Origin of the sequence: Polyangium sorediatum, from assembly GCF_029946465.1 — a bacterium.
In the GTDB taxonomy this organism is placed as follows: domain Bacteria; phylum Myxococcota_A; class Polyangia; order Polyangiales; family Polyangiaceae; genus Polyangium; species Polyangium fumosum.
This window is the reverse complement of record NZ_JARZHI010000013.1, coordinates 57,672-173,014: the sequence shown is the minus strand read 5'-3', so window position 1 is coordinate 173,014 and position 115,343 is coordinate 57,672. Positions and strand designations below refer to the sequence as shown.

The 115,343-nt window shown below is 69.8% G+C and carries 88 protein-coding genes (2 of these 88 cut by a window edge); 26 read left to right on the top strand and 62 right to left on the bottom strand.

Annotation, left to right across the window (positions count from 1 at the left end; all coding sequences use genetic code 11):
• A protein-coding gene (locus QHF89_RS17615) for an AAA family ATPase (protein WP_136969263.1) crosses the window boundary here: on the top strand, positions 1 to 2,935 show its 3' portion. The gene continues 2,042 nt to the left of window position 1, outside the view; 2,935 of the gene's 4,977 nt are visible here — the last part of the coding sequence; the start codon falls outside the window, past its left edge; it ends in the stop codon at positions 2,933 to 2,935.
• Here the strand turns inward: QHF89_RS17615 and QHF89_RS17610 are convergent.
• Positions 2,920 to 3,672, bottom strand: a complete 753-nt coding sequence (locus QHF89_RS17610) for an SDR family NAD(P)-dependent oxidoreductase (protein WP_284720618.1) — start codon at positions 3,670 to 3,672, stop codon at positions 2,920 to 2,922. The genes QHF89_RS17615 and QHF89_RS17610 overlap by 16 nt on opposite strands.
• A 35-nt stretch (positions 3,673 to 3,707) precedes the next feature.
• On the bottom strand, positions 3,708 to 12,419 hold the full coding sequence (locus tag QHF89_RS17605; RefSeq protein WP_136969265.1) for a non-ribosomal peptide synthetase/type I polyketide synthase: 8,712 nt from the start codon (positions 12,417 to 12,419) through the stop codon (positions 3,708 to 3,710).
• A gap of 481 nt (positions 12,420 to 12,900) precedes the next feature.
• Between QHF89_RS17605 and QHF89_RS17600 the strand changes: the two genes are divergently transcribed.
• On the top strand, positions 12,901 to 14,460 hold the full coding sequence (locus tag QHF89_RS17600) for an ATP-binding protein (protein ID WP_284720617.1): 1,560 nt from the start codon (positions 12,901 to 12,903) through the stop codon (positions 14,458 to 14,460).
• A gap of 17 nt (positions 14,461 to 14,477) precedes the next feature.
• Here QHF89_RS17600 and QHF89_RS17595 read toward each other — a convergent pair whose 3' ends face one another.
• The 16 genes from QHF89_RS17595 to QHF89_RS17520 all read right to left on the bottom strand — a co-directional run bounded on the left by QHF89_RS17595 (position 14,478) and on the right by QHF89_RS17520 (position 31,425).
• Positions 14,478 to 15,326, bottom strand: coding sequence for a hypothetical protein (locus QHF89_RS17595; RefSeq protein WP_136969267.1), 849 nt, complete (start codon positions 15,324 to 15,326; stop codon positions 14,478 to 14,480).
• Between the two features lie 95 nt (positions 15,327 to 15,421).
• Positions 15,422 to 18,286: a hybrid sensor histidine kinase/response regulator gene (locus QHF89_RS17590; protein ID WP_136969268.1), complete on the bottom strand. Its 2,865-nt coding sequence runs from the start codon at positions 18,284 to 18,286 to the stop codon at positions 15,422 to 15,424.
• Positions 18,286 to 19,092 (bottom strand): alpha/beta fold hydrolase, encoded by an 807-nt coding sequence (locus tag QHF89_RS17585; protein ID WP_136969269.1) that lies wholly within the window; start codon positions 19,090 to 19,092, stop codon positions 18,286 to 18,288. The genes QHF89_RS17590 and QHF89_RS17585 overlap by 1 nt, the downstream gene beginning before the upstream one ends.
• A gap of 62 nt (positions 19,093 to 19,154) precedes the next feature.
• Entirely contained in the window at positions 19,155 to 19,790 is a 636-nt protein-coding gene (locus QHF89_RS17580) for a hypothetical protein (RefSeq protein WP_284720616.1), read from the bottom strand.
• A gap of 130 nt (positions 19,791 to 19,920) precedes the next feature.
• Entirely contained in the window at positions 19,921 to 21,030 is a 1,110-nt protein-coding gene (locus tag QHF89_RS17575; RefSeq protein ID WP_136969270.1) for a hypothetical protein, read from the bottom strand.
• Positions 21,018 to 21,623 carry a hypothetical protein gene (locus tag QHF89_RS17570; protein WP_136969271.1) on the bottom strand — a complete coding sequence of 202 codons (606 nt, stop codon included), beginning with the start codon at positions 21,621 to 21,623 and terminating at the stop codon, positions 21,018 to 21,020. Before QHF89_RS17570 ends, QHF89_RS17575 begins: the two co-directional genes overlap by 13 nt.
• A 184-nt stretch (positions 21,624 to 21,807) precedes the next feature.
• On the bottom strand, positions 21,808 to 22,887 hold the full coding sequence (locus QHF89_RS17565; RefSeq protein WP_136969272.1) for a hypothetical protein: 1,080 nt from the start codon (positions 22,885 to 22,887) through the stop codon (positions 21,808 to 21,810).
• 30 nt (positions 22,888 to 22,917) lie between these two features.
• On the bottom strand, positions 22,918 to 23,439 hold the full coding sequence (locus QHF89_RS17560; protein WP_136969273.1) for a hypothetical protein: 522 nt from the start codon (positions 23,437 to 23,439) through the stop codon (positions 22,918 to 22,920).
• A 217-nt stretch (positions 23,440 to 23,656) separates the two neighbouring features.
• Positions 23,657 to 24,913, bottom strand: coding sequence for a metallophosphoesterase family protein (locus tag QHF89_RS17555; protein ID WP_136969274.1), 1,257 nt, complete (start codon positions 24,911 to 24,913; stop codon positions 23,657 to 23,659).
• A gap of 22 nt (positions 24,914 to 24,935) precedes the next feature.
• The gene (locus QHF89_RS17550; protein ID WP_136969275.1) at positions 24,936 to 25,649 is read right to left on the bottom strand and encodes a hypothetical protein; all 714 of its coding nucleotides are present in this window, start codon (positions 25,647 to 25,649) and stop codon (positions 24,936 to 24,938) included.
• 63 nt (positions 25,650 to 25,712) lie between these two features.
• Complete coding sequence (locus QHF89_RS17545; RefSeq protein WP_136969276.1) at positions 25,713 to 27,188, bottom strand: oxidoreductase; 1,476 nt, start codon at positions 27,186 to 27,188, stop codon at positions 25,713 to 25,715.
• Positions 27,189 to 27,593: 405 nt separating this feature from the next.
• Positions 27,594 to 28,760 (bottom strand): acyl-CoA dehydrogenase family protein, encoded by a 1,167-nt coding sequence (locus tag QHF89_RS17540; protein WP_284720615.1) that lies wholly within the window; start codon positions 28,758 to 28,760, stop codon positions 27,594 to 27,596.
• Positions 28,757 to 29,611: an enoyl-CoA hydratase family protein gene (locus QHF89_RS17535; RefSeq protein WP_136969277.1), complete on the bottom strand. Its 855-nt coding sequence runs from the start codon at positions 29,609 to 29,611 to the stop codon at positions 28,757 to 28,759. Before QHF89_RS17535 ends, QHF89_RS17540 begins: the two co-directional genes overlap by 4 nt.
• Positions 29,608 to 30,189: a MarR family winged helix-turn-helix transcriptional regulator gene (locus QHF89_RS17530; RefSeq protein WP_136969278.1), complete on the bottom strand. Its 582-nt coding sequence runs from the start codon at positions 30,187 to 30,189 to the stop codon at positions 29,608 to 29,610. Before QHF89_RS17530 ends, QHF89_RS17535 begins: the two co-directional genes overlap by 4 nt.
• Positions 30,186 to 30,605, bottom strand: coding sequence for a RidA family protein (locus tag QHF89_RS17525; protein WP_136969279.1), 420 nt, complete (start codon positions 30,603 to 30,605; stop codon positions 30,186 to 30,188). The genes QHF89_RS17530 and QHF89_RS17525 overlap by 4 nt, the downstream gene beginning before the upstream one ends.
• A gap of 61 nt (positions 30,606 to 30,666) precedes the next feature.
• Positions 30,667 to 31,425: an SDR family NAD(P)-dependent oxidoreductase gene (locus QHF89_RS17520; protein ID WP_136969280.1), complete on the bottom strand. Its 759-nt coding sequence runs from the start codon at positions 31,423 to 31,425 to the stop codon at positions 30,667 to 30,669.
• Positions 31,426 to 31,657: 232 nt separating this feature from the next.
• Between QHF89_RS17520 and QHF89_RS17515 the strand changes: the two genes are divergently transcribed.
• Both QHF89_RS17515 and QHF89_RS17510 read left to right on the top strand, forming a co-directional pair.
• The gene (locus QHF89_RS17515; protein WP_136969281.1) at positions 31,658 to 33,694 is read left to right on the top strand and encodes an alpha/beta hydrolase family protein; all 2,037 of its coding nucleotides are present in this window, start codon (positions 31,658 to 31,660) and stop codon (positions 33,692 to 33,694) included.
• A complete protein-coding gene (locus QHF89_RS17510; protein WP_136969282.1) occupies positions 33,691 to 34,443 on the top strand; it encodes a hypothetical protein in 753 nt (250 codons plus the stop codon). Before QHF89_RS17515 ends, QHF89_RS17510 begins: the two co-directional genes overlap by 4 nt.
• Before the next feature lie 100 nt (positions 34,444 to 34,543).
• On the opposite strand, the gene QHF89_RS17505 is transcribed toward QHF89_RS17510, so the two are convergent.
• On the bottom strand, positions 34,544 to 35,065 hold the full coding sequence (locus tag QHF89_RS17505) for a tetratricopeptide repeat protein (protein ID WP_136929814.1): 522 nt from the start codon (positions 35,063 to 35,065) through the stop codon (positions 34,544 to 34,546).
• Between the two features lie 90 nt (positions 35,066 to 35,155).
• Here QHF89_RS17505 and QHF89_RS17500 point away from each other — a divergent pair, with 90 nt between their 5' ends.
• From QHF89_RS17500 to QHF89_RS17490, 3 genes are read left to right on the top strand one after another with little or no spacing between them, the layout of a single operon-like run.
• A complete protein-coding gene (locus QHF89_RS17500) occupies positions 35,156 to 37,150 on the top strand; it encodes a hypothetical protein (RefSeq protein WP_136969283.1) in 1,995 nt (664 codons plus the stop codon).
• Positions 37,151 to 37,184: 34 nt separating this feature from the next.
• The gene (locus QHF89_RS17495; RefSeq protein ID WP_136969284.1) at positions 37,185 to 37,898 is read left to right on the top strand and encodes an esterase/lipase family protein; all 714 of its coding nucleotides are present in this window, start codon (positions 37,185 to 37,187) and stop codon (positions 37,896 to 37,898) included.
• A gap of 11 nt (positions 37,899 to 37,909) precedes the next feature.
• Positions 37,910 to 38,500 (top strand): hypothetical protein, encoded by a 591-nt coding sequence (locus QHF89_RS17490; RefSeq protein ID WP_136969285.1) that lies wholly within the window; start codon positions 37,910 to 37,912, stop codon positions 38,498 to 38,500.
• Between the two features lie 7 nt (positions 38,501 to 38,507).
• On the opposite strand, the gene gcvPA is transcribed toward QHF89_RS17490, so the two are convergent.
• The 9 genes from gcvPA to QHF89_RS17445 all read right to left on the bottom strand — a co-directional run bounded on the left by gcvPA (position 38,508) and on the right by QHF89_RS17445 (position 48,856).
• Positions 38,508 to 39,866: an aminomethyl-transferring glycine dehydrogenase subunit GcvPA gene (gene gcvPA, locus QHF89_RS17485; RefSeq protein ID WP_136969286.1), complete on the bottom strand. Its 1,359-nt coding sequence runs from the start codon at positions 39,864 to 39,866 to the stop codon at positions 38,508 to 38,510.
• A gap of 38 nt (positions 39,867 to 39,904) precedes the next feature.
• Positions 39,905 to 40,306, bottom strand: coding sequence for a glycine cleavage system protein GcvH (gene gcvH, locus QHF89_RS17480; protein ID WP_136929819.1), 402 nt, complete (start codon positions 40,304 to 40,306; stop codon positions 39,905 to 39,907).
• 42 nt (positions 40,307 to 40,348) lie between these two features.
• On the bottom strand, positions 40,349 to 41,464 hold the full coding sequence (gene gcvT, locus QHF89_RS17475; protein ID WP_136969287.1) for a glycine cleavage system aminomethyltransferase GcvT: 1,116 nt from the start codon (positions 41,462 to 41,464) through the stop codon (positions 40,349 to 40,351).
• A 125-nt stretch (positions 41,465 to 41,589) separates the two neighbouring features.
• Positions 41,590 to 42,108, bottom strand: coding sequence for a hypothetical protein (locus tag QHF89_RS17470; RefSeq protein ID WP_136969288.1), 519 nt, complete (start codon positions 42,106 to 42,108; stop codon positions 41,590 to 41,592).
• Entirely contained in the window at positions 42,105 to 45,749 is a 3,645-nt protein-coding gene (locus tag QHF89_RS17465) for a PilC/PilY family type IV pilus protein (protein WP_136969289.1), read from the bottom strand. The genes QHF89_RS17470 and QHF89_RS17465 overlap by 4 nt, the downstream gene beginning before the upstream one ends.
• Before the next feature lie 11 nt (positions 45,750 to 45,760).
• Entirely contained in the window at positions 45,761 to 46,417 is a 657-nt protein-coding gene (locus QHF89_RS17460; RefSeq protein WP_136969290.1) for a hypothetical protein, read from the bottom strand.
• Positions 46,414 to 47,679: a prepilin-type N-terminal cleavage/methylation domain-containing protein gene (locus tag QHF89_RS17455; RefSeq protein WP_284720613.1), complete on the bottom strand. Its 1,266-nt coding sequence runs from the start codon at positions 47,677 to 47,679 to the stop codon at positions 46,414 to 46,416. The genes QHF89_RS17460 and QHF89_RS17455 overlap by 4 nt, the downstream gene beginning before the upstream one ends.
• Positions 47,679 to 48,290, bottom strand: coding sequence for a type IV pilus modification PilV family protein (locus QHF89_RS17450; protein WP_136969292.1), 612 nt, complete (start codon positions 48,288 to 48,290; stop codon positions 47,679 to 47,681). The genes QHF89_RS17455 and QHF89_RS17450 overlap by 1 nt, the downstream gene beginning before the upstream one ends.
• Positions 48,287 to 48,856: a prepilin-type N-terminal cleavage/methylation domain-containing protein gene (locus tag QHF89_RS17445; RefSeq protein ID WP_284720612.1), complete on the bottom strand. Its 570-nt coding sequence runs from the start codon at positions 48,854 to 48,856 to the stop codon at positions 48,287 to 48,289. The genes QHF89_RS17450 and QHF89_RS17445 overlap by 4 nt, the downstream gene beginning before the upstream one ends.
• A 253-nt stretch (positions 48,857 to 49,109) precedes the next feature.
• Between QHF89_RS17445 and QHF89_RS17440 the strand changes: the two genes are divergently transcribed.
• Positions 49,110 to 50,198, top strand: coding sequence for a DUF6599 family protein (locus QHF89_RS17440; RefSeq protein ID WP_284720611.1), 1,089 nt, complete (start codon positions 49,110 to 49,112; stop codon positions 50,196 to 50,198).
• Between the two features lie 63 nt (positions 50,199 to 50,261).
• On the opposite strand, the gene QHF89_RS17435 is transcribed toward QHF89_RS17440, so the two are convergent.
• The 4 genes from QHF89_RS17435 to QHF89_RS17420 all read right to left on the bottom strand — a co-directional run bounded on the left by QHF89_RS17435 (position 50,262) and on the right by QHF89_RS17420 (position 55,003).
• Entirely contained in the window at positions 50,262 to 51,053 is a 792-nt protein-coding gene (locus QHF89_RS17435; protein WP_136969294.1) for a peptidylprolyl isomerase, read from the bottom strand.
• A gap of 102 nt (positions 51,054 to 51,155) precedes the next feature.
• Positions 51,156 to 52,007: a MaoC/PaaZ C-terminal domain-containing protein gene (locus QHF89_RS17430; protein WP_136969295.1), complete on the bottom strand. Its 852-nt coding sequence runs from the start codon at positions 52,005 to 52,007 to the stop codon at positions 51,156 to 51,158.
• Positions 52,008 to 52,073: 66 nt separating this feature from the next.
• Positions 52,074 to 52,838 (bottom strand): hypothetical protein, encoded by a 765-nt coding sequence (locus tag QHF89_RS17425; protein WP_284720610.1) that lies wholly within the window; start codon positions 52,836 to 52,838, stop codon positions 52,074 to 52,076.
• Complete coding sequence (locus QHF89_RS17420; RefSeq protein WP_136969296.1) at positions 52,829 to 55,003, bottom strand: serine/threonine-protein kinase; 2,175 nt, start codon at positions 55,001 to 55,003, stop codon at positions 52,829 to 52,831. Before QHF89_RS17420 ends, QHF89_RS17425 begins: the two co-directional genes overlap by 10 nt.
• 66 nt (positions 55,004 to 55,069) lie before the next feature.
• On the opposite strand from QHF89_RS17420, the gene QHF89_RS17415 reads away from it, so the two are divergent.
• On the top strand, positions 55,070 to 56,386 hold the full coding sequence (locus tag QHF89_RS17415) for a segregation and condensation protein A (protein ID WP_136969297.1): 1,317 nt from the start codon (positions 55,070 to 55,072) through the stop codon (positions 56,384 to 56,386).
• On the top strand, positions 56,376 to 58,115 hold the full coding sequence (gene scpB / locus QHF89_RS17410; protein ID WP_284720609.1) for an SMC-Scp complex subunit ScpB: 1,740 nt from the start codon (positions 56,376 to 56,378) through the stop codon (positions 58,113 to 58,115). The genes QHF89_RS17415 and scpB overlap by 11 nt, the downstream gene beginning before the upstream one ends.
• Positions 58,116 to 58,132: 17 nt before the next feature.
• Here scpB and QHF89_RS17405 read toward each other — a convergent pair whose 3' ends face one another.
• The gene (locus tag QHF89_RS17405) at positions 58,133 to 58,483 is read right to left on the bottom strand and encodes a helix-turn-helix domain-containing protein (protein WP_136929832.1); all 351 of its coding nucleotides are present in this window, start codon (positions 58,481 to 58,483) and stop codon (positions 58,133 to 58,135) included.
• A 58-nt stretch (positions 58,484 to 58,541) separates the two neighbouring features.
• Between QHF89_RS17405 and QHF89_RS17400 the strand changes: the two genes are divergently transcribed.
• Both QHF89_RS17400 and QHF89_RS17395 read left to right on the top strand, forming a co-directional pair.
• A complete protein-coding gene (locus tag QHF89_RS17400) occupies positions 58,542 to 60,086 on the top strand; it encodes a lamin tail domain-containing protein (RefSeq protein WP_136969298.1) in 1,545 nt (514 codons plus the stop codon).
• A gap of 357 nt (positions 60,087 to 60,443) precedes the next feature.
• On the top strand, positions 60,444 to 61,106 hold the full coding sequence (locus tag QHF89_RS17395) for a helix-turn-helix domain-containing protein (protein ID WP_136969299.1): 663 nt from the start codon (positions 60,444 to 60,446) through the stop codon (positions 61,104 to 61,106).
• A 125-nt stretch (positions 61,107 to 61,231) separates the two neighbouring features.
• Here QHF89_RS17395 and QHF89_RS17390 read toward each other — a convergent pair whose 3' ends face one another.
• The 4 genes from QHF89_RS17390 to QHF89_RS17375 all read right to left on the bottom strand — a co-directional run bounded on the left by QHF89_RS17390 (position 61,232) and on the right by QHF89_RS17375 (position 64,079).
• Complete coding sequence (locus QHF89_RS17390; protein ID WP_136969300.1) at positions 61,232 to 61,564, bottom strand: hypothetical protein; 333 nt, start codon at positions 61,562 to 61,564, stop codon at positions 61,232 to 61,234.
• A gap of 13 nt (positions 61,565 to 61,577) precedes the next feature.
• Entirely contained in the window at positions 61,578 to 61,892 is a 315-nt protein-coding gene (locus QHF89_RS17385) for a hypothetical protein (protein WP_136969301.1), read from the bottom strand.
• A gap of 101 nt (positions 61,893 to 61,993) precedes the next feature.
• On the bottom strand, positions 61,994 to 63,379 hold the full coding sequence (locus QHF89_RS17380; protein WP_136969302.1) for a TldD/PmbA family protein: 1,386 nt from the start codon (positions 63,377 to 63,379) through the stop codon (positions 61,994 to 61,996).
• 40 nt (positions 63,380 to 63,419) lie between these two features.
• Entirely contained in the window at positions 63,420 to 64,079 is a 660-nt protein-coding gene (locus QHF89_RS17375) for a hypothetical protein (protein WP_136969303.1), read from the bottom strand.
• 75 nt (positions 64,080 to 64,154) lie between these two features.
• On the opposite strand from QHF89_RS17375, the gene QHF89_RS17370 reads away from it, so the two are divergent.
• The 4 genes from QHF89_RS17370 to larC all read left to right on the top strand — a co-directional run bounded on the left by QHF89_RS17370 (position 64,155) and on the right by larC (position 66,994).
• Complete coding sequence (locus tag QHF89_RS17370) at positions 64,155 to 64,661, top strand: DUF1579 family protein (RefSeq protein WP_284720608.1); 507 nt, start codon at positions 64,155 to 64,157, stop codon at positions 64,659 to 64,661.
• An 88-nt stretch (positions 64,662 to 64,749) separates the two neighbouring features.
• Positions 64,750 to 65,535: a nickel pincer cofactor biosynthesis protein LarB gene (larB, locus tag QHF89_RS17365; RefSeq protein WP_136929842.1), complete on the top strand. Its 786-nt coding sequence runs from the start codon at positions 64,750 to 64,752 to the stop codon at positions 65,533 to 65,535.
• A 50-nt stretch (positions 65,536 to 65,585) separates the two neighbouring features.
• Positions 65,586 to 65,789, top strand: a complete 204-nt coding sequence (locus QHF89_RS17360) for a hypothetical protein (RefSeq protein ID WP_284720607.1) — start codon at positions 65,586 to 65,588, stop codon at positions 65,787 to 65,789.
• The gene (larC, locus tag QHF89_RS17355) at positions 65,786 to 66,994 is read left to right on the top strand and encodes a nickel pincer cofactor biosynthesis protein LarC (RefSeq protein WP_232379584.1); all 1,209 of its coding nucleotides are present in this window, start codon (positions 65,786 to 65,788) and stop codon (positions 66,992 to 66,994) included. Before QHF89_RS17360 ends, larC begins: the two co-directional genes overlap by 4 nt.
• Before the next feature lie 120 nt (positions 66,995 to 67,114).
• Here larC and trxA read toward each other — a convergent pair whose 3' ends face one another.
• Positions 67,115 to 67,756 carry a thioredoxin gene (gene trxA / locus QHF89_RS17350; protein WP_136969306.1) on the bottom strand — a complete coding sequence of 214 codons (642 nt, stop codon included), beginning with the start codon at positions 67,754 to 67,756 and terminating at the stop codon, positions 67,115 to 67,117.
• Positions 67,757 to 67,859: 103 nt separating this feature from the next.
• On the opposite strand from trxA, the gene corA reads away from it, so the two are divergent.
• Positions 67,860 to 69,023, top strand: coding sequence for a magnesium/cobalt transporter CorA (gene corA / locus QHF89_RS17345; RefSeq protein ID WP_232379572.1), 1,164 nt, complete (start codon positions 67,860 to 67,862; stop codon positions 69,021 to 69,023).
• A 172-nt stretch (positions 69,024 to 69,195) separates the two neighbouring features.
• Positions 69,196 to 70,197: an ADYC domain-containing protein gene (locus QHF89_RS17340; protein WP_136969307.1), complete on the top strand. Its 1,002-nt coding sequence runs from the start codon at positions 69,196 to 69,198 to the stop codon at positions 70,195 to 70,197.
• 4 nt (positions 70,198 to 70,201) lie between these two features.
• Here the strand turns inward: QHF89_RS17340 and QHF89_RS17335 are convergent, their stop codons facing one another.
• From QHF89_RS17335 to QHF89_RS17305, 7 genes are all read right to left on the bottom strand, one after another.
• Positions 70,202 to 71,413, bottom strand: coding sequence for a DUF790 family protein (locus QHF89_RS17335; RefSeq protein WP_136969308.1), 1,212 nt, complete (start codon positions 71,411 to 71,413; stop codon positions 70,202 to 70,204).
• The gene (locus QHF89_RS17330; protein ID WP_136969352.1) at positions 71,400 to 72,770 is read right to left on the bottom strand and encodes a DEAD/DEAH box helicase family protein; all 1,371 of its coding nucleotides are present in this window, start codon (positions 72,768 to 72,770) and stop codon (positions 71,400 to 71,402) included. Before QHF89_RS17330 ends, QHF89_RS17335 begins: the two co-directional genes overlap by 14 nt.
• Positions 72,771 to 72,792: 22 nt before the next feature.
• Positions 72,793 to 74,400 carry a hybrid sensor histidine kinase/response regulator gene (locus tag QHF89_RS17325; protein WP_284720605.1) on the bottom strand — a complete coding sequence of 536 codons (1,608 nt, stop codon included), beginning with the start codon at positions 74,398 to 74,400 and terminating at the stop codon, positions 72,793 to 72,795.
• A 100-nt stretch (positions 74,401 to 74,500) separates the two neighbouring features.
• Complete coding sequence (locus QHF89_RS17320) at positions 74,501 to 75,580, bottom strand: glycosyltransferase family 4 protein (protein ID WP_136969310.1); 1,080 nt, start codon at positions 75,578 to 75,580, stop codon at positions 74,501 to 74,503.
• Positions 75,573 to 75,992: a 6-pyruvoyl trahydropterin synthase family protein gene (locus tag QHF89_RS17315; protein WP_136929850.1), complete on the bottom strand. Its 420-nt coding sequence runs from the start codon at positions 75,990 to 75,992 to the stop codon at positions 75,573 to 75,575. The genes QHF89_RS17320 and QHF89_RS17315 overlap by 8 nt, the downstream gene beginning before the upstream one ends.
• A gap of 29 nt (positions 75,993 to 76,021) precedes the next feature.
• Positions 76,022 to 77,017 carry a zinc-binding dehydrogenase gene (locus QHF89_RS17310; protein ID WP_136969311.1) on the bottom strand — a complete coding sequence of 332 codons (996 nt, stop codon included), beginning with the start codon at positions 77,015 to 77,017 and terminating at the stop codon, positions 76,022 to 76,024.
• Positions 77,014 to 77,736 (bottom strand): RibD family protein, encoded by a 723-nt coding sequence (locus tag QHF89_RS17305; RefSeq protein WP_284720604.1) that lies wholly within the window; start codon positions 77,734 to 77,736, stop codon positions 77,014 to 77,016. Before QHF89_RS17305 ends, QHF89_RS17310 begins: the two co-directional genes overlap by 4 nt.
• Positions 77,737 to 77,838: 102 nt before the next feature.
• Between QHF89_RS17305 and QHF89_RS17300 the strand changes: the two genes are divergently transcribed.
• The gene (locus QHF89_RS17300; RefSeq protein WP_136929852.1) at positions 77,839 to 78,438 is read left to right on the top strand and encodes a YqgE/AlgH family protein; all 600 of its coding nucleotides are present in this window, start codon (positions 77,839 to 77,841) and stop codon (positions 78,436 to 78,438) included.
• 12 nt (positions 78,439 to 78,450) lie between these two features.
• On the opposite strand, the gene QHF89_RS17295 is transcribed toward QHF89_RS17300, so the two are convergent.
• A complete protein-coding gene (locus QHF89_RS17295; RefSeq protein WP_136969312.1) occupies positions 78,451 to 79,383 on the bottom strand; it encodes an alpha/beta hydrolase in 933 nt (310 codons plus the stop codon).
• 197 nt (positions 79,384 to 79,580) lie between these two features.
• On the opposite strand from QHF89_RS17295, the gene QHF89_RS17290 reads away from it, so the two are divergent.
• Together QHF89_RS17290 and QHF89_RS17285 are read left to right on the top strand one after the other, a co-directional pair.
• Positions 79,581 to 90,614 (top strand): tetratricopeptide repeat protein, encoded by an 11,034-nt coding sequence (locus tag QHF89_RS17290; RefSeq protein ID WP_136969313.1) that lies wholly within the window; start codon positions 79,581 to 79,583, stop codon positions 90,612 to 90,614.
• 322 nt (positions 90,615 to 90,936) lie between these two features.
• Positions 90,937 to 91,275 carry an HU family DNA-binding protein gene (locus QHF89_RS17285; protein WP_136929855.1) on the top strand — a complete coding sequence of 113 codons (339 nt, stop codon included), beginning with the start codon at positions 90,937 to 90,939 and terminating at the stop codon, positions 91,273 to 91,275.
• 175 nt (positions 91,276 to 91,450) lie between these two features.
• Here QHF89_RS17285 and QHF89_RS17280 read toward each other — a convergent pair whose 3' ends face one another.
• Both QHF89_RS17280 and QHF89_RS17275 read right to left on the bottom strand, forming a co-directional pair.
• A complete protein-coding gene (locus QHF89_RS17280; protein ID WP_284720603.1) occupies positions 91,451 to 92,068 on the bottom strand; it encodes a hypothetical protein in 618 nt (205 codons plus the stop codon).
• A gap of 123 nt (positions 92,069 to 92,191) precedes the next feature.
• Positions 92,192 to 92,485 (bottom strand): hypothetical protein, encoded by a 294-nt coding sequence (locus QHF89_RS17275; RefSeq protein ID WP_136929856.1) that lies wholly within the window; start codon positions 92,483 to 92,485, stop codon positions 92,192 to 92,194.
• A gap of 205 nt (positions 92,486 to 92,690) precedes the next feature.
• Here QHF89_RS17275 and QHF89_RS17270 point away from each other — a divergent pair, with 205 nt between their 5' ends.
• Entirely contained in the window at positions 92,691 to 93,524 is an 834-nt protein-coding gene (locus QHF89_RS17270; protein WP_136969315.1) for a hypothetical protein, read from the top strand.
• A 97-nt stretch (positions 93,525 to 93,621) separates the two neighbouring features.
• Here QHF89_RS17270 and QHF89_RS17265 read toward each other — a convergent pair whose 3' ends face one another.
• From QHF89_RS17265 to QHF89_RS17250, 4 genes are all read right to left on the bottom strand, one after another.
• A complete protein-coding gene (locus QHF89_RS17265) occupies positions 93,622 to 94,896 on the bottom strand; it encodes a serine hydroxymethyltransferase (protein WP_136969316.1) in 1,275 nt (424 codons plus the stop codon).
• Positions 94,893 to 96,221, bottom strand: a complete 1,329-nt coding sequence (locus QHF89_RS17260) for a dihydrolipoamide acetyltransferase family protein (protein WP_136969317.1) — start codon at positions 96,219 to 96,221, stop codon at positions 94,893 to 94,895. The genes QHF89_RS17265 and QHF89_RS17260 overlap by 4 nt, the downstream gene beginning before the upstream one ends.
• Positions 96,222 to 96,350: 129 nt before the next feature.
• A complete protein-coding gene (locus QHF89_RS17255; RefSeq protein ID WP_284720602.1) occupies positions 96,351 to 97,106 on the bottom strand; it encodes a glutaredoxin domain-containing protein in 756 nt (251 codons plus the stop codon).
• Positions 97,103 to 99,115 carry an ABC-F family ATP-binding cassette domain-containing protein gene (locus tag QHF89_RS17250; protein WP_136969318.1) on the bottom strand — a complete coding sequence of 671 codons (2,013 nt, stop codon included), beginning with the start codon at positions 99,113 to 99,115 and terminating at the stop codon, positions 97,103 to 97,105. Before QHF89_RS17250 ends, QHF89_RS17255 begins: the two co-directional genes overlap by 4 nt.
• A 104-nt stretch (positions 99,116 to 99,219) precedes the next feature.
• On the opposite strand from QHF89_RS17250, the gene QHF89_RS17245 reads away from it, so the two are divergent.
• Both QHF89_RS17245 and QHF89_RS17240 read left to right on the top strand, forming a co-directional pair.
• Positions 99,220 to 99,843 carry a hypothetical protein gene (locus tag QHF89_RS17245; protein WP_136929861.1) on the top strand — a complete coding sequence of 208 codons (624 nt, stop codon included), beginning with the start codon at positions 99,220 to 99,222 and terminating at the stop codon, positions 99,841 to 99,843.
• Between the two features lie 405 nt (positions 99,844 to 100,248).
• Positions 100,249 to 101,544, top strand: coding sequence for an iron-containing redox enzyme family protein (locus QHF89_RS17240; RefSeq protein ID WP_136969319.1), 1,296 nt, complete (start codon positions 100,249 to 100,251; stop codon positions 101,542 to 101,544).
• A gap of 110 nt (positions 101,545 to 101,654) precedes the next feature.
• Here QHF89_RS17240 and QHF89_RS17235 read toward each other — a convergent pair whose 3' ends face one another.
• From QHF89_RS17235 to QHF89_RS17200, 8 genes are all read right to left on the bottom strand, one after another.
• On the bottom strand, positions 101,655 to 102,794 hold the full coding sequence (locus QHF89_RS17235) for a DUF4388 domain-containing protein (RefSeq protein WP_136969320.1): 1,140 nt from the start codon (positions 102,792 to 102,794) through the stop codon (positions 101,655 to 101,657).
• A 7-nt stretch (positions 102,795 to 102,801) separates the two neighbouring features.
• Entirely contained in the window at positions 102,802 to 103,827 is a 1,026-nt protein-coding gene (locus QHF89_RS17230) for a two-component system sensor histidine kinase NtrB (protein WP_136929864.1), read from the bottom strand.
• Positions 103,828 to 103,906: 79 nt separating this feature from the next.
• Positions 103,907 to 105,664: a coiled-coil domain-containing protein gene (locus QHF89_RS17225; protein WP_284720601.1), complete on the bottom strand. Its 1,758-nt coding sequence runs from the start codon at positions 105,662 to 105,664 to the stop codon at positions 103,907 to 103,909.
• Between the two features lie 19 nt (positions 105,665 to 105,683).
• Entirely contained in the window at positions 105,684 to 106,367 is a 684-nt protein-coding gene (locus QHF89_RS17220; protein WP_284720600.1) for an OmpA family protein, read from the bottom strand.
• A 61-nt stretch (positions 106,368 to 106,428) separates the two neighbouring features.
• Positions 106,429 to 106,803: a roadblock/LC7 domain-containing protein gene (locus QHF89_RS17215; RefSeq protein WP_136929867.1), complete on the bottom strand. Its 375-nt coding sequence runs from the start codon at positions 106,801 to 106,803 to the stop codon at positions 106,429 to 106,431.
• Between the two features lie 189 nt (positions 106,804 to 106,992).
• Complete coding sequence (locus tag QHF89_RS17210; RefSeq protein ID WP_211365370.1) at positions 106,993 to 107,409, bottom strand: V4R domain-containing protein; 417 nt, start codon at positions 107,407 to 107,409, stop codon at positions 106,993 to 106,995.
• A 684-nt stretch (positions 107,410 to 108,093) separates the two neighbouring features.
• On the bottom strand, positions 108,094 to 110,208 hold the full coding sequence (locus tag QHF89_RS17205; protein ID WP_136969323.1) for an ATP-binding protein: 2,115 nt from the start codon (positions 110,206 to 110,208) through the stop codon (positions 108,094 to 108,096).
• Between the two features lie 41 nt (positions 110,209 to 110,249).
• Positions 110,250 to 111,968 carry an ATP-binding protein gene (locus tag QHF89_RS17200; RefSeq protein WP_136969324.1) on the bottom strand — a complete coding sequence of 573 codons (1,719 nt, stop codon included), beginning with the start codon at positions 111,966 to 111,968 and terminating at the stop codon, positions 110,250 to 110,252.
• Positions 111,969 to 112,342: 374 nt separating this feature from the next.
• Between QHF89_RS17200 and QHF89_RS17195 the strand changes: the two genes are divergently transcribed.
• Complete coding sequence (locus tag QHF89_RS17195; protein ID WP_136969325.1) at positions 112,343 to 113,542, top strand: vWA domain-containing protein; 1,200 nt, start codon at positions 112,343 to 112,345, stop codon at positions 113,540 to 113,542.
• 120 nt (positions 113,543 to 113,662) lie between these two features.
• A complete protein-coding gene (locus QHF89_RS17190; protein ID WP_136929872.1) occupies positions 113,663 to 114,127 on the top strand; it encodes a DoxX family protein in 465 nt (154 codons plus the stop codon).
• Here QHF89_RS17190 and QHF89_RS17185 read toward each other — a convergent pair.
• Together QHF89_RS17185 and groL are read right to left on the bottom strand one after the other, a co-directional pair.
• The gene (locus tag QHF89_RS17185; RefSeq protein WP_284720599.1) at positions 114,067 to 114,966 is read right to left on the bottom strand and encodes a YihY/virulence factor BrkB family protein; all 900 of its coding nucleotides are present in this window, start codon (positions 114,964 to 114,966) and stop codon (positions 114,067 to 114,069) included. The two genes, QHF89_RS17190 and QHF89_RS17185, sit on opposite strands and share 61 nt — an antisense overlap.
• A gap of 175 nt (positions 114,967 to 115,141) precedes the next feature.
• Positions 115,142 to 115,343, bottom strand: partial view of a chaperonin GroEL gene (gene groL, locus QHF89_RS17180; RefSeq protein ID WP_136929874.1) — the end only. Its footprint extends 1,427 nt past the window's final position; 202 of the gene's 1,629 nt are visible here — the last part of the coding sequence; its start codon lies off the right edge, out of view; the stop codon is at positions 115,142 to 115,144.

The window sequence follows — 115,343 nt, the reverse complement described above, 5'->3', positions numbered from 1 at the left end:
GTACGGCCTCACGCTCGAGCTCGCCGAGTCCGAGTTCATGCTCGCGCACTTCGAGGAGGCCGAGCGGCTCTGCGTCTCGGTCCTCTCGCGCGCCGCCACGCCCGTCGAGCGGTCCGCCGCCCATCGTTTGCAGATCCGGCTCGCGATTGCGCAGGTGAACAACGCGCGCGCAATCGAGGTCGCGTTGTCGTGCCTGCGCGAGCTCGGCGTGGACCTGCCCGCGAGCCCGACCCCGGACGATCTGCGCGCCGAGCTCGAGGCGATACGCGCCGCGCTCCGAGGCCGCACCACCGAGGATCTCGTCGACCTGCCAGCGATGGCGGACCCGCGCATGGTCGCCGCCATGCAGGTCCTCTCGGCGGTGTATCCGGCCTCGGTGTATGCCGCGACGGGCTTTGGGGACATGACCGCGGCCCGGATGGTGCGCCTCAGCATCGAGCACGGCATCACGTCGGGCTCGGTCTCCGGACTTTCGTTCCTCGGCACACTCCTTTGCGCCTCCTTCGGGGAGTTTCACGAGGGATATCGTTTCGGCAAGCTCTCGTGCGAGCTCGGGCGACGACCCGGCTTTGGCGAGGACGCGCCGCCGGCCCTGGCCGGGTTTGCCACGACGACCCTGCCCTGGTCGAGGCACATGCGGGAGGCGCTCGAACTCCTCCGGGACGCCTTCAAGCGTACCCGCGAATCGGGACAGCTTCTTTACGCGAGCGTCGTTCTCATTCAAAATGTGATGATCCAGCTCGCGCTCGGCGAGCCGCTCGAGGCCGTCTATGAGGCGACGCTCCCGGCGTTCGAATTCGCGAACAACGCGAATTACGGCTTCCTCGGCGAGAACATCCGGTTGATGCAGCGATTCATCCGGTGCCTCTCCGGAGATTCCGAGCGCTTCGGCTCCTTGAGCGGTGACGGCTTCGAGGAGGCGGCGTTCGCCGTGCAATTGCGCGAGAGGAACATCCCGCTCGTCCGCCTGCTGTTCTTCACGTACCAGCTCATCGCGAGATACCTGGCGCACGATTACGAGGGCGCGCTCGCGTCGGCCGAGGCCGCCGCGGAGCTCTCCCGGGCCCGCGTGTACGGGGTCTCGGACGCGGAGTGCTGCCTCTATACGGCGCTCACGCTCGCGGCGCTCCTCGAGCGCGCGGAGGAGAGGAGCGACAAGGACAAGCTCCGGGCAGAGCTCGACGCATGCGAGGCGACGCTGCGGAGCTGGGCGGCGAGTTGTCCGGACAACTTCGCCTGCCGGCACGCGCTCGTCCTTGCGGAGATCGCGCGCCTGGAGGGGCGCGATCACGACGCGTCGACCCTGTACGATCGGGCGATCCGCGACGCCCGCGCGGCGGGGTTCATCCAGATCGAGGCGCTCGCCTGCGAGCTCGCCGGCCGATTCTCGCTACGCCGGGGCCTCGCCGTCCTGCCAGCCGCATTCTTCCGCGAGGCGCGGACCCTCTATGCGCGATGGGGCGCGCGGGGCAAGGTGAGGCAGCTCGAGGGGCTCCACCCCGACCTCCTCGCCGAGCCGCGCCGCGAGAGCGGCCCCACGCCCGCCGCGAACTCCGAGCCGATCGATACCCTGACGGCTGCGAAGGCCTCGGCCGCCATTTCGAGCGACATGTCGCCGGATCAGCTCCTCGCGACGCTGATGCGTATCCTCATCGAGCACGCCGGGGCGCAGCGGGCCTGCTTGCTTTTGCCCTCCGCGGGGACGCTCGGGGTCGCCGCGGACGTCACCTCGGATCAGGACGGCGTGCGCGTCGATATCCCCAAGGGGGCGCGTGTGCCCTCCGCGGTATCGTTTCCGCTCTCGATCGCGCATTACGTGCGTCGCACCCGCGAAAAGCTCATGCTCGACGACGTGGCCGCGCAGGGCATGTTCTCGGCCGATCCTTACCTCTCCAAGGCGCCGCCGAAATCGATGCTTTGCGCGCCGATCGTCCGGCGCGGGGAGGTGGCGGGCATTCTGTACCTCGAAAACAACCTGGCGCGTGGCGTGTTCACGGCGCGGCGGCTCGCGCTCCTCGAGTTCCTTTCCGCGATCTCGCTGGAGAACGCGCTGCTCGCTGCCGATCTCGCGCGGGAGACGGCGGAGCGGACCCAGGCCGAGCGGACGTTGCGCGAGAGCGAGGAGCGCCTGGCGCGGCTCGTGGAGACGGCGAGCGTGGTCCCGTGGGAGGCCCGCGCGGAGACGGCGCGGTTCACGTACGTCGGCCCGAAGGTGGCCAAGATGCTCGGGTATCCCCAGGACGCCTGGCTCGGGCCGGATTTCCTGTCGAAATACGTGCACGCGGAGGACCGCGAGAGCACGCTGATGCATTTCTTCGCGGCCACCGGAGACGACGATTTCGATTTCCGGATGACGGCGACCGACGGGCGCACCGTGTGGCTGCACAATGTCTTCAGCTCGCGGGCGGTCGACGGGGCCGAGGTGCTCGGCGGTTTTCTTTTCGACGTGACCGAGCGCAAGGAGGCCGAGGCGACGTTGCGGGAGAAGCTCCGGATCATCGAGGAGCAGCAGGCCGCGATCCGGAGTTTGTCCACGCCGATCATCGAGGTTTGGGAGGGCGTCCTGACGATGCCCGTCCTCGGGAGCGTCAACGAGAAGCGGGCCGCGGAGATGATGAGCGTGGTGCTGGAGGCGGTGACGCGCACCGCCTGCGAGTATACGATCATCGATCTGACGGGCGTCGATACCGTGGATACCGCGACGGCCGATTACATCATGCGGATCGTCCGCGCGGTGCAGCTCCTCGGCGCGCAGGCGATCGTGGTCGGCATCCGGCCCGAGGTCGCGCAGACGATCGTCTCGATGGGGGTCGATCTTTCTTCGATCGCCACGCTCTCGACGCTGCGCGCGGCGCTGCTCCGGTGCATGCGGGCGCAGGGCAGCGTGCAGGTGAAGGGGGCCGCGCAAAAGGCGGCTCGTCAGGTCAGGAAGTAACCTCCGTCGATGGCGAGGTTCGCGCCGGTGATGTAACTGGCACCCGGGGAGCAGAGGAAAAGGACGGTCTGCGCCGCCTCGTCGACGTGACCCAGGCGCCGGAGCGCGATTCTCGTGGTGAAGGCCGCGAGCGCCTCCGGCGGCGCATCCTTGTACGTCTCCCGGGACATCGGCGTATCAAAGGCGCCGAGGGCGAGCGAATTGACCCGGATGTTCTGCCCGGCGTATTCGGCCGCGGCGGTGCGGGTGGCGCTCTCGAGCCCCGCCTTTGCCGCGCCATAGGGACCGAGGAACGCGGCGCCCGCCCTGGCCGCGGCGGACGAGCCATTGACGATGACCCCGCCGCCGGTCGTGAGCATGGCGGCGATCTCGTGCTTCATGCAGGCAAAGAGGCCACGCAGGAGAGCGAAGTTCGCCTCGAACTCCGCGGAGAACTCGGAGAGCGGCGCCATCTTCGGCGCGGCCCAGGCGTTGTTGTATGCGCAATCGAGCCGCCCGTACGTCTTGACCGTCTGCTCGACGAGCGCGCCGATCTGGCGCTCGTCCGTCACGTCGCACGGGAGGAACGTCGCCTCGCCGCCCGCGGCGCGGATCGCGCCCTCGACCTCCCGCCCGGGGCCCTCGCTGCGCGCGGTGAGGACGACCTTCGCGCCCTCGCGGGCGAACGCCTCGGCCGTCGCACGGCCCAATCCGGAGGTCCCGCCCGTGACCAGCGCCACCTTGCCTTGAAATCGCATTTGTTCCTTCTCCGTGTTCGAGCGAGGTTCGTTCGTCATGCCATCGAGTAGGCCGGTCCGACGGGCATGGAGTAATGCACGTGGACGAGATGCCACGAGGCGCCCTGCTTTTCGAGGACCCAGCTCGCGCGAACGCCCCGGTAGAGCGTCCGCCGGCCATTCGCATCCATCACCATTTCGGCGTCGAACCGCGCGTTCACGGTCGCGGCGCGCCCGCCCGCGAAGACATGCACGTGCTGGTCGTACACGCGCAAGCCCGCGTCGCGGAGCGAGGCGCTGCCGCGCTTGTAATGACGCCGGATGGTCTCGGATCCGACGATCACGCTGTCGCCGACCGGGATGAGCACGGCCGTCTCGCTGTCGCTCCACAGGCTCCCGATGGCGCCTCCGTCGCGCTCCAGCATTCGTTCGAGCAGCTCCTCCATGAATGCGCGGACGGAGGCTTCGTCCACGGCCTCGGAAGGGACGGGCGCAGGATTCGAGAGCGCCGCCTCGATACGCGCGGCGAGGCCCGCGACGTTCTCCTCCGCGAGGATCGTGAAATGGTCGCCGGGCACGTGCACGGAGTGGAGACCCTGGAGGGTCTGGTCGAGATCGCCGGCGGGGCGCGGCGGCGATTGCTCAGCGATGAAGAGCGTCGCCGGGACGGCGAGCTGCCGGAGCGCATGGCGTTGCCACAGATCGAGGTGGTGCTCGGCGACGGCGACGTCGCCGTCCAGCGGCCGCGGAGGCGTGATGCCGGTCCGGCGGAGGTGCTCGCGGCCGATGTTGGGCGAGGCGAACACGTCGAGCAGGACGAGCTGCACCTCGTCCCCGCTCTGCGCGAGGCGCCTCGCCATTTCAATGGCGATCACGCCGCCGAACGACCAGCCGCCGAGGAGGTAGGGACCTTTCGGCGTGGCCTTGCGGAGCTCTTCCACATAGGCCGCGGCCAGCTCCCCGAGGCTACCGGGGCGGGCGGCGGGATCGTGGAGCATCGGCGACGGAATGCCATACACGGGCCTGTCCGGGGACAGCTCCCGCGCGAGCGCGTCATAACAAGCGACGCCGCCGCCGATGGGATGGACCAGGAAGAGCGGAGGCTTGTCCCCGCCGGGCGCGAGCGGGATCAGGCCGTTGGCCGAAGCCGTCGGCGGGTTTGGCATGGCGCGGAGGGCGATGGGGGCCGCAGGCGCGGCCGCGGCGTACGTATCGTCCCGGGACGACAGAAACCGCGCCATCCCGTGGACCGTTGGATCCTCGTTGAATTGCGAGACCTTCATTTCGTGGCCCGTCCTCGTTCGAATCTCCGCGAGCATCTGGATGGCGAGCAGCGAATCACCGCCGAGGTCGAAGAAGCTTGCTCGGGGGGGGACGCGGGAGAGGCCGAGCAAGCGCCGGAAGATGCCTTGCACGAGGATGTCGGCGTCGTCTCCGTCGGCCTCGGGGGCGTGCCTCGCGGCGTCGCCCTCGACCTTCGCGTGCGTATATCGTGCCGCGTCGTTCGAGGCCGCGGGCATGACGGCGGAGAGGCGCGCCGGGGGCGTGGGGGCGCTCGCTCGCTCGGCGATCAAAATGCCGTGGTCGGCCGTATCGTGTGCCCCGGTGTCCCCGGGCGCGCTGACGACGCGGGTGAATCCCGCCTGCTTCAGCGCGTGCTCCCAAAGCCCAAGGCCCATGGCGAGGGAGCCGCGCGCGGACGCGACGGTCCAATACCCCGGCGCGAGGCCCCAGATGAGCTCCCACCACGGATCCATGCGCGTGAACTCGACGAGCAGGAGCGTCCCGCCCGGCGCGGTGAGGTGGCGCAGGTTCTCGAGCACGGGCGCGAGATCGGGCACGACGTGCACCGCGTCGAGCCCGAGGACGAGGTCGTATTCACCGGACAACCCCTGCTCCTCGGGCGTCCGGCTCATGTCGAACGGGAATGCCGAGAGCCAGGAGATGCCGCGCCGCCGGGCCTCCTCCTCGGCGCGGTGAAGGAAGGAGCGGCCGATGTCGGTGAAGTGGTACTCGACGTCGGCGCCCTGGAGGCGCGCGACGAGTGGCCAGGTCAGGGTGCCATGCCCTGCGCCGACTTCGAGGATTCGAATCTTGCGATTGCCGCGGCGCTGGACGAGCTCCTGCACGAGCTGGCAGCAAAGCTCGATGGATACGTCGCGGCTGCCGGGCGGGCAATCGCGCATGCAGGCGCGGAAGAGCGAATCCGTCCCGTCGGGGTAGAGGACGCCGACCGGCTCCGTGCCTCCCGTCAGGGCCTCGTCGTAGTTTTCAACGCAATGCTCGACGAGGCGGACGAGACCGCCGAACCGGGAGAACTCGGATTGCAAACGTGCCACGTGCGCGGCCGAGCGTCCTGCCTGCGTGACGTCGAAACGAACCTCCCCGGCCGCGGTGCGCGACGCGAGCCCGCCGCGCTCCACGGTGCGCACGCAGAGATCGAGCATCGGCGCGAATTTCGGGAGGATGCCGGCGCGCTCCCGCAGGGCTTCGAGCGAGAAGACACGGCCGAGATCGGCGCCGAGGCGCCGGGCGAAGAAATCGAGGACCAGGCTCGCGCAGAGCGCCTCCAGCGCAGGGCGCAATCCCGGCTCGTCGTCGATGCCACGCGTGCCGAGCTCCCGCGCGATGCCGAGGGCCCGCTCCTCCAGCGTCGCGGGGCGCTCGGCTAGCGCGGCGCCGAGCGTGAAGCGCCGGCCCTCGAAGGGATAGGTGGGCAGCGGGACGCGACGCCGCTTTTCCGGTGCGTGGAACGCCTGCCAATCGATATCGACGCCGAGCTCCCACGCCCGACCGAGCGCGCGGAGCACCTCGGCGTGGGCGGGCACGTCGCGCCGGCGATATCCGGGCAGCGTGCCCAGGACCTCGATGTCACGCCCTGCGACGTGCGGATGCGCCTTGAGGAAAGAGCCCATCGTGCCCCCGGGCCCCACTTCGAGGAACACCGCAGAGGGCATATCGAGCAAGGTGCCGAGCCCCTCGGTCAAATGCACGGCGTTGCAGAGGTGATCCGCCCAGAAATCGGGGCTCGTGGCCTGCTCGGGCGTGAGAAACGTTCCGGTCAGGTTGGATACGATCGGAATCGCAGGCGGTTTGCGGAAGGCGGCCGCCACGGCGTCCCGGAAGGTTTGTCGGATGGCCGCCATCGCCGGCGAATGGGACGCACGCGAGACGCGGACGCCCGTCGTCTCGAATCCGGCCGCTTCGAGCCGCGCGCGCGTGGCGTCGATGGAGGCGGTGGGGCCCGAGAGCACGACGGCGTTTGGCGCGTACGTCCCGATGACGAGATCCGCGGGGAGGTAGGGCTCGATGGCGGCGGCGTCGCCGAAGACCGTCAGCATGCCGCCCGGGGGCGTCTCGTCCATGAGGCGCCCGCGCTCCGCGACGAGCGAGAGCGCATCGCGGAGCGAGAAGACGCTCGCGAGGCAAGCGGCCACGTATTCGCCGACGCTGTGCCCCAGCATGGCCGCGGGTCGAACGCCCCAGGCCTGGAGGAGCGCGGCGAGGGCATATTGCACCACGAAAAGGAGGGGCTGGGCAGCGCGCATCTCGTCGAGCTTGCGCTCGTGCTCGGGCAGGCGTTCGAGGAGGAGCGGCCTCAGATCGAGGCCCGCGTCCCTGGACAGGTGCGCGATGCAGGTGTCGATCGTGGCACGGAAGACGGGCTCGGCGTCATAGAGCGCGCGGGCCATGCCGAGGTATTGCGCGCCGTGGCCCGGGAAAAGGAAGACCACGGGGCGCGCGCGGGACGCCGCGATCGGGGCGCGCGCTTGCCGCTCCGCGAGTTGTTGCGCGGTGGCCTCCTTGTCATGGCAAACGATCGTCGCGCGAAACCGCCGCTGCGTGCGTCCGACGGCGAGGGAAAACCCGACGTCGGCGAGGTCGAGGTCCGGATGGCGCGCGAGGTGCTCGCCGAGCCTGCGCCGGGCCTCCGCGAGCGCGGTCTCCGTGTTCGCGGAGAGGCAAAGGAGCGCCGTCGGGCGGCGGCTCGGGGTGATTTCGACGGGTGGCGGCTCTTCCAGGACCACGTGCACGTTCGTCCCGCCAAGCCCGAGGGCATTGACGGCCGCGCGGCGCGGGCCCTTCGTCCGCGGAAACGGTCGGGGCGCGTCGGGCAGGAAAAACGGGCTGCGCGCGAGGTCGAGCAGCGGGTTCGGGGCCCGGAGGTTCGGCAGCGGCGGGATGACCCCGTGTTCGAGCGCGAGCGCCGCCTTGACGAGGCTCGCCCCGCCCGCGGCGGCGTCGAGGTGACCCAGGTTCGCCTTGAGCGAGCCGAGCGCGCAAACCCCTCGATGATCCGTGGAATGCCGGTAGACCCGCGCGAGCGCGTGGACCTCCGTGGGATCCCCGAGGCGCGTGCCCGTGCCGTGGGCTTCGACGAACCCGATCGTTCGTGGATCGATGCCGGCCGTGCTTAGGGCCTGCTCGACGACCCGCGCGACGCCGTCTTCGCTCGGCGCGGTGAAGCCGAGTTTTTCGCCGCCGTCATTGTTCATGGCCGAGGCGAGGAGGACGGCGTGAATCGTGTCGCCGTCGGCGAGCGCGTCGGCGAGGCGCTTGAGGACGACGATCACGGCGCCGCTCGAAGGCACCATGCCGCTCGCGCCCTCGTCGAAGGGGCGGCAATGGCCGTCGCTGGCAAAGACGCCGCCCTCGGCCCAGAGATATCCGCGATCGCCGTCCCGGAGCGAGGCCAAGGAGACGCCGCCGGCGAGGGCCACGTCGCATTCGCCGGCGAGCAAGCTCTGGCGCGCGAGGTGGACGGCCGAGAGCGACGTCGAGCACGCCGTCTGCACGGTGATCGCCGGGCCGCGGAGGCCGAGCTTGAAGGCGACCCGCGTGGCCAGGAAATCGTGCATGTTGAGCGTCTGCGCGCGGAACGCATTCGCCGAGCGGCCCTCCTCGCGGATCACGTCGGCGACCGGGCCGAGCCAGTGCAATGGCGCGCCCATGCCCCCGAAGACCCCGATCCGGCCCGAGAAACGTGTCGGATCGCAGGAGGCATGTTCGAGCGCCTCGTGGGCGCATTCGAGGAAGATCCGTTGTTGCGGGTCCAGGAAGGCCGCGTCCGCGTCGCTGTATCCGAAGAACGCGGCGTCGAAGCGATCCGCATCTTCGAGCACACCCTCGACCGGGACGAACTCCGCTTTGCGAACGCGCTTCGGATCCGCGCCGGCCGCGATCAAGGACGCAGGATCGAACCTGCGGACGGTCTCGCGCCCGGAGTGAACCACGTCCCAGAGCTCGTCCGCATCACGGACCCCCGGGGCGCGGATCGCCATGCCGACGATCGCAAGGGCCCGCGCGCGCGCCGGCTCCTCGGCGGCGGCCTCGCGTGGCGTGGCGGGGTCGTGACGGGAGGCCACGCGCAAGGTGGCGAGGTGCCCGGCGAGGAGGCGGATCGTCGGCATACGCATCAACGTCACGACGTCGATATCGACCCCGAGCTCGGCCGCGAGGGCGCTCTGCACACGCGCGAGGGAGAGGGAATGGCCGCCGGCCTCGAAAAAAGGCACGTCGATGTCGATTTCGGCGACGCCCAGGACCGCACGCCAGATGGCCGCGATGCGGGCCGTCAGGTCCGCAGGGGACGTGGTCGTCGCGGCCGCCGGCGCCGCAGGCTGCGGAGCCGGCGCGGGAGGCGGCGGCGCCGGGAGCCGCCCGCGATCGATCTTGCCATTGAGGTTCGTGGGCATCGATTCGAGGACGACGAAGCTCGCCGGCACCATGTACTCCGGCAGGCGCTCGCGGAGGTATTTGCCGAGCTCGCGCCCGAGGTCCTCGTGCGCGCCTCCGCGCGGATGCACGTAGGCGACGAGGCGGGCCTCCCCCTGGATCTTCCGCAGCTCGACCGCGGCCAGGTTCACGGCCGGGTGATTGCCGAGTGCGGCTTCGATCTCGCCGAGCTCGATGCGGTAGCCGCGCAGCTTGATCTGCCGGTCGACCCGCCCGAGGTAGTCGAGGTGGCCGTCGGGGCGCCATTTCACCCGATCCCCCGTGCGATAGAGCCGTGCGCCCGCCGTCCCATCCCCTTTCACGAACGCGGCCGCGCTGAGGTCGGGGCGATTCAAATAGCCTCGCGCCACCCCGGTTCCGCCGATGCAAAGCTCGCCGGGGACGCCCACGGGGACGGGGCGCCCGCGCTCGTCGAGGACATGGACCGCGACGTGCGGGAAGGGGCGCCCGATGGCAGGTTTTCCCGTGCCGGCGAGGTAGTGCGCGGCGACGGCGGCGACCGTGGCTTCGGTCGGGCCGTAGACATTGAACAAGCGCCGCCCGGGTGCCCAGCGCGCCGCGATCTCCTCGGGCAATGCCTCGCCCGCCGTGATGAGCGTCTGCAGCGCAGGAAGCTCCTCGTGCGGCAGGACGGCGAGCACGGACGGGGTCGTCTCGAAGGCGTGGATGTCTTTTTCCCGGAGGAACCGCGCGAGCGCCGGGCCCGGCAGGGTGCTCTCCTTGTCCGCGAGCACGAGCGTCGCGCCGGCGGACCAGGTGAGCGTGTAATCGCCGACCGATCCATCAAACGTGAGCGGGAAGAGCTGCAGGACACGCGTGCCCACGCCGAGGCCGAAATACGCCGCCTCCGACCGGGCGAGGTCGCCGAGGCCGCGGCGCTCGACGAGCACGCCTTTCGGCCGGCCCGTGGAGCCGGACGTATAGATGACGTACGCGAGGTGGTTCGGCCCTGCCATCGGCGGGGGCGCCGCCCGGGGGAAAGCGGCGATTTCGGGGGCGTCGGCGTCGAGCCGCAAGAGGGAGACGCCGGCCGGGAGCACGCCTGCGCGGCTCGTATTCGTGAGCACGAGGCGCGCCTGGGCGTCCTCCAGGAAGAACGAGAGGCGTTCGCGCGGGGAATCCGGGTCGAGGGGGACATACGCGCCGCCCGCTTTGAAGACGCCGAGGAGGGCGATGTAGGCATCGATCGAGCGATCGAAGCAAAGCCCGACGAGCGTCTCCGGGCCGACGCCGCGCGCGCGCAGCGCATGCGCGAGCTGGTTCGCGCGCGCGTCGACCTCGGCATAGGTGAGCTGCGTGTCGCCGTGCTCCAGGGCGATCGCCGAGGGCGTGCGCGCCGCGTGGGCCGCGAAGATTTGCTCCAGGCTTTCGCGCGCGTCGTTCTCGGCGGGCAACACGGCCGGCCCCTGCCACGTGATCAACTGCCGCCGCTCGGCCTCGGTCGAGAGCGGGAGATCCCCGAGCCGCTGCGCCGGATCCCGGGCAATGCCTTCGAGCAGCGTCCGGTAATGGCTCGCCATGCGCTCGATGGTGGCGGCGGAAAAGAGGTCGGTCTGGTATTCGATGTGGCCGACGAGGCCCTGCGGGCGTTGATGAAGCTCCAGATAAAGATCGAGCTTCGCGGTGCCGATGTCGATCCGGCCCGAGCTCCAGGACGGCGCCTCGGTCACCGGCGGGAGCGGCGGCATGAGCAGGAAGCCGGTATCGTACAGGGGGTTTCTGTCCAGCGGGCGCGGGCCGTCGAGCAAAGCGAGGAGCCGGTCTGCGGGGACGTCCTGGTGCTCGCGCGCCCCGCGGAGCGACTCGCCCACGCGCGGCAAGAGCTGCTCGAACGGGAGGGCGCCGTCGAGCTGGGTGCGCAGGACGAGGTTGTTGTTGAAATACCCGAGGAGGGATTCGAATTCGGGGCGTGGGCGCCCCGCCGCGGCCGAGCCGACCACGATGTCGCCCTTGCGCGTGTACCGGAAAAGGAGCGTCTTCCACGCGGCGAGCAGCGTCGTGAACAGGGTGACGCCGGCGCGATGGCCGATCTCGCGGAGCTTCGCCGCGAGCTCCGCCGAGAGCTCCACCTTCATGCGCGCGCCGTTTCCCGTGGGCCGGGCCGGGCGCGGATGATCGAGGGGGAAATCCAGCTCCGTCACGCCCGCGAGCTGCTTGCGCCAATACGCGAGCTTCGGGGCGAGCTCGTCCTCCGTGAGCCAGCGCCGTTGCCAGGCGGCAAAGTCCGCGAGATGGAAGGCGGGCTCCCGCAAAGGCGAGGGCTGCTTGCGGGAGAAGGCCGCGTAAAGCGCGCGGAGCTCCGGCAGGAAGACCCCAAAAAAGGAGACGCCGTCGGCGATGATGTGATGCGCGGTCACGCAGAGCCGCGTGTCGTCGTCGGCGAGGTGCAAAAGGAGGGCGCGCACGAGCGGGCCTTCGCCGAGGTCGAAGGGCCTCCGCGCGTCGATGCGGGCGAGGCGCAGCGCCTCGGCCTCGCGCTCCTCGGGCGGCAGCATCGTCAAATCGAGCACGGGCAGGGCGAAAGGCCGCAGCGGCCGGATGTGCTGCATCGGCTGGCCGCCTTCCTCCACGAAGACGGTGCGCCACGCCTCGTGCCGGCGGGTGATCTCGGTCAAGGCGCGGGCGAGCACCGCGGCGTCCATGGGCTCGCGCATCTGCACGAGGATCGGCTCGTTGTAGACGGGCGTCTCCGGGAACATCTGCCCGACGAGCCACAAGCGCTGCTGCGCGAACGTCGCAGGCAAGAGGCCGCCGCGCGGGACCTTCGTGACCGCGGGGCCCGGGAGATCGGTCGTTTCGCGGGCGCGCTTTTCCTTCGAATCGGCCCGCGCCGGCGCCTGGAGGGGACGGGCCGAGGCGCGAGGCTCGCGCGTGCTCGGCAGGGCCCCGCCCGCCATTTCATGGGAAACGGCGCCGACACCCCCCGCAAAGCCGTCGCACGAGATCGCCTCGGTGCGCGAGCCGGGGTTCCGATCGCTGGATGGAATGGGCATACCACTCCCCAGAACGGGGTCGAAGGTCTTGCTGTTCATCGGCCCTCCCGCCCCCCGTCGCGAACAAAAATCTATCGTCGATCCTGTTTGTCCAGCAAATACGTAAATTCCGCAAGACGGATGGCACGATTTCCACGCCGATTTCGTCAGCTATCGATGTCCAGATCCGCCCAACGTGACCTTACGAAAGCACGCGACTGCACATTGGGGGCCATCGATGTAAAGGAAGTCACAGGCTCGTCGACGGAGCGACACAATGCCTGGAGCGACAGCACAATGAAGGGGGTCCGTTATGGCTGTGAAATTGTGCGTTCGAAAGATCCGCATTGGCCCAAAGCATTGACCCGCTCGCCTGGCTGCTACCTGGCCCGTCGGCGCGGGAGCGCATGGGGCCCCTGCCGATAGAGGGCGCTCGGCTCCACGTGAGACGGGAGGCATGGACCCAAGGGAACGCCCGCGAACGAAGGGACGGCTCGCCCGCTGGTTTTCCACGCGTTTCGGGCGGTCACGCTCGACCCACGTGGAGCCTGTGCCCCCAAGCGAGGGCCCCGGAGAAGGGCACGACGCCGCGCTGGCCGACCTCCTGCGCAGCGCGCGGCCGGAGATCGTCGAAGCGTGGGAGCGAGCCGCCCGGCAGATACCGGCCGGGCGGGATCTCCCGCGTCCGCACCTCATCGATCACATCCCCACCATGCTGGAAGAGATCGCCGACATGGTCGACGCGCCCCGGGCCGGTCGGATCCCCAAGCCCCCGTCCGAGACTGCCCAGGCCCACGCGGACGAGCGACTGGAGGAGGGATTCGATCTCGCCTCCGTCGTCGCCGAATACGCGCTCTTGAGGTCGACGATCACGCGGTCGCTCTGGCAAAAGCAAAACCTGCCCGGCGGCCCCGAGGCGTTCCTGACCCTCCACCAGGCCATCGACGCGGCCGTCGTCGCGGCCGTCGAGCGCTACACGCGCGCCCGCGACCGGGGCGCGGGGGAGAGCCGCGCCGAGCTCGAACGTGTCCTCGCCCAGGTCGACATCGAGAGGCTGCGCTTCCGCGATCTCGTGAACAACCTGGATCACGTCGTCGTATGGGAGGCCGACGCGCAGTCGCTCCGGTTTTCGTTCGTGAGTGAGCGGGCCACGCCCGTGACCGGTATGACGCCGGCCGAATGGATGAGCGTGCCCGATTTCTGGGGCACCCATGTCCCCCCCGCGGAGCTCGTTCGGCTCCTCGTGCTGTTCCGCCGTTGCCTCGAAGCACAGACCGACGAGCGCCTGGACCACCGTTTCCTGCGGCCGGACGGTCGTGTCCTCTGGGTCCACACCGGCGTGCATGGGACCGAGCGCGCGGGCGCGCCGATGTTCCAGGGGGTGACCATCGACATCACCGAGCTGCGGGAGTCCATCCAGGCGCGCGAGCAGATCCTCGAAATCGTGTCCCACGACCTGCGCAATCCGCTCAGCGTGATCACGATGAACCTGGAGCTCTTGGCCCGGAGGGCGCCGCCGGGCGACGCCGGGGCCGAGCTCCGGCAACGCGCGGAGACGACGTTGCGCCACGCGCGGCAGATGGCGCGGATCATCGGGGACCTCGTGGACCTCGCGGCCGTGTCGGCCAAGCGCCTCTCGGTGGCGCGCAAGCCCGAGGATCCACGCAGGATCGCGCAGGAAGCCGTGGCGAGCTTCGAGGGGCGGGCAAACGAGAAGGGCCTCGCCTTGCGGAGCGAGGTCGTTGGAGAGTCGCCGCGGGTGCTTTGTGATCACGATCGGGTGATCCAGATCCTCGGCAACCTGCTCGGCAACGCGATCAGCGCGACGGACCCAGGCGGATCCGTGGTCGTGCGCGTGGAAGCCCGCGAGGACGAGGTGGTCTTTTCGGTCGCGGATACGGGCCGCGGGATCCCCGCGGAGCACCTGCCGAACCTGTTCAAGCCGTACTGGCGGGGCGACGCGAGCGCCTACAGGGGCACCGGGCTCGGGCTCGCCATCTCGCAGGGCCTCGTGGCCGCGCAGGGCGGGCAGATATGGGTTGAGAGCGAGCTCGGCCGGGGGACGACGTTCTCGTTCGTGCTCCCCGTCGACCGGAGCTAGATCGCAGCGGGGGTCGGTTACAGCGCGGAGGTCACGCTGCAATAATCAACGACGGTCTGGGTGCCGTCCTTGTTCTGGAACGCATACGCAAGCCCGTCGCCGATCACGGCCGTGATCGTGACCGGGGTGAAGCGGCCGCTGCCGTCGTCTGGCACCACGAGCACCTTGTCGCCGACCTTGTGCGTGCGCCCGACGTCGATCGCCTTCACGTCGGAGGCCGCGACGCGCAGCGCCGATTGAAGCCAGGCATGTCGCTCGTCGATACGCACGAGCACGCCGGGCGCGTAGAGCTTCTCGTCCGGGGTCCGTTTGAAAGCGACGGGCGCGCCGAAACCGAGCTTGCCGTCGAGCGGCAAAACCTGGTCGAGGTCGAACGTGTATTCTTCGGGCTCATTGTGGAGGCCGAGGATCGCGACCTTGACCAGGTCCGGCGATGTCGACGTCACGCGGCCGCATAACGTGGTCCTTTCGTCGAGAGCCTGGTCGGGCACGAGCACGGGCGCGCCTTTCGCGAGGGATCGGGCGGGCAACGCCGGACGGGTGAACGCGCCGGGGATCGAAAATTCAGGCGCGTCGTCCGGGCCTTTGAGCACGTTCTTCGTGCCCTCGCTACGCACGAACTGGTAAATGCTGATCGTCCACGACTCCCCGGGCCCGATCGACCAGGCGTATCGGGTCGGGATCGCCATCACGATCCCCGGATCGTCGCTTGCGGAGACGCGGACGGGCGCGCCGTCGCCGGCCTTTGCCGTGTCCGTCGGCGCGCCGCCTTCGGGCGATTTCACGGGGGCGGCCGGGGCCGTGGTGCACGCGACGGCAAAAGGCAGGGCGCACAAGAAGAGCGTCTTGGCGAGAGAATGCCGCATGCGGCGGCATGATACGCAGAACCGCGTTTCAGGGAGCAGAATTCGTCCACGTCACGGGGGAGGGAATCGTCCAGGAGCTAGAACCGTTCGGCGCTCTAGCACTTCGTAAGGAGCACCTCCGCGGTGCACGTGTGCTCGTCGAGGGCCGCTTCGAGGAGGCGGGGGAGGCCTCCGCGCTGGCCCTCGCGCGCTGCCCGCTCGACGTCGGCCGAGCGGCGCGAGAGGCGCAAGGCGCCGAGCATGCCGGCGCTGCCCTTGAGGTTGTGCGCGAGGCGCTCGAGCGTACGGAGATCCCCCGCCACGAACGCAGCGCCCATGTCCTCCAGGTTGCGCCGCGAATCCCGGACGAAATCGCCCACCAGCGTCGCGAGCGGGTTGTCCTCGTCGAGGGATGCGACGAGCCGGATCCGTTCGAAAGCCTCCTCGTCGAGGACGGGCTCGTCCGGCAGGCGCACGGCCGGCAATCGCGCGGTCGAGAGTGGCCTCGGCCGGCCGAGGGCCGAGCGGGTCAGCGCGGCGACGAGCTCCTCGATACGAATGGGCTTGGCGACGAAATCGTCCATGCCCGCCGCGAGGCACTCCTTCTTGTCCTCCTGCATCGCGTTCGCCGTCATCGCGATCACGCGCGGTTTGCCCTGGAGCGGGCCCTCTGCGCGGAGGCGGCGGGTCGCTTCGAGGCCGTCCATTTCCGGCATCTGGACGTCCATGAGGACGACGTCGTATTCCTTGCGCCTGACGGCCTCGAGGACCTCGAGGCCGTTCGCCGCGATGTCCACGCGATACCCGAGCCGCTGGAGCAAGAGGCTCGCGACCTTCTGGTTCACGACGTTGTCCTCGGCGAGGAGGATCCGCAGCGGATGCCGCTCGCCGAGCGTCGGATCGATCCCGAGGGCCCGCGGGGCGCGCGAGGGCCGCACGACCGATTGCGAGAGCACGCGCATGATCGCGTCGAAGAGGCTCGATTGCTTGATGGGCTTCGAAAGGCACGTGGCCCCGAGCTCCGCCGCCTCCCGATGCGTGGCGAGGTCGCTCGACGTGAGCAGGAGGAAAGGCAGCTCCGCGAGCCGAGGATCCCGGCGAATCGCGGCGCCGAGCTCGAAGCCGCTCATCCCCGGCATGGAGACGTCGAGGAGGGCGAGGGCGAACGGGAAGGGGTCGTCGGGCTTTCGCCCCGCGGCGCGGCGCCGGAGAAGGTCGAGGGCCTCGGCGCCGGACGCGGCGACCTTGGGCGTCAAGCCAAACGCCCGCGTCTGCTCGGCGAGGATGCGCCGGTTCGTGGCGCTGTCGTCGACGATGAGGATGTGCCGGCCCGCGAGGTCCGGGCCGGCGAGAGCGAGGGCGTCCGCGAGGTCCCGCCCCACGTCGGGCGCGGGGCTCGTCGTGATCGTGAAATGGAACGTCGTGCCGACGCCCTCCTCGCTCTCGACCTGGATCCGCCCGTGCATGAGCTCGACGATGCGCTTGCAGATCGCGAGGCCGAGCCCGGTCCCGCCGTACTTGCGCGAGATCGAAGCGTCGACCTGGGAGAACGATTGAAAGAGCCGCCCGAGGCGATCTCTGGGGATGCCGATGCCGGTGTCGCGCACGGCGACATGGAGCACGAGCTTGCCGGGGGGCGCGGGCGCGTCTGCGGGGGCGACCTCGATGAGGACCTCCCCGGCGGACGTGAACTTCACCGCGTTGCCGAGCAGGTTCACGAGGACCTGCCGGAGCCGCGTCACGTCGCCGAAGATGCCGGGCGGCGTGCGCGGGTCGATGAAGGCGCCGAGCTCGAGGCCCTTCTTGCGTGCCGCGATCGTCACGAGGTCGAGGGCCTCCTCCACGCAGGGCCGCAGCGCGAAGGGCTGCTCTTCGAGGTCCATCAGGCCCGCCTCGATCTTCGAGAAATCGAGGATGTCGTTGATGATGGTGAGCAGCGCCTCGCCGCTCTGGCGGATCGTCTCGACGACGTCGCGCTGGTCCTCGTCGAGCGGGGTGTCGAGCAGGAGCCCCGTCATCCCGAGGACGGCGTTCATCGGCGTCCGGATCTCGTGGCTCATCGTCGCGAGGAACCGCGACTTCGCCGCGTTGGCGAGGTCCGCCTCCCGGCGCGCAGCTTCGAGCGCGGCGTTTTTCGCTTCGAGCTCCTCGCTGGCGAGATGCTGCGCGGTGACGTCGATGAAGAGCCAGAGCCGGCCGCGGTGCTCGCGTTCGCCCGTCGCCGTGCTGGAGATGCTGAGCACGCGGCGCGGCGGCCCCGCGAAGACCCACCGCGCGTCGCGCAGCTCGCCGTCCCGCTGGTTCATCACGGCGAGCGCGCTTTGCCGGAGGCCCGCGCGGTCCTCGGCGCGGCTCCAGAGGCCGGCCATCGATCGCGCCACGCGGGCCGGCTCGTGTGAGCCCTTGGGCAGGCCGAGGAGCGCCGCCGCGGCCCCGTTCACCCACGCCTCGGAGCCGCGATCGTCCACGAAGACGAGGCCATGCGGCAGGGTCTGGAAGACGGTGTCGAAGCGGGTCGACACCGCGGAGGCGAGCTCCGCCTTCTGCAGGTACAGCGCGAGCAGGTGCAGGAGGGGCAGGAACGTGACGAGGGCGCGCTGCTCCTCGGCCGAGAAGGGCGTGTCCTCGCGACGAACGAGCGCGAGGCCGCCCACCTCGTCGCCGGAGGACCAGGGCAGGACCACGAGGCGGCCCCGGAGGCTCCGCGGCAGCCCCATCTCGGAGGTCACGACGGCGTCGAAGACCGGCCGCGCCGATTCGAGCGCGCCGGCGAAGATCGCGGCGTGTGTCATGCCGTCGGGGAGCAGGCCCGCCGGGGCGCTCGCGAGCGCGAGGGCCGTCACGGGGTCGATCCGGCGGAGCGCGAGGACCGCGTCGACGTGGAAGCGCTCATGGAGCACGGCGAGGACGCGGGGGAGAGCCGCGTCCGGATCCCCGGCGCCGAGCGCGGCGAGCAGGGCTTCGGGCGTGCTCGTACCCATCAGGCGGAGGCGGCGAACGAGAGGATCGCGCGTGTCACCTGCTCGGGAGCGCTCCAGTGCGGCAGGTGGCCGGTGGCGTCGAGCACCTGGAGCTCCGCGCGGGGGATGTGGTCCGCGAGATACGTGCCGACCGACATGGGCACGGCGATGTCCGCCTGCGATTGGAGCACGAGCGTCGGGAGCGTGAGCTTGGGCAGGTCTCCGCGGTGGTCGGACTCGAAGGTGATGCGGGCGACGGTGAGCGCGATGTCCGGCCGCAGCGCCCCCAGGCTGGCGGCGAAGTCCCGGGCGAGATCGGGTTGGTCGGGGTTGCCCGTCACGAGGGGGGCGAACCCGCTGGCCCAGGCGTGGAAGTTCGTCTGCATCGCGCGGTAGAGCCCGTCGAGTTTGGCGCGCGTGAAGCCACCTTCGTACCCCTCGTCGTCGAGGTAACGGGGCGAGGCGCCGAGCAGGACGAGCTTGCGGAAGCGGCTCGGCTCCTCCACGGCGGCGAGCAGGCCGATCATCCCGCTCATGGAGTGGCCGACGTAGACCACGTCCTCCAGGGCGAGCTCCTCCAGCAGGAGGAGCAGGTCCATCGCGTAGCTGCGCAGGCTCTGGTAGCGGCGCGGGCTGTAGGCGGTGAGATCCGAGCGCCCCGCGCCCATGTGATCGAAGAGCAGGACGCGGTGCTGTTCGGCGAGCGTGGGCGCTTGATGGCGCCACGCCGTTTGATCTGTCCCGAAGCCGTGGGCGAGGACGATCGTGGTTTCACCTGCGCCGAGGAAGCGCGCGTTGTGCTGCCGCGAGAAAGGGGTCGGTTCCATGCAGGGCTCCCACCGTCGAGGGTACGAGCCCTCTCGGCGGAAGGGAATGGCCCCGTGCTACGTCAAAAAACCAGCGCGATCGCGAGGGCCTCTTCGATGTTGTGGATCGGCTGCTTGTTCACGAAGACCGGCGCGTACGTGGCGCTGACCTTCACGACGAGCGGCGGCGCGATCCACCATTCGAGCTTGGCCGTGGCCTCGGGCGCGAGGGGAAAGCCGAGTGCTTCCTCGGTGCCCGCGTCGGGGGTCGTCTCGAAGTTCGCGTCGACGAGCTTCTGGCTCGCGGAGAAGCGGCCGATGCGCACGGCGGCACCGAACACGAGGGCGATGGGCCAGTCGAGCTCGCGCAGGCGGAAATTGATGCCCGGCGCGACCGAGAGCTGCGCGAAGTCGGGCGCGCCCGCGTTCGGGTCGATGGCGGTCTGGAAGCGGGCGACGACCGGGATCGAGAAATGCGGGCCGAGGTGCAGCTCGAGCGCGGCGCGGGGGTAGATGCCCGGGACGAAGCCGCCTTGGCCGACGACCTGGTAGACGCCGGCGCCGGCCTCGATGTGGAAGCCGATCCCGGCCAGGCCGTACTTGGGCTTGAGCCGCCGCGGATCTTCATCGTCGGCGCGGGCCGCGCTCGAAAGGAGCAGCGTGGCGGCGCACAGGAGCGAGAGGAAGCCGGCTTTTCCCAGGCAAACGCCGCGTCGCATGTTGATTTTGTAACGAGTGCAGCCTCTCCGCGTCAAGGCGCGAACGCCGGAAGCACGTGTTTTACGGAAGGACGCCCCGGCGTGACACACGGGTCCTGGTGCAGGGTGTCGCTCCGCCTTGTCGCGCTCCTCAAGCCGACGGCGCGCCGCCGGCGCGCATGGCCATGAACTTGTCCCGGAGTTCGTGGAGCTCTTTGCGCTGGCGGTTGAGCTCCACGCTGGTTTCCCCCGGGGGCCGCAAGGGTTCGTTGCACGCTTGGAGCTTTTGCTCGATCTCGGCGATCCACGGCTCGACCACGGCGAGCCCCGCCTCGGGTTCGTTGCTCCTCAGGCAGGCCTGCACATACATCTCTGGATACATCCAGCTCTTGTCTTGGCCTACACGGACGAACGCGTCCCAAGCGTCTCGGCACGCTTGGAAGGGCGCGTGGAGACTGCAAGCTGCCATGAGGATCGCCTCGGCGGTACTTGCCCTCATGTCGAGTACACACGCCTCGAACGCCTCGCCTTCGCCCGCGCGCGCCACGAATTCCGCCTCGACCCGTCGGTAACCGGCCGAGATGTCGGCGAAGCTCCGATTTTTCGAGTCTCTGAAGGTCTTGTAAGCGGCGCGGTGCGCTTTCCAGAACGCGTCGTAAAGCGCGTCGGCCTGCTCTTCTTCAGGCGTCATCGGGGGGGCTGCCTCGTCCTCGCGGCGGGTCTCTAGCCACGGGACAACCTCGCCCCGCTTCTGGGCCTCGAGCACGTCCCGGAGGTTCCCCAATTGCTCGAGTTCGTTTTCGTAAAAGTGTGCGGGGTACTCCGTCCCCGTCCCCTTCGCTTCCTCGAACAGCCGTTCGAGCTTCCTGATGAGCGGCTCGAGCACCACGAGCCCCTCGTCGGGCCGCTCGTCATACGCGCAGCAGTCCGCGTAACGCCACGATGTGTTGCACTCGATATCGATGCCCGAGAAGCCGAGGCGAACCAGATCGTTCCACGCCTCGCGGCAGACCTCGAAGGGGGGATGCTTGTCATGGGCTAGCAACAGGATGGTTTCAGCGATGCGCCGCCTCGTCTCGGTCACGTCGAATTCGTCGTCACCTGCGCGTTTCACGAACTCCGCCTCGAGCTTGCGGAAGTCTTCCACGGTATCGGCGAAGCTCCGGCCTGGCTTCAGCGACTCGACCAAGAGCTTGCCGTGCGCCTTCACAAAAGCAAGCTCTTCCCCTTCCATTTTTCTGCCGCGCTTCAGTCGTCCCATTCGTCATGTCCCTGATACAAACAGGATTGCCCTGTGCCGATTTGTCTGGGCCACTTTTTATTGTTGTTGCATATCGATAGGCACGTACCACAGAGCGATTCTTTTTGATGATTACCATCTTCGTCTCCTGTGATATCGTCCATGCACTTCTCATAATGCGTCGTACAGCTCCGACGCTTCCTCCTCTTCGCAAGCGCCTCCGCCGCCCCCGCCGCGACCGTGGCCGTGACCGTCACGCCGACGGCGATGGCGAAGGCCTCGATGATGACCTCGGTGAAGACGACCGTGACGACCACGACGACAGTCACGACCTCCCCGATCGGCCCCCGCTCCGGCATCCCCTGCCCGTTCGCTGCTGCGGGCCTACGCAACAGGCCCCTCGCAAGGACATCCTCGGGCAGCGTCATGCCTCGCAGGGCGATCCGCATGCAACCCCCGACGTCCGGATTGGGCTGGCCCGTCGTCTCCACCTCCACGACACGACCTTCCTGGTCGACCTTTATCGAGGCGTCGAGCGTGTAATATCCGGGCTCGATGGTGCCGCTGAGCTCATCCACACACGCCCTGAGGCGCTCTGCGGTGGCTTCAGGCACGCGCGGCCGGTCATCGGGCGCCGGAGGGCGGTAGATCCTCGCCGACGAGCAGCCAAGCGGCATGAGCGAGAGCGTCAGGCCACTGAGAAGGCCCAGGGCGAGGAGGGGTCGCCCACGCGGACGTCGCATTTCCTGCATCAGAGCAGAAACGCCGAACGCTTGTCAATGCAGCGCGCGTCGCGTGCTAGCCCTGCTCGCCGCCCCCGCGCATAGCCATGAACTTGTCCCGGAGTTCGTGGAGCTCTTTGCGCTGGCGGTTGAGCTCCACGCTGGTTTCCCCCGGGGGCCGCAAGGGTTCGTTGCACGCTTGGAGCTTTCGCTCGATCTCGGCGATCCACGGCTCGACCACGGTGAGCCCCGCCTCGGGTTCGTTGCTCTCGAGGCAAGTCTCCACGTACATCGTGGGATACATCCAGCTCTTGTCCTTGCCCACGCGGACGAACTCGTCCCAGGCGTCTCGGCACGCTTGGAAGGGCGCGCGGAGTTCACAAGCTGCCCTGAGGATCTCCTCGGCGGTCCTTGCCTTGATAGCGCCAACGCAATCCTCGAACGCCTCGCCTTCGCCCGCGCGCGCCACGAATTCCGCCTCGACCCGTCGATAGCCGGCCGAGATGTCGGCGAAGCTCCGATTTTTTGAGTCTCTGAAGGCCTTGTAAGCGGCGCGGTGCGCCTTCCAGAACTCGTCGTAGAGCGCGTCGGCCTCCTCTTCTTCGGGGGTGATCGGGGGGGCTGCCTCGTCCTCGCGGCGGGTCTCCAGCCAGGGGATGACCTCGCCCCGTTTCTGGGCAAGGAGCGCGTCCCGGAGGTTCCCCAAACGCTCCAGCTCGTTTTCGTAAAGGCGCGCGGGGTACTCCACCCCGCTCCCCTTCGTTTCCTCGAGCAGCCTCTCGAGCTTCGCGAGCAGCGGCTCGAGCACCACGAGCCCCTCGTCGGGCCGCTCGTCGTATGCGCAGCCATCGGCGTAAAACCAGGACATCGAGCACTCGAGGTCGATGCCCGAGAAGCCGAGGCGAACCAGATCGTTCCACGCCTCACGGCACGCGTCGAAGGGGGGACGCTTGTCATGGACTAGCAACAGGATGGTTTCAGCGATGCGCCGTCTCGTTTCGCGCACATCAAATTCGTCATCGCCTGCGCGCTCCACGAACTCGGCCTCGAGCTTACGGAAGTCAAGGGCGGCCTCGGCGAAGGTGCGGGTTCGCTGTAGCGACTTGATCAAGAGCTTGCTGTGCGCCTGCACGAACACACGCTCCTCCGGGGTCATGGTTCTCTTGGGGTTCAGTTGTTCCATTTGTCATGCCCCTTTATATTTGCAGGATTCGATTCCCCAGCTCATGGGGACGGTATCCGGCCAAACTTTATCGCGCTCGCACCATACTCGGCACGCATTGCAGAGGGATGACTTCCAATGGTCCCCAAGTCTGTCGGCAATGCTTGCGTCATCCATGCACGCCTCATAACGGTCCACACATGTCGGTTCCTTCTCCTTCCTCCTCCTCTTCGCAAGCGCCTCCGCCGCCCCCGCCGCGACCGTGGCCGTGACCGTCACGCCGACGGCGATGGCGAAGGCCTCGATGATGACCTCGGTGAAGACGACCGTGACGACCACGACGACAGTCACGACCTCCCCGATCGGCCCCCGCTCCGGCATCCCCTGCCCGTTCGCTGCTGCGGGCCTACGCAACAGGCCCCGCGCGAAGACATCCTCGGGGAGCGTCATGCCGCGCAGGGCGATCCGCATGCAACCCCCGACGTCTGGATTGGGCTGGCCGGTCGTCTCCACCTCCACGACACGACCTTCCTGGTCGACCTTCACCGAGGCGTCGAGCGTGTAATATCCGGGCTCAATGGTGCCGCTGAGCTCATCCACACACGCCCTGAGGCGCTCTGCGGTGGCTTCAGGGACGCGCGGCCGGTCGTCGGGCGCCGGAGGGCGGTAGATCCTGGCCGACGAGCAGCCAAGCGGCAGGAGCGAGAGCGTCAGGCAACCGAGAAGGCCCAGGGCGAGGAGGGGCCGCCGACGCGGACGTCGATCAGGGCCCTTCGAGGACGAACGTATCCCAGACCGTGCCCTTGTCATCAATCACCTCGCCCGAGAGCGTCTTGCCCGTGGCGTCGAGGATGACGGCGTGACGGACGGTGCCCGACGCGGCGCGCATCGCGCAAATGGGGCGATCGATGTTCTCGTCCACGTTCGCGAGCGAGGCGCCGCCGCCGCCCGTCGTGATCCACGTGAGGTCGGGGAACGCGAATCGCTCGTAGCCGTGCATGTGGGCCTGGATGACGAGCCGGACCCCGTGTTGCACGAAGAGCGGCTCGAGCTCGGCGCGCGTCGCAGGGTCGTCGGATTTGTCCCCGCACGTGACGATCGGCTTGTGGAGAAAGACCACGGAGAATCGATAGCCGGGCTTCGACGCCGCGTCGGCGAGGGATTCGGCGAGCCATACCCCCTGCTCGGAGGCGATGCCCAGGGGCTGCTCCGTGTCGAGGGAGAAGAACCAGACGCCGCCCGATTCGAAGCGGTAATGGTCGCCCGCGCCGTCGAACCCGGCGCCGCCGAAGAAGCGTCGATAATAAGCCTCGTATTCCTCGGGCACCTCCAGCTCGTGGTTGCCGAGGGCCGGGAAAAACGCGCCCTGCGCGAGCAAGGGGCGCATCGCGGGGAACCAGGAGGCATAGGTCTCCAGGCCGGAGTCGTAATACTGGATGTCCCCGCCGTGCAGCGTGAAATCGGGTCCCTTCGGCAAGACCTGATCGAGCACCTTCTGCGTGATGCGATTGAGGCCCGGGTTCGTGTCGCCGATGGCGAGGAAGCGCAGGTCCGCGCCGTCGGGCTTGGCGGCGCAGACGCGGCCTTTCGCGGCCGGGTCGGCGGCGAGGTGGTAGTCGACGCAGGCGCCGGCCGTGAGGCCCGAGAGGACGGCCTCGTGCGTCCAGTAGGTGCCGGCCTCGTCGGGCGGCGCGCTCGGATCGAGGACCGCCTTGCGCGTCGTGGTGACCTCGTACGTCGTGACCGTGGAGGTCGCTTCGCGTGGTTCGCCCCCGCCCTCGGGCGTGAACACGACGCCCCCCGCGACGCCCTGCCGGCACGCCTCCCAGCGGACGACGGCGGAGGTGCGATCGGCGCGGAGCGACCACGGGCCCTTGCTGATGCCGGGGCCGGGGCAACGTTCGTCCGTGGGTGGAGGCGGAGGGGGCTCGGCGGGCGTCGGATCGCTACAGCCGGAGGCGAGCGAGGCGGCGAGTCCGAGGGCGGCGAGGAGGCGAGGGGAAGCGGCGAGCGTCGGCATGCGCGCCGCATTGTACTCCCGCTCAGGGCGTCGAGGTGAACTTGCCGACGCGGACCTGTTGGAGAATGAACGAGCTTTCGCTGTCGAAGGCGATGTCGGTCGTGCCGCGGCGCGTGCGGGTCATCGTGACGGTGATGTCACACGTGGGCGGGGGTTGATCTGCCGAGCCCGTGGCCTGCAGGGTATTGGCCTGGATCGTGTGCGTGCCGCTGTCGCCGGGGACGTCGATGGTCTCGAGGAACGTGCAGGGGCCGTTCAGCTCCAGGCGCACGTCGTCGTTCGAGCCCGAGGGGGTCCAGGTGATGTTGAGATCGGCCGCGCGCGAGACGGCAGACGCGCCGATCGTGAGGTCGAAGGGCGCGGGCAGGGTGCCGCGGCTCGAAGGCGCGTCGTCGTCGTCCGCGCGCTGGAGGTCGACGAGCAGCTCGGTGCCTTCGGCGGCCGTGTTGAACTTGGCCTCGTAGACGCCGGTCTCCTGGGTCTGCATCTGGACGCGCTTGTCACCGGCCGAGGCGAAGATGCTGTCGCCGCCCGAGAGGTCGACGTAGGTGTTGCTCTCGTCGCCGCCCACCTTGAGCGTGGCGGTGAGCCGGGTCTCCTGGTCGGATTCGGCGGTGGCGAAGAGGATCGCCGCAATGCCGGCGGTCTTGACGTTCTGCGAGTCGACCGTCTCCTTGCAGCCCGAGAGGACGCCGAGGCTGACGACGGCCATCGTGGTGAGCCAACGTGTATTCATGGAAAGCCACTCTTTCTTCAAGGGCGCCCGCGGTGGGGCGCCGGTCCGGCAAAGGTACACGAGTCACCGATCCCAGCGGGGAGCGACGAGCCTGCGATTTCCCTCGACGCTACGCACGGCGTCCGGGGCGTCGAGATCTTGCCGATCCCAGAGCTGGCAGGTGACCTGGCGGTGGCGCTGGTCGAGCGCCTCGCAATAATTCGAGTAGATGCAGCGCCGCACCTCGGCGCCGCGGCCCGCGCGGTGCTTGCGGAACCAGTCGGGATCGGCGAGCGATTGGCGCGCCGCAGCGACGAGATCGGCCTCGCCCTTGGCGAGGATCGATTCGGCCTGGACGAATGTGCCAATGCCACCGGCGGCGACGGTGGGGGTCTCGAGCCCTTCGGCGCGGAGCGCGGCGCGAATGCGGGCCTGCTTTTCGACCTGGCGCGCGAAGGGGCCCCGCGCGTCGGAGAGGGCCGTGGGCATGCACTCGTAGCCGCTCGGCCCGGTGTAGGGATACGCCGCCTCGCCGACCTTGGGTTGCTTCGAATCCTCGAATTTGCCGCCCGTGGAGAGGGATAGAAAGTCCATGCCGGCGCGGGCGAAGAGTCGGGCGTAATGGATCGCGTCGTCGACGCGGCTGCCGCCTTCGATGATCTCGTCGCAAAGGAAGCGGCAGCCGACGGTATACGAGCGGCCGACGGCCTCCCGCACGGCGGCGAAGACTTCGAGCGGCAGGCGCGCGCGCGCGTCGCGGGATCCGCCATACCCGTCCGTCCGGTCGTTTCGCGCAGAGAGGAACGAGGCCATCGTGTAGGCGTGCGCGTAATGCAGCTCGACGCCGTCGAACCCGGCGTCCTTCGCGCGCCTTGCGGCCTCGGCGAAGAGCGAGGGCAGGACACGCGGCAGGTCGCGGATGGGGGGCTCGTGGACGTCGGTGACGCGCTCGCGCGCCCCGAAGCGGAGCGCTTCGAGCTCACGGGGATCGAGGATCCGATCGAGGACATCGTCGCTCGTGGCCCGCAGGAAGGCGCGGACGCTCGTGTCGGGGGCCTCGGTCCACGCGGCGTCGCCGGTCTCGCGCACCAGGTTTTTCCGGTGCGCGGGCGTGAGGACGAGGTGGGTCTCCAGGAATTTTTCGTGGGGCGGGCGCCTCCGGATGCGGAGGAAATCGATGATCTGGACGAAGAGGCGGGTGCGGCCGCCGCTCGTTTCGCGGACGCGGCGCGTGAGCGCGGCGAGGCCGGGCAGAAACCGATCGTGTCCGATGCGCAGGAGCGGCCCGCTCGGGACGTCCCGGATCCCGGTGGCCTCGACGACGAGGACGCCCGGCTCGCCCTCGGCGAAGCGGCCGTACCAGTCGAGCACGTCCTTCGTGACGAAGCCTTCCTCGGACGCGCGCCAGGGGACCATGGCGGGCACCCACGTGCGATCGGCGAGCGTCAGGCCGGAGGCGAGGGTGAGCGGCGAGAAGAGGCGCGAGCGAGCGGCCTCCTCGGCCGTGGGAGGCCGGTCCTCGGGGAGGGGATGGCGGATGCGCTCCTTGGGCTTCCACATGGTGGTGTGTAAACGTGGTCCTTGGGGGTCGAGAACGGGGTCCCGGAGGCTGTGAACGGGGTCTCGGAGGCTGTGAACGGGGTCTCGGAGGCCGTGAACGGAGTCTAGGGAGTCCGTGAACAGAGTCTCGGAGGCCGTGAACGGGGTCTCGGAGGCTGTGAACGGGGGCTCGGAGGCCGTGAGCGGAGTCCCGGAGGCCGTGAACGGGGTCCCGGAGGCTGTGAACAGGGTCTCGAAGGCCGTGAACAGGGTCTCGGAGGCCGTGAACGGAGTCTAGGGAGTCCGTGAACAGGGTCTCGAAGGCCGTGAACAGGGTCTCGAAGGCCGTGAACAGGGTCTCGAAGGCCGTGAACAGGGTCTCGGAGGCCGTGAACGGGGTCCCGGAGGCCGTGAACGGAGGGCCCCTCAGCCGAGCAGCGCCTTCGCGATGACGAGCTTCTGGATCTCCGTCGTCCCCTCGTAGATGCGCAGCGGCCGGATCTCCCGATACAGCCGCTCCACCACGCTCCCTTCGAGCACGCCGATCCCGCCGTGGAGCTGCACGGCCTTGTCGATGATGCCCTGCGCCGCCTCGGTCGCGTACATCTTGCCCATCGCGGCCAGGCTCGTGACGCGCTCGCCCGTGGTGTCGCGTCGATGCGCCGCCCGCGCCACGAGCAGCCGCGCCGCGTCGAGCTCCGTCGCCATCTCCGCGAGGTACGCCTGCACGATCTGCCGATCCGCGAGCGGCGCGCCGAACTGGCGCCGGCGCTTGACGTGATCGAGCGTCGCCGAGAGCGCCCGCGCGGCCATGCCGTTCGCCGCCGCGCCCACCGAGATGCGGAACGCGTCGAGCGTCTCCATCGCGATGCGGAAGCCCGCGCCCACATGCCCGAGCACGTGCTCGTTCGGCACGCGGCAGCCGTCGAGCCGCAAGCGGCCGAGCGGATGCGCGCTCATCGGCAGCGGCTCGAGCGTGAGGCCGGCCGCGCCCTTGGGGACGTAGAACGCCGTGATGCCCTTGCGGCCGATCGAGGGATCGGCGTTCGCGAAGACGACGTGGTGATCGGCGATGGGGACGTTCGAGATGAGCGTCTTTTCCCCGTCGAGCACCCAGCCCTCGCCGTCCTTGCGCGCGACCGTGCGCAAGGAGGCGACGTCGCTGCCCGCCTCCGGCTCGGTGAGCGCGAAGGCCCCGAGGCGGCGGCCCCGCACGACGTCGGGCACGACCTCGGCGATGAGATCCTGCGAGCCGCCGAGGAGGATCGGGTAGGTGCCGAGGCCCTGCACCGCGAAGATCGAGTCGGCTTGCGCGGAGAGCTGCCCGAGCGCCTCGCGCACGAGGACGAGCGCGCGCACGTCGATGTACGCGAGGTCCATCGGGCGGCCCGTCGTGGCGCCGCCGTAGGCCTCGGGGACGAGGTATGCGTACAGGCCGAGGGGGTCGCCGAGGAGGCGGGCGACCTCGGCCGCGTCCTCGGTCGCCCGGAGCACGTCGAGGTGCTCGCCCTGGAGCCGCGCCGCGAGCTCGTGGTGGCGCGCCTCGAAGAAGGGCGCGAGGTCCGGGACGGAGAGCATGAAGCGGGCGCTCATGTCTCGCTCCCTGCGTCGGCCTTCGGCGCGGCCGGCGGCGGATCGCAGATCTCGGCGCCGAGGAAACGCGCCGGGCGTTTGGCCTTGTTGGCCTCGAAGGCCTCGCGGAAATCGGGGTGGGCCATGCAGAGCGCCTGCGCCTGCGCCTCGGCCTCGATCGCGGCGGCGAGGGTCATGTCGTGCTCGCTCTCGAGCATCTGCTTCGTCATGCGGTGCGCGAAGGTCGGGCCCTTCGCGAGGCGCTCGGCCCAGCCGCGCGCCGTCGCGAGGACGTCGGCGTCGGGCACGACGCGGTTCGCGAGGCCGATGCGGTAGGCCTCCTCGGCGCCGAGGAGGTCGCCGAAGAAGAGCAGCTCCGCGGCCCGGCCGCGGCCGACGATGCGGGGCAGGAGGAACGAGGCGCCCATGTCCGCGCCCGAGAGGCCGACGCGCGGGAAGATGAAGCCGATGCGCGCGCTCTCCGCGAAGATGCGCAGATCGCAGGCCGCGGCGATGACCGCGCCCGCGCCCACGGCGACGCCGTTGATGGCGGCGATCACGGGGCGGCGCAGCTCGGCGATGCTCTGGATGAGGGCGCCCGTGACGCGCGTGAACTCGACGAGGCCCGTGATGTCGCGGGCGAAGAGCTCGGCGATGATGCCCTCGACGTCGCCGCCCGAGCAGAAGCCGCGGCCCTTGCCGGTGATCACGACAGCGCGCGCGTCGTTGGCCTTTTCCAGGGAGCGGAAGGTCTGCGCGAGCTCGCCGTACACCTCGAAGGTGAGCGCGTTCAGGCGATCGGGCCGGTTCAGGGTGATCTGGGCGATGCCGCGGGAGATTTCGAGGTCAAAGGTGGTCGGCGAGAGGGTCACGAGTCGTCCTCGGATTTTGCGCGGGCGCGGCGCCTGCCCGTGCCGCGCTCGGGGGTGCGGCGTGCCTCGCCGCGCGGGCCACGGACGGCCGAGAGCTCGGGTCCGTGGATGGTGTGTCGTACCTTGTCGAGCATCCGGACGAGGCTCGACATCTCATTGCCGCTGAGCGCGGAGAAGAGCTTGGAGACGCGCGCGGCGTGGCGGCGCTCGGCGCGCTGGAAGGCGAGCTGGCCCTTGGGCGTGAGGTGCACACGCCAGGCGCGCCGGTCGTTCGGATCGGCCCTGCGCTCGACGAGCCCGTCGCGCGCGGCGCGATCGACGAGGCCGGTGATGTTGCCGGCCGTGACGAGCATCGAGCGCGAGAGCGACGCGAGGGTCTGGCCGTTCTCGCGGACGAGGTTCGAGAGCAGATCGAAGCGCGGCAGGGTCATCTCGTGCTCGAGGTCGTCGCGGATCGCGGCGAGCGCGGCCTTCTGCACGGCGAGGATGCGGACCCACGCGCGCACGGCGGGGTTCTGCTCGCCCTTGCCCGTGGGCTGCGCGCTCACGGGCCTGCGGGTCGGCGCGCCTCGCCTCACGCCGGGTCCGTCGCTCCGCGAAGCACGGCCACGGCCTCGATCTCGACCTTGGCGCGCTTCTCGACGAGGCCCGCGACGCCGAGCAGCGCCATCGCGGGGAAGTGCTTGCCGAGGCGCGCGCGCCACGCCTGCCCGATCGCCTTGAGCGAGCCGCGGTAGGCGTCGAGATCCGTCACGTACACGGTCATCTTGGCGAGGTCCGTGGGGCCGCCGCCGGCCGCGCGCACGACGGCGAGCACGTTGTCGAGCGCCTGCGCGAACTGCTCGGCGAGGTCGTCGGTCTCGAACTCGCACTGCGCGTTCCAGCCGACCTGGCCGGCCACGAAGAGCGTGGGCCCGGAGACCAGGGCGCCGTTCGAGTATCCCTTCGGAGGCAGATACCCCTCCGGGTTCACGAAGGTGAGATTGTCGTTCATGGCTTGTTTCACCGCTTGGGGCTTCGGGTCGCCTTCGGCGCCCTTCGCCCCAAACCCCGTCCTATTTCATGACCTGGCCGCCGTCGATGGGCAGGGCCTGGCCGTGCACGCTGCGGGCCTCGGGCGCGCAGAGCATGGCCACGATGTGGGCGATCTCTTCGGGCTCGGCGAAGCGCTGCTGCGGTGACATGTTCGCGAGGATCTTGTGCGCGGCCTCGGCGCTGCGGCCGGTCTTTTCCGCGATGCGCGAGGTCGCCTCCTCGCCCATGCGCGTCCGCGTCCACCCCGGGCAGACGGCGTTCACGGTGACGGGCGACTTCGCGATCTCCACGGCGAGCGCGCGTGTCATGCCGACCATCGCGTGCTTCGAGGCGCAGTACGCCACGCTGTAGCCGTAGCCGACGAGGCCCGCGTTCGAGGCGACGTTGATCACGCGGCCGAAGCCACGCTCGATCATGCCGGGGACGAAGGCGCGGCAGAGGGCGAAGGCGCTCGTCACGTTCACTTCGAGGAGATCGTCCCAGACCTCGTCCGTCGTCCGGTCGAAGGGCACGGACTCGGCGAAGCCGGCGTTGTTCACGAGCACGTCGACGGGGCCGACGGCGTGCACCACGTCGATCGCGGCCTTCACGCTCGCGCGATCCTTCGCGTCCATGTGCACGGCGACGCCGCCGATCTCGCGCGCGACCTCGTCGATCTCGGGCTGGGTCCGCCCCGTGACGAGGACACGGGCGCCCTCGCGGGCGAGCCGCTCGGCGATGGCGCGCCCGATCCCGCGCCCGCCTCCCGTGACCAGGGCATTTCTTCCGGCGAGGAACATGACGCACGTATAAAAGATTCATATCTAAAGAACAACGCAGCCGAGCGGGCGTGGGCGGGCGGGCCCGGCGGCGGAGCGGGGACGGAGCGTCCGAGCCGAGCGGGCGGCGAGCGTGACGAAACGGGAACGACCCGGGCGCCGCGCGGGTGCGGAATTTGCGCGGGGTGTCGACGCGAAAAGCAGGCGTCCCCGGCCTATCGCGCTGAGCTACGGTCATGCATACTTTTCCGCCATGCGCGACCTTCGGAGCTTCTCGTTTGCGCTCGTATCGTCCTCGAGCCTGCTCGGCGTCGCCGGGTGTGGTCCCGCGCCGGCCCAGGTGCCCGAGTTCGCCTCGATCTGGGTGGCCCCGTCGTCGCCCACCGCGCTCGCGGAGACAGACTTTTTTGATCACCCGTGGCCGAGTGATCTGCGCATCGAAGACGGCTTCCTGCCCCTCGAAGGATTCCCGAACCCGCGGGTCGTGCCGATCCTCTCCGAGTACATCACCAAGATGGATCGCAAGCTCGACGGCTTCTCGCCGGCGGCCGCGGGGTACATGCGCTTCGCGGGTCCGCTCGATCCGAGGTCGCTGCCGCAGACGCCGGCCCTCGCGCTCGAGAAGGACGCGTCGGTGCAGCTCCTCGACATCGATCCCACGTCGCCCGAGTACGGGAGCCGCAAGCTCGTCTCGCTCCAGTTCCGCGCCGAAGAGGGCGTGTATTACCCGACGAACACGCTCGCCTTCATGCCCACGCTGGGCTTCCCGCTCCGGCCCCACACGCGGTATGCGCTCGTCGTGACCGACGCCGTGCGCGGCGCCTCGGGAGGCACCGTGACGAAGAGCGCCGAGCTCGCGCAGGTGCTCGGCGAGCAGAGGCCGGAGCGTGCGGCGGCTGCGGCCGCGAAGGAGGCGCTCGCGCTCGCCGTGGAGGAGATCGAGAGGGCCGGGATCGAGCACGAGCGTATCGTGCACCTCGCGGTCTTCCGGACGAACGATCCGGCGGAGGAGCTCTTCGCGGCGCGGGATCACCTGCGCGCGAACGTGCCCGCGCCGGTCGCGAACCCGTCCGCGTGGATCATCGGAGGCACGTGGGACGCGCGCACCGAGTACATCGGCGTCTACGGGCCTTCGCCGAACTACCAGGAGGGCGTGGTGCCCTTCGAGAAGCCGAGCGACGGCGGCGCGTTCAAGATCGAAGGCGGCGCGCCCGCGGTCGTGGACACCTTCGATCTGCGCTTCTCGCTCACCGTGCCGAACGCGGCCGCGTGCCCGATGCCGGCGGAGGGCTACCCGATCGTGCTCTACGCGCACGGCACGGGCGGCGATTTCCGCAGCTACGTGTACGACGGGACCGCGCGTAGCCTCGCCGAGCAATGCATCGCCTCGATGGGGGTCGACCAGATCTTCCACGGCCGCCGGCCGGGCGCGCCGAAGGACGGCGATACGTCGAGGATCTCGCTGCTCTTCTTCAACGTGAACAACGTGCTGGCGGCCCGGACGAACAGCCGGCAGGCCGCGCTCGACGAGGTGCAGCGGGCGCGGCTCTTCACGGAGTCGAAGATGGAGGTGCCCGCGTCGATCTCGGTGACGGGCCAGGCGATTCGCTTCGACGGCTCGCGCCTTTCGTACTTCGGCCACTCGCAGGGCGGGCTGAACGGTCCGCTTTTCCTCGCCTCGGACGATCAGGCGCGCGGCGGCGTGCTGTCGGGCTCATCGGCGGTCATGGCGATCACGCTGCTCCAGAAGACGAGCCCGTCGCCGAGCATCGCGCAGCTCGTGAAGACGGTCTTTCTCAGCCTGAGGGCCGAAGAGGAGGGCGAGCTCGACCTCTTCCACCCGGCGCTCTCGCTCGCGCAGATGCTCGTGGACGCGACCGATCCGCTGCATTATGCGCGGTATGTTGCCCTCGCGCCGCGCGAGGGCATGGCGCCGAAGAGCATCTACATGACCGAGGGCGTGAACTCCGACGGGACGGGCGACAGCTACTCGCCGACACGCGGGATCGAGATGCACGCGATCGCGATGGGGCTGCCGCTCGTCGAGCCGTCGCAGTGGGCGATCCCCGAGCTCGCGTGGGGCGGGCCGGGCACGGTGGAGATCCCGGAGACGGGGCTCTCGGGCAACCTCGCCGACGGGCAGGCGACGGGCGTGCTCGCGCAGTGGCCGGTGCCGGAGAACTCGGACGGCCACTTCGTGGTCTTCCGCGTGGCCGAGGCGCGATCGCAATCCTCGAAGTTCCTCCGCAGCCTGAGCGACCATCCGAAGGGGCAGGTTTCGCAGCCGTGATCCAAGACTCCGCGAGCGAGCGCGCGGCGCACATCTGCGCCGCGCAGGCGATCACGAAGCGACGCCCACCGGGGCAAGGGGCGTGGGATCTCGCGCGTGATCCCCCCGAGGATCTCGCGGCGATCTGGGCGAACGCAGGCGGGCTCGAGCTCGGCGACGGCACGCGCCTGCTCGGGCCCGAGGAGGTCGGTCCTGCAACGAAATGGCTGACGGAGGAGAAGTCGCTCGGCTGGGACGGCGATCTCTTCGTGATCGGCGAGCGGGACGATCTCGTGATCGTGCGGGACCTCGATCGCGAGGGGAGACGCGCGGGCGGCGGGGTGCTGGAAGCGCCGACGGACGGGCTCGAAGCGTTCCGGCGTGTCGCGTGGGACGTGCTCGGGTACCTGGAGACGCGGCTCGGGTTGGAGCCTGCGCCGCGGCCCACGCCGGAGATCGCGGCGCAGAAGGCGGCCTCGCAGAAGGACGGCGCGACGCTCACGCGGGTGCTGGCCGAGCCGTTTTACCCGGGCAGCGAGGCCGCGGCCGCGCACGCGGCGCTCGTGCTCGGCGAGATCCTGGCGGCCGCGGGGGACGACGTGGCGGCGATGCGCGCGTTCGTGCGGAGCGTGTCGTTTCGGGTGCAAGGCGCGCGTCGCGGGGCCGAGGCGCTGGAGCGCGCCGCGGGCTTCCGCGCGGCGGCGCGCGTGGCCGAGTCGGTGGGCGCGAAGGCGCTCGCCGAAGCATGCCTCACGCGCGTCAGCGTTTGAGAGGGTGCTTCACAGCGTAGCGCCGGGGTTTCACCCCGGACCCGACGAGGGGCTGTCCGCCCCTCGACCCGGACCAGGGCCAGCCCTGGACCTTCCCGTGTCAATCGAACTCGACCGGCTCGTTCTCGCCGGCGATCCCCAGCATGCCGAGGATCTGCTCGACTTCGAGCCGCGTTTCGAGCTCGGGGTTCGACTTGAGGAACCCTTCGAGTTGCTTCTTCGCGGCCTTGCGGTTGCCTTTCGCGGCGTAGGCGAGGCCGGCGGCCTGCATCGCTTCGCCGTCGCCGGGGAACCTGCGCAGCGCCTCGTTCGCCTGGGAGAGCGCGCCGTCGAGGTCGCCGAGCTGGCGCAGGAGGTGCGAGAGCGCGACGCGCGCGCCGAGGTAGTTCGGGGCGAGGCGGAGCGCCGCGCGGTAGGCCTCGCGCGCGGTCTCGCGCTCGCCCGTCTCGAAGAGGGCGGCGCCGAGGAAATGGAACGCGTAGGGGTTCCTCGGGTCGGCCTTGATGACGTTCCGCAGCGCGACGAGCGCCTCGATGAAGCGGCCGTCATTCATGAGCTCGGTCGCCTCCTCGACCGCGTCCCATCGGGCGGCGTCTTGTGCATCCACGGTCTGCGTTGCCATGCGCGAAGCATACGCGCGGAAAGCGCGGCGCGCCGTAAGGCGACCGATCCGCGCTTCCGGCACCGCGTGTTTCGTGGTTAGTCCCCCCTCGTGAAGCCCCGCGAGCCCGCGCTGTTCCAGGCCTTCGCGGCGATCCTCGTGATCGCGGTGGGCCTCGTGTTCTGGCTGCCCGGGTTCGGACGGACAGGCGGGGTGTTTCCGGTCCCCCTCGACGACGTCTACATCCACTACGGCTTCGCGCGATCCGCGGCGCTCGGCCATCCGTTCGCGTGGCTGCCGGAGAACGGGTACTCCTCGGGCGGGACGAGCCTGACGTACCCGCTCGTGCTCGCGCCTGCGTGGGCGCTCGGCCTGCGGGGCGCGTGGCTCTCGTATTTCGCCGCGGCGCTCGCGTGTGTTTGCTTGTGGGATCTGTGCCGCTCGATGTGGGCCTTGCTCGACGGCGCGCCGCGGCGCGCGGCGTGGATCGCGGCGCCCTTGCTCCTCGCGGTGCCGCTCGTCGACTGGAGTTTTTACTCTGGCATGGAGACGGCGCTCTTCGCCGGGATCCTCGGGCGCGTGCTCGTGGCGGCGCATCACGCGACGACAGCCTCGCCAACCGCGCGTAGCTCCGCGCAGCTCCGCGCCGGGCTCTGGGGCGCGCTGCTCGTGGCCACGCGGCCCGAGTCCGCGGCGCTCGTCGGGCCGCTCGGCGTGGCCGTCGTGTATGGCGCGCGTTCGCTCGGCACGTTCCCGTCGCTCCTCCGCGCGCTCGGCCCGATGGGGGTTTTCCTGGGCGCGCAGGCGGCGGCGAACCTCGTGTTCACCGGGGAGATCAGCCAGGCGGGCGCCGTCCGCAAGCTCGTCGGGTCGAACCCGTACCTCACGCCGATCGAGGCGGCCGTGGAGGTCATCAAGAACCTCGCCGTGTTGCGGGCGCAGGCGTTCGACGTCGCGCTCGGAGGCCCGTCCTTCGCGTTCGTCGCGCCGCTCCTCGCGCTCGTGGCGGTCTTGTCGCGGCGCACGCGTCTGCTCGCGGCGCCGCTCGTCGCAGGCGCGATCGGCATGCTCCTGCTCGTGTCGTTGAACACGACGGCGCGGTACCAGAACTTCCGGTACGCGGTGCCATCGCTGCTGTTTTTGCTCGTCGCCGCGGCGCTCGGCGCGGGGGAGCTGATGCGAAGGGGGCGGGTCGTTCGCGGGCTCGGGCTCGGGCTCGCGTTCGTCGCCACGCTCGCGCCCGCGAGGCTTTTCCCGCGGCAGATCGATCACTTCGCTCGCGCTTCGGGCAACATCGAGCACCAGCAAGCCGAGGTCGCGCGCAGGCTCGCCGCGCTCTCGCCGCGTCCGCGTCGGGTCCTCGTCGGTGATGCGGGGGCGATCCCCTATCTCTCGGGCCTCTCCGCGCTCGATGGCCTCGGCCTCGGCGGGTATCACGATCTGCCCTTCGCCCGCGCCTCGGTGCACGGGATCCCCGCGATCGTCGAGCTCATCGAGCGGATGCCGGAGAACGAGCGTCCCGACGTGCTGGCGATCTACCCGGGCTGGTTCCCCGATCTCGCGCGATCGTTTGGGAAGGAAATGTTCTCCGTGCGGATCGAGGACAACGTGATCTGCGCCGCGCCGGAGAAGGTCGTGTATGCCGCGGACTGGTCCTCGCTCGCGCCGAAGGGGGAGACACGGGCGGGCGCGGTGGACGAGATCGACGTCGCGGACCTCGTGGACGAACGCGCGCACCGATACACGTTCCCGCGGCCGCAGGCCGGGTGGGTGATCGGCGCGACGTTGAGGGACGAGGCCGGGCATCCGCGGTTCGACGCGGGGCGCATCGTTCCCCAGGGGCAAAATGAGTCGTTCGTCGTCGCGTCGCACGTCGCGCGAGGCCCCGCGACGCTCGTGCTGCGGACCGACGGGGGTGGACCGGTCACGCTCCGGATCGAGCACACCGGGGGAGGTACGCAGACCGTGGAGATCCCGGCGCGGGACGAAGGGGCCTGGTTCGAGGCGCGTGTCGCGCTGTCCTCGGTCGGCGGCCAGGATTCGGTGAAGATCACGGCGCAGCAGAACGCGTGGCGGAGCTTCCACGTGTGGCTCGTACGACCTTGAAGATCACGGGCGCCGTCCGTGGCATCCTCGCGGCATGGCGGATCGTCCCTCCTGGACACGCGCGCTCGTGAACGCGGGGCGCGAGGCCCTCGCGTTCGGGCGGCAGGCGTGGCTCCTGCGGCACGATCTGGAGGGGGCGCCGGCGTCTGCGGAGGTGCGGGACGGGGAGGACGTCGTGGTGCTCCTCCACGGGCTTTTCGCGACGGCCGGGGGGCTGCGTCCCATGCGGCGGGCGATCACGCGGCACAAGGGCGTCCACGCCGCCGCGATGACCTATCCGCCGGGGCCGGGCGTCGAGGAGCTCGCGGAGCGGCTCGCGGCGCTCGTCTCGGAGCTTCCGGGCGCGGCGCGGCTGCACCTCGTGGGGCACAGCCTCGGCGGCGTCGTGGCGCGGTTTTACACGCAGGAGGCGGGGGATACGCGGGTCGTGCAGACGATCTCGATGGCGAGCCCGTTCGCGGGCGTCGTCGGGGCGAGCGCGCTCGGGTTCGGGGCGGCGCGTGATCTCGCGCCGGACAGCGCGGTCCTCCGCAAGATCCGCCTCGCCGCTTCGGCGACGGCGAACGTCCCGCATCTCTCGATCATCGCGGCGGCGGACGCCGTCCTGCGTTCGCCCGTGTCACACGCCCTGCCCGGCGGCGAGGTGATCGTGTTGGAGGGCCAAGGGCACAACACGGTGCTCTTCGACGAGGAGGTCGCGCGGATCGTCGAGCGGCGGATCCTCACCCGCCGCAGAAAAACGTGCTAGGTGCGGTGACCGTGCGTCGCAACGTAAAAGCTTCGTGGATCGGAGTCGCGCTCGCCCTCGGGATCGCGCTCGCGCCGGACGTCGCGCGGGCCGATGCGTCGGCGTGGGCGTTCGCGGGGGCAGGGGCGCTCGCGTGGAAAGAGGGGACGGCGGCGCTCGCGCCGCGCGTGGCCTTCAACTTCGATTACGGCGTGGGCACGTCGCCGGACGGGTCGTTCATCATCGGCGGGCTCGCGCGGCTCACGCCCGTGATCGACGAGGGCGCGGACCTGTCGCTGCTCGCGCGCTTCGCCACGCACGGCTTTCAAGCGGGCAAGGTCGGCGTCGCGGTCGACGTGGGCGGCTACCAGCGGCTCTGGGGGACGTACTCGCGCGGCGTGGCCGGGGGCCTCACGCTGGGCTTGCCGCTCGGCTTCTCGATCGGCGTGCAGGGGCTCTACGGGACGGGTGATGCGCTCGCGTTTGGCGCGTTCGCCGGCATCGATTTCTTGCGCCTGACGGTCTACCGGCAGTCGATGCTCGACGCGTGGCCGAACCCGTACCCGGCGCATCAAACGCCGGCGGCGACGGCCTCGTTTGGGACGTCGCCGCGGTTCTTCTGATCGGAATTCAGATCGCCGCGAGGGCCTCGACCAGGCGGTCGAGGTCGGCGCGCGTGTGGCGCTCGGTCACGGCGATGAGCAGCTCGCCCTTGCGGTCGGCGCTGACGCGGCCGAGGTCGTAGCCGGGGATGATCTGCTGCGCGGCGAGCGTGTCGCAGACCTTCTTCGCGTCGCCGCCGCGCACGCGCACGACGAACTCGTTGAAGGTCGGGGCGCCGTAGGGCAGCGCGTAACCTTCGAGGCCTGCGATGGCCTTCTTCAGGTACTCGGCCTTGGCGAGGCACTGGCGCGCGGCTGCCACAAAGCCCTGCTTGCCGAGCATGCACATCTTGATGGTCACCGCGGTCGCGCAGAGGCCGCTGTTCGTGCAGATGTTGCTCGTGGCTCGCTCGCGCCGGATGTGCTGCTCGCGCGTGGCCAGCGTCAGCACGTAGCCGCGGTTGCCTTCCTTGTCGACGGTCTCGCCGACGATGCGGCCGGGGATCTGCTGGAGGTATTTGCGGTCTTCGCGGCAGGCGAAGAGCCCCACGCCGGGGCCGCCGAACTGCGGCGGGAGGCCGAGCGGCTGGCCTTCGCCCACGGCGATGTCGGCGCCGAGCGCGCCGGGGGATTCGAGGAGCGCGAGCGCGTACGGGTCCTGCGTCGCCGTGATGACGAGCGCGCCTTTGGCGTGCGCGGCCTCGGCCACTTTGCGGAGATCGCAGATGGATCCGTAGAAGTTCGGGTACCCGACGAGGACACACGCAGTCTCGGGCGTGATCGCGGCTGCGAGTGCGTCGACGTCCGCGGCGCCGTCGGCGGCGAGGGGCACGGTCGTGAGGGATGCCTTGCCGGCCCCGAGGCTCCGTACGTGCGTCTCGATCGTCTCGAGGTACTCGGGGTGGATGCCTCCGGAGATCACCGTGTGCTCGCGCCCGACGAGCCTGCGCGCCATGAGCACCGCCTCGGCGGCTGCACTCGCGCCGTCGTACATCGACGCGTTTGCGAGCGGCAGGCCGAAGATCTCGCTGATGATCGTCTGGAACTCGAAGATCACCTGCAGCGTGCCCTGCGCGACCTCGGGCTGGTAGGGCGTGTACGCCGTGTAGAACTCGCTGCGCAGGAGGAGCTGATCGGCGGCGGGCGGGAAATGATGCTCGTAGGCCCCGGCGCCGAGGAACGAGAGCATGCCGGCCGCGCGGTTCTTGCGGCCGAGCTCTTCGAGGTGGCGCATGAGCGACGGCTCGTCGACCGGCGCGGGCAGGTCGAGCGGGCGATCGTAGCGGGCACGCGCGGGGATCGATTCGTAGAGCGCCTCGAGTGAAGGCAGGCCGACGGCCTCCAGCATCGAAGCGATCTCCTCGGTCGTATGAGGGAGGTATCGCATGGGTGTGGAGAGAGAGGAGGGGAAGGCCGCGGCCTGTCTCAGTGGCCGGCGTTCTTCAGCAGCTCAGTATAGGCCGTGACGTCGAGCAGGCCATCGAGCTCGCTCCGATCGGAGGGCTCCACGGCGATCATCCACGCGCGGTCGTAACAATCCTCGTTCACCTTCTCCGGCTCCCTCTCCAGGAGATCGTTGATCTGCACGACCTTGCCGCTCACCGGGGCGAAGAGGTCGCTCAGCGTCTTGACGCTCTCGATGGTCCCGAAGGCTTTGCCCTGGGTGATCGTCTCGCCGACCTTCACGTCGAGGTTCACGAGTGTGATGTCACCGAGCTGATCCACGGCGTACGCCGTGATGCCCACGAGCACCCGGCCGTCCTCTTCCTTCGTCCACTCGTGATCCTTGGTGTACCGACGATCCGACCGAACATCATCGCTGCTCATACGAAGCCCTCTCCTGTCCCCTGCTACGACGACACGCTTTCGTTACGACGAACGCTTGTAAAACGGAGTCTTCACCACGACGGCGCTCACCGAGCGGCCGCGGCAGTCGACCTCGATCGACGTGCCCACCTCGGCGAGCGACGTGGGCAGGTACCCGAGGCCGATGTTCTTGCCGACCGTGGGGCCGGGGCTGCCGCTCGTGCACAAGCCGACCTTGATCCCCACCTTGTCGAGGAGCGGGTAGCCGTGCCGCGCGATGCCGCGGCCGATCATCTCGAAGCCGACGAGCTTGCGCGTCAGGCCCGCGGCCTTGAAGCGCTCGAGCGCCGTGCGACCCACGAAGTCGCCCTTGTCGAGCTTCACGACCCAGGCAAGGCCGGCTTCGAGCGGGTTCGTCGATTCGTCGATCTCGTTGCCGTACAGCGAGAGGCGGGCTTCGAGGCGGAGCGTGTCACGCGCGGCGAGGCCGGCCGGCTCGAGGCCGAGCGGCGCGCCGAGCTCGACGAGCGCACGCCAGAGCTGCGCCGCGCCGTCCGTGGGACAGAAGATCTCGACGCCGTCTTCGCCCGTGTACCCCGTGCGCGCCACCGTGCACGGGACGTTCGCCAGCGTGGCGTCGCGGAAGTGGAAGCTCGGGAGCTCGGCGAGCGCGGCGCCTTCCCCGCCCGCCTGCGCGAGCAGCGCGAGCGCCTTCGGGCCCTGCAGCGCGATGAGCGCCGTGCGGTCGGAGGCGTCGTCGAAGTCGCAGTGGTTCGCCGCGGCGGCCCGGAAATGCGCAACCATCTTGTCGCGGTTCGCGGCGTTGCAGACGATGAGCCATTTGGTCTGCGACACGCGGTAGACGATGAGGTCGTCGAGGATCGTGCCCGCGTCGTTGCACGCGACGGTGTAGAGCGCCTGCCCGTCCATGAGGCGCTTCGCGTCGTTCGTGATGAGGTGGTTGACCACGTCCGCCGCGTCGTCGCCCGAGAGGACGAGCTCGCCCATGTGGGAGACGTCGAAGATCCCAGCGGCCGCGCGGACTGCGCGGTGCTCGTCCGTGACGCCCTTGTACTGCACGGGCATCTCCCAGCCCGCGTAGGGCACGAGGCGACCGCCGAGCCTGAGGTGCTCGTCGTAAAGGGGGGTCCTGCGAAGCGCTGCCGGGGACTGATCCATGGTCGACACCCGCGCGATGTAGTCCGGATCGGGGGCAAAGTCGATGGTCGTCCGGTGCGGTCCAGCACGGACGCACGATCCCAGCATACGCGTGCCATGACGCGTCGCGCCTCCTGTTGGAGGGCTTATTCGAGCTTCGTGGGGTCGAGGGGTTGTCCCTGTGGCGTGAGGCCGAGTTCGCGCCATCGCTCTTCTTCGGTCATGCCGTCTTTCGCCGGGGGGCGGGTCACGTCGCGCACCACGATTTCGGTGTGGTCGTCTCGCACGAGGATCTCGATGTCGAGGACACGCGCAGGCGCGGGCGCGGACTTTGCCGTCGCGCCGTGGAACACCGTTTTCGGCGCGGCGGACTCGACCCGCGCGGAGACGACGCGCTCTTTCACGTACGTCGCGACGTCCTCGGCGCGCAGGCTGCCCCGGGCGAAAAAGGCGTCGGGAAACTGCGCGGTCACGGTCATCGCGCGAGGTAGTTTGAGCCCAAACGCATCGACTGTACCCTCTGCGAGTTCGCCGGGCGCGAGCTGATCGGGGCGCGGGGGCGGCGCTGCGGAGGAGGCGCCGGCGGGCGCACGGTGCTCGCCCTCCCCGCGGCAGGCCGCGAGGAGCACGAGCGCCGCGGAGGCGCAGAGGAGCGCGTGTTTCACTCGAGGACGAGGCCCCACGAGTCGATCCTCACCGAGGTGCGCGGCGGCGGCAGGCGCTTCGTCACGGTGTTCGTCTTCGAGTTGTCCGCCGACGTGCCGCCCTGGCCGGTCTGGAAGACGAGCTGGAATTCGCCCGCGGTCGAGTTGCTCACGGTGGACATCGCGCCAAACGCGGGGTCGGCGAAGTCGAGCTGCTCGTAGCAGCTCGGCGTCTGCGTGACGGCCACGCCGAACACGACGGTGCCGGGCTGCTGGTTCTCGAAGAAGCTCACCGTCTGCGCTGCGTTCACTGGATCCTGTACGTACCGCGGGCAGGGCCAGTCGGCCGGCGGCGTGGGGCCGTTCGCGCTGCAAGCCGTCTTCCGGTAGTAGTCGACGCCCCACACGGCGCCGTAGCCGTCGGCGCACGCGTTGCCTTGCGCGCCGGTCGGCGTGAACGTCGAGAAGTACGCGACGCCGTTGAAGAGCGAGATCGGGCCGGTCACGCGCACGCCGTTCTCGAAGGGGATCACCCAGTTGCTCTTCGTGACGAACGTGCCCGCGCCGTTCGGTTCTTCGCGGATCGACCACGCGCGCGTCTGCACGCCCGCGCTCGACGTGAACGTCTCTTGATCCCCGGTCGACAAGAGGACGACGGGGTTGCCGATCGGATCGACCGTGACGATCGGCGGCGTCTCGATGGGCTGGCGCGTCGCGGCCGTGTCGCTCCCGAACGCGTATGCGTCCCACGCGAGATCGACGGTCCACTTGTCGGGCTTCGGCGAGGCGAGGTTGATGCGATAGAGCGTCCCGTCCGCGTCGCCGACGTAGATGCGATCGGAGACCTGGCCGGGCAACGAGGGGTAGGGGACGGGGACGCCGGTGACGGGCGAATCGAAGGCGTTTTCCTTCACCTTCGCCGAGGGCAACACGGGGCCGTCGTCCGCCTTGCCGCGGAAGTTCATGAGGAGCTCGCCCGTGTCGAGGCGGACGACCGAGAGCGAGCGCGCCGCGCCGACCCTGCCGCTCGCGTCGTGCCAGCACCGCACCACGTCGCCGCTGGTCTTGGGCTGGTACGCATCGGACGACGCGACGGTCGTCGACGTCTTGAGGCGCGGGCAGCTCCCGGTCGTGAGCGTCGTCGTGCCGCCCGGGAGGATCGCGACGGCGACCTCTTTCACGTCGCCACTGCCGTTGTCGACGGCGATCGTGGTGATCGCGGGCTTGATCGTGGTGGCCCCGAAGAGCGGCTCGCCGTTCGTGTTCGTCGAGAGCTGCCAGAGGAACTTCGGGTCCGAAGGTTTCGTCACGTCGAGCGCGTAATAGAAGCTGCCGCCGAGGCCGCCGGCCGCGATGAGCACGCTCCTCCACTTCGAGCCCGCGGCGCCGGCCTGCGCCTGCGCGCGCGTGCGCTCGAAGATCACGTCCTTCACGACGGGGCTTCCATCGAGGAGGAACGCCTGCCGACCGTACGTGGGCAAAAGACCGGGGAGCACGTGCGGCGGGAGGAACGACCAGAGCTCGTTGTTCTCCAGCGTGTCGACGCGCTGCGCGTCGGCCGAATCGTTCGACGCGACCTTGAACGCGTGGAGCTGGCCGTCGGTCGTGGCCGCGAAGAGCACGAGCGGGCGCTTCTTGTACTCCGGATCGGCGGCGAACGCGGCGTACGACTCGTCGCGGAGGAACTCGTTCGGCGCGCCCATCGTGACGGGCGAGGCGTGGTAGATGCTGCCGAAGCCGTTGCCATAGCGAGACTGCGGCACGCCGGGCATGCCGACCTCCCAGCGGACCACCGTGTCGGCGCAGGTGTTCGCGTTCGCGCCCGAGCCGGCGATCGCCTTGCACGAATCCGGCACGGGGCTCGAAGGGATGTCGAGCGCGAGTGGCGTTTGCGCGAGCGTCGACGCGAACAGCGCGCCGTCGAGCAAGCCCGTGGTCGTGCCGCCATAGAGGCCGAGGCCGTCGTCCGTGGTGACGCTCGGCCGCAGCGAGCGGCGCGAGTAAACCTGCCCGTTCGCCTGCGGGCCGACGAGCGTGAAGAACTTGCGGGACGGGGTGTTCGAGTTGAGGTTCGCCTCGAAGTCGTCGCCCTTGGCTTGCTCGATCGACGCGAGCACGGGCTTGAGCACGCCGCCCTGGTTCTCGCAGACGTAGCGCTTGCGCTCGAGGTTGCCCGTCCAGAGCGAGCCGACCGGCGCGTCGAAGGACGTGACGAACTGGTAGCCGGCGGCCGAGGCGTTGCCCTGGCTCGTCGTGGCGCCGGCCGTGGAGAAGACAGGGATCGTGCGGCTCGTCGAGCCCGCCGAGACGACGGCGAGGACCTGATCGAGCGCGCTCTTCAGCGAAGGCAGGTCGTTCGCGAAGAACGCGCGCTTCGTGCCGCCCTCGTACGCGATGCGCGAGAGCGTGCAACAAGCCTTGAGCGTGCCCGTCGCGTTCGAGCAGAGGCCGCCAGGGCTCACGATGTCGCTCTGCGTGAGCGCGCTGCAATCGGTGCCCCCCGCCTGCGACAAACCGAAGCCGATCGCGAAGGTCTTGATCGGGTGCGACTGCGTCACGAGCTGGTGCGCGATCTCGTGCGGCCGCGCGTAGGGGCACTTGCCGTTGCCCGTCGCGCAGGACTCGCGCAGGTCGAGGTTCGGCTCGCCGTCCGAGAGGAGGATGACGAACTGGTCGCGGCACTTGCCCGCGTAGTACGGGTCGTTCTTCGGACCGAAGGGTTTGCCCGTGGCCGGATCGTTGGATCCGTCGTTCAGCAGGTAGTCGCGCGCGTCGGCGAGGATGCCCGCGATCGGCGTCGCGCCGTAGGGCCGCATCGCGAGGAGCGAGCTCTGGATGCGATCGTTCGTCTGCTGCACCTGCGCGATGGGCGCGTCGTGCGGGCCGAAGCCGAGGAGGCGGCCCTCCCACGGCGGCGCGGCGGGGTTTCGCCCGCCGACCTCGAAGTCGTGGGTCGCGCAGTTCGGCGGGTTGCCGTTCGCGGGCGAGCCGCCGGAGCTCCAGTTCGGGTAGTAGCTCCACATGCCCTTCGTGCCGTCGTTCGGCGTGGGCACGGAGCCGCTCGCGCCGGTGCCGGGATCGGGCAGCGTGTCGAACGTCATCAGGCCGAAGCGGACGCGATCGCGGTACGTGTCGAGCAGGCCGTCGTTCGCTTGCTGGAAGCCCGGCGCCGCGCAGGCCTGGCTCGTGTTGTTCCACGCGTGCGTCTTCAGAGCGTTCGCGGGCCAGTCCCACCAGGAGCCGCCCATCGATCCCGGGCCGTACGCGCAGCCGTTCGAGAGGATGCGGTGGAACGGCAAGTAGTACTTGTAGTCGTAAGGATCGGGGCCGCTCGGCAGCGTGAACTCGTTGAGGAACGAGGTCGACGATCGATCCTGCGCGAAGCAGGAGAAGTTCTGGATCGTCCCCGTCAGGACCGTGACCAGCGTGGCCCAGCGGTTGAGCGGCGTGGCCGTCCCGGGGACACACGTCGCGCCGGCCTCCTCCGGCCGTTTGCCGCTCGCCATGTTTTCCATCGACCCCGAGGTGTCGATGACGAGCAGCACGTTCGGCAGCGGCGGGTTGATGTCGAGCTGCGCCTCGGCGACCGAAGCGAAGGACGCGATCGAGAGCAGGGCTGCTGCGGCGATGGGCGAGGCGAGGACGCGGGTCAGGGTTCGCATGAGGTCCTCCGTCAAGGTCCGGAAATCGGTCCGACGATGAGCTCGGCGCGGAAGGTGGTGCTCGAAAGGGTGCTCGCGACTCCGCCGGGCGGTTCGAGCCGGATGCGGCCTGTTCCATGGAGCATGATGCTCATGAAGTGGACGTTCGCCGCGCCCGCGGAGGTGTAGTCGAAGCCCGCGATGGGGCGATCGATGCGGTAGAGGTCGTTCATCTCGACGAGCAGATCGGCCGTCGCGTTCTCGATGCGGCCGAGCGTGCCGTGATGCCCGGTCTGCTTGTCGTAGGGCTGAAAGAGCGCGAAACCGAGCTCCTTCTCGAGGTACGTCCGGCCGAACCGCGTGCAGTTCTGGTAGTACGGATCGCCCGACATGCCGAGGCACTCCGTGGAGTTCTGCCGCGCGAGGAAGTCGACCTGCGCGCCGAGATCCCGCGAGAGCTTCGCGGTGACGGCGTTCATCGCGCTCTCGCCGAAGTAGCGGCTCTGCGTGGTGACGCGCGAGGTGCCGCTCGTGCTCGTCGCGATGGTGCTCGCCTGCGCGGCGAAGAGGCCGATGCCCGTGAGCATCCCGATGACGAGCACGACCACGAAGACCGTGGCCCCGCGCTCGCCGCGGCGCGCGAGGCGGCGCGTGACGGCGCTCGGGGTTCGCCGTTCGAACCGGCTCACGAGCCACCTCCCCGCGTGTTCACGAGCGCGAACTCGCGTTCGAGCGTGCGGACGCGCGCGAAACGATCCGCGCCCTTCGCCTTTTCGATGAAGAAGCGGAACGGGCGACCCGCGGGTGCCGGGATCTGCGTGGGGCGATCGGGCGCGCGGGATCGCGTGGAGAGACGAACCTGCACCGAGCGCACCGCCTCGGGCCGGCTGCCCTGCACGTCGGGCGAGCCCGCGATCGCGTAGACCTGCGTGTTCGGCACGGGATCGGTGATCGGGAAGCGCTCGAGGACCGGCGCGTCCGGCTGCGAGGTGAGGGCGAGCGCGGTGATGCCGAAGCGCAGCGCGATCGCGTACTCGGTGACGAGCTCCAGCGTGCCGGGGATCTCGGTGTCGTCCGGCGCGAGCTCGACGCGCACGAGCTCGGTGCGATCGGCGTCGCCGGTGACGTCGTTCAGGGGCTGCACGAAGTCAGCGAAGCTCGGGTCTGCCACGACGGACCGGAGCTCGTACCGGACGCGCGAGATCACGTGCACGGGCCATCCGCTGCCAAACCCCTTGATCCCACACGAGGGGCCCGTGCCTGCGGACGTTTGGATCGGAACGAGGGGCGTGTTCTGGATGACGACCTGGATCGAGTCGATCGGCGTGCCCGCCGCGGCAAACCCCTGGATGCGGCCGTAGTAGTCGCTCGTCGGGCCCTCGATGTGCAGGATGCGGCCGACGCGGAAGAGCTCGGCGAGCCTCGCCGCGACGGCGCCGTTCTGCGTCAGCGCCGTGAGGCGGCGGATCGCGCGGCTCTGCGGCTGCAGCACGATCGTCGTGGTGCTCGCGCCGGGCAGCGTCGTGCTCATGACGAAGTTCTCGCCGGAGTCGAGATCGCCCGCGATCGTGATGCGCTCGTTGCGCAGGTCGTTGCCCGCGTTCTGCGGCAGATCGGGGCGCGCCTCGATGACGACGGGCGCGAGCCTGCGCATGCCCGCCGGCCAGTCGACGAGGTTCGGCTGGGCGCAAATGCGCCGGTCGGTGAAGGGGTTTCGCGTGGCGTTGCGCCCCGCGTGCTCGAGATCCGTGCCCATGCGGCCGAGGCCCATCGCCACGGCGACCTGCGCATACGACATGCGCGCCTCTTCCTGGAAGAGGCGCACGGCGTTCTTCGAGAGGAGCACGGCCGCGGCGGCGACGAGCGCGCCCGCGGCGATGGCGACGAGCAGCTCGACGAGCGTGAAGCCGCGCCGATCGCCGCTCCGGAGGATGCGGTGGTTCGCGCGCATCAGTTCGAGGCCTCCTCCTGGCCGATCACGGTGGAGAGGTAGTAGAAGCCGTACCGCGTGTCGTTGTCCTCGATGCTCGCGGGCGCGGTCGTGCGGCACTCGGTGAACGGCGCGAGGTCGCGACGCCAGATCACGCGCACGAGGCCACGCACGGCGATCGGGTGCGTCGCGCCGACCAGCGAGAGCGGCTTCTGGACGGCGCGCGCCATCTGCAGGTGCGTGCAGAACACGCCGTTCGTCGTGGTGTCGCCGATGGCCACGTCGGCTCCGTGGATGTCGGCCACGGGCGAGCTCCAGCCGGGGACCTCGGGCGCGAGGACCCATTGCCCCGGGCCGGGCGGATTCACCGGATCGTAAACGACGGACGTGGCGAGCCAGCGCGTCTCGCCGATGTCCGAGATGCCGAGCGGATCGTTCCACTGGAGCGCGTCGACCTTGAGGCGCTCGGCCCACGTGGACGCCACTTGCCGCGCGCCGTCGCCGATCCGTGCGTTCGAGTTGCCGATCAACGCGACCTTCTGCAGCGCGATCACGCCCGTCGCGCCGACCGCGAGGATCGCGAGGGCCATCATCACCTCGATGATCGTGTAGCCACGCACTGCCCGCCTCATTGGATCACCCTCGGCAGGCCAAACGACGGCACGAGTACGCGGCGAATCCGGCCGTTCGAGAGGTTCTTCACGGAGACCTTCGCCGCGCCGACCATCTGCGTGAAGGCGCCGTCGTTGTACCGGACGAACGCGGTGCGGCGCGCGAAGCAGACGTCGGCGACCTCTTGGCTCGCGTTGTCGGGGCCGAGGAAGCCGACGTCGACGAGGGTCTTCTTGTCGGTCGAGGCGAACCGGTAGGTTTGTCGTTCGAGGAGGGGGTCGTCCCAGTTGATCGTGTTGCAGCCGCGCGGCGAGATCAGCGTCGGCGTGGGCGTGTCGAGCGCGGCGCGGATCGTCTCGATCTGCACGGAGCCGCTCGGCTTGCGGAAGCGCACGAGGAACGTGGCGCGCTCGGACGACTCGACGTAGCCGCGGCGATAGACCTCCGCGAGCTGCATCGTGAGGCGGCTCAAGCCGATGTCGCGCATGATGCGGATGAACGCAGGCGACGCGACCGCGGCGAGCAGCGCGATCATGAAGATGACCACGAGGATCTCGGTCAGCGTGAAGCCACGCCGCCGCTCCACCGCACCTGCGGTCCGCCTTCGGGGAAGTCGGCGAGAAAGGAAACGAGCCACCATCATGATTGGTAGCAAGCCTCGTGCCTTCTTAGAGAAGTTTTCGGTTGCGCTGAACGGGCCGGGAGCAAGGCCGGATGCGTGGTGCCACGCGAGGCGAGCCGCTACGGATTGCGACGCTCTGCAAAAGTTGCGGGATCCGGGGGGCCGGGAGCCTCGCGCCCTTGCACCGGTCTTCTGATCGTTGCATGTGCGGTCGACCATGATGCAACGGCACGCGGCATTCGGTTCCCTCCTCGCCCTCGCCCTCGTCAGCGCTTGCAAGAACGAGGAGCCTCGTGGCGCGGCGCCTCCGCCGCCGCCCGCGGCGAAACCTGCGGCCTGCGCGGGCGGCGGCGGGACCCTGTCCGACGCGCAGTCGGCGGCGTTTTTCCCGCGCACCACGGGGGGTTTTTGCCTCGACCCGAACGGCGGCGACAAGACGTACGGCGAGGGCGCGAGCCTCCCGCTCGATCAGATCTGCGACATGTTCGACGGCGAGTGCGAGATCTACAAAGGCTTCGGCGTTCGCCGCGTCGTCGAGCTGCGTTACGTCGACGGCAGCGGCAGCGCGGCGACCATCGACGTGCACCTCTCCAAGTTCGGCACGACCGAGGGCGCGTACGCGATGTTCACGAAGCGCGTCGTCGGGGACGGCGATCCCGCGGGCGAGGACACGCCGCGGGCCATCGAGGGCGGGGGCGCCGCGGCGCTCGGCCTCGGGACGGCGTACCTCTGGCGCGGCGCGCACCTCGCGGAGATCACGTACAACGACGAGGCCGCGGCGGAGCCCGCCATCAAGGCGCTCGGGGACAAACTGCTCGCGCCGCTCGTGAAGGAGATCGGGGCGAAGCTGCCCGGCGAGACGGCGCTCCCGCCGGCCGCGGCAGCGCTGCCGGAGGCGAACCGGCTGCCGCTCGGCGTGCGCGTGGTGACGAAGGATCTCCTGGGGATCCCGAGCACGGGCGGCGGCGCGTTCGGCTACTACAAGGACGGGGACAAACGGTATCGGTTCGCCGTCCTGGTGCGCGTGGACGAAGAGCAGGCGAAGGACGTGCTCGCGACGCTCGGCAAGGGGCCCGGGGCGCAAAAAGAGAAGGGGATCGGCGACGGCGCCGTGCGCTTCATGAGCAAGGAAGGCGAGGCGCCCGCGGTCGAGTGGATCGTGGCGCGCACGGGCAGCCGGCTCGTGGGGATCGGCGACGAGGTGCGCGTGCTGCGGAGCGGGATGACGGCCGACGAGGTCGGGAAGGTCTCGCTCGGCAAGGACGAGAAGACGAAGCGGCTGAAGGACGTGATCGCGAAGAAGTGAACCGCACCCCCCGACCCCTCTCCTTCGGGAGAGGGGCAGGGGAGAGGGGCTGTCCGTCGCGCGTTACTTCGTCCTCAAAATGACGTGGTAGCCGAAGGGCGTCTCGACGAGGCCGCTGACCTCGTTGACCTTCAGCTTCTCGACCGCCTCCTGGAAGGGACCGACCATCGCGCCCTTCGGGAAGAGGCCGAGGTCGCCGCCGCGGGCGCCGGCGTTCGGCTCGTCGCTGTACTCCCCGACGATCGTCTCGAACTTCCCGCCGTCTTTGACCTTCTTCAGGCCTTCCTCGGCGCGCGTCTTCGCCTCTTCCTTCGTGCGCGTGATGTTCGCGGGCGCGCGCATGCTGCCCTTGTACATCACGAGGAAGTGCTTCGCGCCGAACATCTCGCGCGGCGGCTGCTGCTGCGCGGGGGCCGTGGGGCGAGGCGGCGTCGCGGGCGTCGCCTGGGTGGCAGGCTGCGTCGAGGCCGTCTCGGTGTGCGCGGCGCCGCCCTGGGGCTTCGCGGCGAGGAAGCCGAGCGGCTTGTTGAACATGCCGAAGAAGCCGAGGATGCCGATCAGCACGAGCACGGCCAGGACAACGTGCGGCGTCCACCAGTAGGGGTCCTCGTCGTCGCCGTGCGCGGCGGCGTCGTGGCCCTGGTGCTTCGCGTGCTCGTCTTCCGCTTCGTCCTCGTCTTCTTCGTCGTCCTCTTCGTCCTCTTCTTCTTCGTCTTCCTCTTCCTCTTCCTCTTCGGACTCGCCTTCCGCGCCCTCTTCCTCCTCGTCCTCGTCTTCTTCTTCGTCCTCCGCCCGCTTCTTGTCGAGCTCGGGATCCTCTTCGGCCTTGCGCTGCGTCTTGGTCTCTTTGCTCATGATGACTTCTTCGAGAGAGGGCTTTGCCCCACCGTTCATGCCGCGCGGGCGGCTTTGACCTGCTGTCGGTCCGGTCGAGTTAGCATGCGCCTCGGCGGCTCGTCAGGCGATCTCCGCGTATCCGCCCGTGAGCACCGCCTCCGGTCGTCCCTTCACGCTCGCCTGGAGCGCCACCTTTCCACCTTCGAGCAAGAATCCCTGCGTGACGATGGTGTCCCCAGGCCAGACCGGCTTGCGGAACTGCGCGGACAAAACCCGCAAGCGCGAAGCATCTCCCCCGAGGAGGCCCTTCACGACCGCGCGCGCCGCGAACCCGTACGTCGCGAGCCCGTGCAGGATGGGGCCCTGCGGGAAGCCGACGGACGCGGCGAACGCCGGGTCGGCGTGCAGCGGGTTATGGTCGCCGCAGAGGCGATAGAGCAGGGCTTGCTCGGGGGACGTGGTCTCCTCGTGGGTGAACGTCGGCTCGCGATCCTTCGGGAGCGAAGGTTCGTCCGGATCCGAAGGCGGGCGCGGGCCGCTGAAGCCGCCTTCGCCGCGGTAGAGGATCGACCACGTGGTCTCGTAGACGCGCTCGCCGCTCTCGAGCGTGGTCGTCGTGTCGATGACGACCTGGGCGAGTTTCTTCATGTCGTAGATGCCGCGGATCGTGGCGGTCGTGAGGAACGTGCCGGACGGCGGGATCGGCGCGAGGGCGCGGATCTTCTGGCCGCCGTGGACGACCATGGCGAAGTTTCCGCCCGTGCGCGCGAGCGACTTGAACACGGGCTCCGTCGCGGGGATCACGGCGAAGGTCGGGACCACGCGGATCCCGCCTTCGATGCCCTCGTAGAGGTAGGCGAGCTCGTCGCGTTTCGCGCCGATGCCCAGCGCGTAGAGCGCGAGCGTCTTCCAGTCGTAGGGGAACGAGCACGGCTCCGTGGTGAAGCCCAAACTCGATAGATCGAGGGCCATTGCGCCTTCCGTAAGGATCGAGACGGGGACACGTACCGATCTCGCGCGGACGCGTCAATTCCCTGTTTAGAGCGCGAGGCGGTAGGCCACGAGCAAGCCGAACTCCAGCATGTCGACGCGGCCCGAGAGCGACGCGCTGTCGCCCGTGGGCGCCTGCACCGGCTCGGTCGGGAGGAACCAGCTCGCGTAACGCAGCGTCGTGCCGAGCGACCAGTTCGGGGCCACCGTCCACTCGCCGCCGATCGCCAGGCCCGGCGCGAGGCCCTCGGTCGAGAGCGTCGCGGCGCGCGGGCCGACGAAGGCCGTGTCCGCCGCGGGCTCACGATCCGTGACCACGGTCCAGGCGTCGCGGATGATCACCGCGCCGAGCGTCACGCCGCCCCACCACACCCACTTGTCGCTCTGGATACCGTAGTAACGGAGCTGCCCCTCGACGAGGAAGTAGCTGCGGTCGTGCTCGCGATCGAGCTCGGCGGCGCCCGGCGCCGTGCCGCTGAGGAGCGATTGCGCCCAGGAGATGCTCGCGCCGAGGCCGAAGCGGCCGATGCGGTACTGGTTGTAGACGCCGAGCGAGAAGCTCGTCTCGCCCTTCTCGCAGCTCGTGCGCGAGCGCGGACAGACGTTCGCCGCGGGCAAGCTGAGCAGGCCCGCGTTCACCGAGACGAGCGTGTGCGTGTAGTCCTGCTCCAGGGCCGCGGAGGCGCGGCGCGCGGCGGCCGACTCCTGGCCCTGCGCGTGGGCGCGGGAAGGGCACGTGACGAGCGCGGCGAGCGCGGCGGCCGTGGTCGCGAGGGCGACGAGCAGGGGGCGAGTCGCGCGCGTCAGAGCCATGGCCCACCGGTGGGTGTGGGCGGCGGATCGTTCGTTGGCAAGGGCGGCGGCGTGGGCGGAAGCACGGGGCCGTCCGGGACCGTCGGTTTGCCCGCGGGCTCCTTCGTCGTGGACGTCGGCGTGGGGGTTGCCGTGGGGCCGGGCGTGGTCGTCGCCGAAGCGCTCGGGAGCGGTTTTCCGTCCTTGCCCGTGGGGCGCGGCGCAGGGAAGCGGCCGTTCGGGCGCGGATCCGTGGGGACGGCGCGAGGGGCGTTGCTCGTCGCGGGCGCGAGCTCCACGGGCGCCTTCGATTCGAGTTCGGCGACGAGGTGTTGCGCCGTCGTGAGCGAAGGGTTCAGCGCGACCGCGATCCGAGCGAGGTGCAGGGCCTCCACGGGATCACCGGCGTACTTGCGCCCGAGCGCGCTCGTGACGAGGCGCTCGGCGGCCTCGCGGCGTAGCTCCTTCACGCGCGCGTCGCCGGGCCAGCGCGTGTTCACGGCGTCGAGGATCTCTTTGACGTTGTCGCCGGGCGGCGCGTCCCAGGCCTGGCGCTTCATGGCGTCGCGCGCGGCTTCGAGGCGGCCGTCGAGCGAGTCGGCCGAGGTCGCGCCGACGAGGCCGAGGCGCTTGCCCCCGAGGACGATCACGAGCGGCGCCGCGGCGAGGCAGAGGACGATCGTGACGATGCGCGTGAGGCGCGCGCGTCGCTTCGTGTCGGCCGGCGGAGGCAAGGAGAGCGGCGTCTCCGTGCCTTGCATCGTCGACTCGCGCGCGAACGGGGCCGCGGGCGAGGCGTGATCGTCGGGGTCGTCGAGATCCCCCGCGTCGTCCGCGTCGACGCGGGACTCGCTCCGGATCGAAGGCGGCGCGGCGGTCGTCTCGTCGTCGTCCTCGATCGCAGGGGACGACACGGCGCGGCCCGCGGAGGACGTGGGCGCCGGCGGCACGAACGGCGCGGGGGAGCTGTCCGGATCGTCGACGATCCGCGAGGAGATCGGCAGCGGGGTCGCTTCGGGGTGCGCGGCGACGCCGCCGATCTTCGCGGCGAGATCCGTGGAGAGCTCCAGGGACTTCGTGCGCTCCTTCGAGGGGAGCTTCACCGCGCCTTGCCGCGCGAAGAGCAAGTTCGATCGGGCAAGCTCGTCCGGATCGAGGCCGCTCTGGCGCGCGGCTGCGTAGAGATCCTTGCCGAGCGCGCGCGCGTCGGCGGCGCGCGCCTCCGGCTTCTTCGCGAGGTTCTGCATGATCACCGCGGCGAGCGGCGCGGGGACGTAACTCGCGCGCGGGATGCGGAGCAGGTCGGGCGGCGGATCGTGCGTGTGCTGGATCAGGAGCTGCACCGGCGACTCGCCTTCGAAGGGCGTTCGGCCGGCGAGACACTGGTAGAGGATCGTCGCGATCGAGTAGACGTCGGCCGCGGGGCTCACGGGTTTGCCCTCGGCGCCCTCGGGCGAGATGTACTTCGCCGTGCCGAAGATCAGGCCCGCCTGCGTGGCCATCGAGCCCCCACGATCGGCCCAGTCGAGGCGCGCGATGCCGAAGTCGAGGACTTTGACGAAGTCCGGGTCGTCGCCGCGGCGCACGAGCATCACGTTCTCGGGCTTGAGATCCCGGTGCACGATGCCCTGCGCGTGGGCCTCGCCGACGGCGTCGCAGATCTGGAGCGCGATGTGCATCGCGCGCGGCAATGGCAACGCCGAGGGCTCGCCGCCGGTGCCCGCCGCCGCGAGCGCGGAGAGCAGCGACATGCCGTCGAGGTACTCCATCACGAGGTACATCTCGCCGCCCGTGCGGGGATCGCCGCGCTGCGGGATCGTGCCGGTCATGAGGACCGAGACCACGCCGGGGTGCGCGAGGCGGCTCGCGATCTTGGCCTCGCGGTGGAAACGTCCGACGAGCTCGGCGTTGCCGCTGAGCTCGCGGTGGAGGATCTTCACGGCGACGTCGCGATCGATGCCGGCCTGGAAGGCGCGGTAGACGCGGCCCATCGAGCCGATGCCGATCAGGTGCTTGATGCGGATTTGCCCGCTGAGCTCGAGGCCCGCGTACGGGTCGACCTCGGGGCTCGAGAGCGAGGGCCCCTTCACGTTCACGAGGGGCGTGCCGTCCTGTGGGCAGAAGAGGACATCCGCGTCGTAGCGCTCGCCGCACGACGGGCAACTCTTCGTAGGGGACGGGGTCATCGGCGGGACGAGTGTAGCAGGAACGCGTGGATCCCACGCGGCCTCCGGATTACCGTCCGGGCCCAGGTGAGCAAGGCGAGGGCGAACGCGGCGGGCAAGACCCAGGAGAAGGCGAAGGCGGCCCCTTCCCCTTCGTCCTCGTCCGCGCGCGCCCGCGAGCCACGCGGCAAGGCGCCCGAGGCCCCGACGCCGATCCGCGAGGCGATGCCCGCGGCGGCCGAGGCGCTCGACAACGACAACGACAACGCCTACCGCATCGCGCTGCCGCAGTTCGAGGGGCCGCTCGATCTGCTGCTGCACCTGATCCAGCAGCACGAGCTCGATATCCTCGACATCCCCGTGAGCTTCATCACGCAGAAGTACCTCGCGTACCTGTCGATGATGCGGGCTTTGTCGATTGATCTCGCGAGCGAGTACCTCGTGATGGCGGCGACGCTGACGCACATCAAGTCGAAGATGTTGCTGCCGGTGGTGCCCAAGGATCAGGACGGGGATGGGCTGCCGGAGGAGGAGGTCGATCCGCGGGAGGAGCTCGTCCGGCGGCTGCTCGAGTACCAGAAGTACAAGGCGGCGGGGGCGGACCTCGCGGAGCGCGGGACGCTCGGGAAGGACATCTTTTCGCGCGGGATCCCGGAGCCCGTGCCGGAGGGGCCGGCGCCGTTCGCGCCGCCGGGGGTGTTCTCGCTCTTCGACGCGCTGGAGAAGCTGCTCAAGCGCACGAACGTGAAGATCGAGCACCAGGTCAACTTCGATCGGATCACGATCACGGACCGGATCGTGCAGCTCACGGAGCGGCTCACGGGCCGGCGGCGCGCGACGTTCGAGGAGCTCGTGCTCGACGATCCGGCACGGAAAGGCGCGCCGCTGACGCGCTTCGACATCGTGATCACGTTCCTCGCGATCCTGGAGATGGCGAGGATGAAGCTGCTCCGGATCTACCAGTCGGATCCGCTCGCGACGATCCACCTGGAGCTGTCGATACGGGAGGGGACGAGCGAAGACGACGAAGACGCGTCGACCGAGGCGCCAAGCAACGACAGGGGCGTCGAGCGGGAGCCGACCGAGGCGCCAAGCAACGATAGAGACGCCGAGCGGGAGCCGACGGAGGCGCCAAGCGACGACAGGGACGTCGAGCGGGAGCCGACGGAAGCGCCAAGCAACGATAGAGACGCCGAGCGGGAGCCGACGGAGGCGCCAAGCGACGACAGGGACGTCGAGCGGGAGCCGACGGAAGCGCCAAGTGACGACAGGGGCGTCGATCCGGAGGCGACCGAGGCGCCTGTCGCGGTAAGAGAGGCCGAGGAGGAGCTGACCGAGGCGCCTGACGACGACAGAGAGGTCGAGCAGGAGCCGATCGAGCCGAAGGTGAACGATGGCGACTGAGGGCGGCTCGAGGCGGCGCGGGAAGTTGCGGCTCGTGCCGCAGCCGCAAGAGGAGGCCCCGCCGGACAGCGACTCGCCCGAGCGGCTCCGCCGCGCGGCATGGGCATGGTTCCATCCGAAGACGGCGGAGACCACGCCGGTCACGGAAGCGGAAGCGGTCGCGGAGGCGGAAGCGCCGCCGGTCCCGGAGCCGGAGGCGGAGACCGCGCCGGTCCCGCAGGCGGAGGCGGCGCCCGCCAAGCCGTCGAAGGCGAAGGCGAAGGCGAAAGCTGCGCCGGTCGCGGCGCCGGAAGCGGAAGCGGTCGCGGCGCCGGAGGCGGAAGCGGTCGCGGCGCCGGAAGCGGAAGCGGTCGCGGCGCCGGAAGCGGTCGCGGCGCCGGAAGCGGAAGCGGAAGCCGCGCCGGGAGCGGAGCCATCGACCGAGACGGCCGAGCCCAAGCGCAAGCGCGCGCCCCGCAAGCCGAAGCCCGCGCCGCTCTCGCCGGTCGAGCGGTTTCGTTCGCTCGCGGCCGCGTTTTTCCGGGCGCAGCGCCTCGTCAGCAACGTCGGCAAGACGCCCGCGGCCGCGACGAACGGCGCCCCGGACGGCGCTGCGGCTGCGCAGGAAGAGAACGCCGGACAGGCGAGCGGCGCGGTTGCCCGCGCGCATCTGAAGGGTGTGCTGGAAGCCCTGATCTTCGCGTCCGAGCACCCGATGACGTCACGCGACCTCGCGCGCGTGGCGAAGGCGGAGCACCGCCTCGTCGTGTCGCTGCTCGGCGAGCTCGGGGCCGAGTACCGGAACCGCGGGATCCGGCTCGACGAGGTCGCGGGCGGGTACGTGTTCCGGACGAGCCCGGCGTTCGCGCCGTTCGTACGCGAGCAGGTCGCGAAGAAGCCGGTGAAGATGACACGCGCGCAGGTCGAGACGCTGGCGATCGTCGCCTACCGACAGCCGATCACGCGGCCGGAGATCGACGAGGTGCGCGGCGTGGACTCGGGCGCGGTGCTCAAGTCGCTGCTCGAACGCGACCTCGTGCGTATCCTCGGCAAGAAGGAAGAGCCGGGGCGGCCGATGCTCTACGGGACGACGGCGCAGTTCCTCGAGTTCTTCGGCCTGCGCACGCTCTCGGATCTGCCGACGCTCCGCGAGTTCACCGAGCTGTCGGACGAGTCGCGGCGCGCCTACGAGCGCGAGATGGGCGAGGAGCCGCCGGAGGCAGCGGTCGCCTTCACGGACACGAGCTCACCCGCGGCGGACGGTGGTCTCATGGGAGGCGAGGGCAGCTTCCAGCGGCACGTCGTGCCGCCGGAGGGAGCGGCCGCCGGCGATACGGAGAGCGCAACGCGTGACGAGTTTGCATTCACGGACGAGGATCGGACGCAGATGGAGAGCGGCGGGGAGGAAGCGATGAACGACGTGCAAGCAGCGAGCGACGAGTGGTCCGAGAAGGAAGAGGCCGAGGAGCGGTTGGCCGCTGAGGACGAGGACGAGGACGAGGACGAGGACGAAGACGAGGACGAGGACGAGGACGAGGACGAAGACGAAGACGAGGACGAAGACGAAGACGAGGACGAAGACGAAGACGAGGACGAGGACGAGGACGAAGACGAGGACGAGGACGAAGACGAGGACGAGGACGAGGACGAGGACGAAGACGAGGACGAGGACGAGGACGAGGACGAGGACGAGGAAGAAGACGAGGACGAGGACGAGGACGAAGACGAGGACGAGGACGAGGACGAATAACCCTCGGCCGGGTCAGGTCACGTCGAGCCGGACTCCTCGGCGGGGTCCGGGTAGGCCTCCGCGAGCTTGCCGACTTCACGGCGCAGCTCGGCGTGCGCCACGAGCTTCCGCACGAGCTTCCACGTCTCTGGATCCGCGAGCACGGCCATCGGCGACGCCGCCACGGCTCCGCGCCGCGGCTTGCGCACGATCGCCCCTTTCCCCTTGCTCCGGAGTTCTTCCATCTTCGTGACGAAGCGCTTCGTCGGGAACAGGTCGCCTCGCTCCCACGCGAGCACCGTCTCCTGTTCGAGCCCGAGCGCCGCCGCGAGCTCCTTCGCCGTGCAATCGAGCTCCTTGCGGAGCGCCTTGAGGTCATCGGGCGTCATGGGCGCGTAAACCTATCAATTTCACGCAACCGGCGGGGGCTCCGGTCGATGTACCGGCATGCAAACCCTCGCATGCCCGAAGGCCTCCCGGCTCACCCCCACGCTCCTCGCCCTCGCCCTCGCCCTCGTCGCTTGTCGGCCCGATCTCCCGATCCCCGAAGCCCGTCCCGGGTTCATGACGCCGCCGGCCGGGATCACGGTCGCCTTCGAACCGGAGGCGCCCGTCACGGCGGCGCCGCGTGTGCTCCGGCTGCACGTCGCCGCGGAGCCGGCGCTCGACGAGGCGCGGCTCTTCCTCGTGCGCGGCGAGGTGCGTGACAGCCACCTCCGGCAGATCGAGCAGGACGACGTCTCGAAGGCGCTCGCCGCGCGGTTCGTGCCGAGTCGAACCTGGCGGGAGGACGATGGGTCGGTGGTGCTCGCGCCGACGGCGCCGCTCGATCCGGGCGAGACGTACGCCGTGGCGAGTGGGGAGCCGAAGGCGAGCCTTCCCTTCGTGGTGGAGCCGGCCGAGGCGGCGCCGCTGCTCGTCCGCGTGTGGCCGCCGGTCGAGGCGACGGGCGCGGGCTTGTTCGGGCTTTATTGCGGGGAGATGACGCTGCCCGAGGTGACGTTCGAGGCCACGCTGGCGCCAGACGGGCCGCTCGGCGCGTTTGGTCGGGGCATTGCGCCGGCGGGCGCGGGGGGCGCTTGCCTGCGCTTCGTGGGTCGAGGGCTCGCGCCGCCGGACGGGGGGCCCTGGGTGCCACCACCCGTCGTGTGGCTGCCCGGCCTGCCGTGGCCGCTGCGGCTCGATCCACGGCCCTTTGGGGGCGTGAACGAGGACGTGGGCGAGGCGATCGAGGGGCCGCTCGACCCGGGGGCGCTCGTATGCACGGCGTTCGAGGTTCCGTTCGGGCCGGGTTGTGTGGAGGTCGAGGACGACCGGCTGCTCGGGCGCGCGCCCGAGGCGGCCCTGTTATGGGGGATCGCCGGCGAGGGGCTCGACGTGGTGATGACGACCGGGAAAAACGAGCGGTTCGTCCTCAAGGGATTGCCCGCGGGCAAAGACATCACGCTGGACGTCACGACGATCGACCTGCGCGGACGGGAGCAACGTCGGAAGTTTTCCGCGACCACCCTGACGCCGATGCCACACGTCGTGCTGAACGAGGTGATGGCCAATCCGCTCGGGCCGGAGCCGGATCAGGAGTGGGTCGAGCTCTACAATGACGGGGCCGTGGAGGCGGCGCTCGGCGAGCTCGTGATCAGCGATATCGGGGGCGAAACCGTGCTGCCGGGAATCATGCTGCCGCCTGGGCGCTTTGCTGTGATCGTGAACGAGACGTTCGTCCCAGACGACGAGATCGACGTGCCGCCGGCCGAGGATGCAATCGTTGTGCGCGTCCCCGCGCTCGGGAAAAGCGGGCTTGGCAATGGGGGCGAGATCGTGCGGCTGCTCGATATGCGTGGACGCATTCTTTCCAGGTTTCCCGCCATTCCAAAACCAAAGGCTGGTCAAAGCGTGGCACGGCGGTCACCCGACGCACCGGATGGAGTGAGCGATTCTTTCCTGCTGGCCCCTCCGACGCCGGGGGCCGCGAACACAGCGTCATTCCCTTGACTACGGAAAAACCGTGCTCGGAGGTGGCCGTGATGGAGAAGGCGTCTTACTTGCCTACGAGAGCGAACGTTCCTTGCCTGTACAGACGGGCGGGGACGTCCGAGGGAGCGAGCAAGCGGTGTCGTTCCTACATCGGAGCCAGCGGCCTCAACCTTGCTGAACCAGCGAGTCAGGAGGCCCGAGCGAAGTGGACTGGAGTCAGGGCCTCGGGTGGGCTAGTTAACAAAGCCCGCACCTTCGCAAAAAAGTGCTAGGTTTGGATACAAAGAGCAACAGGGTGGGGGGCCACCCGCTGGTGTGGTCTGCTGGTCCGGAGGGCTGGACGGGTTGGCACACCTTTCGCGTGGAGTTCGGACGATGGCCGGAGTACGTGGAGAGAAACTGCTGACCGCGTCCGACCTCGCAGCGCTGTGCGAGGTCGATCTGAAGACCATCCATAACTGGGTGGATCGTGGCCGGATCGCACATTTTCGCACGCCAGGGCGGCACTTGCGCTTCCGCGCAGCCGACGTGGCGGAATTCCTGCGAGCTTGGGGTTACAGCGTGCCCCGGGAGCTCGCGCGGGCGAGCGCGAAGAGCGGGCTCGTGGTGGGCTCGAAGGACACGCTCGCCCATGTCACCCGCGCGCTCGGGGACATGATGCCGCTCCGGGACGTGAAGCATCCCTACGATGCCCTCGTCCTCGCGGGATCGGACCCTCCGGACGTGTTCATCGTGGACGCGAAAGCGGTCGCGGTGGACGTGGACGTGGCGCGCTGGATGGAAGCGCTCGAGCGGGCGTGTCGAGATGCACGCTTCGTCGTGCTGAGCGACGAGGCGGCAGGGCTGCCCGCCTTCGTGACGCGCGTGGGCCGGACGGACGCGCAGGGCCTTCGGACCTTGCTCGTACCCGAGCCGGTGGCGCCCGTGGCGGCTCCGCCCGGAGCCGCAGCCGCGGCCGCGAATGCAAACGAGCCGGCCGGAGCCGTGCAGGCCGTGGAAGAGCTGCCGCCGCGCGCGGCAGGCGGTTCGTCGCGGTGAGTTCGTCGCGGTAAAACGACGCGCTCCGCTCGGCTGTCCGACGGAGCGGATTGCAGGGGCGGGGCCACGCTCGGGCGAGCCGAGCATGGCCCCGAGGCCCCTCGCGGTTCGTCGGGGATCGAGCGCTAGAGGCGGGAGCCGCGATCGCGGCACTGGCCGAGGTCGTTCGCGTCGCTCACGCAGGCGAGGAGATCGGTCGGGTCGGGGGCCCACACGCCCGCCGTGCACCGGTACTCCTCGATGACGCAGATCGTCAGCTCCTCGTATTCGGCGTCGCAGCCATAAATGGATGCCGTCTCCTGGGCGCCGTCGCCCTCGACGAGACATTCATCATATTCGCGCTCGGTGCAGTCCTGACAATCGCAGATTTTGTCGCAGGCGTCGGTGACGACGCTGCCGCAGCCAGCGGCGAGCGGGGTGAGCGCGAGGGCGGCAAGCAAGATCCATTGCGGTTTCATCGTCGTCGCGCTCCTAATCGCCAACGCAATCGTTGTAACGGTTTCGCTCGTCGTTGCAGTTGTCCCGCGTCGTCCAGCTATTGCCATCGCAGCGGAAGTTCTCCTCCATACACAGGAGGTAGCCGTCCCAGCGATCCTCGCAGCCATAGATCGAGGCGACATCTTCCCGCGTCTCGTAACCGACGATGCAGGCATCGATGTCCGCGTCGTTGCCGTCGCGGCAACTCATCTCTTCCTCGCAGAGCGCGCCATACGGAGCGCACCCGAGGCCAGTGCCGGCCAGCAAGGCAAGGGCGGCCAGACCCAAAGTTCGAGAAAGCGTTCTCATCGTTCGATTCTCCAACCTCCAGGGCGGAGAATAGGAGAAATCGCATGTACGTGCGCGTCAAATTTGACGCGCAAATGTGCTTTGTAGGGATTTCGACCGGCTCAGGACGAGCCGGCGATCGTCATCGAGGAAATTCGCAGTGTAGGCGAAGCCGTGGAGCTGCGAAGATCGAGGTCGTCGCCGACCGCGTCGATGCGTTGCCAAAGCTGATCGAGGTTCAGCGAGATGGTCACTTCACTGACCGGGAACGCGAGCTCGCCGTTTTCAATCCAGAATCCCGCCGCGCCGCGCGAAAAATCGCCCGTGACGGGGTTGTAGCCGAAGCCCATCATCTCCGTGACGTAGAGGCCACGCGGGGTGCTCTTCACGATGTCCGCGGCCTTCGTCTGCGTGGGCAGGAGCATGAAGTTCGAGGTGGAAGGCCCGACGCCGCCGCCGCCGCCGCGCGACGCGCTGCCCGTGGGCGGGCGGCCGAGCTTGCGGCCGCTGTAGCTGTCGCAGAGGTAGGTCTTCAGGATGCCCTGCTCGACGACGAGGTTCTTGCGCGCCGCGAGGCCCTCGCCGTCGAAGGGTCGAGAGCCAGGGGCGCGGAGGACCAAGGGGTCGTCGACGATGGTGACGAGGTCACTCGCGACCCGCGTGCCCTCGCGGCCGACGAGGTAGCTCGACTTGCGCCAGACAGAGCTGCCCATGATGGCGCCGGCGAGCAAGCCCAAGATGGCGCGCGCCGCGTCCGGGTCGAAGACGACCGGCGCCTCGCAGGTGGGGACCTTGCGCGCGCCGAGCTTGCGGAGGGTGCGGCGCGTGGCCTCGCGGCCGACCGCCTCGGGCGCGTCGAGGGCGTCGAGGTGGCGCTTGGCCGTCCAGTGGAAGCCGCGGCGCTTCTTGCCGCCCTCGTCTTCGGCGACGGGCGAGACGACGAGCGAGGCATACGAGCCGGCATACCCGCCCGTGAAGCCACCCGAGAGGACGAGGGCGAAGATGCCGGCGGTGCGGCTGAAGGTGGCGCCGTCGCTGTTCGTGATGCGAGGGTCGGCGTCCCGGGCCGCCTGCTCGCCGCGGCGCGCGATGTCGATGGCCTCGGCCGCGGTGACGTCGCCGCCCTTGGGGTCGTAGAGCTCGAGGTCCGGGAAGGGGCCGGTCGCGATGAGCGAGGGGTCGGCCGGGCCGGCGAACGGGTCTTCCTGGGAGATGTCGACGAGCTCGAGGGCGTCACGGACGAACCGGTCGATGCCCCGCGCGGTGAGGTCCGAGGTCGAGGTGAGGGCGACGCGGCCCTGCTTGATGACGCGCATGCCGAGGCTCTTGTGCGAGGCCTCCTCGACGAGCTCGGGTTCGCCGAGGCGGACCTTCGTGCTGAGCTCGGAGCCGGAGCGCGCGATGGCCTCGGCGACGTCGGCGCCGCCCGCCCGGGCGCGCCGGACGACGTCCGCGGCGAGGTTCTTCAACTCTTCGATCTCGGTCTCGAGCCGGTTCGGCGCGGTCATCGTGGGGGCAGAGCGTGGTGGACAACCGGACGCTCGTCAATCAGCGCGGCCTCCGGGGTCGACCGAGAAAGCGCGGCGGCTCCTCCGAGACGGGCTCGGAGGGCAGAACCGGCGGCGCAGGCCGTCCGGGGCGTGCCGGGAGCGCGGCGGAGGCGTCGAAGGTTGACAACGTCCGCGCGGTGAAGACAGCCCCGGCGACGAGGATCCCGTCCATCCAGAGGACGGCATACCCGAGCGGGCTGCCCGGGAGCGGGCGGGTACCGAAGTCGCTCTGGACCTGGTCGTAGGTGGCGTCGATGCCGAAGCGCGCGTGGAGCGCGACGAGGGGGACGGTGGCGGCGGCGAGGGGGAGGGCGGCGAGCCAGGCGAGGGCGGCGAGGGAGCGGCGGGCGAGGGCGCGGCGGCCGGCGAGGAAGCCGAGGACGGGAGCGGCGGCGTCGAGGAGGACAAGGAGGAGCTGCAAAGCCGACGGGAGGGCGCGGCCGTCGAGGAGGTAAGCAAACGACCAGTCGGCGGCGAAGACGGCGAAGTAGGCCGAGACCGGGGCGTAGACGAGCAGGGCGTAGAGGGCGACGGCGAGGGTCGGGCGATCCCAGGTCGAGGCGACGGGGCGTTCGTCGAGGCTGTCCTCGAAGCGGGCGAGCCATGCGAGCAGGACGCCGAGCGTGAAGCCGAAGAGCGGGGCGAGGGGTGCAGGCATGGGCGGACGCGGAGGGAGCCGGGCTAGCGCGGGTGGGCTGGGATGTCCACGGGCAGGTCGTTTATGCTGCGCTGCATGGAACAAGTGAACCTCGAAACCGAGCCGACAACGCCTTACGAGCGCGACAGCGAGCACGAGCGTCTGGCGCGGCTCGCGGGCGAATGGCGGGGGACGGCGCGGACCATCATGGGGCCGGGCGCGGAGCCTCTCGACGCGGCCTGGGAAGGGCGGATCGCGGGGATCCTGGGCGGAAGGTTCGTGCGGTTCGTGTATCGATCGAGCGTCGAGGGGAAGCCGATCGTCGGGGAGATGCTGATCGCCTTCGAGTCGGGCGAGAAGCTATGGCGGACCTCGTGGGTGGACAGCTTCCACACGGGCACGATGATCCTCGTGTCCGAGGGCCGTGGGACGGACATCGACGTTCGGGGTCGTTATTTCGCAGCGGAAGGGCACCCGCACTGGGGATGGCGCACCGTGATCGACGACGCGCAGGCGGAGAAGCTCACGATCCGCATGTACAACATCACGCCCGACGGGCAGGAGTTTCTCGGCGTAGAGATCACGCTCGCGCGCGGCGCGTGAGGGGGAACGGGCGAGGTCGAGCGCGCGCGTTGCGGCGGGATCGGCCGTGCGTTGCGCGCGGGCTTCCACCGGGCTAAGGGCTCCCGAGATGGATCCGAGGCGCGTGGAGGAGCTGCTCGATCGGGTGCGGCGTGGGGACGTGACGGTCGAGCAAGCCGTCGAGGCGCTCGGGAGCCTGCCCTTTCGCGACCTCGGGTACGCGACGGTCGATCATCATCGCGCGCTCCGGCAAGGGGTGCCGGAGGTGATCTTCGGCGAGGGGAAGAGCGGCGAGCAGATCGCGGGGATCGCCGAGGAAATGGTGCGCGCCGGGACGAACGTGCTCGTGACGCGGATCGACGCGCACAAGGCGGCGATCGTGGGGCATCGGGTGCCGAGCTTCCGCTACGCGCCCCTCGCGCGGACGGGGAGCGTGGAGCTCGCGCCGCCGCCGAAGCGGCCGTGCGCGCCGGTGGCGGTCGTGACGGCGGGGACGAGCGACAACGAGGTGGCCGAGGAGGCCGCGGAGACCCTGTCCGCGCTGGGGCTCGAGCCGCTGCGGATCTACGACATCGGGGTCGCGGGGATCCATCGACTCTTGCACCGCGTGGAGGATCTGCGGCGCGCGTCCGCGGCGATCGTGTGCGCCGGGATGGAAGGGGCGCTGCCGAGCGTGGTGGGCGGGATGGTCGCGACGCCGGTGATCGCCGTGCCGACGGCGGTGGGGTACGGGACGGCGCTCTCGGGGTTTACGGCGCTCTTCGCGATGCTCACGTCCTGCGCGTCGGGGGTGTCGGTCGTGAACATCGGCAACGGGTTCGGCGCGGCGATGGCGGTGCACCGTATGATGCCGAAGGCGTCGCAAGCGATCGAGCCGCCGAAGACCGCAGGCTGAGCAAGGAGCACGGCACGTGCACGGACACGGACACGATCATGGGCATGGGCATGGGCACGACCATGACCACGGGCACGATCACCATCACCACGACGCTCATGCGCACGGCCCAGGCCACGTGCATCACGCGCACGATCACGGGCACGCGCACACGCACGAGCGCCCGCACACCCACGCACATGCGCCCGCGGCTTCGCACGATCACGGGCATGTGCATGGGCACGAGCACGGGCGCGGGCATGAGCATCCGGTGAGGACGCCGCTCCTGGAGCAGGGCTCGGGGGTCGGGAAGATCCTGTTCTTCGACGCCTTCAGCGGCGTCGCAGGGGACATGACGATCGCGGCGCTGCTCGACCTCGGCGTGCCGCTGCTCGTGATCGAGCACGCGGTGGCGGCGCTGCCGCTCGAAGGGGTGTTCCTGGAGCGTGGGCACGTGCATCGGAGCGGCATCGTGTCGACCTCGTTCGAGGTGCACGTGGAGACGCCGCAGCCGGAGCGGACGTACGCGTCGATCGACGCGATGCTCACGTCCTGCCCGCTCGAGCCCGAGGTGCGAGCGCTCGCGCGCCGGATCTTCCGGCGGCTCGGCGAGGCGGAGAGCGCAGTGCACCGCATGCCGCTCGACGAGGTGCATTTCCACGAAGTGGGGGCGGTCGACGCGATCGTGGACATCGTGGGCGCAGCCGCAGCGCTCGTGTACCTCGGGGCCGAGGTGCGGGGCGCGCCGCTGCCGATGGGGCGAGGGTTCGTCAAGGCACGTCACGGGATCTTGCCGCTGCCGCCGCCAGCGACGGTGGAGTGCCTGCGCGGCGTGCCGACGTACGGCGTGGATCTCGACGCGGAGCTCGTGACGCCGACGGGCGCGGCGATTCTCGCGACGGCAGCAGGCCGCTTCGAGCGGTGGCCGACGTTCGCGCCGGAGCGCGTGGGCTGGGGCGCAGGGTCGCGGGAGCTGCCGGATCGGCCGAACCTGCTGCGGGTCGTGCTCGGCGCGCGCGGAGGCGACACGGACGAGCCCGCGATCGGCGCGTCGCACGTGGTGCTCGAAGCGAACGTGGACGACATGACGGGCGAGATGGCGGCGCACGCAATCGAGGCGCTCTTCGCAGCAGGCGCGCTCGACGCGTGGGCCGTGCCGATCACGATGAAGAAGGGGCGGCCAGCGCTGACGATCGCAGCGCTCGCGCCAGCGCCGCAAGCAGACGCGGTAGGCGCGACGCTCCTGCGCGAGACGACGTCGATCGGGCTGCGGAAGATCCCGGTGACACGGACGGAGCGGCCGCGGCGCACGGTGGCCGTGGACACGGCCTACGGGCGGGTGCGCGTGAAGATCAGCGAGGGGCCCTTCGGTCCGCCGCAGATCAAGCCGGAGTTCGAGGACTGCGCAGCCGCGGCGAAGACACACGGCGTGGCGCTGCGTGAGGTGATCCAGGCTGCGCTGGCTGCGCTGGCCGTCTGAAGGCGATGCGCCGGGGTTTCACCCCGGGCCCGACCAGGGGCTCTTCGCCCCTGGATCCGAACCAGGGCACAGCCCTGGACCTCAGGTGCATCGACCGCGATGCGGTCGATGCAAAGAGGCTCAATCGGGTCGTTCGATCGGAAGGCCCTCGGCTTCCCAGCCGAGGAAGCCGCTCTCGAGGAACGCGATCTGCACGTCGCTCTTCGCGAGCGTCTCGACGACGACCTTCGCCTTGTCGCCGGCGCGGTCGTAGAGGACCGGCTCGCCTGGGAGCATGTGGAGCTCGGCAAGGCGGGTCTCGATCTCTTCGAGCGGGATGTTGACGGCGCCCGGGATACGCGCGCGGTTGTAGGCAGCGGCCTCGCGCGTGTCCACGGCGACGACCTGGTGTTGCTTGAGGAGCTGCGCGAGCTCCTGCACGCGGATGGCGCCCTCGGCCCGCGGGAGGAAGGGATCGAGCAGCTCGCGCAGGCGCGCCTTGCGCACGGCGCCTTGTTCTCCGGCGACGGGGCGGCCGCGGAAGAAGACCATGAACATCGGCACGGCCTGCACGCGCATCGCCTGCGCGAGGCGCTTGCTCTGGTCGATGTTCACCTTGACGAACTTGGCTTTGCCTTCGAGCTCGCGCGAGAGCGCCTCGACCTCGGGGGCCACCGTTTTGCAGGGGCCGCACCAGTCGGCGTAGAAGTCGATGAGGACGGGCAGCTCGCTGCGCAGGACCTCGCGTTCGAAATCTTGCTCGGAAATGACGGGGACCGGCATGGGAGGAAGTCCATAGCGAGAGTCCAGGCCGATGGCGAGGGGTCTCGCCCATCGGCGCAAGCGAGCGGCGAATCGAGGCCGGGCCTTCGGTAGGATGTCCTCCGTGCAGGACACCCAGGACGCCCCGCCGCCTTCGTCGAAGAGCCTGGCCTCGGGTCGCAAGAGGCCCCGGCCGAGCCTGATCCTCTCGAACGAGCCCACGCCCGGCGCGCCGCCCGGCACGCTCCTCGTCGAGGACCCGAACAAGCCGAAGATCTACCTGATCGACTACTGCCTCGAGCACATCGTCGAGAAGTGGATCGACTCGGTCGACGAGGCCGTGCCTTACCTGACCGACGACCGCCCGAGCGTCACGTGGATCGACGTGCAGGGGATCGGGCACAAGCCGACGTTCGAGCGGCTCGGGGAGATCTTCGGCATCCACCCGCTCGCGCTGGAGGACGTGGTGAACGTGCCGCAGCGGCCGAAGAGCGACGTGTACCCGGAGCAGCAGGTGATCATCTGCCGGATGGCGCAGTCCAACGTGAAGGGCGCGCTCGTGACCGAGCAGATCGCGATCGTGTTCGGCAAAGGCTTCGTGCTGACGGTGCAGGAGGAGCCGAGCGCGGACGTGCTCGAACCGGTGCGCGAGCGCATCCGCAAAGGAAGGCAGCTCATGCGGACGGGCGGCGCCGACTACCTCGCGTACGCGCTCTTCGACGCGATCATCGACGGGTTTTACCCCGTGCTCGAGAAGCTCAGCGACCGGCTCGACGAGATCGAGCTCGACGCGCTGCAGGGCAAGGACGGGACGGCGCACCAGATCCACGACGTGAAGCGGGATCTGCTCGCGCTGCGGCGGACGATCTGGCCCCAACGCGAGGTCGCGAACTCGCTGCTCCGGGACGGATCGCCGCACATCCAGGAGCACACGCGGATCTACCTGCGCGACACGTACGACCACGCGGTGCAGGTGATGGATATGGTCGAGACGTTCCGCGAGATCGCGTCGGGCCTCATGGATCTGCACCTCTCCGGCGTGTCGAACCGGATGAACGAGATCATGAAGGTGCTCACGATCATCTCGACGATCTTCCTGCCGCTCACGTTCATCGCGGGCGTGTACGGCATGAACTTCGACACGAAGATCTCGCCGTACAACATGCCCGAGCTGGAATGGCGGTTCGGATATCCGGCCTCGATCGGGCTCATGTTGCTGAGCGTGGCGGGGCTCTTCGTCTTCTATTGGCGAAAGGGTTGGATCGGGAACCGTCGCCGCGATCCGTGAGCCACGGATCTCGAGGCGACGGTTTGTTGCTTCCCTCCGGCCCCGGCGAAACGCGCCCGCGCGACGGGGCATCTGCGGTTCGAGAGAGGGGAGAAACATGCATTCGTGGATGTCCTGCACGTCCGAAAATGGATGGAGACGCGCCGCTTTTGGGGCCCCGATCCTCCTGGGAATGCTCTTCGGCTCCGCTTGTACCGAGCCGACGGGAGAGCCCGAAGAGGAGGAGGTCATCACGTCCGTTCAGGCGCTCAGCACGACGAACGGGCTCGCGCTGAACGGGCTCGCGTTGAACGGGCTCGCGTTGAACGGGCTCGCGTTGAACGGGCTCGCGCTGAACGGGCTCGCGTTGAACGGGGTGACGCTCGAAGGGACGACATTCGTCGGGAAGACGGCGTCGGGCGCGCCGCTCGCCCCGGACGCGTTCGTCGGCGGGACGCTCACAGGCACGCTGAGCAACGGGCAGACGATCAAGCTGCGGATCGACGATCGCGTGCCGTCGACGCGCCCCGACGTGTTCCTGTACGAGGTCTCGTACCTGTCGAACACGAGCCAGAACACGTGGAAGAGCCTCTGCGGCACGACGTCGAGTGGTACGCCGCGCCGCGCGATCCCGCTCGCGGGCACCTGGGACTACTCGCAGAAGAAGCCGACGAGCGGCATGCACCAGCCGTCCGACACGACCTTCACCTTCGCGTGCAGGCCGTTCGCGATCGCGAAGTGCGTCGAGCTTGGTTACAAGCCGTGGAGCAGCGTGACGGAGTGCGCCACGCCGGGCGTGTGCAAGGAGATCCCCGGCGCGCTTCTGCACCAGACGTGCACGCGTATGCTGCGCGCCGATTACTGCGGCGACGGCGTGCCCCACACGCAGGACGGGACGCCCGTGGACGTGTGGGACGAGTTCGGGATCCAGGACGCCGCCGTGACGGACTTCGCGTTCGAGGCGGAGTGGACGCCGATGGGCGCGCGCTGCATCGAGCACACGCGGTGGCACGGCGATACGGGCGGATCGGTCGCTGCGTACGTGAACAAAGTGTGCAAGTCGCGATGGGCGAGCGCGCAGCCGACGTACGACTGCGGAGGGTCGAGCTCGACACTGCACACGGCGAAGGGGTTTGGCGTTCCGCTGCTCGCCCGCTCGCTCATCGGCAACGAGTCGGCGCTGCCCACGGATTGACGTGTCAGCCCTTGCGACGAAGACGTTCGAGCACGGCGCGCGGGGACATCGTGGCGCGGTAGACATAGATCTCGCCAGCCTCGTCCTCGCCGAGGACCTCCTCGCTCACGCGGAGCTGCTTGCCCACGGCGAGGAGGAACCTCGCGGGAAAACCCTTGCGAACGAGCTCGACGCGTTGCCAGACGGCCTGTCGGCTCCAGAAGCCGAAGGCCTCGAGGAACACTTCTTCGCCCGTGGTCTCGCTGCGGAAGACGAGGTCGGGGACGCAGGCGATCTCGCCGGGGAGGGCGAAGACGTGATCGTTGTCCGTGACGACCCACTCGGAGCCGAGGCGCTCGAAGGCCTGCTTGAACACGTCGAGATCGGGGCCCGTGGAGGGGGCCTCGGCGACGTGCGAGACGAGGCCGTCTTCGGGGGTGATTTCGAGGACGGCGCGGGTCTTGGCCTTGCCCCACGCGAGCTCGGCGCGGACGTGAAAGGAGCGGAACGCGAGGACCTGCGGGAGGAACATGGCGAGGCGCAGGCCGTACTTCTGGACCGCGTCGAAGAGGCTCCACGGGCCGTCGAGCGTGATCGTGTAGCCTTCCTGCGGCGAGCCCTCGACGACGTGGATGAGGCCGTGGAAGCGCGCGGCGCGGAAGAGCCTGCGGTACCGATCCGGGCCCTCGTCGGCGACGCGGATCGTGACACGCGTGGCCTTGAGCAAGACGGCCTGGGCGAGGCCGAGGTCGTAGCGCTCGAGCAAGGCGTCGGGGCCGATCGGGCGGAAGGCTTCGAGCCGCTCGTTTTCGCGTAGATCGGCGTAGAGCGCAGCGTCGATCTCCGCCGGGGTTTTTCCGAGGCGCGGCGCGAGCTCGGCGAGGACGGCGTCGCGATCGAACTCGCTGCGGACGTCGAGCGCGCGGTGGGCAAGGGCTGCGGCGAGGAAGACCTCGCGGCGGATCTCCTCGGGATCGACGCCGGCGGGGACGGTCCACGTGCACTGGCCGTCGAGGACCTTGCGCAGGCCGTCGCCGACGAGGCGCGCGTCGGCGGGGACGGGGACCGCGTCGAGCGCGGCTTCGATCTCGTCGCGGCTGTGGCCGACGGCGCTGCCGAGGATGCGGACGAAGTCTTTCGCGAGCGTCTTGGCGAGCTCGGCGTCGTCGCCGCGGAGGTAACGAGGAAGGACGCGGCCGCCTTTGCGGCGCACGCGGAGGAGATCACTTGTAAGCAACGTGCTCCCTCCGCTTGTCGCTCGTGTACTGCTCGGCGGTGTTCTCGGCGACGAGCTCGTAGAGCAGCGCGCGTTTGTCCGTTCCCTTGCGTAGGATGCGGCCGAGGCGCTGGACGTGCTCGCGGACCGAACCGTTGCCGCTCAACACGATGGCGACGTTGGCCTCGGGGACGTTGACGCCTTCGTTCAGGACCTTCGAGGTGACGACGGCCGTGAGGTCGCCGGCGTTGAAGGCGGCGAGGATGGCGCTGCGCTCCTTGACGCGGGTCTGGTGGGTGATCGCGGGCAGGAGGAAGCGGCGCGAGATCTGGTGGACGGTCGCGTTGTCCTCGGTGAAGACGATCGTGCGGTCGTGCCGGTGGTTGTGGAGCAAGCGGGCGAGGACGTTGATCTTGCCCGGCGCGGCGAGCGCGAGCGCGCGTTGCCTGCGGTAGGCGAGGAAGGCCCGGCGGCCCGCGTCGCTGCGCGAGGAGAGGTAGAGGAAGCGGCTCCAGCCGTCGGGCGCCGACATGCGGATGCCCTCTTCGCGGAGGAACGTGACGTACTCGCCGCGGGCGGTGTCGTAGGCCTCGCGCTCCTCGGGCGAGAGCGGGACGCTGATTCGTTCGGTCTCGTAGGAAGCGAGGTACTCGCCGGAGAGCTCGGTGATGTCCTTGCGATAGACGATGGGGCCGATGAGCTCGTCGTAGGCGCGGCCATCGGTGCGCTCGGGTGTGGCCGTGAGGCCGAGGCGGAAGGGCGCGATGCTCATGCGCGCGGCGAGCTGGTAGGAGGGGCTCGGGAGGTGATGGCACTCGTCGAAGACGACGAGGCCGAAGCGCCCGCCGAGCCGATCCATGTGCAGGTGCGCGGAGTCGTACGTGGTGACGGTGATCGGCTCGACCTCGTGGTAGCCGCCGCCGATGACGCCGATGGCGCGGCCGAACGCGGCGGCCAGGATGTCGTACCACTGGTTCAAGAGGTCGAGCGTGGGCACGACGACGAGCGTGGAGCGCTTGCGGCCGGCGATGGCCATGGTCGCGACGTAGGTCTTTCCCGCGCCGGTCGGCAGGACGACGACGCCGCGGAAGCGATGCGCGGCCCACGCGTCGAGCGCCTCGCGCTGGTACGGGAAGGGCTCGTGGCGCGCGGCGGGCTCGACGTCGAGCGTGTCGTAGGTGCGCGCTTCGTCGGTGAAGGCGAGCTTCTTGGCGCGCAGCCAGAGGACGATGTCCGCGTACGAAGACGCGGGGAGGCGGAAGGTGTTCTCGCGCGCGTCCCATGCGCAAGCGGGCGGCAGGCTCGTCGCGTCGTCCTGCGCGAGGCCGTCGAGGCGCACGGTGCCGCCCTGAAACGCGAGGCGGAGGCCATCGCTCATCATCTCGGGGGCGGAGGTTAGCTCAAACCGAGGACGACGCGCGCGCGCGCGGGGCGATCGCGCGGAGGATCTCTTCGAGGTCGGCCGGCGAGAAGGGTTTTTCCAGGCACCGGTTCGGGGCCTGAGCCAGGAAACTGCGGGCATCCTGGGTGAAAGCGCCGCCCGTCATGTACACGATGCGCTCGTTCGACTCGGGCATCCGCTCGCAGAGCGCGCGGTGGATGTCGAAGCCGGAAACCCCGGGCATCATCACGTCGCAGAGCACGGCGTCGTAGGGTTTGTCCGCGAGCGCTTCGAGCGCGCCTTTCCAGCTCGTCCGTCCGTCGACGTCGTGGCTGCGCTCGAGCTGGCGCACGATGGCCGAGAGGAGCGCGGGCTCGTCGTCGACGACGAGGACCGTGAGGCGCGGGACGGGCGCGCGTTTCGGGATCTCGGAGCGAGGTTCGCCACCGAGATCGACGTTCTCGGCAGGCAGGAGCGTGACGCGGACGACGGTGCCTTTGCCGACCTCGCTCTCGATCTCGATGCGGCCGCCGTGCGCGCTCACGATGCTGCGGCAGATCGAGAGGCCGAGGCCGCTGCCGACGCCGACGGGCTTGGTCGTGAAGAAGGGCTCGAAGACGCGGTTCATGATCTCGGTCGGGATGCCGGGGCCGTTGTCGCGGATCTCGACGAGCGCGCTGCCCGAGACCTTGTGCGTGGCCGTGACGACGCGGATCTCGTTCGTCTGCGCCGAGCCTTGCGGGAGGGCCTGGAGGGCGTTGACGAGCAGGTTCAAGAAGACCTGCCCGAGGCGAGCCTCGTTCGCGTGGACGAGCGGGACGTCGCCGTAGCTGCGGACGAGGCGGGCGCGATGGCGGATCTCGTTGTCGGCGACCTTGATGGAGGCGTCGAGCACGCGGCGCACGTCGATGGGGCGGCGCTCTTCCTGGTTGGCGCTGGAGAAGACGCGGAAGTCGCGCACGATCTGCGCGACACGCCCGGTGCCGTCGAGGGCCTCGCCGCAGAAGCCGAGCAGCTCGCGCGCGAGCGCTTGGGTTTCGGTGTCGCCCCGCGCGCCGGAGGCGCTCGCGAGATCTTCGAGCTTCTTCGTGACGAGCGCGATGTTGAGCGTGACGTAGGCGAGGGGGTTGTTGATCTCGTGGGCGACGCCGGCGGCGAGCGTGCCCATGGAGTTCATGAGGTTCGCCTGGTAGACGCGCGCCTCGGTCTCGATGCGCGTCGTGATGTCGCGGCAGAGGCTGATGATCGCGATGCCGCCCTCGAAGGGCGCGGGCGCGGAGGCGACTTCGACGGTGATGACGCCGCCGTCGCGGCGCACGAGGCGGTAGGTGTAGAGCGGCGCGGCCTCGCCCGTCGCGAGCATGACGCGCACGCGGCGGTTCTCGCGCGTGACGTCCTCGGCGTGGAGGATCTCGCCGAGGGGTCGGCCGTAGAGCGACTCGGCGCTCTCATGGCCGAGGCACGTGAGGAGCGTGGGGTTGGCGTAGAGGATCTTGCCGCCGCGGTGCACGACGACGAGCTCACTCGTCTTCTCCACGATGAGGCGAAAGAGGCCCCGCACCCCCGCGAGAGCCTCCTCCACGGCACCTTCGAAGCGGGAGGTCTGTGCGACGTGCTCGTCGTGCATGGCGTGGCCCATCCGTACGAATCTCGAACCATTCTAGAACGGAAGGCGGACGTGGTTCGGGGTTTCGTGAAGGCGGCAAAAAGCGCGCGCGGCGCGGGGGTCAACGCGCTGCCGGGAATACGGCACGGCAAAAGGCATCCTGGGTGTCGGCCCACGTAGGCAGCGTCCCGGCGCGTCGCAGGGCGGCGTGTTGCATGGCGTCGAGACGCTGCTCGTCGTTCACGACACGGACGAGCGCGTCTTCGAGCGCGCGCGGATCGCCGGGCGAAACGAGGAGGGCCTCTTCGCCGTGGCGGACGACCTCGGGAATGGCGCCCGCGCGACACGACACGATGGCGAGGCCGTGCGAAACCGCCTCGGCGAGCGCGATGCCGTACCCCTCGTAGCGGCTCGGGAGGACGAGGACGTCATGCGCGCCGAGCTCCCGGGCGAGCGCTTCGTCCGGGAGCGCGCCCGTCACGCGCACGCGGCTCCCGAAGCGGGAGGCCGCGGCGAGCACGCGCGCGGCGTACCACGCGTCGCGATCGGCAGGCCCGGCGAGCGTGAGCACGGCGCGCGCGGCGACGGCGGCGAACGCTTCGAGCAAGGCGAGCGGATCTTTGCGGGGCGTGAGGGCGCCGAGGAAAAGAAGGCGCACGGGGGCGCCGCGTGCGCGCGCGGGGGGCGTGGCGCGCGCGCCGAGTCGATCGCGGCCGGGAGGCACGACGCTGATGCGATGCCGCGGGACGCCCGCGGTGGTGGCCACACGTGCAGTGGTCTCGCTCGTGACCACGACGTGATCCGAGGCGGTGAGGAGGACACGTTCGAGGGCGAGGCGGAGGTTTGCGGAGGCGCCCGCTCGTTCGCTTGCGGCGAGGTGATGGAGCAAGGTGACGAGGCGCGGGGATGCTGGCGATCGAGCGCGCAGCGCGGCCGCGAACGCCGCGCGGGGGTGACAGAGCTCGTCGATGATGACGACGTCGTGCACGCGGGGAGAGGACACGCGCGGCGCGAGGAGGCCGAGGAGGCGAGCGTTTTCGCGCAGCGGGGCGAGCGGCCCACGCACGTCGAGGTTCACGACGTCGACGTGGCAGCCGCGTGTCCTCAGGCCCGAGGCGACGATGCGATCGTAGAGGTAGCCGCCCGTGGGTTGATCGAGCGGCCCATCGACGACGAACGCAACGCGCGCGCCATCAAGCAACCCCGGGCTCCACGCCGGGCATGGTCGACGCCGGGCGGATCGGCCCGCGGTACTTGGCCCACGCGTTCGGGGACTCGTCGAGCACGACGGTGAGCATCGTGCCCGCGCGGAGCGGCAGCACGTGCCCGAGCTCGCGGTGGATGTACCGCGCGATCACCTCGGTCGTGGACCTGCCCGGCGAAAAACCCGGGTGATCGTCGAGGTTGCGGTAGTCGAGTTGCTCGAGGACGCCGCGCAGTTTGGCGCGGAGCATGCCGATGTCGCAGACGACGCAATGCTCGTCGAGCTCTTCTTGCTCGACCTCGATGCTGACCACGTACGTCGCGCCATGCATGCGTTGCGCGGGCCCGAAGAAGTCACCGTCGAGGCGGTGAGCCACCATGATGTGATCGCGAACGCCGACCGTGTACATGCGCTCCAAGATACCGCAGGAGCCACGGATCAACGTGACGGATCGAGCACACGATGCGGCGGATTCCACGCCTCGCCGGCAGCGAGCGACGCGTACAGGCGGGGCGCATCGGTGAAGGGAACGAGCGGACCGACGAGGCGATCGAGGTGGTCGTCGCGGAGCAGTTCGTTCACGACGGAGAAGCGTCGATCGAAGGTGAAGCGAGCGCGGCGCGCGGGCGGGATCGCGCCGACCTGGCTCGAACGGATCGTGACGCGGTTCGGGTGGAACCGGCCGCCGAGGGGCAAGGCGACGCCACGCTCGCCGTACCAGGAGACGACGAGGATGCGCGCTTCGGAGCCGGCGGAAGCGACGAGCGCGGCGAGGGCTTCGGGGGAGCCGGAGGCTTCGATCAGGACGTCGGCTTCGGCGACGAGCGCGGCGTCGATCGAGGGGAGCGCTGCGGCGCATCCGAGGTCGCGGGCGAGCGCGGCGCGGCGTTCGTCCGGGTCGATGCAAGCGACGTGGCCACCCGCGCGCGTGGCGAGGCGCGCGACGAGCTGCCCCACAACGCCGAGGCCCACGACGACGACGCGCTCGCCGAGCGCGATTTCCGCGTCCCACACGGCATTCAGTGCGGTTTCGAGGTTCGCCGCGAGCGTGGCGCGGGGCGCGGGGGTGCCCTCGGACAAGGGGCGGAGCGCGTGTTCGTTGGAGATGAAACGATCGTGGTGCGGGTGGAGCGCGAAGACCGTACGGCCGAGCAGATCGGGCGAGGTGTGCACGCCGATCGCCTCGACGACGCCGACGGCCGCGTAGCCGTAGCTCGTCGGGAGATCAAACGAGCCGCGCTGCGCGGGCAGGGCCATCACGGCGCGGATGTCGGGCGGTACGCGGCCCATGAGAACGAGGCGCTCGGTCCCGGCGCTGACGCCACACGCGAGCGTGCGGACGAGGGCTTCGTGCGGGCCAGGATCGGAGAGGGGTTCGTCGCGGAGGGCTGCGACGCCGGGGCGTTCGAACCAGATCGCGCGGGCCCGGGTCACTCGGCCACCGAGGCAGCGTGGGGGAGGGAGAGCGGCAAGGGCGGCGCGCCTTCGCGGGCGAGCTCGAGGAGCACGTCGCCGCCGACGTGAACCACGCGGCGGAGCTCCAGGCGCAGGGCTTGATCGAGCTTGCGGGTGCCGAGATCACCGACGGCCTCGATGCCCGCGCCGATGACGAGAGGCGCGACGGTGACGACGAGTCGATCGACGAGCCCTTCCCGGAGGAAGGAGGTGATCACGCCGCGGCCGCCTTCGACGAGGAGCTCGCGCGTGCCGCGCTCCGCGAGCGCGTCGAGCAGCGCGTCGAGGTGGATGCCTTCCCCGTTCGTCGCGACGGGGAGCGCGCAGCACTCGACGTGGGACGGCAGCGTCGAGCGCGAGGCCTGCCGCGTGACGTGCAACGTGCGTGTGGTCGCGTCGCGGAAGAGCTGCGCTGCGGGAGGCACGCGGCCGCGGGTGTCGAGCACGACACGCAGGGGTTGTTTTCCCGGCACGTGTCGCACGGTGAGGAGCGGATCGTCGGCGAGCGCGGTGCCGGATCCGACGAGGACCGCGTCCGCGGCGGCGCGGAGGGCGTGGGCGAAGCGCGTGGTCTCCTGGCCGCTGATCCAGCGCGAATCACCGGTGGAGGTGGCGATGCGGCCGTCGAGGGATTGCGCGAAATGCACGGTGACCCAGGGCCGCGAGCGAGGCGGCATTCCTTCCGTGCAGTCGCGCATGGTGAGGCGAGCGTAGCGTCGAGCGTCGCGCGGGGCGAGGCACGCGGAAGAAGCATGGAGCGAGGACGCCCGCGGCGACGAATTCGATTAAGATGGGAACGGATGAACAAAGCCCACCGCTCGCTCGCGCCCGGGTTCTTGATCGCCTCGCCTCCGCTCGGAGATCCGAACTTCGATCGGACGGTCGTGCTGCTCGCGGTGCACAACGAGGACGGCGCGCTCGGCTTCGTGGTGAACCGCGTGGCCCCGATGTCGCTCGGCGAGGTGCTGAAGCTCGCGGGGTACAAGGGTCCCGAGTCGAAGGACGAGGGGCCGGTCTTCCTCGGCGGCCCGGTGGCGCCGACGATGGGCTGGATCCTCTGCGTGGATCCGAGCCTTGACGCGGAGCAGGAGGGCGTGCTCGCCGTGGACGGTCGGATCCGGATCACGTCGCGCCGCGCGGCGTTCGACGAGCTCGTGCAGGAGCGCGTGGCGCAGGCGGGCGCGCCGGATCCGAAGCGGCGGATGGTGATGCTCGGCTACAGCGGTTGGGGCCCCGGGCAGCTCGAAAAGGAGATCGGGACGGGCGCGTGGCTGCCGACGCCGCTCGACGAAGGCGTGCTCTTCGACGTCGACGTGGACGATCGGTGGGAGCGCGCCTACGCGCTGCACGGGCTCACGCCCGCCGTGATGATGTCGATGCGGACCGTGGGCGAGGCGTAACGTAGGCCGCGCTCAGGGGTTCCGGACAGACAGACTGCGGAAGCGGCGGTCGTGCCAGCGGAGCATCTCCAGCGTGCCGACCTCGCGGAGCCAGGGTTGGTCGTGTGGACCCGGCAAGACGACGGCGTCGTGCGGGACGTTGCGCTTGGTGAGTTCGGCGGAGAGCGCTTCGTTGGCTGCGCGGAATGGATCCGTGGTGCTCGTCTCGACGTGCACGCCGCGCGCGCCGTGAGCGGTGACGATCGCGGCGAGGCGATCGGCGTAGCCCGCGGCCCGGTGCGCGCCGATCGCCGTCTGCACGACGCCGATCGCGCCGAACGTCTCGGGGCGGCGTGAGAAGACCTCGAGCGCGACGTAACCTCCGAGCGAGCATCCATCGAGGGCGGTGCGCGCGACGTCGGTCGCCACGTGCGCCTCGCGGCGCGCGCGCGGGACGACGACCTCGGCGATCCAGCGCGTGTAGCCATCGAGCGCGGCCTTGGGGTTCGCCGTCTTGTTGACGTTCGGCGTGTAGGGACAGGCGATCACGAAGCCGCGGAAAGGCGTGCGCGCGAGCTCCTCGTTGACCGCGCGGAGATGTTCGTCGGTGAAGTCCAGCCGTTTCGACGTGCGCACGACGGGAGGCCGGCCAAGGCGCGCGAACGCGGTCGCGAGGCCGTACCGTTCGAGCCAGGCGTAGGCGCCCATGCGCTCGTCGCCGGTCTCGCCGAGGCCATGCAGGAGAACGAGGAGCGGCGCCGGGGCCTTCGTGGGATCGAGGCCGCGCGGGATCGAAAGGGTCATGCGCCGGCCGAGCGCGCGATCGCCGGGAAGATCGAGGTCGCGCACGTCGAGATCCGGGGCGCCGAGATCGGTCGTCCCTCCGGCTTCGGCGCGTCGCGTCGTGCCGAACGTCCATGCCGCCACGGAGGCGCCGATCAGGAAGCCACGACGTGTCGTCCGCACAGTGACGCAGCGTAACCCACGCCCCCTGCGCGGGGCCACCCCCCGGGGCGAGGGCGAGGTGGCCGACGGGGTCCCCCGGGGTTCCAGCCGCATTTCGTGATTTTGCCGGCGGCTGATTCAGATCAATGCGATCCGTCCGAACGATCCTTGATACGTTCTCGGCCGCGCCGATTTTCCCCGGCGGCTCGGGAAGGGACATGCAGGAATCGAAGACCGGTCGCGCCGTACCGCAGCTGGACACCGTTGCCTCGGCCCTGGAACAGACGATCGAGAACGAACCCGCGCTCCTGGATTTGCTCGCGCAGGCCCTCGCGAAGGGCGCGAGCCCCGGAGAGCTATGGGACATGCTCCATCAGGCTGCGCATCGGGACAACCGCATCGCCGAGCTCGCCGCTGCCTACGACGCCATCTGCCGCGACCGGAAGATTCGCCTGCTTCAACCGGCCGCGCAGATCGAGCTCTTGCTGAGCGCCTCGGCGTTCCTCGTGGACTACGCCGGTGACGGAGCGACGGCGCAGCCGCACCTCGAGCGCGTCATGCAACTGTCGCCGGGCAACGTCGACGCGTTCCAGCGGCTCGAAGGCATCCTGCGTGACCGCGAGGACTGGACGAAGCTCGCCGATCTCTACACGCAGATGGCGGCGCACCGGCCGGACAAACAGGAGCAGCTCGCGTTCCTCCGCGCCGCCGTGCAGATCCTCGCCGCGCTGCAAGGCGAGGAGGACAAGGCGTTCAAGCTCCACCAGCAGATCCTCCGGCTCGACCCGACCGACGCCGACAGCCGCAACGCGATGGCCGAGCGGTTCATCGCCGCGGGCCGCTTCGCTGACGTGGCGAAGCTCTACGAGCAAGCCATCTCCGCCGACCCGCCGCCCGCCGACGAAGATCTGCTCGCGCTGCGCGAGCAGGCCATCGAGCTCTACTCGGTCAGCCTGCACGAGATCGAGAAGGCGCTGCCGCACGCGGAGGAGGTGCTCAAGAAGAACCCCGACAGCGAGCTCGCGTGGAGCACCTGCGAGCAGCTCCTCACGCACAAGACGCTCGCCGCGCGCGCCGCCGCCGCCATCGAGAACGTGTACATGTCGCGCGAGCAGTACGAGGACGCTGCGCGCATGCTGACGATCCAGATCGACAGCGTGCGCGGTCCGCGCCGGCTCGAAGCGCAGAAGCGGCTCGCTGCGCTGCAATACCAGCACCTCGGTGATCTCGGCGCTGCGTTCACGCTCTACGAGGGCATCCTCACGGTCGATCCCAACGACGACGAGGTGCGCGCGCGGTACCGCTCCATCGGCGCGGCGCTCGATCGTCGGCTCGACGTGACGCGCGTGCTGACGCGCGCCTCGGCCGGCGCGAAGGACCCGCTCGTACGCGCGAAGATCGCCTCGGACCTCGGCGAGCTCTTCCTGGAGACGGGAGATCCGAAGCGGGCGCGCGCGTCGTTCCAGAGCGCCGTGGACGCGGGGCTCGCGGAGGACGCGGGCGTGCGCGCGGCGCGGGCCCTCGCGGAGCTGTGCGAGCAAGCCTCCGACTGGAGCGCGCTCGCCGCGGCGCTCGATCGGCTGAGCGACATCGAGCCGGAGCCCGACGCGCGCGCCGGCGCGGCCGAGCGGCTCGCGCGGCTGCGTGAGGAGACGCTCGGGGATGCGCCGGGCGCGATCGCTGCCTACCGGAAGCTCGTCGGCACGTCGCTGGAGAGCGACGCGCTCCCCGCGCTCGAACGCCTCTACGAGGCCGCAGGCGACGAGGTTTCGCTCGCCGATGTCCTCGAACGTCGCGCGGCCCTGGAGACCGACAGGGAAGCGGCGCGGGACCTCGCGTTCCGCGCGGCCGATCTCCGTGCTGCGCGTTCGAACGATCTCGGCGCGGTGCTCGACGGCTGGCGCAGGTTCCTCCAGACGTACGGCCCGACGCGCGAGATCCACGCGCGCATCCTGCCCTTGCTCGAACGCGAGCAGCGCTGGGAGGAGCTCGCGCAGACGCTCGACGCGGAAGCGGGCCTCGCGCCTTCGGAGGAGCGCATCGCCATCCTCGCGAAGCTCGCGCAGGTGCGGCTCAGTCGTCTCGGCGACGGCGCGGGCGCGCTCGACGCGTACCGCCAGGCGCTCGACCTCGATCGTTCCGACAAGGCGTGCCGGCAGGCCGTGGAGCGCATGCTCGGCGGCGGCGAGCACCGGCTCGGCGCGGCCGACGTCCTCGAACCGATCTACCGCGAGGAGGGGGCCTCTCCGGGCTTGCTCAAGATCCTCGAAGTGCGCGGGGACGTCGCGAAGGACGCCTCCGATCGGCTCGCCGCGCTGCGCGAAGCCACGCAGATCGCGGAAACGGATCTCGCGGACGGGAAGCGCGCGCTGCTGTTCGCGGGCCTCGGCCTGCGCATCGCGACGAACGACATGGCCGACGACGTGCCAGAGTGGCTGTCGACCGTGGAGCGCCTCGCGGGTGGCGACGCCGCGCGCCGCGCGGGCATCCTGATCCAGGCGCTCGGCAACCGGAACGTCGATCACCCGGCGATCGCGGAGCTCGCCAAGGCCACGGGCGAGGCGCTCGCGGTTTACGGTGACTTCGTCGGCGCGTTGTCCGTGCTCCGGAACGCGCTCGCCTTCGAGCCGTCCTCGCCCGACCTCATCACGCGGATCGACAGCCTGCTGCAGAAGCACGGCAACGCGCAGGAGCGGCTCGCGCTGTACAAGGGCGCGCTGGCCGCGACGACGGATCCGGAGCGGCGTCGCCAGATCTTCCACTCTATCGGCACGATCGAGCGTCGCGGTTTGCGCGACCTCGCAGCGGCGGCAGCGACCTACCGTCGCGCGCTGGAGGAGGACGCGGGGGATCGGGGCGCGTACGAAGCGCTGCTCGACGTGCTGGAGGAAGGCTCGGACGCGGAGGGCCTCTACGCGGCGCTGATTGGCGGCGTGGAGCGCGCGGCCGACGCGGAGGAGCGCGCGGCGATCACGCTGCGCATGGCGAACCTGTCCGCCTCGCGCGGTTGGATCGATCGCGCGCGGCAGCACTACCGGAGCCTGCTCGACGAGGGCACGACGCTCTCGGACGAGACGCTCGATCGGATCGCGGACCTCGCGCGGAAGGCGGGCGATAACGATCTCTATCGTGTGCTGCTCGAACGGCGCATCTCGACGGCGGAGGGCCCGCTCTCCGAGGCGCGATGGCTCGAACACCTCGCCGCGCTGAAGGCCGAGGCGTTCGGCGACACGGCGGCCGCGATCGAAGACTACCGGCGCGCCGGCGACCTCGCCGACGGCGGCGGGGACGGCGCGCTCGCCGAGCGCCTCTTCGAGCGCGTGCTCGCGCTCTCGGCCGACGATCGCGACGCCGCCGAGCGGCTCGTCGATCTCTACCGTCACTCCGAGGCGTGGGAGAAGCTGCCCGCGGTCTACGAGGTCCTCTTCCGCACCGCGGCCGACGCGTCCGAGCGCGCGGACAAACTGCTCGCATTCGAGGATGCGGCCATCCGCGCGAAGGCGACCACGCGCTTCGTGGGCGCAGCGGACGCGCTCCTCGCGGACGAGGGCGCGCTCGACGTCGGTCCGCGCGAGGCGCTCCAGGCGGCGCGCGCGCGTGTGCTTGCGGCCGACCCCGATCGCCAGGAGGACGCCGCGGCGGCCTACCGGAGCATGATCCAGGGCGCGTCGGAGCCCTGGACCGCGGTCGAGGCGTTCGAAGCGTTTCTCGATCAGAGCCCGCCGTCGCAGGCGCGGCTGGAGGATCGACGCTGGGTGCTCGGCTTCCGCCTGCAACGCGCCGAGGGCGATCGTCGCATCGAGGCGCTGCTCGCGTGGGCGGCGGCCGAGGAGAACGTCTTCAAAGATCCGCGCGCGGCTGCGGATCTCTACGCCCGCGTGCTGGAGCAGGATCCGCAGAACGACGCGGCGCTCGCGGCGCGCGGCCGGCTCCTCCTGGACGTCGGCGACGTCGAGGGCGCGGCGGCCATGATCGCGGCGCGCCGGGATCTGCGCGAGGGCGCGGAGCGGACGGCGCTCGAGCTCGAGCTCGCGACGCTCCTCCTCGATCGGCTCGGCCGTGTCGACGAGGCGCTCGCCGCGGTGGAGCCGGTGCTCGAAGCCGAGCCGGGCAACGAGGGCGCGCTCGTGCTCCTCGAGCGTGCGCTCGCGCGGCCGGAGTCCCGCCGGCGCGCGGCCGAGATGCTGGAGCGCGCTTGCGACACGACGGACGACGAGTCGATCGCCGCGCGGATCCTCAAGCTGCTGATCGCGACGCCCGCGGACGCGAGTGACCTCGTGGATCTCCGCGCGGGCTGGTTCACGCGGCTGCTCGACAGGCCCGGCGCCGCGCCGGAGCTCGCGCTCGACCTCGCCGTGCGCGCGGTCGAGGAGCTGCCCTACGACGCGGCGTTGTGGGATCGCGCCGAGCAGCTCGGCCGTGATGCCGATCGGCCCGATCTCGTCGCCGAGGCCTACCGCAAGAAGCTCGAATCCGACTCCGTGCGCGAGCTCGATCCCGACACGCTCGACGACCTCGGGCGGCGCTCGGTCGACTACCACGAGGAGTTCTTCTTCGACGATCAGGACGCCGTCATGAAGCTCCTGCGTCGGGTCGTCGACGTCGCCCCCGACGCGTTGTGGGCCTTCGAGCGCTTGAAGCTCGCCTACAACCAGAACGAGCGCTGGGCCGATCTCTTCTCGCTCTACGACCAGGCCATCGAGCGCACCGACGACAAGTTCGCGCGCGTCGAGCTCCTGGAGGACGCGGCCGAGTCGGCGAAGGATCTCGCCGGCGATCCGGATCGCGCCGTGCGGTACCTGGAGCAGCTCCTGCCGCTCAAGCCGCGCGACAAGAAGATCCGCACCTCGCTCGAGCGCCTCTACGAGCGCCTCGGCCGTCATCGCCCGCTCATCGATCTGCTCTCGCACGAGCTCGCCTCGCTCGACGTCGAGGCGGCGCAGAAGCTCCGCGCGCGGATCGCCACGCTCTGGCTCGAAGGCGTCGTCGAGCCCGACGCCGCCTTCCGGGTCGTCGAGGAGATGCTCACGGTCGAGCCGTCGCGCGCCGAGGCGCTCGACTTGCTGGAGCGTGTCCTCGCCGCCACCGGCTCGGCCGAGCCGCTCTCCATCCGCCCGAGCGCAGAGGCCGAGAACACGGCCCGCCAGCGCGCGGCCGTCGTCCTCGAACGGCGCTACCGCAGCGAGGAGCGCCACGAGGACCTCGCGCGTGTGCTCTCCGTTCGCCTCGAAGCCGCGGTCGATCCTGCTGCGCGCGGCGCGCTCCTGCGCGAGATCGTCTCGCTGCGCGCCGACGTCCTCGACGACCCGGCGGGCGCGCTGGAGAGCCTCGCCGCGCTCGTCGCGCTGGAGCCCGCCGAGCCGAGCCACCGCGCCGAGCTCGAGCGCCTCGCCGCGCGGGTCGATCGTTTCGATCGGCTCGCGGAGGTCCTCGTCGGGGTCTCGGAGGGCGCCGGCGGCGCGCTCAAGATCGAGCTGCTCTCTCGCGCGTCGGCGATCTACGTCGAGAAGCTCGGCGATCGGGGTCGCGCGATCGATCTCGGTCGGACGATCCTCTCGCTCGAACCCGGGCACCCCGACCTCGTCGTCGGCCCCGCGCGTGATCTCGAGCGCCTCCTCGCGGAGGAGGGCCGCTCGGCGGAGCGCTGCGAGGTCCTCGAACGGCTCGCGCGCCTCGAAAAGGATCCGGATGCCCGGCGCGCAACGCTGCTCGAGGTCGCGCGCATCGCGTCGAGCGAGCTCGGCGACAAACCGCGCGCCATCGCGGCGTATCGTGCTCGCCTCGCGGACGAGCCGCGCGACCTCGACGCGCTCGGCGGCTTGGCCCTCGATCTCGAAGCCGAGAGCCGCTTCGGCGAGCTCGCGGAGGTCCTCGAGCGCCGCGCCGAGCTCACGGAAGGCGACGCCGCGCGTCAGGATCTCGTGCGCGTCGCGGCGATCTGCGATCACGAGCTTCGCGACGTCGCCCGCGCGATCACCGTGTGGGAAGGCGTGCGCGCCCGCTTCGGCGCCGACGACGAGAGCTGCGACGCGCTCGCCCGGCTCCTCGAAAAGGCGGCGCGCTGGCCCGATCTCGTGGCGCTGCTCGGCACGAGCGCCGCGCAGGCCGACGAGGCCGGGGCCAATGTGGCCCGCGCGGCGGAGCTCTACCGCCGCCTCGGCGACGTGCAGCGTGATCGCACCGCGCAGTGGGCCGAGGCCGTCGTGAGCTACGAGGCCGCGATTCGTTGCGCCGATCCGGGGGGCCTCGCGCTCTCTGGCCTCGAATCGTTGCTCTCGCTCATCGACCTCGACGACGAGGCGCGCCGGCCCATCCTCGCCGCCGCCGTCCGTGTCCTCACGGCGGCCTACGCGGCCTCGGGCGACTGGCAACGCACCATCGACCTGCTCGAGCCGCGCCTCGCCGCCGCGACGTCTGCGGCTGAGCGTACGGCGATCCTCGCGGAGACCGCGTCGCTGCACGAGCACCGTCGCAACGACCCCGCCGCGGCGTTCGACGCCGTCTGGCGCGCGTTTGCCGCGGTGAAGACACCCGAGCTCTCGGCCGAGGTCCTGCGGCTCGCCGCGATCGCGGATCGCTGGGCCGACATCGCCGAGGCATTCCCGGCGATCGAGGCGCAGGGCGACGTCCCGCCCGACGTCGCGCGTGCCCTCTGGTGGAGCGTCGCGCTCTGGCACCGCGATCGCCGCGGGGACGAGCGCTCCGCCGAGATCGCCATCGAGCGCGCGCTGACGTACGACCCGACGAACGCCGAGATGCTCGCGGCGCTCGTCGAGCTGCGCCGCCACGCGCCCGGCAAGCCCCTCGTTGATGCGCTGTTGCGCCTCAGCGAGGTCTCCGCGGACGCGCTCCCGCTCCACCGCGAGGCGGTCACCGTCGCCAGCGACCACGTGGGCGATCCGAGCCTCGCCAAGAGCATCGCCGAGGCCATGCTCCAGAAGGCCGAGGCGCGCTGGATCGGCGAGGGTTCGGACCCGCTCAGCGAGGCCGCCACCTTCGCCGCGTGGGCGCTCGACGTCCTCGTGCGCATCTGCCGCGAAGAGGGCGATCTCGTGCGTGTCGTCGCGCTTTGCCTCGACGGCGCGAAGCTGCCCTTCGAGGCCTCGCGCCGCCGCGCGCTCCGCCTCGCGGCCGCCGAGATCTCCGACGCGCAGCCGGCGATCGCGATCTACGAAGAGCTCTTCGGCGAGGATCCGACCGACGAGCTCGTCGGCTCGCGCCTCGAAGAGCTTTATCGCAAGGAGGGCCGTCGCGCGGAGCTGCTCACCCTGCGCGAGCGCCAGATCTCCGTGGCCGATGAGGTCCTCGGGCGCGTCGATCTGCGCCTCGACCTCGCGTTCCTGCTCGTCGAGTCGGGCGACGTGGATCGCGCGATCGGATCGCTCCGCAAGAACCTCGAGGAGAGCCCCTCGCACGCGCCCTCCGTCGACAAACTCGCCGAGCTCTTCGGCGAGCGTGGCGATCACGGCGCGCTCGCGTCGCTCTGGGAGGATCAGGCTGCGCGGCGCGAGGCCGATCGCGACACGACCGCGGCCGCCGAGCTCTGGCGGAGGGCCGCGATCATCGCCGAGACGCGCGTCGGAGATCTCCCGCGCGCGATCAGCGATTACCGCCGCGCCGCGCGCTACCGCGACATGGCCTCGCTCGACGCGCTCGCGCGCCTCTTCACGGCGCGCGGCGATCATGCGGCCGCCGCGGAGGTCCTCGAGACCATCTGCGCGGACGCGCCGGCCGACGCCTCGCCGCACCCCGTCCTGCGCCTCGCCGAGGCCTACATCGCCTCGGGTGAGCCCGCGCTGGCGCAGCAGAGGCTCGAAGAGGCGCAGGGCCGCGTGGCCGACCCGGCGCCGCTCCGGGCGCGCCTCTCCGTCCTCTACCGCGAGGCCGAGGCGTGGGGCCCGCTCGCCGAGCTCATCGCCATCGAGGCCGCGCACACGGAGAACGCCGCGAAGCGCACGGCGCTCCTCCGCGAGGCCGCCGACCTGCACTTCTCGAAGCGGAACAAGCCCGAGGCGGCCGTCCCGCTGCTCGAGCAGGCGTCGCAGCTCACGCCCGACGATCGCGCGATCAAGCTCTCGCTCTGCGACGCGCTGAGCGCCGCCGGCCGCTCGGACGAGGCCTCGAACATCCTTCGCCAGATCATCGACGCGTACGGCAGCCGCCGGCCGAAGGACCGCGCGATCGTGCATTACTACCTGGCGCGGGTCTTCCTCTCGTCGGGCGATCGCAAGGCCGCGCTGGCCGAGCTCGACGTCGCGCTCAAGATCGATCCGACGCACCCGGAGATCCTGCTCGCGCTCGCGCGCCTGTCGTTCGACGAGGGCCAGTTCGATCGGGCGCAGCGCACGTACCGCTCGCTGCTCATGATGGTGCGGCGCCTGCGCGACGAGCAGGGCTCGCCGGCCGTCACCCGCACCGAGGTGCTCATCGCGCTCGCGGAGATCGCCGATCGTCAAGGCGATCCCGATCGCTCCGCCGAGCACGTGGAGTCCGCGTTCGAGGCTTCGCGGGAGAGCCCCGACGAGGCCGATCGCCTCGTCCGAGCCCTCCGCGGCCGCCAGAACCACGCGCTCCTCGCGCGCGCGCTCGAGCTCCGGCTCGATGGCGCGGGCGGCGACGCGGCGGCCCTCGCGCCCGTGCTCGCCGAGCTCGCTGCGCTCTACGAACAGCACCTCGGCCGCGCCGAGGATGCGCTCTCGCTCTGGCTCCGCGCGCTCGCCGTGCGGCCGACCTCCGGGGACGCGCACCGCTCGGCGCTCGGGCTCGCTCGTCGCCTCGGCGCGGTCGAGAAGTACCTCGACGCTCTGCGTAAACTCGTCGCGGCGACGACGGTGGATCCTCCGCTCGTCGACCTCCTCCTCCACCTCGGTCGTGCGCTCTCCGGGGAGGGAGGCGACGCGGCCCAGGCGGACGAGGCGTTCCGGCGCGCCGAGGCGCTCTTGCTGGAGCGGCCGGGTGATCGCCGGATCCACGAGGTCTGGCGCGCGCTCGAAGCCTCCTGCGAGCAGCGCGGGGATCGCGAGGGGCAAATCGCCCTGCTCGAAAAGCGGATCGCCGCTGCGAGCGAGAGCGCGCCGCCGGCCGAGCTCGCGGATGGCCTCTACCGCCTCGCCGAGCTCGCGTTGCGCGAGCCCGGGGGTGCGGCGCGTGGCGTGCCCGCGCTCGAGCGTGCTCTTTCGCTTGACGCGTCGCCCGATCGCGCCGAGGCCATCTTCCGGCTCGGCCTCCAGCGCGAAGAGAACGCGGCGCAGATCGCCCCGCTCTTCGAGCGTTTCGCGCGCCAGCATGATCGCCCGCGTGCGCTCGTCGACGCGCTCGTCCTGCTCGCGCCCGAGCGCGGGGCCGACCTCTACCGCGAGGCCGTCTCCGTCGCCGAGGGGCTCGGGGACTCGGCGCTCGTCGAGTCCGTCCTGCGGCGGGCGCTCGCCCGCGAGGAGGGCGTGGCCGATACGTCAGACGACCTCTGGGCCCTCGTCGCGCTCGCCAAGGTGCGCGCCGCGGCCGAGGACTGGGCCGAGGCGCGTGCGCTCGAAGAGCGCGCGGGTCGCGTGGCGGCGCCCGGCGACGAGCGGGGCCACCTGCTCGCGGCGGCGTCGATTGCCCGTGACAAACTCAACGATCTCGCCGGCGCGGCGCGGCTTTATGCCGAGCTCTTCGAGCGTGAGCCTGCCGATCGTGATCTTTGGGGGCCGCTCGCCGATCTCTATCGGAGCCTCGGCGAGGACGAGGCCCTCGGGCGCGTCATCGAGCAGGTCGTCCCGCTGCTCGAGACGGTCGAGGACCGCTCGCGCATGCGCCTCGAACGCGCGCGCCTCGCGCAGAAGCGTGACGGCGGCGCCGACGAGGCGATCTCGACCCTCACGGAGCTGCTCGACGACGATCCCGCGAACCAGGAGGCGGCCACGTTGCTCTCCAGCTTGCTGGAGGCCGCAGGCCGCTTCGAGGATCTCGCCTCGCTCCTCGAGCGCCGTATCGACCTCGCCAAGGATCGCGAGGACACGGCCGGCGTCGCATCGCTCTCCATGCGGCTCGGCGTGCTCCTCGAGCAGCAGGGCGAGTCCGCTCGCGCCCGCGACGCCTACCACGGCATTCTCGACTGGGACGCGACGAATCTCGACGCGCTGCGCGCCATCGTACGCATCAGCGAGAAGGCCGAGGACCCCTCGGAGCTCGCAGACGCGCTCGAAAAGCTCCTCGGCGCCGAGAAGGGCGAGGCCGCGGAGGCGACGGCGCAGCGGCTCGCCGCGATCCGCGCCGAGCAGGGTGACGAGGACGGCGTGGATCGTGCCCTCGAAGCGGGGTACCGCGCGTTCCCGACGAGCGTGGTCCTCGGCGTCAAGCTGAAGGAGCGCTTCGAGTCCCGGGAAGACTTCCGCAAGATCGCGGACGTCTACCAGATCGAGGCGGAAGGCCGGACCGCCAAGGAAGAGCGCGTCGGTTGCCTCCGCAAGGCCGCCGCGATCCTCCGCGACAAGGAGCAGGATCTCCCGGGCGCCATCGAGGTCCTGAAGCGCGCGCTCGACATCGACCCGCTGGATCGCGCGCTCGTCGCCGAACTTGTTGGGGCTCAAAGCGAGATGGGGGATCACCAGCTCGCGGCGGCCTCGATCGCCTCGGCGGCGGCGAACGTCGAGGGGGCGGCCGCGGTCGAGCTTCTGCTCCACGCCGCGCGCCTGCTCCTCGCGACGCCCGAGGGCGCGAGCGCTGCGGTCGAACTCGTCGAGGATGCGCGCCGCCGGCAGCCGGATGCGTGGGAGCCCGTCATCGTGCTCGCCGACGCGTATGTCGGGGCGGGTCGCGTCGACGAGGCGCGCCCGCTCGCGGCGAACGCCGTCGCCGCGTACGAGGGACGTCGGTCGAGGACGCTCGCGGCTGCGCACCGCGCGCTCGCGCACGTCGAGCGCGCGTCGGGCAATGACGACGTCGCGTTCGAGCAGCTCTCGAAGGCCTTCGAGAACGATGCAGGCAGCGCCGACATTGCGCTCGAGCTTGGTCAGCTCGCGGTCGATCGTGGCGAGCACGACGTCGCTTCGCGCGCGCTTCGTGCGGTCACGATGATGAAGATCACGGCGCCGGGCTCGGCCGAGGGCACGACGTCGCGAGGCCGCGCGCTCGCGTATTTCCACCTCGGAAGGCTCGCGGTTGCGCAAGGGGATCGCGGCAAGGCGCGTCTCCTCGTCGAGAAGGCGCTCGCCGAAGACGCGAACCTCGACGTCGCGCGCGACCTCGCGGACGAGCTCGCGAGCGACTGATCCAGCTTCTTTTCCGCCCTTCTGAAACAGCGCGCCGCGGACCCCCTGCGGCGCGCGCCCTCCTCCTCCTTCACATCCGTCGCCGCGCCGAACCCTGGCCGATGCCTGTTTTCAGGCTGTTTTCGTGCGGTTTTGAGGCCTTCGCCTCGACGGCTCGCCCCAGTTCCGGCCCGTTCGACGCCTGGTAGAGCGACTCTCCGCATCGAAATCGCGATTTCCCCCGAAGATTTCGCTTTTTTCGCGACGCACGCCGTGTATGGTTCACCCGAGCTGAGCGCGCGGCGAGGGGCCGCGCGCGACGCGGAGCTCGGAGGAATTTGCAATGGCGACCAAGAAGAGTGCTGGGGGCGGGGCGAAGAAGTCGTTGAGCAAGAGCGCTCTGATCCAGGCGATCACGGAGGCTGCTGGGGACGAGATCTCCCGCAAGCAGGTCAAGAGTGTGCTCGAGTCTCTGGTCACGGTCGGGCACCGTGAGCTGAAGAAGTCGGGCGTCTTCACGCTGCCGGGCTTTGCGAAGTTCCGGGTGGTGAAGCGGCCGGCGACGAAGGCCCGCCAGGGGATCAACCCCTTCACCAAGCAGCCGATGACCTTCCCGGCGAAGCCCGCCAGCAAGTCGGTGCGTGCGCGCCCGATCAAGGCGATCAAAGACGCCCTCGTCTGATAAACCGCTGCTCCCGTCGCGGCAGCAGCGCGCGACGAACGGCCCCGCGAGTTCGCGTGGGCCGTTCGTTTTTTGTGGTCCCAAAGCAAAAAGACGAGGCGCTTGGGGCTCCAACGATCTGCCGCAGCGCGGCGCAGCCCTCCGCTCGCGGAGAGCCGCGCCGCCGCGGGAGGCGTCACTTCTTCTTCTTGTAGATCTGGATGGCCACGGGGCCCGCGCCCGTCTTCGCCGTCGCGTTGACCTTCACCATCGCGGGCACCGGCCACGGCCACGCGTAGCAGCTCGTCTTCTGGCCGATCGACGCTGACGAACCCGCCTCCTGGTCCACCGCGAGCGTCGGGTTCGCGGCGAGGGCGCCGAGCTGCGGCGGCAGCGCCGTCGCCATGTCGAGCGTCAGCGCCAGGTTGAGCTCCGTCACGCCGCCCGCGCCCTGCCCGATCACCGTGTAGCAAAAGCCCGGCTCCAGCATCATCGTCGGCGTCGAGGCCGTCTGCCCCTCGGGCACCACCATGCAGAGCTGCCCACCTTCGGCCTTCATGCCGGGCGCCTCCACCTTCTCGCGCCCCTGCAGCATCGTCGTCAGCGCCAGCGACTGCACCGAGTCACACGCGGCCACCGTCGGCGGGGGCGGGGGCGGCGGGGGCGGCGGCGGGGGCGGCGGCGGCATGAAGCCGGCGTCCGGACCCGGCTGCGGCGGCGTCTCGGGCTCGCTCCCGCAGCCCGCCGACATCACCATCACCATCATCGACACGGCCGCCGCAGCGGCCCCCATGCACACCATCGAACGCGTCATCGGACCCTCCTCGAAGCTCGAGGGGCGCGCATGCGCGCCGCGCGAGACAGAGTCGCGCTCATACACCCGAACCCTAACCGGGGCCACATCGCGATGAGGCCGTTCGAAGCGCGACCGGCTGCGTCATCGGATGGGCACGCCGAGCTCCTCCATCTCTCGCTGGATGCAGATGCGGGCCACGATGAGCGCGCGGGCCCGGAGCGACTCGTCGAGGTGCGCGGCCGTGTTCGCATCGTCGAGCGCCTCGCGCAGCATGCCGCGTTCGAGGTTCGCGATGGCCCGGCACAGGTGGTACTCGGCGCGCTCCGCCGCGATCCCCATCCCCGCGCCTGGCTTCAGCTCTTCGTCCAGGAACCAGCGCGCGAACGTCCCGGGCGGAGTGTCCGCCCCCTTCGGTCCCCCGCTCCTCTGATCCATGAAGTAGTTTACCTCACCATGGCGAGGTGTGCAGGGCGCGGCGCGCGGCTCGTGAGGGCGCGTGGGGACGAAAAACGGCTTTCGACGATCCGGTGTTGCTTGACGCCCGTCCAATCCGTCGGGAAGGCACACGTAAGTTTCACGGGTTCCCCGCGTTGATTGATAGGGTAGGACCCAGATTCGCCCGACTCCCGAGGAGGTCGCCTTGATTCGATCCATCGTCATCTCGTCCGCGCTGCTCGTCGCGCTCGCGCTTGCGACCGGCTGCGAGAAGTCCGACGACACTCAGCCGGCCCAGACGGCCGCCAACCAGCAGCAAAACCCCTACCAGCAGTACCCGCAGGGGCAGTACCCGCAGGGGCAGTATCCGCAGGGGCAATACCCGCAAGGGCAGTACCCGCAGGGGCAGTACCCGCAGGGGCAGTACCCGCAGCAGCAGCCGTACCCGCAGCAGCAGCCCTATCCGCAGCAGCAGCCGTACCCGCAGCAGCAGCCGGCCCCGCAGCAGCCGGCGCCGCAGGGCACCACGGCGCAGCCGGGCGGCTTCCAGTTCCCCACGATCCCCGGCTTCCCCGCCCCGGGCGGCACGACGACGACGGGCGGCACCACGACGCAGACGAGCGGCGGGGCGCAGGCGCAGCGCATCGACCCGAACCTCGCGGGCGCGGCCACGCTGCCGCTCACGGCGTTCGCCCAGCAGTCGGCCCCGGGCATGCAGCGCGACGGCGCTGTGGCCGCGGGCAACTTCTCCGAGGGCAGCATCCTCGAGGAGCCGGTCAACCTGCAGCCGGGCAAGTGCTACACGGTGCTCGCCGTCGGCGCGGGGCCGAGCGAGGTCGACATCTCGCTCGTCGCGACGACGCCCGTGCCCGGCATGAACCCGGTCCTCGCGCAGGACAGCGGCAGCGGCCAGCAGGCCTCGCTCGGCGGCGGCGGCAATTGCTACAAGTGGCCGTGGCCGATGGCGGGGCAGGCCAAGTACGTCATCAAGGCGACGCGTGGATCGGGCGTCATCGCGGCGCAGCTCTACTCGAAGTGACGTGATGTTCGCCTCGGAATGAGGCGAACCCAAAGACGACGGGGGCGCAGCTCGACGAAGCGAGCCGTGCCCCCGCGGCTTTTTGTGTGGCGTTTCGTCAGGAGACGATGCCGGGCGCGGGGAAGCTCTGGCAGAGCTCCTTCACCTCGCCGGCGATCCGGGTGATACGCGCCTCGTCCTGCGGATGGTCGGCGACCTCGGCCATCCACCCGGCGATGAGCTCCATCTCCTTCGGGCCCATGCCGCGCGACGAGATCGACGGCGTGCCGATGCGGAGCCCCGAAGGATCCATGGGCTTGCGCGGATCGTTGGGGATCGAATTGTAGTTGCCCACGAGCCCCGCGCGATCGAGCGCCTTCGCGTACGGCTTTCCGCCGATGTTCTTCGGCGTCATGTCGACGAGCAGGAGGTGGTTGTCCGTGCCGCCGGTGATCAGCCGGAAGCCCTTCGCTTCGAGCGCCACGCCGAGGACACGCGCGTTCTCCACCACGCGCGCCGCGTACTGCTTGAACGACGGCTCCATTGCCTCGCGCGCGGCGACCGCGATTGCGGCCGTCGTGTGGTTGTGCGGGCCGCCCTGCAGGCCCGGGAACACCGCGCGATCGATCGCTGAGGCGTGCTCGGTCTTGCAGAGGATGGCCGCGCCGCGCGGGCCGCGGAACGTCTTGTGCGTCGTCATCGTCACGACGTCCGCGATCCCGATCGGCGACGGATGCGCCCCGCCGGCGACGAGGCCCGCGATGTGCGCGATGTCGGCCGCGAGGATCGCGCCCACCTCGTCCGCGATGGCGCGGAATGCGGGGAAGTCGAGCGTGCGCGGGTAGGCCGTCGTGCCGCACCAGATGAGCTTCGGCCGGTGCGTCCGGGCGAGCTCGCGCACCTGGTCCATATCGATGCGGTGATCGTCCGCGCGCACGCCGTAGGGCACGCTGTTGAAGAACTTGCCCGTGATGCTGACGTTCCAGCCGTGCGTCAGGTGCCCACCCGCGGGCAGGCCGAGGCCCATGATCGTCTCGCCGGGCTTCACGAACGCGAGGTACACGGCGAGGTTCGCGGGGCTACCCGAGTAGGGCTGCACGTTGACGTGATCGGCCCCGAAGACCTGCTTCATGCGGTTCCGGGCCAGCTCCTCGACCTGATCGATCTGCTGCTGGCCCTCGTAGTACCGCTTCTGCGGGTAGCCCTCCGAGTACTTGTTCGTCAGGACCGACCCCGTCGCTTCGAGGACCGCGCGCGAGACGTAGTTCTCGCTCGCGATGAGCCGGATCGTGTCGGCCTCCGCGCGCTCCTCGCGGCGGATGAGTTCGGCGATCTCCGGATCGACCTCGGAGAGCGGGCGGTGGCCCTCGGGCTTCGTCGTCGCGGCGGTCATCCGACTTCGAACTCCCCGCGGCTCAGCAGATCTGCGACGCGCCAGAGGAACGAGTTTGCCAGCACGCCGTCGACGATCCGGTGATCGTACGAGAGCGCCATATACATCACCGGGTGGATGGCGATGACGTCCTCGCCGTCGCGCGTCACCACCACGGGCCGCTTCTTGATCTCGCCCATGCGCAGGATGCCCACGTTCGGCTGCGAGATGATCGCGCCGCCGAAGAGGTTGCCCTTGAGGCCGGGGTTCGAGACCGTGAACGTCGTGCCAGCGAGGTCGTCCGCGGTGGTCTTGCCCGCCCGCGCGCGCGTCGCGAGCTCGTCGATCTGCGCCGCGACGCCGCGGAGCGAGAGTTGATCGGCGTGCTTGATGCTCGGCACGAGGAGACCACCAGGCGTCTCGACCGCGACGCCCAGGTTGATCTCCTTGAGCACGACGAAGGAGTTGTCGAGCACGCGCGCGTTGAGGTGCGGGTGCTCGCGCAGCGCGCGGACCGTCGCCGCGCAGATGAAGGCGAGGAACGTGAGCGGCACGCCCTCCTTCTTGAAGCGATCCTTGTGCTGGTCGCGCAGCTTCGTGGTCGCCTGCAGATCGACCTCGGCCACCGTGACCACGTGCGGCGACGTGATCTTCGAGTACGCCATGTGGTCGGCCGTGATGCGACGGCGGCGCGAGAACGGGATGACCTCGTCACCCGGGCGCGGCGTGTACGGCGGCACCTTGTACGCGCCATACCCGACGCCCGGGATCGGCGGGACGAACCCACCACCCGACTGCACGAGCTGCGCGAGCTCCGGGGCGGCCGTGATCGGCTGGGCGGGCACGTACGCGGCGGGCGGCGGAGGCACGGCGAACGCGGCGGGCGCGGGCGCGGCGTGGGCCACGCGGCGCACGTCGTCGTGCGTGATGCGCCCGTGCTCGCCCGTGCCTTGCACCTGGCTCAGGTCGACGCCTTCTTCCCGCGCGAGCTTGCGCGTCGAGGGCGAGCCGAGCGGCTGCGCCGTGGACTCGGCCTTCGTCTCTTTGGGCGCCTGCGGCTCGGCGGGCGCGGGGGGGATGGCGGGGCGCACCACGTCTGCGCCGGCCGTCGCCGTCTCATCGAGGCGGCAGAGCAGCCCACCCTTCGGGACCACCGCCCCTACGGCCGCCACGATGCTCTCGACCCGCCCCGTGGAAGGAGCGGGGACCTCGGTGTCGGCCTTGTCCGTCGCGACTTCCAGGAGCGGCTGCTCCCGCGCCACGAAGTCGCCTTCACGCACGAGCCACTTGGTCACCGTCCCCTCGGCCACGCTTTCACCGAGCTGGGGCATGACTACGTCGATCATGGAGTTCGCTCCTGGAAATCCCCGCGCTTTCGGGTCTGGCTCGCGGGGGGGCCGCTCGTATACGCCTTGCGCCTGGCGAGGGCAACGTGAGCGCACGCGCAGAGCGACGATCTTGGGCTTCTGCCGGTGTCAGAGCGCCGTGCCCGAGGACGCCTTCGCGAGCGCGCGGTCGACGGCGCGGGTGCTGAAGCCCACGAGGATCTGCCCGCGGATGTCGATGACGGGGATGCTGCCGCCGCGCTGGCCCGACTTTTCGAGCTTGTCGCTCATCTCCCGGGCGGCCTCCGGGCTCGCCTCCACGTCCTTCTTCACGACGCGCACTCCCTTGGAGCGCAAATAATCTTCCGCCTGGTGGCAGGGTTTGCACCAGTCCGCGCCGTAGACGATCACCGTCAGATCCGAGGCCACGACGGGCGGCTCGTTCGTCGGCTTCGCCCCTTGCGTCGCGCTCGGCGCGCCTGTCGGCGAGGGCGGCGGGGGAGGGGCGATCTTCGCGAGGTACGCGCTCCGCCGCTTCTCCACCTCGGACTCCCACGCGCGCCGTGTCATCGTCCGCGCCGCGTACGTCCCGTCGTCGCGCTTCTTCGTCAGATCGACGACGTAAAATAGGTGCTTCGTCCCGTCCTCGCGATCACTCACGACGACACGCACGAGCGATCGACCCTCCGCCGGCACGTCCGCGGGCTTGAGCTCGACGTGCATGTCGCCCTTCTCGTCGATCCACGTGAGCAGGAGGTTCGGCGTGTCCTCGCCGATCGCGAGCGCCGGCAGCTCCTCCGTCGTCGCGAGCGGCGTCGTGCCGTCGTCTTCTTTTTTGCTCGAACACGCGGCCGCGTTTTGCAAGGTGAAGAGCGCGATGATTGCGAAGAGCGCCGCGCGTTTCACGCCGTCCTCCCCACGTCTTCAGCCGCGAGCTCCTCGCCGAGCGTCATCCACTCCGTCATCGCTGTGTCCATGCGCCGCGCCAGCGCTTGCTCCTCGGACACCATTTTCGCGAGTTTTTCCCAGTCCCCGCCCGGGTCCTGCTTCAGGCCCTCGCGCATCTGTCCGAGCTCGGCCTCGCCCTTCGCGATCTCCTCTTCGAGCTCCTTCACGCGCTTGCGCTTGCGCTCGATCGCACGCGACGCGGCCTTCTCCGCCTCGAACGCGCGTTTCTTGTCGAGCGGCGACTCCGGCCCCTTCGCCTGCGTCACGACCGTCGACGCGCTCCGCTTCACCGCGCGTTTCGCGCGCCCGTCGTCCTGGGCGCGCGCGTCCTCGTCGGCGCCGTCGTCCTCCTCGGGCAGGGTGCTCGGCCGGGACAAACTCGCCTGGAAGTCACGGTATCCGCCGGGGAAGAGCTCGATCTTGCCGCCGTGGAACGCGCAGATCCGCGTGGTCACCGCGTCGAGGAACCGGCGATCGTGCGACACGAGCACGACCGATCCTTCGAAGCTCGCGAGCGCCTCCTCCAGGATCTCCGCCGCCGGGATGTCGAGGTGGTTCGTCGGCTCGTCGAGGAACAGCAGATTGCGTGGTTCGAGCAGGAGCTTCGCCAGCGCGAGCCGGCTCCGCTCTCCCCCGGAAAAACCTTCCACCTTGCGCAGCGTGTCGTCGCCGTAGAAGCGGAACCGCGCGAGGTACTGCCGCGCTGCGTCCACGTTCATGTCGCCCCGCACGCTGCGGATCTCCTCGACCGCCGTCTTGTTCGGATCGAGCGAGCCGAGGTGCTGATCGAAATACCCCTCGCAGAGGTTCGTGCCGCGCTTGACCTCGCCTTGGTCCTCCTCGGCCCCGCGCCCCGCGAGGATCTTCAGCAGGGTCGACTTGCCACACCCGTTCGGGCCGAGGATGCCGATCCGCTCCCCGCGACGCAGGAGCAGTTCAAACCCCGAAAAGAGCTGCCGCCCGCCGCGCTCCGCCGCGAGCCCCCGCGCGTCGAGCACGATGTCTCCGCTGCGCGGCGCCTGCACGAAGCGGAAGGCCACCTTCTCCGCCCGCGCCCACACGTCCTCCGGCCGGTCGACGGTCTCCAGCTTGTCGAGCATCTTCCGCCGGCTCTGCGCCTGCTTCGTCTTTTGCCCCGCAATGTTCCGCCGAATGAACTCCTCGGTCTTCGCGACGAACGCCTCTTGCCGCTCGGCGAGCTCGCGCTCCCGCTCGAGATCCTCCTCGCGCGCCTCCGCGTACTGCGAGTACGCGAGCGGATACACGCGAAAGCTCCGCCGCCCGAGCTCCATCGTGATCGGGCAGAGCGCGTCGAGGAACGCGCGATCGTGCGAGACCACGAGCATCGCGCTCGGCAGGGCCGCGAGGTGCCGCTCGAGCCACGCGATCGTCTCGATGTCGAGGTGGTTCGTCGGCTCGTCGAGCAAGATCAGGTCCGGCGTGTTCGCGAGCGCCACGCCGAGGTGCAGCCGCCCGCGCTCCCCGCCCGACAGGCTCCCGAGCGCGCGGCCCATGTCCTCGTGCGAGAAGCCGAGGTGCGCGGCGAGCATCTCCACCCGCCGCTCCAGCGCATCCCCGCCCGCCAGGTGGTACTTGTCCGTCGCGTTCGCCAGCCGATCGAGCGCTTGTTTCGTCCCGCTCGCGGCCGCGTGCGAGGCCTCGTCGAGCTCCTTCCGCAACGAAAGAAGCTCGTCGAACCCCGACAGGAAGGCTTCGAGCACCGTGCCGACCTTCGGCAGCTCGTGGGATTGCCGGACGTACGCGACCCGCGTCCCTCGCTTGATCACGACCGAGCCCGCGTCCGGGACGAGCTCCCGCGCGATCAGCCGCATCAGCGTGGACTTTCCCGCGCCGTTCGGCGCCACGAGCGCGGCCCGCTCCCCCGGGGCGAGTGAGAACGTCACCCCTTGAAAGAGCTGATTTGCGCCGTACCCGAAGCCGAGGCCGGAGACCTGAAGGACGGTCATGGCCGGCAGTCTTAGCATGTAAGACAGGAGTCACCCGACATCCGGCCCCGGGGGACGCCGGAACCTCGCGCCATCCGTCCCGAACCTGGATAGGATGTGCCCCGATGACGAACGCCACGGACCTCGAACCCACCGCCCTCGCCTGGACCGAGGAGCTCGCGCGCGCGCTTCAAACGCGTACGGCGTGGAGCCAGCTTGGCACGGTGGAGATCGTCGAGCACTCGGGCGCGGCCACGCTGGGAGGCGTGATCGATCGTCGCCTCATCCGGCTCGAACAGGGCAAGCCCGTCCTGGAGACGCTCGAAAAGTGGCGCGGCACGGCCGACGGTCGCATCGTCGACAGGCTCGTCGTCCAGGCGAACACGATGCTCCTTCGGCGCTTGCCGCCGGCGCGCGTGGTCGAGCCCTTTGGCCCCGCGTGGCTGGCCGAGTTCGAGTCCAAGGGCCCGATCGTCGTCCTCGGCACGGCCGCCGATCTCGTGCACGCCGTGCGTACGTTCCGCGATACGCCGCTCGGCGGCCGCATCCGCCCGTCGGCGGCGGATTGCAGGCCCGGCTCCCTCGTGGCGGTGGCCGGCGAGGGGCTCACGGCGACGATGGTGTGCATGGTTTCTTTGTCGATGACGCCGCAGGGCATTCACGTCGTCAGCGTCGTCGACAACAAATCGCGAACGAACGCAAAGCTCTCGCGCGCCGACGCCACGCTCGTCACCCCGCGCACCGTCTGACCCGCCAAAAACGTGCTTGTACCGGCACGGGCACGATTCTCACGTTCCCGCGCACTGCATCGGTTTTACCAACCAGATTGGTGGTGAATGCCGTGAAGTTGTGCGTTGTCATTGAAAAGAATGGGAGCCCATGCAATTGACGGTATCCATTCAAACCGTTGACGGGCGAATTTCTGTGAAAAGAATGGGAGCCCATGCAATCGGCGGTATCCGTTCAAACCGTTGACGGCGTATTTCTCGGGTGAGAGACGTGAAACGCCTCGCTACGCGACCCCAAACGGGATAGATTCGAGCCTATTCATTCGTCCCAGCCGATAATGCGGCGGGACGAGTCGCGTGACGCATCGCAGCGAGCGAGGGTACCGACGTTGCGGCGTCAAACCCTGGCCGATCGAGGAGAAGTGTATGTCCGGAGAGGCGAAGCAAGAAACCAACCATGTGGGCGGCTGGGATTCCATGCCGCCTTCGTCGCGCGCGCCGGCCTTCGTGACGACGCCGGTGGGGGCGAACGATCCTGATCGGAAGGGCGCCGAGGCGGCGCTGCTCAACCTCAAGCAAGCCCAGGCCGAGCACCCGTTCTGGCGGAACCGCTTCTTCAAGGCGTGCACCGCCGGCCAACTGTCGAGGGCCGATTTTCAGTTCTTTTTCGGCCAGTACTACCTCTACAACCGGAACTTCACGCGATACCTCGCCGCGCTGATGGCGAACTCGGACAACGATTACCATCGCGCGCGGCTGTCGGAGAACCTGTGGGAGGAGGGCGGCGGCCTCGAGACGGACAAACGCCACGCCGAGATCTTCCGCAAGTTCCTGCGTGAAGCGCTCGAAATCGACATCGAAAAGACGGACTATCTCGACGCCACGCGCTTCTTCGTGCGCGAATTCCTCGATTTTTGCCTCCGCTCCCACCCCGCCGCGGGCTCGGCCTTCCTGTCGCTCGGCACCGAGGGCATCGTCTCGCGGATGTATACGATCATGGTCGAGGGCATGCTCAAGGCCTCGATCCCCGAGGAGTTCCTGAGCTTCTTCCGCATTCACATCGGTTGCGACGACGAGCACGCGCAGACGCTGGAGGACATGATGGTGTCCTACATGCACACGCCCGACTGGTACAACACGTGCCTGTCGTCGATGAATTACGCGCTGAGCCTGCGCCACCGCTTCTTCGAGAGCCTCTACGACGCCATCCAGGGGCGCAAGCTCCAGGGCGTGATGAGCCGCATCCAGGCGCGCCGCTCCCTCGCCCCCCAGTACCCCGATCCCAGCCTGATCCGCTTCGCCTCGGGCCAGCACGGCGCCCCGCTCTACGAAAACGAGACCGAGCGCCAGAACGTCAAGGCCACGGTCGAGCGAATGCCCTTCAAGTCGGAGATCATCGACACCCGAATCGTGCGCATCGCGCCCGGCAAGCTCAACGAGCGGCACAAGCACGCCCACGAGATGATCCTCCACATCGCGGAGGGCGCCGGCCGCGTCCAGGTGAACGAGTCGACCGTCGACGTGAAGGCCGGGGACACGGTCTTCGTGCCCCGCTGGTCCCTCCACCAGACGCAGAACACGGGCGACGGCGAGCTCGTGATGCTGGCCTTCACGGATTACGGCCTCACGCGCCGCGCCTACCAGAACGAGCCGCCGGCCCGCCCGGCCCCGCGCAAGGAAGAAGGCGCGGTCGCGCAGGCCGTCGCCGACGCCGAGGAGTAAACCGCGGCGCGCGCCCCGTCCCCCCGGGCGCAAAAAACGAGAATGGCCCGGCGCAGGCAGCCGGGCCATTCTTCATTTGGGGCCCAATGGTTTGAGCCCGAACGGATCTCTCAGAATCGCTTGGAGGGATCCTGGTCGAGCTTCTTCAGGTTGAGCTCGATGCGGCGGTTGCCCGGGTCGAGCTCCAGCGCCTGCTGCCAGAACTTGCGCGCGTCCTCGCGCTGGCCGTTTCGCAGCGCCGTGAAGCCCTGATCCATGAGCGAAGCGACCTCGCGCTCCTTGAGGCGCGCCGCAATCTCCTCGGGCGTCTCCTCGGGCGGCGGCGGCGGAGGCGGGGGCGGCGGCGGGGGCGGCGGCGGCAACGGCAGCGGCGTGAGGTCGCGCGGCACCGGCGGCGCGTTGAGCGCGTCGAGGCGCATGCGCGCGTTCGTCGGGATCTGCGCCTTCTGCTGGAAGCCGGGGTCCGGCCCGAAGTCCCAGTCGTCCTTGCTGCCCTGCTGCTGCGTGATGCGGCCGGGCCGCACCGAAGGCCGCGGCGCCTCGTCGTCGGACGGGCCGAAACGCGCCTTCTCGTCGAGCTTGCGCACGCCCTCCATCAGGATGTGCTGGTAGTCGCCATTGATCGTGCGCTCGAAGTCCGGCGGGAACGGCGCCATGTTGAAGACGCCGTCCTCGACCGCGATCATCTCATGCACCGCGTCCTCACCGACCAGGTTGTTCCAGATGGCGTGCACGATGTCGCCGTTCTGGATGAGGATCACGCCCGAGAGTTGCCCGCGCGCGATGCGCAGCGCCGTCGTCTTGCGGCCGAGGCAGAGCATCTGGATGACGTCGACTGCGGACAGCTCGGAGAGGCTCCCGCCCAGGCCATCGGGCTTATCCATGGCCTGCAGGAGCGCCGCGCGCAGCTCGTGCAGGTCGAAGGGCTTGCGCAGCAGCTTGAGGCAACCGACGGCGTGCGCCTTGTCGCGGATCGTCGCGATGTCGAACGCGGTCATCACGATGGCCCGCGTGTCCGGCGTCTCTACCGCGGCCCAGCAGACGAGGTCCATGCCGCTCATGCCGGGCAGGTGGACGTCGGTCACCAGGATGTCGATCGGCGTCTCGCGCAGGATTTGGCGGCCCACCTCGGCGTTCTTCGCCAAGAGGACGTCGTACCGATGGTTGTCCTGATAAAGAAACCGATGGAGGGCGAGGACGATCCCGTCCTCGTCGTCGACGATCAGCACTCTGTGGCGTCGTTGAGCCATGGCTGTTCTACCTGCCGGTCATGATGGGCAACGTGATCGTGACGCACGTTCCCGAGACGTTTCCGCTCCGTCGACCGATCGCGATCGAGCCACCGTGGTCGGTCACGATTCGATAGCATATCGAGAGCCCGAGCCCCGTGCCCGTGGGTTTGGTCGTGAAGAACGAGTCGAAGACTTTGTCGACGATCTCCTCAGGGATCCCGCTACCCGTGTCCTCCACGTGCAGGACCATCCGGTCGTCCTCGATGCCCGCGTGGACCCTCAGCTCTCCGCCCTCCGGCATCGCGTCGGCCGCGTTGATGAAGAGGTTCAAGAGGACCTGCTGGAGCTGGTCCTGATCGATCCAGAGCGGGCGAAGCAGGCCGTACCGGGTGCTGAAGTGGATGTTGTTGAGCCGCCCTTCGGCCGCACCGCGCGCGCGGTTCAGGATGGTCGGGAGATCGGCCTTGGTGCGCCGCGGCGGCCTGTGGCGCACGAACCCGAGGAGCTGGCCGAGCATGTTGTTCAGCCGGTCGATCTCGCGGTTCACCGCGTGCAGCGAGTCGCCAAGCCCGGCCTCGGCGGCCTCGTGCTCGATCGACTGGATCGTCGCTTTGATCGCGGCGAGCGGGTTTCCGATCTCGTGCGCGACCATCGCGCACGCCTTGCCGACCTCGGAGAGCCGCTCGAGCTGCCTGCGCTCGGCCTGGAAGCGCTCGGTCTCCGTGACGTCGTGCATGGAGATGATCGTGCCGAGCCGGTTCGAACGGAAGAGGCGATAGCCGACGATGGTCTTGTTGCCCGCTTCGTCGAAGGCCTCGACCGTGAGCTCTTTCATGCGTGGCGGGCCGTCGCGCCCGCGCTCGCTTTCCACGTGCTCGAAGATCTTGTTGATGAGCGGGGCACCCCCCGCGCGCCGCGTGATCAGGTCGTCGGCGACGCGGTTCGTCACGACGACCTCGCCCCCTTCGTCCACGATCACGACACCCACCCCGATCTCGTCGAGCAGGGTGGTTCCCGATGAAAACGGTACGTTGGGACGGTTCTTCCTCATGATTTGGAGCGGGGCGGCGCAGCGTAGGCGCAGCGATCGTCCATGCTACGCCGCTCGCGCCACCCCTGGGGCCTCAACGTCAACCGTAGCCAAAGAGCTTGGTGACCGTCTTCACGACCTTCTCCTCGGCCGGATCCGGCGCCTCGTCGCGGAAGCCGAGCACGCTGAGCGCCAGCGTCTCGTCCGACCACCGCAGCCATCGCGTTCGCATGACCACGTTGTTCACGTCGAGGATGTGGATCACATGAGGCTCGGCGATCGGCAGGAGGTTCCTCACCCGATCACTCACCTCGGACACGACCGAAGCCGCAGCCGCGAGCTCGTTCTGGTACCGGACCTCGCCGGCCGCCGCGATCACGAGACCACGCGTATCCGCCAGCACGACCGCGCGCCCGCCCGTGTCCTCGCGGAGCAGCGAGCTCATGCCTTCTTCGAGCAGCGTTTCCAGGCGTTTGTCCGTGTTGCGGAAGCTGATCGGACCCGTGCTGATCGGCGCCTGGCTCGGCGGAGCCTTCTCCATCGAGCGCGCCGCCGTCATGGCGAAGGCCTGCGCCTCGAGGTCGATGATGCGGCGCCGCAGGTTCTTCGCTTCGATTGCGATCGCCTCGAGCTCCTCGACCCGCCTGCGCAGATCGCTGTTCTCGTTGGCGTAGTAATCGAGCTCCGCGGCCTTCTGCTCCAGCGTGCGCACCCGGAGCGAGAGCTCGTTGTTCTTCTTGTTGAGCGCCTCGGCTTCCTTGCGCAGCTTGTCGGCCTCGGCCGCGCTCGCGCCGCCGCCGCTCGCCGCGGCGGGCGCGCTGGTAGCGGCAGCCTTGAGCTTCGCCTCGAGGTCCTGCACCTTCGCGCGCGCGGAGCCGAGCTCCATGCCGAGCTTCGCCGCCTCGTTCGCGGCTTGCTGCAGCGTGCCGATCTGCGCCTGGAGCTGCTGCACCTTGGTCTTCTCGGCCGCGAGATCCTGACCGACCTTGCCTGCGTCGCCCGTGGACTTCTGCGCCGCCGCGAGCTTCTGCTCGAGGTCGCGCACCTTGGTCTTCTCGGCCTGGATGTCCTGCGCGAGCTTGCTCGTGCCTTCGGCCGTCTTCTGCAGCGCGGCGACCTGCGTCTGGAGCTGCTGCACCTTGGCCTTCTCGGTCGCGAGCTCTGCGGAGAGCTTGTCCGAGCCGCCTTGCCGCGTCTTGAGCTGCGCGTTCTCCGCCGTGAGCTGCTCGGCCCGCTGCGCCGACGCGCGGAGCTGGTCCGCTTGCGTTCGCGCCTCGCGGAGCTGCGCCTGCGCGGCTTGCACCTGCGCGTTCGATTCGGCGAGGCGACGCTCGAGATCTTGCCGCGCGCCGTCGTCCCCGCGCCCCGCTTGCGCCTGGGCCGTCGCGGCTTGCAGGCGTTGCTCGAGGTCGTGGGCGCGTGCGCGCTCGGCTTGCAAGGCCTGGGCAGCTTGATCGGCCGCGGCCACGCGTTGCCGGAGCTCGGCGTTCTCCTGCCGGAGCTGGGCCTCCGCGGGCGAAGGACCGCTTGCAGCGGCCCGCGCGCGGTTGACCTCCGCCTGGAGCTGGTTCACCTGCTCGCGGAGCTTTTGCGCTTCACCCTGGGCCTTCTGCGCTGCCTCGGCGCGCGCGCGCTCCGCGGAGTCGGAGGCCGAGCGCGAGAGGTCCGCGTTCTGCTGCTGCAGGGCCGAGACCTGGGCCTCGGCTTGCTGCCGTGCCTCTTTTTCGGCCTGGACGAGGCTCGGATCCGCGGCGGCGCCGTTCTTCGAAGGGAACGCCCTGCTCACGAGCAGACCGGCCCCGAAAAACAGGCCGGCTCCTGCCGCGGAAGAAAGCCATATCGATTGGATCAGGTCCATTCCTTCCTCAAGTCCTCGGCTACCGCCACTCGATCTCGACGCGCCGGTTTCGGGCCCAGGCCGTCGGGGTGTTGGTGGAATCCGCGGGCTTCATGCCGCCCACGGCCTCGGTCGTGATCCTGGAGTGCGGAATGCCGTTCGCGTGGAAGAAGTTCTCCACCGCCGCGGCGCGCTTGCGGCTGAGCTCCAGGTTGTGCTCGCGCGATCCGAGTTGATCCGAATGCCCCCGGAGATGGATGCGCAGGCTCGGGTTCGCCTTCAGCTGCTTGAGGACCTCGTCGAGCGTGCTCTTGGCCGACAACGTCAAGAGATTCGAATCGATCTCGAAGAGGATGTCGGAGATCGCCGCGGGTTTGTCGCCGGACGCCACCGCCGGGGGCGGTTTCGGGGCCGGCGGGGGCTCGGGCTCCGACGTGGGGGCCGGCGGAGTCGCCGCGGCCACCGAGACCACCGGCAGCGCGGAGGTCGTCGTCGTGGGCTCGGGCGCCGTGTTTTGCGGCTCGGGCGTAGGCGTTGGTTTGGGAGGCGGCGCGACGGCGACGCTCGGGCCAGGCGTAGCCGTAGGCCTTTGCGCCGAGGCCTGCGCCGAGGTGGTCGACCCCGGCCGAGCCCCGGTCACCTGGGCCTGCTTCGCCTGCTCCTCGGCGTACTCAGGCGCGAGCTTGAGGTTGACCAGCCCGAGGTCCGCGAGACCGAGGAGCAACAGCCCACCAAAGGCCAGCCGAGCGTTTCCAGTCGAGTTAGCCATGACAATCAGGCCGCCGTCATACGATCTTGGACAGCTCGGTCACGCGCCGGCGAATATCGAGGAACACGAGGCCGAGCTTCGCGTCGGGCGTCGTGAGCACGATGAGCAGCGCTTCCGCGCCGACCGCGTTCAGGATGACGTAGCCTTGACGGCCACGCACGTACGTCTGCTCCATGGCGCCACCCATGAGCTCGTGGGCGATACGCTCACCGACACCGAGGAGCGCGGCGGCCATACCGGACACCAACTCTTCGTCGATCTCGTTCGGAAGCAGCGACGCGATGATGAAGCCGTCGGTGCTCACCATGGCCGACCCGATGATGTCGGGCGATACCGAACGAAGATTGCGAAGAATTTCCTGGATTTTTTCGACTCGACTTCCAGCTGCCACGTCTCCTCCTGTGCGGGCAAGCCGAGCCCGAGTTCGTACTCGAGCTCATAATCAACCCGGGCGCCGCGTCCGGGACATGTTCTGCCCTCTCGCACTGCTCTCCGGCGTTCCTCGGGCCTCCGTCTACGCCGAGGCCCCTCGGAAAACCGGCGCGTGGGCGAGGCCGCCACCTCTACGTGGCGGCATCGTCTAGCCCAATTCGACCGTCACCTGGCACGTGCCTTCGCCATTGGCGCCGCACTTCGTCTCGTACGCCTTCGGCTTCTTCTTGATCAGGACCTCGGTGATCCCGGCGACGAAGCCGACCTCGAAGTGGCAAATCCGCTTCGAGATGCTCGCCATGCCCGCGCACGTGATGCACTCGTCCAGGTCCACCACGAGAAGCTTGTCGTCGAGCTGGCGAGGGATGAGAATGCCGATACGTGAATCGCGCACGAACTGGACGACCTCCTTGAGGTATTCGTCCGTGCTCGGCTTGTACAGCATCTGGCCGGCTTCCTTGCCGAGCTCCCTACCGCCGTTCTGGAAAACGACCGCCGCCCCGCGCCCCAGCACCTCCTCGACGTACCCGGCCGAGAAGTGACGGAACACGCGAAAGACCAACAACGGAATGTCGTTTCCCAGAATCGGCCTGTGGGTCTGAGCGACTTCTTGGATGAGACCCATTAGAGCACCTCATTGTCCTTGGATTGACCTGAACTCACACCAACCTCCCCGTGTGGCGGACCAAACCGTGCGCGGCCGGCGCGGGGACTCCCGCTACCCGCCGCCTGCATACGCCCTCGCGCAGGCAGGGCAGCGGCGGACCCGCGTGCCGGCTCGGCGGGGTAGAGGCAGAGTGTACCGTCGGTTCGACCATCGCGTGAAAAATTGGCGGGAAGTCCAAGCGTTGACGTTGCACCCCGGGGCGTGTGCCTACGAGGTCGCGGGGGCCGGGGGCGGTCCATGGACCCGCCCCGGGTTCCGCAGAAACCTTGAACCAAGGCAGGATAGACTGAAACGGACCCCGATGCTAGCCAAGAAATCCCCGCCAAGGGGCTCCGGGCACCGCGAGGATACGCGGCATCGCATGCGATCACAAGAAACCATCCAGCACGCCGATCACGTCCGACAGACCCGTTCGGAAAACCGGACGAACCGTGGCTTGGATCGCTCGGGATGCGGGTCGTGATCTCTTTGTGTGAATTGAGATGCTTGGTTAACGCACCGACACATGCACATCCATGTGCCGAAGTGTGTGAGGATGGGCCTCCGAGGGTCGAGGCCCAGGCGGGGGGACAGGAAAAACCGTCAAGCGGCGACCGAAGGTACGGACTGGAACGTGGCCGCCAGGACGTCAGGCGCAGGTAGGCCGACCGACGAAAGTCCACGCCGCGCCGCCGGGAGCCACGACGCCGGATCCCCCACGATGCCCCGGGCCATCGACTCCAAGAGCCGACGCCGCAGGAGATCCTTGCGCCGGTAGAAGCTCGCCCCGTGCTCGGCGTTCGCATGCGGGACGTAACTCGCCAAGGACACGTGCGTCTTCTCGTGCAGCATCAGATCCACGAGCGCGCCGAACGCCGCCGGATCGTCCTGCTGAAGCACGGACACGAGCAGCGCGCGCACCCGCGCCGACGCGAGGTTGACGCTGATGCCGCTGCCGTCCGTGTGCGCCATCTCGTCCGGGCCGTAGAGATCCTGGTGCACCGAGATCGGCGAGGGCGTGAGCTCCGCCGCGATCGAGATCGCCGCGTCGATCCCCTCGAGCACCGTTATCGCCGCCGCGAGCGCGTCGACGCCTGGCACCTCCTTCGCCGTCGCGAGCAACGTCTCCCGATCGATGCGCTGCATCGCGAGCGCGCCGATGCGCCGTCCCCGGCGGTCTTGCGAGCCCGCCGCCGCAGCCGCCGCGCTCGTCGCGACGAGCCGCCGCCAGAGCGCGTCCGCGAGCGGATCGTCGAGCGAGACGTACGTGCGTCCCGGCAGCGGCGGCTCTCCCATCGGTCGAAGCGTGCCCGCACGGTAAGCGCCAAGCAGATGGCGCAAGGTGACGATGCGCGGGTGCTGTTCGTGCTCGTCGTCGATCGTGATCACGCGGATGGCCGGCGTGTCGAGGAGCGCATCCGCGAACCGCACGACCTCCTCGGGCGCGGCCACGGTGGGGCGCTTCTGCGGCCGTCGCTCGGACTCCGGCGGCGCGGCGCTCGACGGCGTCATCAACGGCCAGGGCTTCGACGAGCGTGTCGCCTCCGTGAGCTCCTCGGGCGCGCTCGCTGCCGCAGGTTGCGTGGGCTGGCCCGCGAGCGCGGCGCAGAGCAGCCGATCGAGGACCGACGAGAGCCGGTGATCCACGGCGCGGAGCAGCTCCCGATCGTAGAGCGCGTCATGCAAGACGAAGCGCTCGAACGCCGCGATGAGCGCCGACTCGACGGCCGCCGAGGCGTGCGCGGCCACCGCCGAGCGACCTTTGTTGAGCGGCACCTCGGCAGGAAGCTCGACGACGATGCCGAAGCCCGCCGACACGATCGCCCGCGCGAGGTCGCGGTGGAGCGAGAGCTCGGGCGCGGTGAAGAGATCCTGACGGACCGCGACGAGCAAGCCGCGTTGCGTGATCGTGACGTGCGGCAGAGCGCCGTCGCCGCGGCCGACCCAGATCGAGATCTCGCCGAGCGGGCCGGTGATCGGACCCCCGACGTGCGCGCGCGCGACGCGGCGCATACGCGTGCGGGCGACGTTGATGAGCACACCGTCGACGTAGATCCGAGCGACGGAGGGATCGACGAACGACGCGGCCGCAGCGACCTCGGAGGCGAGGACCGAGCGGCTGATCGGCTCGTCGAGCAGGAGCCGCACCGACGTGCCGGTCCACCCCTCGACGTGCGGCAGCGGCCGGAGAGACCAGGCGAAATCGGCATACGGCGGGCCCTTGCCGAGCGGCTCGACGCGCAGGAGGTGGCCCTCGGTGCGCGTGCGCGTCTTCACTTCGAGCCGCGGCGCGATCTCGAGCGCGCTGAAGAAGCCGATGCCGTGCTCGCCGATCGCGAGCTCCTCGCCCTCCTTGCCGCTGCGGAACGGGACGAGGAGATCGCCGAGGACCTCGTCGGCCGTCATGCCGCGCCCGCGATCGGTCACGATGATCTCGGTGCCGCCGAGCCCCGACTGCACGTCGATCGCAGCACCGCGCGGTGAGGCGTCGAGCGCGTTCTGGACGAGCTCGCGCAAGGGCGCGATGCGCGAGGCGCTCTGCGCGTAGATCGTACGCGAGAGGATCCGCTCGGCGAGATCGGGGACCGTCGCCTCTCTGCGGCAAGCCTCCACGATGCCCGGGCGGGCCGTGCGGCTCGCCGCGAGGTAGGCCGCCGAGCGGCCATGCACGCGCACGAGGAGCAGGTCCGAGAGACGGCCAGCGTAGACTTCGGTCATCGGTTTCCCCCTGATTTCCCCACCGCCCGAGGCTCGCTCGATCAAGCCGTTCCCGTGACCCCGATGGGCTCGCTGACGATGAGCTCCCGTTCGAGATCCGGTTCACGCATGCCCGTCGCGCGATCGAACGCGACGCGCAGCGCGTACTGCTCCGACCAGCCCACGCGCCGCGCGACGGCGGGCGCGTCCTCGCGCACGAGCAGCGCGTGACGCGTCCCGAGGCAAGGCAGCGGGCCCGGTGCGTTCTTGCGGCCGCGCGCGAGCGCCACGGGGACGGCCTCGGGCCGCTCGGATCGACGGGCGAGCTCCACGATCCCAGGCAGATCCGGGCGGCGACGCGCGAGGCTCGACAGGCTCTCGGCGTGATCGATCTCGAGCTCGCGCGCGAGCAGCTCTCGCTCGCCGGGGATGAAGCCTTGCCACTCGCGCTCGGCCCAGAAGCTCTCGGGGACGAAGAGCCGGCTCTCCACGTTGCTGCCGAGGAAGCCGATCAGCGGCTCGCGTCGCTCCGGCCCGACGAGGTACCGATCGGGGCCGAGCAAGGCGCGCGCGAGCTCGGGCGCGACCTCGTTCCACGCCGCGGATTGAAGCATCAGCGCGCTGATCTGCGCGGCGACCTCCGCCAGGCGATCGGCCGCCTTGCGGCTCGTCCCCGGCGCGCGGGCGAGGTCCACAAGCCTGCGGTAGAACGACGCGGCCGTCGCGCGGAAGTTGCGGCAAGGCTTGAGCGCGTCACGCCCCTCGGTGAGCTCCACCGCGGAGGGAAAGTCGATCAGCGCGAGCTCCGGGATCGCGAGGCAGCCCTCGACCTTCACGCCGGCGTGGTAGGTCGCGGCGCAGATCCCGGTCACGAGCGCGCGGCCGCCCACGTAGAAGCGCGCGATGCGGCTCGGATCCTCGGGGGAGAGCGCATCCGTGAAGTGCGAGCCTCCCGCGAGGTACCGGCCGTCGTTCAGCGGAGCGCTGTCGAGGTTCACGATCGCGCGCTCTTTCGGGAAGAAGTGCAGCGCGTCGCGCAGGTACGCGCGGAGCGGCTCGGCCTCGATGAGGGAGGAGCGAACCTGCACACGCGTCCCGGCGCGCGGCGTGAGCTTGCGGATCGCGCAGACGAGCGACGAGGGCTCGGGGCCGTCGGCGAGCACCGAGAGCGACCAGCCCGAGGTCCCGTCGCCCGTCTCCACCTCGATCGACAGGCTGGTCGGATCGGGCAGCCCGAGGCCGATGACCGAGAAGAAGCCCACGCCGAAGCGCCCGAGGTCCACGCCGGCGCGCTTGTCGGTCGCGAACGGCACGAGCAGCCGCGACAGGATCGTCCTCAGATCCATGCCGATCCCGTCGTCGGTCACGGTCACCACGCCTTCGCGCACCCGCACATCCACGCGGGCGGGGTGCTCGGGCGTCGCGTCGATCGCGTTCAGCACGAGCTCGACCACGGGCCGCAGCGGGTGGCCGAACTGCCGGCCCACCTCCTCATCGAGGATCTTGAGCAGGTAGGCCCGATCCATCGGGGGGCGGGCCGGTGCTCCGGAGCCCGAGACGAGCGCCACGAGCGCGGGCCGGTAGAGCCCGATGGCCACGAGCTCGTGCAACGAGCCCAGGAAGCAGAGCTCGCCTTCCCGTACCCCTCCGCGGGCGATTCCGCCGGCGCGGGCTGCGGCGAGGTCGATGTGCGTCCTCGTGAACGGCCCTACGTGCGCCGATTGCTCGGCCGGAGGCGTCCCGAGGGGCGAAGAGTCCGGAGCGCTGCGTGCCGTCGCCATCGAGCAGACAATGGTGGGCCAAGTTACCTCTCGCGCAAGGGGGGGTTCCGATACCGAGCGTTCTCTTTGGCTTGTGTTCCTGGCGTGGAGACGCGATCCGCCCCGGCGCGTTTGCGTGCCGCTCGTCGTGGTCGATTTCGAGGTCTGGCTTCTGATACGCTCGGGTCGTTTTCCTTACGACTGAGGAGGAAACGATGGGGCGCGTTCTGCGGTGGCTCGGCGTGAGCCTGGGGCTTTTCGTTTCGCTTGGAATCGGGCTCGGGGGAGGCTGCTCAGCGGGAGGCAGCAACCGTCCGGGAAGCGGAGGGGACGGCGGCGAGGGGGGCCCGGGAGGATCGGGGAACCAGGGCCCCGTCGGACCCGGAGGCGGCGGCGTGGGTGGATTCGGCGGCGGCGTGGGCGGCGGGGGCCCGGCTTGCGCGAAATTCACGGCGGAGGCCCAGCAGGCGCCCGCGGCCATGCTCACCATGCTCGACGCGAGCGCCAGCATGAACAAATCGTCCAAGTGGGGGACGGCGCAGCTCGCGATCAAATCGGCGATCGACAAGGACGTCTTCGACACGATGTCCCTGGGCCTCACGGTCTTTCCGGCGAGCTTCATCAACCCGCCGCCCTGCATCTGCTCCTATGTCGAGCTCGATCAGGCGACATGCAATGCCCTCCTCGCGCCGGGCGTCTCGTGCGGCGTCTCCGTTCTCCCGCAGGTGCCCGTGGCGCCGGCCGGGAAAGACAAGACAAACGCCCCGACCGGCGTACGCCGCCAGATGTACGATTGGCTCGTCGGCCATCCGCCGCTCAGCAACGGCGACGACGGATCGCCGATTTACGACGCTCTCAAGGCTGGCTACGAATCCTTGAAAACCGAGAACATCGCCCGGCGTATGCTCGTCCTCATCACGGACGGCGGCTTCTCCTGCACGTCCGTGGCGAGCCCGGCCCGGCCCGGGTACGCCGACGATTACAGTTGTCCCGACTGGGAATATCCGGACAGCGTGAATGCCCTCATCGCGGGCGCCCGGAACGACCCGAACAAGCCCATTTTCACGTTCATCGTGGGCGTTCCGGGGTCGAACAGCACGGGCGTCGACGTCGACGGGTTCGCCACCCCGCCTTACAACATGCTCCTCGCGCTCTCGACGTACGCCGTGAGCGGCTCGCCGGACACCGTGGATCCGAGCTGCGACAAGGGCGCCGCCTTCACGCAAGGCGCGCCTGCCCCTGCCAAACCTTGCCATATCGATCTCTCGAACGGCGCGCAGTTCAACGCCGACGCGCTGGCCAAGGCGATCGCCGACGTCCGCGGCAAGGCGCTCGGCTGCGTCTACGACCTGCCGCCCCCGCCGCCCGGCGAGCAGATCGACAAGACCCAGGTCAACGTGAACCTCACGCTCGACGGCATGCTGCAAAACCTGAAGAAGCGCACGGATCCGCTGGACCTCTGCCCGCAGGACGGCTGCTGGGACTACACCCCGGACGGCAAGGTCCAGCTCCTGGGCAAGGCCTGCGAGGGGCTCGGCGTGGCCACCGACGCGAAGGTCGACATCCAGGTCGGCTGCGAGACCATCCTCAAATAGAAGACGTTTTTCGCGCCAAGCGGGTTTCCGGCGCGGCCCCTCCGTCGTCTTCGTGCGTCCCGACGCGGCGCTCGCCTGTTCCCCGATCTCGCGTGGCGCCCGGCGTGCTACGTCACGGACATGAAGCTCCCATCCCTGCTGTACCCCGATCTGAATCGCACGGGCTCGCTGGGCGTCTTGGTGGTCCGGCTCGTGACGGGCCTGCTCCTCGCCGCGCACGGGTTCTCGAAGCTCGCGGCCGGCCCCGCCGGGCTCGCCGGGGGCCTCGCGATGAAGGGGTTTCCCGCGCCGACGCTCCTCGCCTGGTGCGCGACCCTCGCCGAGCTCCTCGGCGGCATTTGCTTGATGCTCGGCCTGCTCACGCGCCCCGCGGGCGCCGTCGTGGCCTTCAACATGGTCGTCGCCTGGGCCTCCATGCACATGGCGGACGCCGCGCATTTCGGCACGGCCAAAGGCGGGTCGTTCGAATACCCCTTCCTGCTCTCGAGCCTCGGCCTCGCGCTCGCCCTCACGGGCGGCGGCCGTTATTCGCTCGACGCGGTCCTCTTCGGTCGCAAGACCGATTCCGGCGGCGGAGGCGGCTGAATCGAGCGCGGCCCCTCGGCCTTCGGCGAGGCCCAGCGCTCCTGCGCGTCGTCGTGTGGATCTCGCACGCCCTCGAGCTGCGCGTTCACCTCACCGCCGACGAGGAGCGCCATCGAAAGGAGCCAGAGCCAGAACAGCAGCACCGCGACATTCGCGAGCGTGCCGTAGAGCGTCGCGTACCGCGCCAAACTCCGCACGTAGACCGAGAACAACGTCGAGACGATCGCCCACAACGACACGGTCACGAGCGCGCCGGGCCAGACGCGCCTCCGCACCGTGGCCGGGCGCGTGATCGTGAGCCGGAAGAACGCCGCGATCAGCGCCGTCACGATCACCGCAGGCCCGGCCGCCGCCACGAGGGCCCCCCCGAGTGAACCGGTCACGTGCGTGAACAGAATGCCCAGCGCCGTGGCGATCCCGACGAAGGGGATCGCGCCGAGCACGAGCGCGACGCCCACGAGCCGCCGTTTCCACCAGGGACGGGGCGTGCAGACGAACATTGTCTCGAACACGCCAATCGCCGTCGCGGCGCCGCCCGACGCGACCCAGAGGAAGGCGAGGAGCCCGAGCGGCGCGAGCACGAGGGCCTTCGCGTCGGAGATCCGGAAGAAGTCCTCGCCGAGCGCCGCTGAAACGGACGGAGGCGCCGCGCTGAGCAGCGATCCCAGGAGCTCCGCGGCCGCGTCGCGCAGCCGATGCAGCGCCCAGCCGGCGACGGCGAGCAGCGGGATGATGCTGAGGAACGCGTCGAACGCCATGGCGCTCGCGGCCCGCGGCGCATCGTGCAGATCGAGGTAGTGGACCAACCGGCCGAGCGCCCGGAAGGCGGAGCTCGCCAACACGGAGAGGTGCCGCCGGTCCCACATGCCTGTACTGTAGCAAGGCTCCGGCCTTCATGGCGCATTGTGTCGTCGCGTTCGTGCGCCATGGAAAGCAAAAAGCCGACCCCTCATGAGGTCGGCTTTCGCTGTTCTTTTACGATTGCGTCGTGGGTGTCACGACGCGCGCTTCGGATCAGAAGTCGTGGTTGTGGCCCGCATGCGCGCCACCCGCCGCCGCCTTCTCCTCCTTCGGACGCTCCGCGATGAGCGCCTCGGTGGTGAGCATGAGGCTCGCCACGCTCGCGGCGTTCTGGAGCGCCGAGCGCACGACCTTCACCGGGTCGATGACGCCCATCGCGAGGAGGTCGCCGTACTCGCCGGTCGCGGCGTTGTAG

Excerpts from the sequence above, each read along its gene's own strand:
- QHF89_RS17610 (WP_284720618.1), bottom strand. The coding sequence starts at position 3,672 with ATGCGATTTCAAGGCAAGGTGGCGCTGGTCACGGGCGGGACCTCCGGA.
- QHF89_RS17605 (WP_136969265.1), bottom strand. The coding sequence starts at position 12,419 with ATGAACAGCAAGACCTTCGACCCCGTTCTGGGGAGTGGTATGCCCATT.
- QHF89_RS17595 (WP_136969267.1), bottom strand. The coding sequence starts at position 15,326 with ATGCGGCATTCTCTCGCCAAGACGCTCTTCTTGTGCGCCCTGCCTTTT.
- QHF89_RS17590 (WP_136969268.1), bottom strand. The coding sequence starts at position 18,286 with ATGGGTACGAGCACGCCCGAAGCCCTGCTCGCCGCGCTCGGCGCCGGG.
- QHF89_RS17585 (WP_136969269.1), bottom strand. The coding sequence starts at position 19,092 with ATGGAACCGACCCCTTTCTCGCGGCAGCACAACGCGCGCTTCCTCGGC.
- QHF89_RS17580 (WP_284720616.1), bottom strand. The coding sequence starts at position 19,790 with ATGCGACGCGGCGTTTGCCTGGGAAAAGCCGGCTTCCTCTCGCTCCTG.
- QHF89_RS17575 (WP_136969270.1), bottom strand. The coding sequence starts at position 21,030 with ATGGGACGACTGAAGCGCGGCAGAAAAATGGAAGGGGAAGAGCTTGCT.
- QHF89_RS17565 (WP_136969272.1), bottom strand. The coding sequence starts at position 22,887 with ATGACCCCGGAGGAGCGTGTGTTCGTGCAGGCGCACAGCAAGCTCTTG.
- QHF89_RS17555 (WP_136969274.1), bottom strand. The coding sequence starts at position 24,913 with ATGCCGACGCTCGCCGCTTCCCCTCGCCTCCTCGCCGCCCTCGGACTC.
- QHF89_RS17550 (WP_136969275.1), bottom strand. The coding sequence starts at position 25,649 with ATGAATACACGTTGGCTCACCACGATGGCCGTCGTCAGCCTCGGCGTC.
- QHF89_RS17545 (WP_136969276.1), bottom strand. The coding sequence starts at position 27,188 with ATGTGGAAGCCCAAGGAGCGCATCCGCCATCCCCTCCCCGAGGACCGG.
- QHF89_RS17540 (WP_284720615.1), bottom strand. The coding sequence starts at position 28,760 with ATGAGCGCCCGCTTCATGCTCTCCGTCCCGGACCTCGCGCCCTTCTTC.
- QHF89_RS17525 (WP_136969279.1), bottom strand. The coding sequence starts at position 30,605 with ATGAACGACAATCTCACCTTCGTGAACCCGGAGGGGTATCTGCCTCCG.
- QHF89_RS17520 (WP_136969280.1), bottom strand. The coding sequence starts at position 31,425 with ATGTTCCTCGCCGGAAGAAATGCCCTGGTCACGGGAGGCGGGCGCGGG.
- QHF89_RS17515 (WP_136969281.1), top strand. The coding sequence starts at position 31,658 with ATGCGCGACCTTCGGAGCTTCTCGTTTGCGCTCGTATCGTCCTCGAGC.
- QHF89_RS17505 (WP_136929814.1), bottom strand. The coding sequence starts at position 35,065 with ATGGCAACGCAGACCGTGGATGCACAAGACGCCGCCCGATGGGACGCG.
- QHF89_RS17495 (WP_136969284.1), top strand. The coding sequence starts at position 37,185 with ATGGCGGATCGTCCCTCCTGGACACGCGCGCTCGTGAACGCGGGGCGC.
- gcvPA (WP_136969286.1), bottom strand. The coding sequence starts at position 39,866 with ATGCGATACCTCCCTCATACGACCGAGGAGATCGCTTCGATGCTGGAG.
- gcvH (WP_136929819.1), bottom strand. The coding sequence starts at position 40,306 with ATGAGCAGCGATGATGTTCGGTCGGATCGTCGGTACACCAAGGATCAC.
- gcvT (WP_136969287.1), bottom strand. The coding sequence starts at position 41,464 with ATGGATCAGTCCCCGGCAGCGCTTCGCAGGACCCCCCTTTACGACGAG.
- QHF89_RS17465 (WP_136969289.1), bottom strand. The coding sequence starts at position 45,749 with ATGCGAACCCTGACCCGCGTCCTCGCCTCGCCCATCGCCGCAGCAGCC.
- QHF89_RS17455 (WP_284720613.1), bottom strand. The coding sequence starts at position 47,679 with ATGCGCGCGAACCACCGCATCCTCCGGAGCGGCGATCGGCGCGGCTTC.
- QHF89_RS17450 (WP_136969292.1), bottom strand. The coding sequence starts at position 48,290 with ATGAGGCGGGCAGTGCGTGGCTACACGATCATCGAGGTGATGATGGCC.
- QHF89_RS17440 (WP_284720611.1), top strand. The coding sequence starts at position 49,110 with ATGATGCAACGGCACGCGGCATTCGGTTCCCTCCTCGCCCTCGCCCTC.
- QHF89_RS17435 (WP_136969294.1), bottom strand. The coding sequence starts at position 51,053 with ATGAGCAAAGAGACCAAGACGCAGCGCAAGGCCGAAGAGGATCCCGAG.
- QHF89_RS17430 (WP_136969295.1), bottom strand. The coding sequence starts at position 52,007 with ATGGCCCTCGATCTATCGAGTTTGGGCTTCACCACGGAGCCGTGCTCG.
- QHF89_RS17425 (WP_284720610.1), bottom strand. The coding sequence starts at position 52,838 with ATGGCTCTGACGCGCGCGACTCGCCCCCTGCTCGTCGCCCTCGCGACC.
- QHF89_RS17420 (WP_136969296.1), bottom strand. The coding sequence starts at position 55,003 with ATGACCCCGTCCCCTACGAAGAGTTGCCCGTCGTGCGGCGAGCGCTAC.
- scpB (WP_284720609.1), top strand. The coding sequence starts at position 56,376 with ATGGCGACTGAGGGCGGCTCGAGGCGGCGCGGGAAGTTGCGGCTCGTG.
- QHF89_RS17405 (WP_136929832.1), bottom strand. The coding sequence starts at position 58,483 with ATGACGCCCGATGACCTCAAGGCGCTCCGCAAGGAGCTCGATTGCACG.
- QHF89_RS17400 (WP_136969298.1), top strand. The coding sequence starts at position 58,542 with ATGCAAACCCTCGCATGCCCGAAGGCCTCCCGGCTCACCCCCACGCTC.
- QHF89_RS17395 (WP_136969299.1), top strand. The coding sequence starts at position 60,444 with ATGGCCGGAGTACGTGGAGAGAAACTGCTGACCGCGTCCGACCTCGCA.
- QHF89_RS17390 (WP_136969300.1), bottom strand. The coding sequence starts at position 61,564 with ATGAAACCGCAATGGATCTTGCTTGCCGCCCTCGCGCTCACCCCGCTC.
- QHF89_RS17385 (WP_136969301.1), bottom strand. The coding sequence starts at position 61,892 with ATGAGAACGCTTTCTCGAACTTTGGGTCTGGCCGCCCTTGCCTTGCTG.
- QHF89_RS17380 (WP_136969302.1), bottom strand. The coding sequence starts at position 63,379 with ATGACCGCGCCGAACCGGCTCGAGACCGAGATCGAAGAGTTGAAGAAC.
- QHF89_RS17375 (WP_136969303.1), bottom strand. The coding sequence starts at position 64,079 with ATGCCTGCACCCCTCGCCCCGCTCTTCGGCTTCACGCTCGGCGTCCTG.
- QHF89_RS17370 (WP_284720608.1), top strand. The coding sequence starts at position 64,155 with ATGGAACAAGTGAACCTCGAAACCGAGCCGACAACGCCTTACGAGCGC.
- larB (WP_136929842.1), top strand. The coding sequence starts at position 64,750 with ATGGATCCGAGGCGCGTGGAGGAGCTGCTCGATCGGGTGCGGCGTGGG.
- QHF89_RS17360 (WP_284720607.1), top strand. The coding sequence starts at position 65,586 with ATGGGCACGACCATGACCACGGGCACGATCACCATCACCACGACGCTC.
- trxA (WP_136969306.1), bottom strand. The coding sequence starts at position 67,756 with ATGCCGGTCCCCGTCATTTCCGAGCAAGATTTCGAACGCGAGGTCCTG.
- QHF89_RS17340 (WP_136969307.1), top strand. The coding sequence starts at position 69,196 with ATGCTCTTCGGCTCCGCTTGTACCGAGCCGACGGGAGAGCCCGAAGAG.
- QHF89_RS17330 (WP_136969352.1), bottom strand. The coding sequence starts at position 72,770 with ATGAGCGATGGCCTCCGCCTCGCGTTTCAGGGCGGCACCGTGCGCCTC.
- QHF89_RS17325 (WP_284720605.1), bottom strand. The coding sequence starts at position 74,400 with ATGCACGACGAGCACGTCGCACAGACCTCCCGCTTCGAAGGTGCCGTG.
- QHF89_RS17315 (WP_136929850.1), bottom strand. The coding sequence starts at position 75,992 with ATGTACACGGTCGGCGTTCGCGATCACATCATGGTGGCTCACCGCCTC.
- QHF89_RS17305 (WP_284720604.1), bottom strand. The coding sequence starts at position 77,736 with ATGCGCGACTGCACGGAAGGAATGCCGCCTCGCTCGCGGCCCTGGGTC.
- QHF89_RS17300 (WP_136929852.1), top strand. The coding sequence starts at position 77,839 with ATGAACAAAGCCCACCGCTCGCTCGCGCCCGGGTTCTTGATCGCCTCG.
- QHF89_RS17290 (WP_136969313.1), top strand. The coding sequence starts at position 79,581 with ATGCAGGAATCGAAGACCGGTCGCGCCGTACCGCAGCTGGACACCGTT.
- QHF89_RS17285 (WP_136929855.1), top strand. The coding sequence starts at position 90,937 with ATGGCGACCAAGAAGAGTGCTGGGGGCGGGGCGAAGAAGTCGTTGAGC.
- QHF89_RS17280 (WP_284720603.1), bottom strand. The coding sequence starts at position 92,068 with ATGACGCGTTCGATGGTGTGCATGGGGGCCGCTGCGGCGGCCGTGTCG.
- QHF89_RS17275 (WP_136929856.1), bottom strand. The coding sequence starts at position 92,485 with ATGGATCAGAGGAGCGGGGGACCGAAGGGGGCGGACACTCCGCCCGGG.
- QHF89_RS17265 (WP_136969316.1), bottom strand. The coding sequence starts at position 94,896 with ATGACCGCCGCGACGACGAAGCCCGAGGGCCACCGCCCGCTCTCCGAG.
- QHF89_RS17260 (WP_136969317.1), bottom strand. The coding sequence starts at position 96,221 with ATGATCGACGTAGTCATGCCCCAGCTCGGTGAAAGCGTGGCCGAGGGG.
- QHF89_RS17250 (WP_136969318.1), bottom strand. The coding sequence starts at position 99,115 with ATGACCGTCCTTCAGGTCTCCGGCCTCGGCTTCGGGTACGGCGCAAAT.
- QHF89_RS17245 (WP_136929861.1), top strand. The coding sequence starts at position 99,220 with ATGACGAACGCCACGGACCTCGAACCCACCGCCCTCGCCTGGACCGAG.
- QHF89_RS17240 (WP_136969319.1), top strand. The coding sequence starts at position 100,249 with ATGTCCGGAGAGGCGAAGCAAGAAACCAACCATGTGGGCGGCTGGGAT.
- QHF89_RS17235 (WP_136969320.1), bottom strand. The coding sequence starts at position 102,794 with ATGGCTCAACGACGCCACAGAGTGCTGATCGTCGACGACGAGGACGGG.
- QHF89_RS17230 (WP_136929864.1), bottom strand. The coding sequence starts at position 103,827 with ATGAGGAAGAACCGTCCCAACGTACCGTTTTCATCGGGAACCACCCTG.
- QHF89_RS17225 (WP_284720601.1), bottom strand. The coding sequence starts at position 105,664 with ATGGACCTGATCCAATCGATATGGCTTTCTTCCGCGGCAGGAGCCGGC.
- QHF89_RS17205 (WP_136969323.1), bottom strand. The coding sequence starts at position 110,208 with ATGACCGAAGTCTACGCTGGCCGTCTCTCGGACCTGCTCCTCGTGCGC.
- QHF89_RS17200 (WP_136969324.1), bottom strand. The coding sequence starts at position 111,968 with ATGGCGACGGCACGCAGCGCTCCGGACTCTTCGCCCCTCGGGACGCCT.
- QHF89_RS17190 (WP_136929872.1), top strand. The coding sequence starts at position 113,663 with ATGAAGCTCCCATCCCTGCTGTACCCCGATCTGAATCGCACGGGCTCG.